Below are 115,343 nucleotides of genomic sequence, written 5' to 3'. Positions count from 1 at the left end.
CGGCTGCGGCTCGGCGAGATGGTCGTCGCCGCGGTGCAGGCCCGCGAGGCCGACGACGCGGCGGCGCTGCAGCGGGCGCTGGAGCCGGTCGCCGCGGCCGTCAGCGCGGGCCCCGACTCCACCGGTTGGCTGGCCAATCTGTCGTTCCTCGTGGACCGGCAGTCGGCCGCGGTGTTCATCGACGCCGTGGAGGAGGTCCGCAAGAGCCATCCGCACATCGAGGTGCGCGTGAACGGGCCGCTGCCGCCGTACAGCTTCGTCGAACCGGGGCCGGCACAGCCCGCCGAGACGACGCATTGACAGCGCGTTCCGTGCGTTCCGTGCGTTCCGCGCATGTCCACGCCGGGACGCCGACGGGTGGCGCGCACGGCGTTCCACGGCTGAGGAGGCGAGTACATGGGACTGATCACCGAGGTGCTGCTGCTGCCGTTCGCACCGGTGCGCGGCAGCCTCTGGGCGGTGAGACAAGTGGTCACCGAGGCCGAGCGCCAGTACTACGACCCGGCGGCCGTCCGTGCCGATCTCGCCCGCCTCGAGCAGCGGCTCGAAGCGGGCGAGATCGATGAGGAGGAGTTCGACCGATTGGAGGACGAACTCCTGGACCGGCTGGAGATCAGCTCGCAGAGGAGCACAGGAACCGGGAACGGGAAGACACAATGAATCGAATCGGACTGGGCCTCGCCGTAGGGGCCGGATACGTCCTCGGACGTACGAAGAAGATGAAACTCGCGTTCGCGGTCGGCACCATGGTGGCCGGCAAGCGGATGCAGCTGAGTCCGCGGGTGCTCGCGGACCTGGTCTCCCAGCAACTGCGGAACAACCCGCAGTTCAAGGAGATCGGGGACCAACTCCGCGGGGACCTGCGCGGTGTCGGCAAAGCGGCCACCGGGGCGCTGGTCGAGCGGCAGATAGAAGGGCTCGCCGACCGGCTGCACGGACGCACCTCGCAGGTGCGCGACCAGCTCGCGGACGTGGCCCCCGACCTGCCGGGGCGCGGCGGGAAGGACCGCGACGACGCGTACGCGGACGAGGCGGACGACGACGAGTACGCCGACACGCGTGACGAGCACGACGAGCACGACGAGCACGACGAGGAACCTGAGGAGAAGCCCGCGCGCAGGCGCCCGGCGAAGAAGACGGCACCCAGGTCGGAGGGGAGGCCGGCAGCGAAGAAGGCTCCCGCCAAGAAGGCCGCCGCCCCGGCACGGAAGACCGCGGCGAAGAGGGCGACCGCCAAGAAGACCGCCCCCGGCAAGGCTCCCGCCAAGAAGGACGCGCGCAAGGCCACCGGGTCGCGGGCCACGAGGGGAGGCGGCGACGATGACTGAGACCCTCGGCGCGGCGAACGGACGCGCGACGGATCGGGCGGAGAACGCGACGAGGAGCAACCCGCTCACCGAGGTGGTCCACGGCGAGGCCGTCGACCACCTCAAGGCCGAGGCCCGGGAGTATCTGGCCGTCCAGGCGCAGCGGCTCCTGGTCGGCGCCGGCCGCAAGCTCGGTGAGACGACCGGCAAGCTCAACGACATCGCCGACGGCAACAGCCCCGGCTTCGCCAAGCTCGCCCTCGACGGCGGGCGCAAGCTCGCCGAGGGCAAGGGGCCGCTGCGCACCGCCCTGGAGGTGGGCGCCGGCCGCGCCAAGGACAACGTGCTCGGCGCGCTCAAGAACCTCGGCGGCGGCAAGGGTAAACGCAAGGGCGGCTCGGGCAACAAGCCCACGGTGATCATCGAGTCCATCGACGTCGGGGTGCCGGTGCGCACGGCGTACGACCAGTGGACCCAGTTCCAGAGCTTCAGCACCTTCGCCAAGGGCGTGAAGAGCGCGAACCGGGCCGACGACACCCACTCCGACTGGCAGCTGAAGATCTTCTGGTCCAGCCGGAGCTGGAAGGCCCACACCACCGAACAGGTGCCCGACGAGCGGATCACCTGGACGTCGGAGGGTGCCAAGGGCACCACGAAGGGCGCCGTCACCTTCCACTCCCTGGGGGACAACCTCACCCGGGTCCTGCTGGTCCTGGAGTACTACCCGAAGGGTCTCTTCGAGAAGACCGGCAACATCTGGCGGGCCCAGGGCCGCCGGGCCCGGCTCGACCTCAAGAACTTCGCCCGCTTCATCACCCTCAGGGGCGAGGCCGAGGACGGCTGGCGCGGTGAGATCCGCGACGGCGATGTCGCCGTCAGCCACGAGGACGCCCTCGCGGAGGAGGAGCAGGAGGAGCAGGAGGCCGGGGCGCCGGAGGACGACGACGCCGAGGCCGAGTACGACGAGGAGCCGGAGCCGGACGAGGAGCCCCGCGACTCCGACGAGGCCGATGAGACCGACGAGTACGCCGACGAGGACGTGGCGGAGGACGCGGAGGACTCGGAAGAGGTCCCCGAGGACGAGTACGAGGACGTTCCCGAGGCCGAGGGCGACGCCGGGGAGGACACCGAGGAGGAACCGTACGAGGATGAGGACGAGGAACCGGCCGCGGCGGGCAGGAGCCGTCGATGACCTTCCCGAGCCGGGTCCCCGAGCCGTACGGCCAGAGCGGTGGGAGTGCCAATCTGGCCGACATCCTGGAGCGTGTACTCGACAAAGGTCTGGTGATCGCGGGTGACATCCGCATCAACCTGCTCGACATCGAACTGCTCACGATCAAGCTGCGCCTGATCGTCGCCTCCGTCGACAAGGCCAAGGAGATGGGGATCGACTGGTGGGAGACCGACCCGGCGCTGTCCTCCAACGCCCGCCGCGACGAACTCTCCCGTGAGAACGCCGAGTTGCGTGCCCGGCTCGCGGAGCTGGACGAGGACGGGTACCGGCGGGAGCCGGAGCCGGCCATCGAGCGCGGCCGCGCCAGAGAGGAGCCCTCATGACCGGACTGCGTTACGTGTACGCCGTCTGCCGCCCCTTCGACGCGGCGCTCCAGTCCCAGCTCACCGGGGTCGCGGGCGCGCCGCCCCGGCAACTGCGTCACCACGACCTGATCGCCGTGGTCAGCGAGGTGCCGGAGCGCGACTTCGCGGAGCAGCCGCTGCGCGCCCATCTGGAGGACCTGGACTGGCTGACCGAGACAGCCCGTGCCCACCAGAGCGTGATCGACGCCCTCACCGTCGTCACCACGCCCCTGCCGCTCCGGCTCGGCACCGTGTTCCGCGACGACAGCGGCGTACGGGTCATGCTGGAGGCCCGCGAGGAGGGCTTTCGGCGGACCCTGGACCGGCTGGCGGGCCGGGTGGAGTGGGGCGTCAAGGTGTACGCGGAGTCCGAGGAGGGGGAGGCGGCCCAAGAGCCCGCCAAGGTCTCCTCCGGGCGCGACTATCTGCGGCAGCGACGGCGGAGCCACCGGGCCCACGAGGAGATGTGGGAGAACGCCGACCGGTTCGCGCGCGCTCTGCACGGCACCCTCTCGGAGTTCGCCGAGGACACCCGGCTGCACGCCCCGCAGAATTCCGCGCTGTCCGGCGTGGCGGGACGCAATGTGCTGAACGCGGCCTATCTGGTGCCGCGTACCCATTCCGAGGAGTTCGTGGAACTGGTGGACCGCACGAAGGGCGAGGAACCGGGATTGCGGGTGGAACTCACCGGGCCGTGGGCGGTCTATTCCTTCAGCGGAGAGGGTGGAGAGGGCGGAGAGAGCCGAGAGGGTCGAGAGGGTCGAGACGGTGTGGAGAGCGTGGAGGACGGCCCGTGACCGTGATCGAACGCCGTGAAGTGGCCCTGGTGGATCTCCTCGACCGGCTCCTCGCCGGCGGGGTCGTCATCACGGGTGACCTCACCCTGCGCATCGCGGACGTCGATCTCGTCCGCATCGACCTGAACGCGCTGATCAGCTCCGTGAACGAACAGGTTCCGTCCCCCTGGGGAGGCATCGAGTGACCGGCCGCAACCGCGTCGAACTGGAGCCCGACACGGTGGAGAGGGACCTCGTCAAGCTGGTCCTGACCGTCGTCGAACTGCTGCGCCAGCTCATGGAGCGGCAGGCGCTGCGCCGCTTCGACACCGGGGAGCTCTCGGAGGACCAGGAGGAGCGCATCGGGCTCACGCTGATGCTGCTCGACGACCGGATGACCGAGCTGCGCGAGCGCTACGGACTGCGGCCCGAGGACCTCAATCTGGACCTCGGGCCGCTCGGACCGTTGCTACCGCGGGAGTGAACGCGGAAGTGGATTCACCTGCGAACGTGGGTGAATCCACCACTCGTTGCGAACCTCCTGATGGTCCGGGTTTCCGGAATGTGCCCTTTCAGGCCGCCTTACGGCAGAGAATCTCTCCGTGCAGCACGGCGAACCAGCCGTCCTCCTGCCGCCCCCACTCCCGCCAGGCCGCCCCGATCGCGTGGAGCTGCTCGGCCGTCGCGTGACCGCTCTCCGTGGCCCGCTCGGCGTACGCGGAGGCCACCGTCCGGTCCGCCCACAGTCCGCTCCACCAGGCCCGCTCGTCCGCCGTGGCGTAGGTCCAGGTGGCGGAGGTGGCCGTGATGTCGGTGAGTCCGGCGCGCAGGGCCCAGGACTTCAGCCGGCGTCCCGCGTCGGGCTCACCGCCGTTGGCGCGGGCCACCCGGCGGTACAGGTCCAGCCAGTGGTCCATGCCCGGGGACCCGGGGTACCAGGTCATCGCCGCGTAGTCGGAGTCACGGACGGCGATCAGACCGCCCGGCCTGGTCACCCGGCACATCTCGCGCAGCGCCCGCACCGGGTCGCCGACGTGCTGGAGCACCTGGTGGGCGTGGACCACGCAGAAGGTGTCGTCCGGGTAGTCCAGGGAGTGGACGTCCGCGACGGCGAAGTCCACGTTGCCCAGACCGCGTTCGGCCGCTGTGGCGCGGGCCTGGTCCAGGATGCCGGGGGCGTGGTCGACGCCGGTGACCTGCCCGTCCGGCACGAGGGCGGCCAGGTCCGCGGTGATGGTGCCCGGACCGCAGCCGATGTCCAGGATCTTCATGTGGGGCTTCAGCGAACCGAGGAGGTAGGCCGCCGAGTTGGCGGCCGTCCGCCAGGTGTGCGAGCGCAGCACCGACTCATGGTGTCCGTGCGTGTAGACGGCGGTCTCCCGTGCCTTCGACATGGCCGTTCCCCTTCCACGAGGTCCGTGAGGTCCACGAGTTCGTTCCCGAACCGTACGCGAGCGCCCCAAATAATGAGACCGCCGTCTTGAATTGTGGACTGGCGTGGTGGGTCAGTGCAGCGGTACCGGCCGGTAGACCGTCAGCGCCTCCGGGAGCTTGCGGAGCGTCAGATCGCCCCGCACCTCGGTGACTTCGCCGTCGTACGCGAGGAGGGTGCCCGGCGCGATGCCGTCCACCCGCAGCCGCCGTACGCGGACCGCCGCGTGGGCCGGGGTGCGGGTCAGCGGGCCGGCGACGGCCGCGGCCAGCAGCCGCAGGGCCGGGCGGCGGCCGCCGTGCACCACGCGGACGTCGAGCAGCCCGTCGGCCAGGTCGAAACGCCGGGCCGGGGCCAGGCCCAGCTGGTGATAGGTGCCGTTGCCCGCGAAGAGCAGCCAGATCGGGCGCGGCCGGCCCTCGAAGGTGGCCAGCAGCGGACGGCGGTCGGAGCGCAGGACGCGCAGCGCCGCGATCACGCCCGCCGGCCAGCCGCCCGTCACCTTCTCCCAGCGCTCGCGCTCGCGGACCAGCTCGGGATAGACGCCCAGGCTGAACGTGTTGAGGAAGTGGCCCTCCGTATCACCGGTGGTGAAGTGCCCCAGGTCCACCCGGACGGCCTCGCCCCGGCGCACGGCGCGGCCCAGGCCGCGCACATCCTCCACACCGAGGTCGTACGCGAAGTGGTTGAGCGTGCCGCCGGGGAGAACGGCGAGGGGGAGTCCGTGGCGCAGGGCCACCTCGGCGGCGGCGTTCACCGTGCCGTCGCCGCCGCACACGCCGAGCACACGCGCATGGGCGGCGGCCTTCTCCAGCTCGGCCCTCACATCCTCCGGTTCGCACTCCACGGTCTCGGCGCCGGGCAGTACGTCCCGCAGGGCACGCACCCGGTCCGACGTCCCCGAGGCCCGGTTCGCGACCACGACCAGCCCGTCCCCGTCCGGCAGCGCGGGCGCGTCCACGTACGGGCGGCCGGGCGGCGGGAGCAGGTCGCGGGTCGGCACGATGCCCCGTACGGCGTAGGCGGCGCCCACACCCAGGGCGGCGCCCACCAGGACGTCGCTGGGGAAGTGCACGCCCGTGTACACGCGGGACAGCGCCACGGCGGCCGCCATCGGTGCCACGGCCGCGCCCCAGCCGCGCGACTCCAGGGCGACACCGGCCGCGAAGGCGGCGGCGGAGGCGGAGTGGCCCGACGGGAAGGACGTGGTGATCGGCTGCCGCTTCAGCTGCCGGGTCAGCGGGACGTTGTCCAGGACCGGGCGGGGGCGGCGGACGGTCCGCTTGCCGAGCGTGTTGATCGTCGCCGAGGCGAGTGCGAGCGAGGCGACGCCCCGGACGGCTGCCCTGCGGGCCCTCGGACTGCGGGTCGCCGCGATCGCCGCCGCCGTGGCGAACCACAGCACCCCGTGGTTCGCGGCGCGGCTCAGCTTGGGCAGGAGGGGGTGCGCGCCCGGCCAGTCGCGGGTCGCCACCGCGTTGAACAGGCGGCTGTCCGCGGCCAGGAAACGGTCGCGGAGGATGTGGTGGCCCGGGGGGCGGACGGTGAGGTCGACGTCTGGGGTCATGTGTCCACGGGTACCCCATGAGGGCGCGAGCGTGTCGGGCGGGGTGGGGTTGCGGCAGGAACCTGATCCTGCCGGGGGCGGGCAGGTCGGGCAGGTCGGGAAATGGATTTGCTCGGTTGTTCCCCTGCCTCGCACAATGCGCCCCATGGGACATCTCGAAGCCGCTCATCTGGAGTACTACCTGCCGGACGGGAGGGCGCTGCTCGGGGACGTGTCCTTTCGGGTGGGGGAAGGGTCGGTCGTCGCGCTGGTCGGGCCCAACGGGGCCGGGAAGACGACGTTGCTGCGGCTGATCTCCGGGGAGCTGAAGCCGCACGGCGGATCGGTGACCGTCAGCGGAGGGCTCGGGGTGATGCGACAGTTCGTGGGGTCCGTGCGGGACGAGTCGACCGTGCGGGACCTCCTGGTGTCGGTGGCGCAGCCGAGGATCAGGGAGGCCGCGAAGGCGGTCGACACCGCCGAGCACGGGATCATGACCGTGGACGACGAGGCGGCCCAGCTGAAGTACGCGCAGGCCCTCTCCGACTGGGCAGAGGTGCGCGGCTACGAGGCCGAGACGCTGTGGGACATCTGCACGACGGCCGCGCTCGGCGTGCCGTACGACAAGGCGCAGTGGCGGCAGGTGGGGACGCTCTCCGGCGGTGAGCAGAAGCGGCTCGTGCTGGAGGCGCTGCTGCGCGGCACCGATCAGGTGCTCCTCCTCGACGAGCCCGACAACTACCTCGACGTACCCGGCAAGCGGTGGCTGGAGGAACGGCTGGCGGAGACCCGCAAGACCGTGTTCTTCGTGTCGCACGACCGGGAACTGCTGTCCCGCTCCGCCGAGAAGATCGTGAGCGTGGAGCCGGGGCCGGCCGGCGCGGACGCCTGGGTGCACGGCGGCGGGTTCGCCACCTACCACGATGCGCGGGCGAAGCGCTTCGAGCGCTTCGAGGAGCTGCGCAGGCGCTGGGACGAGAAGCACGCCCAGCTGAAGAAGCTGGTGATGACGCTCCGGCAGATCGCTGAGAACAGCCCCGACATGGCCTCCCGCTACCGTGCCGCCCAGACCCGGCTGCGCAAGTTCGAGGAGGCCGGGCCGCCCCCGGAGCCGCCCCGCGAGCAGGACATCACGATGCGGCTCAAGGGCGGGCGTACCGGGGTAAGGGCCGTCACCTGCAAGGGACTTGAGCTGACCGGGCTGATGAAACCCTTCGATCTGGAGGTCTTCTACGGCGAACGGGTCGCCGTCCTCGGCTCCAACGGTTCGGGCAAGTCCCACTTCCTGCGGCTGCTCGCCGGCGGCGACGTGGCCCACACGGGGGAGTGGAAGCTCGGCGCCCGGGTCGTGCCGGGGCATTTCGCGCAGACACACGCCCACCCGGAGCTGGTGGGGCGGACGCTGCTCGACATCCTGTGGAAGGAGCACGCCCAGGACCGCGGCGCGGCCATGTCCCGGCTGCGCCGCTACGAGCTGACCCACCAGGCCGAGCAGTCCTTCGACCGCCTCTCCGGCGGCCAGCAGGCCCGCTTCCAGATTCTGCTCCTGGAGCTCCAGGGCGTCACGGCCCTGCTGCTCGACGAGCCCACCGACAACCTCGACCTGGAGTCGGCGGAGGCCCTGCAGGAGGGCCTGGAGGCCTTCGAGGGCACCGTCCTCGCCGTCACCCACGATCGCTGGTTCGCTCGCTCGTTCGACCGCTTTCTCGTCTTCGGCTCCGACGGCCGTGTACGGGAGACTCCGGAGCCGGTGTGGGACGAGCGGCGGGTGGAGCGCGCCCGCTGACACCGGCCCCACCGACCCCACCGGGCGGGACGGGTCCGGCTCCGTACGGCGTACGCGGAAGCCCGGGGCCCCGGATCTTCGTACAGTGGAGGGAGAGCCGCGACGAAGATCGGGGTACCACCATGACCGGAGTGCACCCGGACCAGCTGGACGACCAGCAGTTGATGAAGGAGCTGGAGTCGATCCACCGCACGCGTCACGACACGCTGCTGCACGGTTCGACCGATGCGCTGCGTACCCACAACGTACGGATGGCGCAACTGGAGGGCGAGTACCTGCGCCGCCACCCGCGCCGGCCGGTCCTCTCGGGCCGCACCCGCGACGGCGCGCGGGATCGGGGAACGGCGACGACATGACGCCGGACGCGCGTAGGCGTGCGCTGCTCGACCGGCACGCGGAGGCTCAGAGCCTCTTCGGTGCCCGGGTGCATGCCGTCCGTGACGATCAGTGGGGGGCTGACACGCCCTGCGCCGAATGGTCCGTCCGTGACCTCGTCAACCACCTCGTGTCCGAGCAGCTGTGGGTGCCGTCGCTGGTGCGGAACGGCTGCATGATCGAGGAGGTCGGCGACACGTTCGAGGGGGACCTGCTGGGGCCGGACCCCGCGGCGTCCTGGGACACGGCCGCGCATTCCGCGCGGGATGCTTTCGCGGCGCCCGGTGCGCTCGAACGTACGGTCCATCTGTCGTCCGGGGAGACTCCGGCGACCGCGTACTGTGCGCAGATGGTCGCCGATCTCGTCGTGCACGCGTGGGATATGGCGCGGGCGATCGGCTTCGACGAGCGGCTGCCTGGGGAGCTGGTGTCGTTCGCCGTGGACGAGGTCACGCCGTATGCGGGGGAGCTGGAGAAGAGCGGGCTGTTCGGGGCGCGGGTGGCTCCGCCGGTGGGTGCGGACGCGCAGACCAGGTTGTTGTGTCTGCTCGGGCGGAGGCCGTAGTTCGAAAAGGCGGGGACGACTCGGGGCTTGTACGGACTTGAAGGACCGCCTCCTTCGAAGGTCCGCCTGCCCCTGAAGGGCCGGCCTGTCCTTTCGGGGGCGGCGCGGCCCTTCGGCGGTCGTCGTCAGCAGCCGGGCGGTGGGCGGTTCCCATGGCGGTGGGATGCGATCGCTGCCACGAACTCCCTGGTGAAGTCCTCGCTCGCCCTGCCCTGGGCCGTGTCCGTCACGACGCCCCGGTCCGTCACCACATGGTGGAACTCGGAGGAGAGGCGTACGCCCTCGGGTCGCAGGGCGGCGACGATGCCCACGCCGGAGCCGAGGGCGCCGATCGGTTTGCCGTGGCGATAGGCGTCACGGACGAAGCGCATGGCGTCGGGGTCGGTCGACAGGGCCGGGGTGGCGACAGGGCCGCCGGGGAGAAGGACCGCGTCATAGAGGACGGACGCCACCGTCGGCAGGGCACGGTCCACGGTGTACTCCGCGCCGTCAGCGCCACGCACGGTGCCGTCCCGGGCCGCCAGCGCCTCGACGATCGCCCCCTCGGCCGCCAGCGCCTCCCGCACGCCGGTCACCTGCCCCGCGTCCACGCCGTCGGCGACGAGGACGGCGATCCGCCGGGTCCGGATGGAACCGGGACCGCGCTGGGACTCCAGGCTGAGGGCGGGGGAGGTGAGCTTGTACGGCACCGGCTCGGCGTCCGTCGGGACCTGTACGCCGACGCCCTTCGCCACCTCGGACGCCAACTCCGGGTCCACCTTCGCCAGTTGCTCCACCGTGCGGGCGCGGACGGCGAGGGCGCCGACCTTGCCGAGTTCGAAACGGAAGGCCGCCACGATGTGCTGCTTCTCCCAGGGCGCCATGCTGTTCCAGAACATGGCGGGCTGGCTGTGGTGGTCCTTGAAGCTCTCGCTGCGGCGGCGGATCGTGGCGCCGTCGACGCGTTCGGCGTAGTGCGTGTAGGCGTGCGGGTCGACGCCCGCGTGGGCCGGGCAGCCGCCGCCGAGGGAGTTCGGGAAGTAGTTCGTGCCGCCGTGGACCGCCGACTGGTGGTAGCCGTCGCGGTGGTTGGTGCGTACGGGGGCGACCGGGCGGTTCACCGGCAGTTGACTGAAGTTGGGGCCGCCGAGGCGGATCAACTGGGTGTCCAGGTAGGAGAAGTTGCGGGCCTGGAGCAGCGGGTCGTTGGTGAAGTCGATGCCCGGCACGACATTGGCGGTGTGGAAGGCGACCTGTTCCGTCTCCGCGAAGAAGTTCTCGGGGTTGCGGTCCAGCACCATGCGGCCGATCGGCCGTACCGGCACCTGCTCCTCAGGAATGAGCTTCGTGGCGTCGAGCAGATCGAAGTCGAAGGCGAACTCGTCCTCCTCCGGCACGAGTTGGACGCCCAGCTCCCACTCCGGGTACTCGCCGGCCTCGATCGTGTCCCACAGGTCCCGGCGGTTGAAGTCCGGGTCCCGGCCCTGGCACTCCTGCGCCTCGTCCCACACCAGCGAGTGCGTGCCCAGCTTCGGCTTCCAGTGGAACTTGACGAACGTGCCCCGCCCGTCGGCGGTCACGAAGCGGAAGGTGTGCACGCCGAAGCCCTGCATCATGCGGTAGCTGCGCGGGATCGCCCGGTCCGACATCAGCCACATGATCGCGTGCAGTGTCTCCGGCTGCAGCGACACGAAGTCCCACAGTGTGTCGTGCGCGGACGCGCCCGTCGGGATGTCGTTGTGCGGCTCCGGCTTCACCGCGTGCACGAAGTCCGGGAACTTGATGCCGTCCTGGATGAAGAAGACCGGGAAGTTGTTCCCCACCAGGTCGTAATTGCCCTCCGACGTATAGAACTTGGTGGCGAAGCCGCGCACGTCCCGCACGGTGTCCGCCGAGCCGCGCGGCCCCTGCACGGTCGAGAACCGTACGAAGACCGGGGTGCGGACCGACGGGTCCTGGAGGAAGGCCGCGCGGGTGAACTCCGCGCAGGACTCGTACGGTTCGAAGTAGCCGTAGGCGCCCGCGCCCCGTGCGTGGACGACCCGCTCCGGGATCCGCTCGTGGTCGAAGTGGGTGAGCTTCTCCCGGAAGTGGAAGTCCTCCATCAGGGTCGGCCCGCGCTCGCCGACGGTCAGGGAGTCGTCGGTGTGGTCGACGGCCACGCCCTGGTCGGTGGTGAGGGGACCCGACGCCGGGTCGTCCGGGTGGGCGGCCTCACGCTGTTCTCGCTTGCGGTCCATGGGTGAGCTCATCAGGCCGCCTCCTGGGAGAACACGTCGAGGAACGCCTCGCAGAACGCCTTGAGGTCGTCCGGCCTGCGGCTGGTGACCAGCTTGTTGGGGCCGTGGTCGCAGATCCTGACCTGCTCGTCGACCCAGGTGCCGCCCGCGTTGCGGATGTCCGTGCGCAGGCTCGGCCACGAGGTCAGGACCCGGCCGCGGACCACGTCCGCCTCGATCAGCGTCCACGGCGCGTGACAGATCGCGGCGACCGGGCGGCCCCGCTCGAAGAACTCCCGGACGAACGGCACGGTCCGCTCGTCCATGCGCAGGAAGTCCGGATTGGCCACCCCGCCGGGCAGGACCAGCGCGTCGAACGACTCGGCCGGAGCCTCGCCCACCACGGCGTCCACGGAGAACGTGTCCGCCTTGTCGAGATGGTCGAAGGCCTGGACGCGGCCGGGCTTCGTCGACACCAGCACGGGCTCGTGGCCGGCGTTCTTCGCCGCCTGCCAGGGGTCGGTCAGCTCGATCTGTTCGACGCCCTCGGGTGCGGTCAGGAATGCGATACGCATGGCTGCTCAGTCTCCTTTCCTTGCTTTGTTCCGTGTCCTGTTCCGTGCCTTGTTCCGTCGCTCATCGGGCCACCACCCGCAGGATGTGCAGCTCCGGGTCCGACGGGTCCGGCACGTACATGCCGTGCTCGACAGCGGAGCTGAGGTACTCCGGGCCGTCCCGTCAGGTGGGGGCGGTACCCGGCCGGTCTCGCGGGTCGGGGCCTGCTCGGGCCGGTCCGTCGGGTCGTGGCCGGACTCGGGGGCCGCCCTCTCAGGCCGGGGCCCCGCCCGGTCAGGTGTCCGGCTCGGCCCGGCTGATGTGGGCGAGCGCCGACCCCGGGTCCTGCGAGACGGCCAGGTCGCCGAGGCTGACCATGCCCACCGGCTCCCCGTCCTTCACGACGGGGAGCCGGCGTATCGCGTGGTCGCGCATCAGCGCGACGGCGGTGGACACCGCGTCGTCCGGGCCGATCACGACCGGGTTCGGGGTGCAGACGGCCTGGGCGCTCACCGTCAGCGGGTCCGCGCCCTCGGCGACGGCGCGCAGCGTGATGTCGCGATCGGTCAGGACCCCGATGACCTGCTCGTCCGTCGAGACGAGCACGTCCCCGATGTCCTGGGCCCGCATCAGCTGCGCCGCCTCGACGAGCGAGGCGTCCGGGCGGACCGCCACCGCACCTGGCGTCATGACTTCCCTCACGAACTCGGCCATGGCTTTTCCGGTCCTTCTGTCGCTCCGCCCCGACGGCGGTGGCACGCCGACATCGGCGTGACGCTGCCCGCGGTACCCGCGAGCAGGGGCCTATGTGTCTGCGTCGTGTGCGGGTTCCCTGCCGCCCGCCGGGGGCCGCGACGCACCGCCGTCGGTCTCATCCTGGGCGTGGACCACTGCCTCCGCGAGCCGGTGCACCGAGTCGTAGCGCTCCTTGCGCGGCAGCCGCTCCAGGGGCTCCACGAGCCCGTCCGGGGCGTGCCGGTCCCGCAGCACACGCATCAGCTCGGCGGGGCCCGCCGGGAAGGACGTACGGCCCAGGACCCGGCCCAGCTCCAGCCGCAGCGCCTCCACCCGGGCGGGCGCACGGCTCGGCGTCACCGGCCCGTACGTGACCTCCGGGTCGTCCTCGGCGTACGGCTCCGGGTCGTGCCATTCCTCCGTCCGGGTGGGGTGCCCCGAACGGAGCAACCCCTGCAGTTCGTGCTTCATCTCGTCGTCGCGGTGGGCGCTCATCCGGTTGCTGCCTCGCTGCATGACTCCCCTCCAGATGGGTTGGTGGCCCCCCGCGTACCCGAAGACCCTGGGCCGACACGGACGCGGCCCACCCGATTCCGTTCGGCGCCCGGGTTTGCCCGTCCGCGCGGGGGAGACCCGGCGAGACACCCCTCACCGCACATTCCCTGGGGAAGGACCGGGCTCATGGCGGTAGTCGCTGTGATCATTCCGCTGCTGATGCTCGGCGTCGTACTGGCGCTGGGCCGCTACGAGGAGATGGTGCTGCCACCCATGGAGCGGGCCGACCGGCCGGAACAGGCCGTGCCGATCCGCTGAACGGGTGACGGCGGAGCTCGCGTCCGGTGTCCAGGGCCACCGGACGCGAGCTCCGGCCGTCTACGACCGCCTGCCGCCCTTGTCCTTCTCCCGGTTGCCCGGCAGGAACTCCTGCACCTTCGCCTTGAAGCCCTGCCTGACCATGGACCCCCGGTCGGCGTCGCCCTTGAGGATCGAGGCGGCCGTGGACTCCATCTGCTCCCAGGTGGCGTGCGGCGGGATCGGCGGCACGGCAGGGTCGGTGAGGAACTCGACGACCGCCGGACCGTCGGCCGCCAGCGCCGCCCGCCAGCCCGCCTCGACGTCCTCGGGCTCCTCCACCCGGATGCCGGTCAGCCCCAGGGAGCGCGCGAAGGCGGCGTACTGGACGTCCGGCAGCTCCTGCGAGGGCAGGAAGGACGGTTCCCCGCCCATCGCCCGCAGCTCCCACGTCACCTGGTTCAGGTCGTGGTTGTTCCAGACGGCCACCACCAGCCGCGGATCCTCCCAGCGGTCCTTGTACTTGGCCGCCGTGATCAGCTCCGCCATGCCGTTCATCTGCATCGCTCCGTCCCCGACCAGGGCGATCGCGGGACGGTCCGGGTGCGCGAACTTCGCGCCGATCGCGTACGGCACTCCGCAGCCCATCGTCGCCAGCGTCCCCGACAGCGACCCGCGCATGCCGTCCCGCATGGTGATGTGCCGGGCGTACCAGTTCGCCGCCGAACCGGAGTCCGAGCAGATGATCGCGTCGTCCGGCAGCAGCGCGTCGAGGGTGTGGGCCACCAGCTCCGGATTGATGGGGTCGGCCGACAGCTCCGCCCGCCGTGCCGTCACCTCGCGCCAGCGCGCCACGCCCGCGCACACCTCGTCGTACCACTCCCGGCCCCGCTCGGGATCGATCAGCGGGATCAGCCGCTCCAGCGTCGCCTTCGCGTCCCCGATCAGGTTCACCTCGTACGGGTAGCGCATCCCGACCATGTGCGGGTCGATGTCGATCTGTACGGCCCGTGCCTTGCCGAAGTCCGGCAGGAACTGCGAGTACGGGAACGACGAGCCGATGGTCAGCAGTGTGTCGCAGTCGCGCATCAGCTCGTAGGAGGGGCGGGTGCCCAGCAGACCGATCGAGCCGGTGACGTACGGCAGTTCGTCGCTCAGCGCGTCCTTGCCCAGGAGCGCCTTGGCGACGCCCGCGCCGAGCAGCTCGGCGATCCGCGCGACCTCGGCGCGGGCCACGGCGGCGCCCTGCCCGATGAGGATCGCGACCTTGTCCCCGGCGTTCAGGATCTCGGCGGCCCGTTCGACCGACTCCGTCGAAGGCACCGCCGTCCAGGAACCGCGGTCCAGGCTGGACGGGACCATCTTGAACTCGTGGGTCGGCGCCGAGTACTCCAGCTCCTGCACGTCCCCGGGGATGATGACAGCCGTCGGCGCCCGGCGGGCGTACGCGGTGCGGATCGCCCGGTCGAGGACGTTCGGCAGCTGCTCGGGCACGGTCACCGTCTCGACGAAGTCCGAGGCCACGTCCTTGAACAGGGTGTGCAGGTCGACCTCCTGCTGGTACGAGCCGCCCATCGCGCTGCGGTGTGTCTGGCCGACGATCGCCAGCACCGGCACATGGTCCAGCTTGGCGTCGTACAGACCGTTGAGCAGATGGATCGCGCCGGGACCCGAGGTCGCCGCGCACACTCCGAGCCGCCCGGAGAACTTCGCGTAGCCGACCGCCTGGAACGCGGACATCTCCTCGTGCCGTGACTGGATGAACCGGGGCCGGTCCTCGGCCCGTCCCCAGGCCGCGAGCAGCCCGTTGATGCCGTCGCCCGGGTAGCCGAATACTTGTTCGACTTCCCATTCGCGCAGCCTTCGCAAGATGTGATCGGCGACCGTGGTGTTCATACTGGACCTCCCGGGGTGTGATCTCCCGAGCGAGTCACCCGCGGGGGAGAGGAAAAACCTGCGGGTGTTTGCCGCGCATGATCCGGGGCAAGCGCACTGCAGTGCTTCGGACAGGAGGCACGTCCGTGGACGAGGCGATGTTTCCATCACGGGTGTGCTGTCCCCTGTGCACATCCCCGCCCCCACGGTGACCGTCCATCCCAGAGCACCATCCAGGGAGTTGCGACGCACCATGCGTACTCAGGCAAACGCGAAGCACCATCCGCACGACGACGCCCCCGACACCACGGAGGCGTTCCGGAAGCTGGCCTCGCTTCCCCCCGGTCAGCAGCGGGACACTCTGCGTGAACAGATCATCGAAGCGTGGCTTCCCATGGCCGAACGGCTCGCGGGACGGTTCCGCAGCCGCGGTGAGAGCTACGAGGACCTCCGCCAGGTGGCGTCGCTGGGCCTGGTCAAGGCCGTCGACCGCTACGACCCCGAGCTCGGTAACGCCTTCGAGAGCTATGCGGTACCCACCGTCACCGGTGAGATCAAGCGGCACTTCCGGGACCACATGTGGACCCTGCACGTGCCGCGCCGGGTCCAGGACCTGCGTAATCGCGTGCGGTTCGCCAATCAGGAACTGTCCCAGACGATCTCCGGGCGGCGGCCCACCATCGCGGAGATCGCCAAGCACGCGAACATGAGCGAGGAGGACGTCCAGGTCGGGCTCGAAGCCCTGGAGAGCTTCACGGCGCTGTCGCTGGACGCGGAGCTGCCGGGCAGCGAGGACGGGTACTCGCTCAGCGACGCGCTGGGGTCCGCGGATCCTGCCTTGGACACGGTGGTCGACAGGGAGGCCGTGAAGCCCCGGCTGGCCGCGCTGCCGGAGCGGGAGCGGGCCATTCTGTACATGCGGTTCTTCGGCGACATGACGCAGAGCCGGATCGCCGAACAGCTGGGGATCTCCCAGATGCATGTGTCGCGGTTGATCAGCCGGTGCTGCGACCGGCTGCGCGACCAGGTGATGAGGGACGTCGCGTAGAGCTCCTGGGCAGAGCTCCTGGGCAGGGCGCCGAATGACCGGCGCGATATGGCGGGACATCGAGTCCATCGCCTGGGGCCTCGGCCATCGAGAAGGCCACGTCGGCGCGTGCGGGCTCCTGAGCGGAACAGGGTCAGCACGGCCTTGCCCCTGCCGTCCGGGGCCGGCAGGGGCACCGTCGGCAGGGAGGTCACACGTCACGTTCGGGCGTGGGGCTGTGTCTGCGGCTCCGCCTCGGGGGCGCGAGAAGGGCGACGGAGCAACCCGGACAAGGGCAAGGTCACCCGGTCGGCGGCCCGGTGTCCCGCTAATGGTGCCCGGCGGCGCGCGCCCCGCCGGGCCCGGCGCTCTGATGGACCCGGGGCACGGCGGTCGTGCCCCGTCCGCCTGAGTCGGCCGAAGGAGCCCCGCCCATGCGCCGCAGAGCCCGTGTCCTGTCCGCCACCGCCCTGATCGGTGCCGTTCTGGGCGCCCCCGCCCCGCCCGCCCACGCTGACCCGGCGGCCGAGGCGAACCCGCACTCCGTCGAACCGGGCGGCACACTCACGTTCTCCGTCTCCTGCGACCCGACCGGCGGCACCGCCCCCGAGACCATCGACGCCAGCTCACAGGCCTTCGAACAGGGCACCGTCAAGCTGCAGCGCCTCCCCGGCAACGACGACTCCGCGGGCGGCCCCTCCTACGAGGGCACCGCCAAGATCGCGCCCGCCGCGGACTTCGAGACCGGCGCCGACGCGGTCGACGCCGCCACCGAGTGGGGCGTCGACGGCCTGTGCCCGGCGGCCGCGGGTGGCGAGGGCAAACAGTGGAGCGCCGCCTTCGACGTCGCCCTCGGCGACAACGCCCTGCAGCTCCCCACACGGCAGCCGACGTACCAGCCGACGAAGGACCCGACGCGTCAGCCGTCCCACCAGCCCACCCACCCCACCGCGCCGGTTCAGCGCGGAGTCCACGCGGGCGGTGGCGGTGCCTTCACCGACTCCGTCCCGGCCATGGTCGCGGGCGGCCTCCTCATCGCGGGAGCATTCGGCGCGGCCGTCCACCGACTGCGCCGCCGGGACCGGTGGACGCCGTGACGGGCCGGACCCCTGGTCGGCCGAACCAGCGGTCGCGGCGGGTCGAACCGCGGACGGCTGGAGTCGCGGTGGGCCGCGGTCGCGAACGCCCGGACACGTGGCCGCTGTGACCGGCTCAACCCGTACGGGTGCCCTTGGGGCGCGTGAGCCTGGGTACTGACCGGCCGAGGGTGCGTACGACGCCGTCCGCGGCACGGCGGCGCACACTCACGGGACGACGGCGCACACACTCACGGCACGACGGAACGCCCCGGCATCCCGGAGCGCTCCCGGAGGGTGAGGCGCCGGACAACGCACCACGACTGCGCGGAGGCACACATGCGGCGGACGGATCCGGAAGGGCACGGGCCGGTCCGCTACGGCCCACCCCCTCCCGCTCAGGGCCTGCCCGTGCTGCCCGAACTGGCCGCCGCGCTCTCCGCCGCCGCGGGCCGTCCCCACGCCGTCCCGCCCGGTGGTGACACCGCCCTCCTGGACGCAGCCTGCGGCTACTGGGACCGGCGCGGACTGCCCACCGCACCGGACAGGGCCGTCGCCGCCCCCGGTGCCCCCGCCCTCCTCCTCGCGCTGACCGCCGCGATCGGCGGCGACGTCCTGCTCCCCCGGCCGTGCGCCGCCTGGTGGGAGCCCCAGGCGCGGGCGTTGGGCAGATCCGTGTTCCATGTGGCCACGCCCGCCGAGTGCGGGGGTGTGCCGGACCCGTACGCGCTGCTGGAGACCGTGCGCAGGATCCGGGCCGAGGGCGGTGACCCCCGGCTGCTCGTGCTGTGCGTCGCCGACGACCCGACCGCCACCGTGGCCCCGCCCGAACTGGTGCACGAGGCCATGGAGGCGGCCGCGGGGGAGGGGCTGCACCTGGTCAGCGACGAGACCTGGCGCGACACCGTGCACGACCCGCACGACACCGTGCTCTTCAGTCCCGCCGAGATGCTGCCGGACCGGGTCACCGTCGTCACCGACCTCGCCGGACCCTTCCTGCCGCCGGGCTGGCCGGCCGCCGTCGCCCGGTTTCCGGCGACCGGGGACGGTACGGCGCTGCGCGACCGGGTCCTCGACGTGCTCACCGCCCTGGGCGCCCAGGTCGCCACCCCGGTCGCCGCGGCCGCCGCGTACGCCCTGGGCGAGCCCGCCCCCGTGACCGAACGGCTCGCCGCCGCCGTACGCCTGCACGCGCGCCTCGCCGCCGCCGCGCACCGGGCCGTGGTGGCCGCCGGGGCGCTCTCGCTGCCACCGCGCGCCGGACGCCACCTGTACGCCGACCTGGCCCCGCTGCGCCCGTCGCTCGCCGCGCACGGCGTCGGTGACGCCCAGGAGGCGGAGGACTTCCTCACCGCCCGGCTCGGGATGCCCGCGCCCGGCGGCCACCGGTTCGGGGACGACCTCGGGGCGCTGCGCGTCCGGCTGTCCACCGCCCCGTTCCTCGGCACCACCGACGCGGAGCGCGCACAGGCCCTCGACGCGCCGGACCCCCTGGAACTCCCGCATGTGGAACGCGCGTTGACGCTCTTCGGAGCGGCTTTCGAGGGTCTTCGATGAGGGGGCGCTCGTGACCGACGAACTTCGGCCCGCCTTCAAAGACCCTCCCGACACCCCCTGACGACGCTGTTCTCCAGCAACTCCGAGCAACTCCGAGCAACTCCCAGCACTCCCAGCGACTCTCGGCAACTACCAGTGACTCCAAGCGACTCCAAGTGACCTTCACCGACTCTCAGCGGCCTTCAGCGACGACGATTCTTCGTGACGACGCTCAGCGACGGGAGCCTCCTCGATGACGCAGCAGTCCGAGTCGACCACCTCCACGACCACCTCCACGACGACCACTGAGGGCACCGGCGATCCGGCGCCCATGCCACCGTCCATGGTTCGGTCACCGTTCGCGGCACCCTTCGCCCGCCCCCTCGTACCCCGTCCCCTCTCGCCGCCGCCGCTCGCCGAGCCCCGACCGCTCGGCGAGCGGCGACGCTGGCCCCGGTCCTTCGCCGACCGGCTGACCACACCGCTCCCCGGCCTGAAGGCCTTCGCCCGGTTCGCCCGCGAGGGCTCGGTCCGGCCGGGGGCCGACGGGCTCGCCGACATCCCGCGACTGCCGTACGAACCCGGCCCGTTGCCCCGGGTGGGCACGCGTACCGTCGCCGTCTCCTGGGCGGGGCACGCGAGTTGGGTGGTGCGGATCGGCGGGCTCACCGTCCTCACCGACCCCGTCTGGTCCTGCCGGATCCTCGGCACCCCGGCCCGGGTCACCCCCGTCGGCCTCGGCTGGGACGCGTTGCCCCGCGTGGACGCGGTCGTCATCAGCCACAACCACTACGACCACCTCGACGCCCCCACCCTGGCGAGACTCCCGCGCGACACCCCGGTCTTCGTGCCCGCCGGACTCGGCCGCTGGTTCCGGCGGCGCCGGTTCGGCCGGGTCACCGAGCTGGACTGGTGGGAGGCCGCCGAACTCGACGGCGTCCGCTTCGACTTCGTACCGGCCCACCACTGGTCCAAGCGCACCCTCACCGACACCTGCCGCTCACTGTGGGGCGGCTGGGTCCTCACGGCACCTGACGGCAAGCGTCTCTACTTCGCCGGCGACACCGGCTACGGCCACTGGTTCTCCCTCATCGGCCGCCGCTACCCCGGCATCGATCTCGCCCTCCTGCCGATCGGCGCCTACGACCCCCGCTGGTGGCTCAGCGACGTCCACTGCGACCCGGAGGAAGCGGTCCGCGCCTTCCAGGACCTGGGCGCCCACCGCATGGCCCCCATGCACTGGGCCACGTTCGTCCTGTCGGCGGAACCGGTCCTGGAACCGCTGACCCGGGTGCGGGAGGCATGGAAGGCGGCGGGCCTGCCACGGGAGAGCCTGTGGGACCTGCCGATCGGCGCCTCCCGCCTACTCGACTGAACCGGCCGAGACGCCCGACGCAGCCGCGGCCCGCGAAGCGCACCAAGCCCCGAGCTGTCACCGGACGGCGCGTCCTCACCGGACATCGTGTCCTCACCGGACGACGCGCCGCCACACACTCGGCACGACACTGATCAGCAACGTCAACACGACCGCCGCCAACACCCCTTCCCACGGCTCCTTGAACAACGACCCACCCAGGATGCCGATCAACTGATACGTCACGGCCCACGCGAGGCACGCCGGCAGATTCCCCCGCGCGAACCGCCGCAGCGGCATCTCCGCCATCAGACAGGCCAGCATCACCGGGATACGCCCGGCAGGCATCAGCCGGGACAGCACCAGGACGGCCACCCCGTGGTCGTCGAGCTTCGCCTGTGCCTGCGTCAGCCGGTCCTCCGGAGCCCGGCGGCGGATCGCCTCCAGCCACCGCGAACCGTTCCTGGAGCCCATCCCGCGCCGCCCCAGCCAGTACAGCGCGATGTCCCCGAGGAACGCGGCGACCGACGCCACCACGAACACCAGCAGCAGCGCGAACGGCGCCGCCTGGTGGAACGCCACCACGGCCGCCGAACTGACCAGCGCCCCGGTCGGCACCACCGGCACCAGGGCTCCGACCAACACCAGCAGGAACAGCGTCGGATAGCCGATCGCCTGCTGTGTGGACGCGTACGGCAGGGGAGTGCTCACGGCGGCCAGAACGCTCACCGGGCTTCCTCCACGACCCGTGCCGGCCGGTGTCTCATCGCGCCACCTCCGGTCGCACGCTCTCCCCGTGTCCCAGCCGGTGCACGGTCACTTCGGGAGCGCGTGCGGCGGCAAGGCGTACGAACTCCTCGCCGGGGGCGTGGAATTCATGGGGGCGCACAGCGTCCATGCCGAACGGCCAGTACGTGCCGTAGTGCACCGGCACCGCGCTCCGGGGCGCGAGCAGCGCAAGCGCCTCCGCCGCGCGCCCCGCGTCCAGATGTCCCTCGCCGAGGTACGGCCCCCAGCCGCCGACCGGCAGCAGCGCCACGTCGACCGGCCCGACCTCCTCGGCCATCGCCTGGTACAGCCCGGTGTCCCCGGCGAAGTACGTCCGCGCGGCGCCCTCGATGACGAAGCCGAGCGCGGGCGAACGATGCGGCCCGACGGGCAGCCGCCGCCCGTCGTGCCGGGCGGGCACGGCACGTACGACCAGGTCACCGACGCCGAGTTCGTCCCCGGCCGCCATCTCGGAGAGCTGTAGATGCGCCAGTCTGCGCAGCCCCGGCACCTGGCGCGACGCGCCCTGCGGCACGACCAGCCGCGTGCCGGGGGCGAGCCGGGCCAGCGAGGGAACGTGCAGATGGTCGGCGTGCAGATGCGACACCAGCGCGACGTCCGCGACCGCCGCCTTCGCCGGGGGCGGCGCACCCCGGCGCCTTCTCAGATGTGCGAGCCGGCGTGCGAACAGGGGGTCGGTCAGCACCCTCGTACCCGAGTCCTCCACGGTGCAGGTCGCATGACCCCACCAGGTGATCTCCACCGGCACTCCGTTCGCCTCCTTCGCGCTACTCCCCCGAGCCTACGGGCTGGAGTAGGGTCTGCGGCCTGGGCCTGTCCGGCGGATCATGCCGTGGGCAGGCGTACCGGGCCCCACGTCCGCGGCTTGAACCGCCGGAGGGGCCCCGGGACCCGGAGGTGAGGGGGACACCATGGGCGACGAGGGAGACCGGAGCGGCGGCTTCGGAGTGGCGTACCAGGACGCGGCTCGGGGGCGCGGCGGGGCCGCGGGGTGTGACGCCGTGGTGCGGGTCGCGGCCATAGCGAGCCTGACGCCGCTCGAGGAACTGGAGGCGGATCCGTTCCTGGTCGACTCCCGCAGCCAGCACGCCATGTGCGCCCGTTGGGCCACCGAGCGCGGATACGTGGTGACGCGCGAGCTGCTCGTACGCGGTCTGCGCCCCGACCACTGCGCCCTGTGGGCCGATGTCGACGCCGGCCTCGTCGACCTCTTCGTCGCCCCCAGCCGCCGCGTCCTCGAACGCGCCCTCGCCTCCGTCGACGACTTCACCGCCGAGTGCGCCCGCCGCGGCATCCGCGTCGAGACCGTCGGCCGCGCCGAACCCGCCTACGACGCCCAGATGAAGGCCCAGGTGCACCGCCGCCTGTCCATGCCGACGGCGGGGTACGACGGCCGCTGAGCCGGGACGAAGGGGCCTCTTCGAGCGCCGGGCGCGTGCGCGCCGCTCAAGGGGCGCGGGGAACCGCGCGATCACCCCCCACTCACCCGCGGCCCGCGACGCACAAGCCCGGAGCTGTTCCCGAACCGTCCCCCCGCTCCTGCCTCCCTGCCACCCCGAAATGCCACCCCGGCGCCCCCAGCCCGTGTGACAGGCTGAGGCCAGCAACAGGACGTGAGGCCAGCAACAGGACGTGAGGTGGCCGGAACGTGGACGGTGGTCGTTGGCGAAGAGTGCTGAGCGGCGTCTGGCGGATGCTCGCCGTCTGGGCGGTCTCCACGCTGACGATGCTCGTGCTCGCGGGCGCGCTGCCCGACTTCCGGCTGCAGTCCGAGACCGGCGAGAGCGTCACGCGGATCGCCGTCACCGCGGCCTTCGGCGCCGGCGCGTTCGGTCTGCTCTCCGCGCTCGTGTGGCCCTTGCTCGTGCGGGCGCTGCTGCTGGTACCGGCGCTCGTACTCGGCCTGCTCGTCTTCTTCCTCAACGGCTCGCTGCTCCTGCTCGCGCTGCGGATCAACCCCTCCGGCCAGGGTGCGGCCGCGCCCGAGACCGCTGTGGTGGTCGCCGCGGTGATGTCCGCCGTCGCCTCCGCCACGGGTGGCGCCCTCGCCGTCCGGGACGACGACGCCTACCGGCGCCGCCTGTACCGGCTGGCCGACCGCCGCCGCAGGCAGGCCGACGGCGGCCCGGGGCACGCCGGACCCGGCACCGTCTTCCTGCAGCTCGACGGCGTCGGCCACGACGTGCTGGAGGCGGCGACGGAGAAGGGCCTCATGCCGACCGTGGCCACCTGGCTCGGCCGGCCGGCGAACGAGACCGCGCACCCCCGGCCCACCCACCGGCTCACCCCCTGGCGCACCGACTGGTCCAGCCAGACCGGCGCCAGCCAGCTCGGCATCCTGCACGGCACCAACCACGACGTGCCGGCCTTCCGCTGGTACGAGAAGGACACCCGGGAGGTGATGGTCTGCAACCGGCCCGCCGGGGCCGCCGAACTCCAGCGTCGGGCCATCGACCGCACCGGCGACGGCGGACTGCTGACCGTCGACGGCGCCAGCCGCGGCAACCTCTTCAGCGGGGGCGCCGAGCAGCTCGCGCTCGTCCTGTCGATCGCGGCCCGCCGGGGCCGCCGCAACCGTTCCCGCGCCGGGTACTTCGCCTACTTCTCCGACCCGGCCAACGCCGTCCGCACCGCCATGTCCTTCGTCGCCGACGTCCTGCGGGAGATCGGCCAGTCCACCCGCGCCCGGTGTGCCCAGCAGCGGCCCCGCGTCAAGCGCGGCGGCCTCTACCCGCTCATCCGCGCCTTCGCGACCGTCGTCGAGCGCGACGTCGTCGTCTCCGCGGTGATCGGGGACATGTTCGCGGGCCGCGCGGCGATCTACGCGGACCTCGTGGCGTACGACGAGGTCGCCCACCACTCCGGCCCGCACAGCCGGGACGCCGCGAAGGTCCTCGAACGCCTCGACCGTTCCCTCGCGTTGATCGCCCAGGTCGCCGAACACGCCCCGCGCGCCTACCGGATCGTCCTCCTCTCCGACCACGGCCAGAGCCCCGGCGAGACCTTCCTGGGCCGCTACGGCCTCACCCTCGGCGACCTGGTCCGCGCCGGCTCCGGCCTGCCCGTGCCGCGCCGGGCCCGGCGCACCCACAGCGGCGCCGAGGCACGCACGGCGGTACGGGCCGCGCTGCGCATCCCCGTCGAGGAGCACGTCGAGGAGTACCGGCCGACGCGCCGCTCCGAGCCGATCGTCCTCGCCTCCGGCAACCTCGGCCTCGTCTCCTTCCCGGACGTCCCCCACCGGATGAGCCGCGAGGAGATCGACGCCCGCCATCCGGCCCTGCTCCCCACCCTCGCCAACCATCCGGGCATAGGCTTCGTCCTCGTCCGCAGCGAGGAGCACGGCGGCGTCGTGCTCGGCGCGCACGGCGCGGAGGTCCCGATCGGCGAGCTGAGCGACGAACACCCCGGCCCCCTCGCCGACTTCGGCCCCGGCGCCGCCGACGCCGTACGCCGCACGCACGGCTTCCCGCGCACCGCCGACATCATGGTCAACTCCTGGTACGACCCCGCCGACGGCGAAGTCCTCGCCTTCGAGGAACAGATCGGCTCCCACGGCGGCCTGGGCGGCTGCCAGTCCCGCCCCTTCCTGATGTCCCCCCTGGCGCTCTCCGCGCCGGTGGAGGAGGACGAGAACCTGGTCGGCGCCGAACAGATCCACCGGGTACTGAGGCGATGGCTACGGGAATCGAACGGTCCTCAAGTCCCCCTGACCCACGAGAGCGAGCCCCAGAGGGGCGCGGGGAACTTCGCGACCGGCCACGATGAACCCACACCCGCGAAACAACAGAACCCGGCAGACGCCTAGCCACCCGGCCCACAGAAAATGGGCTGCGCTCCTGAGAACCGGTCGCCCAGACCGTTCGCCCCGGGCGGTGCGTCTGAAGCACGTCCTCTCGAACACCCCTGGAGCCCACACCTTGCGGGCGGCCGTGTTCACCGCGCGGGGGCCGGTGTTCAGGGTGAGATGAGGCTCGGACCGCCCGGAGTGTGATCGGATGGGGCCAGGCAACCCGGAACCGGGAAACGGCAACCGGGAACCACATGCGAAAGGAATGACCGTGGCTACCACGCGCTCCGCACACACCGTCTGGGAAGGCAACCTGCTCGAGGGCAACGGTGTCGTCAGCTTCGACTCCTCCGGTGCCATCGCCGAGCAGCCCGTGACGTGGGCGTCCCGCGCCCAGGACGCGAACGGCAAGACCAGCCCCGAGGAGCTGATCGCGGCCGCCCACTCCAGCTGCTTCTCCATGGCCTTCTCCCACGCCCTCGCCGGCGCCGGGACCCCGCCCACCAGGCTCACCACCTCCGCCGACGTGACCTTCCAGCCGGGCGAGGGCATCACCGGCATCCACATCACCGTGGAGGGCACCGTGCCCGGCCTCGACGAGGAGGGCTTCGTGGCCGCCGCCGAGGACGCCAAGGTGAACTGCCCCGTCAGCCAGGCCCTCAAGGCCGTACCGATCACCCTCACCGCCAAGCTGGCCTGACCGGCTGCTCCGCACGCCCCGTTGACAAGAACCCACTCAAGTTTTGTGCTGGTGGTGGGGACACTTGGCGGAACCTTGCTGAAAGGGGACGGCGACGGGGCGTGCGGTAGGGGCCGATCTCGGTACGACGAACTCGGTGGTGGCCGTGCTGGAGGGCGGCGAGGCGACCCTCGTCGCCAACGCGGAGGGACAGCGGACCACACCGTCGGTGGTGGCGTTCGCCAAGAACGGCGAGGTCCTGGTCGGCGAAGTCGCCAAACGGCAGGCCGTGACGAACGTGGAGCGCACCGCACGCTCCGTCAAACGTCATATGGGCGAAACGAGTTGGCGTTTCCCCGAGCAGGGCTCCGTGGACGGCACCCGCTACCGGGCCCAGGAACTGTCCGCGCGCGTCCTGCAGAAGCTGAAGCGGGACGCCGAGTCGTATCTCGGTGAGGACGTCACCGACGCCGTCATCACCGGGCCCGCGTACTTCGACGACGCCCAGCGGCAGGCGACCAAGGAGGCGGGGGAGATCGCGGGCCTGAAGGTCCTGCGGATCATCAACGAGCCCACGGCCGCGGCCCTCGCCTACGGCCTGGACCGGGGCGAGGAGCAGACCGTCCTCGTCTTCGACCTCGGCGGCGGCACGTTCGACGTCTCCCTCCTGGAGATCGGCGACGGGGTCATCGAGGTGAAGGCCAGCAACGGTGACACGCGGCTCGGGGGCGACGACTGGGACCAGCGGGTCGTCGAGTACCTCGTTGCCCGGCCGACGCAGCGCCGCCCGGACCCACCGAGGAGGACGGCGTCGTCGACGCGGAGATCGTGGACGACGAGAGGGGGCCGAAGGGAGGAGCGGCGTAGGCCGGGGCGAACAGTGAGCGATGTGTCGCTGAGGGCTCAGTACTGCTCGCGGTAGCGCTTCAGGAGGGTTCTCGTCCGTTCGGCGGACGCCGCGTGGGCGGCCATGTGGTCGAGGACTTCGAGATGGAGGGCGACCTCGGTGCGGGAGTCGAGGTAGAGGGCGCCGGTGAGGTACTCGGTGTAGACCATGTCGGGGAGTTCCGGTTCGGCGAAGCGGAAGAGGGAGAAGGGGGCGTAGGTGCCCGGGTGGGGTCCGCTGGCGAACTCGCAGACCTGGAGGATGACGTGGTCCTTCTCGGTGATCTCCAGCAGCCGATCGATCTGGTCCCGCATCACCTGGGAGTGGATGCTCACCGGACGCATGAGGGCCGTCTCGTCCATGATCACCCACAGATGCGGCGGTCTTTCCTGGGTGAGGAGCTTCTGTCTGGCCATCCGCAGCGACACATGGCGTTCGATCGTCTCGGGACCGGTCTGGCCGAGGGTCCCGGCCTCCATCACGGCCCGCGCGTACTCCTCGGTCTGCAGCATCCCCGGCACGAAGTGCGGCTCGTACTGCCGGATCAGGTGGGCCGCGCCCTCAAGGCTGACGTACACGCTGAACCAGTCGGGCAGCACGTCGTGGTACCGCTGCCACCACCCCGGCTTGTTCGCCTCCTCGGCCAGCGTCACGAACGCGTCGGCATCGTCCTCGGCGACGCCGTACGTCGTCAGCAGGACCTGGACGTACGGGATCTTGAGCGCGACATCGGCGGTCTCCATGCGCCGCACGGTCGCCGGCGCGACATGGAGGACGCGTGCCGCCTCCTCGCGCTTGAGCCCGGCGGCTTCCCGCAGCTCCTGGAGCCGTCTTCCGAGCACTACCTGACCCACGGTGGGGGCGGGCCGCCGCTCACTCACGCCACGCCTCCCCACGGGCCGAGATACAACAACAGTCTGTCATGTTCCGGTGGACATCTCACAGGGTCGGCCGGAACGAGACGCCCCGGATTCCGGATGCCCGGAAGGACAGCCGCCGATTCCGGCGGGCGCCCGCCACGACGACGCCACAGGCTACGGGGTGCCATGACCCCGGAGGTAATCGACGGCCGTACGTCCGGCACTGCAAGGTGAGGTCACCGGGTTCGGGCCGGGCACACCGGTCCGGAAGCCGGTCCCGGCGGCCCGCGCCCGCTCGTCGAGCGCGACGCCCGCCACCCGTCCGTCCGGCCGTCACCCCGGCCCCTTCCGGTTCTTCCGATTTCCACCTCGACGGAGAGTGATCTGCCATGTCCGCGCCCATGCCCATGCCCGTGCCCACGACCCGCCTCGCCGTACTCGCCCGGACCGCCGACCCCCGGACCATGCTGCGCCGCTTCCTGGCCGTGGACGCCGTGGTGACCGGGGCGAACGGACTCGCCTACCTCGCCGCGGCCGGACCCCTCGGCCGTTTCCTCGGCGTCGATTCCGGACTGCTCGTCGCGCTCGGCGTCTTTCTCGCGGTGTACGCGGCGGCCGTAGCCCTGCTGGCCTCGCGCGAGCGTCCGCCGGTGCTCCCCGTGCAGGCCGTGATCGAGGCCAACCTCGCCTGGTCGGTCCTCAGTCTCGTCGCGCTGGTGCTGTGGCTGACGCCGAGCACGGCGGGCGCGGTGTGGACCCTGCTGCAGGCGCTGACCGTGGCCGGGTTCGCGGCGGTGCAGTACGTCGCCCTGCGCGCGGCCGGCCGCTGAGCGTCCCTCCTCCTGCCGGCCGACCGCTGAGTGGTCGACCGCTGAGTGGCCGGCGCCGAGTGGCCGGCCACCGGGTGGGCGTCAGGACAGCAGCGAGTGGAGGTACTTGCCCGTCGCCGGGTCGGCCGGGAGGAACGTCTCGATGGCCAGCTCGGCCACGGTCACGTCCATGGGGGTGTTGAACGTGGAGACGGAGGAGATGAAGGACAACAGTCGGCCCTCGTGCTCGATCCGCATCGGCAGCGCGAAGTAGGCGGTCGCCTCCGCACCGGGTTCCCCACCCGGCTCCCCGTCGGGCGTGCCCGGCGGCAGCGGGTACGCCGCCACCTCCTCGTACAGCGCGCGCAACGGCTCCGAGCGGCGCAGCGCGACCTGGCGTCCCATCTGCTCCAGCAGGTGCCCGCGCCAGGCGCGCAGGTTCCGGATGCGTGGCGCCAGGCCCTCCGGGTGGAGGGTCAGCCGCATGGCGTTGAGCGGCGGCACGAGCAGCGACTCGGGGACGCCGTCCAGCAGCACGGCGATGCCCCGGTTGGCGGCCATGACCTCGTACGTCGCGTTCATCACCAGCGCCGGATACGGCTCGTAGCCCTGGATCAGCTGTTCCATGCCCTCGCGCAGGGCGGCCATCGACGGGTCGTCCAGCGGCGTCTCCGGGTAGTGCGGGGCGTAACCGGCCGCGAGGAGCAGCGCGTTGCGCTCCCGCACCGGTACGTCCAGGTGCTCGGCGAGCCGCAGAACCATCTCCTCGCTCGGGCGGGAACGGCCCGTCTCGACGAAGCTGATGTGCCGCGCCGAGGAACCGGCCTGCAGCGCCAACTCCAGCTGACTGACCCGCCGTTGCTCCCGCCAGGCCCGCAGCAGCGGGCCCACGCCGAGGTCGGAAGGGGCTGCGGGACGGCTCGGGGAACCGGTCGGGGCAGAGGTCATGCGAAGAACGTAGCCGAGGCGATCGAGAAGCGACTCGTGCACCACCCCTGAAACCCGTCCTGGGCGGCGACGGCCGCCCACCGGGGCACGTCTACGAGGGTGCGCTCCACCGCCGAGAAGATCGAGTCCCTCGGCGCCGACGGACGGCTTCGCGCCGGAGCGCGTACGGATCCGAGCCTCGCAGAGGTGTCTGACCAGGGACGCGGCGGCCGGGCTGTGGCAGGCTGAAAGGGAGCGCACGTCACGGAGGGGACGTCTCGGAAGGAGTGGGCCATGCCCGTCGAACCCTTGTCGCAGAAGGAGATCGAGGACCGCCTGGCGGAGCTGCCCGGCTGGTCGCTGGACGGGGACCGGATCGCCCGTTCCTACCGGCTGGGCTCGCACTTCGCGGCGACCGCGCTGGTCGTGCACATCGCCCAGACACAGGAGGAGCTGGGCCACCACTCCGACCTCACCCTCGGTTACGACACCGTCTCGCTGACCATCAGCACGCACAGCGTGGGCGGCGCCGTCACCGAGAAGGACTTCGAGCTGGCCCGCAGGGTGGAGGCGCTCGCGCCCGGCCACGGGGCGAGCTGAGGCGGGTGCTGGACTACGACAAGGAGGCCGGCGACTACGACGCCCTGCGCGGCGGCGAGCCCCGTGCCGAGGCCGCCGCCCGCGCCGTACTGGGCCTCGTCCCCGAGGGCACCCGCCGACTGCTCGACGTCGCCTGCGGCACCGGGATCGTGACCCGGCGGTTCTCGGCCGCGCGGGACGGGCTGCGGGTCACGGGCGTCGACCTCACGCACGCGATGGCGAGCCGGGCCGCCGCCCGGGTGCCCGGCTCCGTCGTGATCGGCGACGGCCGCCGACTCCCCTTCCGCGACGGGGAGTTCGACGCCGTCACCAGCGTGTGGCTGCTGCATCTGCTGGACGGTTCCGAGGACGTACGGGCCGTGGTCGGCGAGTGCGCCCGTGTGCTCCGCCCCGGCGGTGTCTATGTCACCACCGTCGACAAGGGCGCCTCCCACAACGTGGGCAGCGACATCGACGCCGTGCTGGCCCCGCGCCCCCGGGCCCCGGCCATGGACCCCGCGGCGGCCGTCGAGGGGTACGCCGACGAACACGGGCTGCGCGTCGCCGGACACGCCCGCTTCCCGGGCCGCGGCCAGGGCCGCAGCCCTCGCCGCACCCTCGCCGATCTGCGCCGAGGCTGGTTCGTCACCCTCCCGCCCGGCGATCCGCTGGCCGACGACTACGCGGTACGGCTCGCGGCCCTCCCCGACCAGGACCGGCCGCGCCCGGACCCGGAGTTCAGCCTGCGGGCGTTCCGCAAGGTGTGAGAGCGGCCGGCGGTCAGGACACCGTCCTCCGCCCCGGCGACGCGGTGGTTCCGGCGGGCAGGGAGTCGGCCAAGTAGGCGTCGAGGCAAGGGACTTCGGGGGTGAGGACGTGCCGTACCCAGGCGTCGCGTTCGTGCTGGATCGGCGGGAGTTCCCAGACGCAGCCGATCCACGGCCGGCTGGTGACGACGAAGTGCGTGGGGTCGGTGTCCGGGCAGCCGAGCACCGGCTGGCCCGCCGCCGCGCCGGCGAAGTGGAGGACGTTGTCCCACACCCAGCTGTACGCGTTGAGGTAGGCCCCGCTGTCACCGCCCCGGTGCAGCACGACGAAGGTCGCGGGCGGCGTCGTCCCGTCCGGCTCGGGCAGCAGCTGCGGGAGGATCGCGTACGCCGCCTCCGCGACCTCGGGTGCGATGCCGGCCGGGTCGGCGGTGACGTGGTAGCGCTTGATCCGCCGACCGGCCACCTCGACGGGCGGCGGCACGGTCAGCGGTTTCTCGGTGAAGGGCATGGCGGGACGTTACGACCGCTTCACTGACACCATGTGTCAGTGAAGGCCACCCGACTCGTCTCGATCCTCCTGCTGCTCCAGACCCGGGGCCGGATGACGGCCGCCCGGCTCGCCGAGGAGCTGGAGGTCTCCGTCCGCACGGTCTACCGGGACATGGAGGCGCTGGGCGCGGCCGGGGTGCCCCTGTACGGCGACGCGGGCCACGCCGGGGGCTACCGCCTCCTCGACGGCTACCGCACCCGCCTCACCGGTCTGACGAGGGACGAGGCCGAGGCCCTGTTCCTCGCGGGCGCGCCCGGCCCCGCCGCCGAGCTGGGCCTCGGCGCGGTCCTGGCCGCCGCCCGGCTGAAGGTGCGGGCCGCCCTCCCCGTCGAGCTGCGGGCCCACGCCGACCGGGTCGCCGGCCGCTTCCATCTGGACGCACCCGGCTGGTACGCGGAGGCCGAGGACACCCCGTTCCTGCCCGCCGTCGCCGACGCGGTCTGGAGCGGGCGGGTCCTGCACGTGCTCTACCGCCGCTGGGCCGAGCCGACGGACGTGCGGCGCCGCCTCGAACCGTACGGCCTCGTCCTCAAGGCGGGCCGCTGGTACGTCGTCGCCGGACCCGGACCGCGCACGTACCGCGTCGACCAGATCCTGCGGATCCTCGAACCCGACGCCTCCGAGGAGGAGTTCACCCGCCCCGACGGCTTCGATCTGGCCGCGTACTGGACGGCGTACCAGCGTGACTTCCACGCCCGGCTGCACCGGGGCGAGGCACTGGTCCGGCTGGCGCCGGGCGTGACCCTGCCCCGGGCGGTGCCGGTCGAGGAGAGCACGGGGGACGGCGGCTGGACCACGGTCAGCGTGCCCATCGAGTCGGTCGAGCGCGCGCACGGGGAGTTCCTGCGGCTGGGCGCCGACATCGAGGTGCTGGAACCGGCCGAGCTGCGCGGAAGGATCGCCCGGACCGTCGCCGAACTGGCCGAAAGGTACGGCAACGTGGCCGGGACCGGCGGCGACCTATAGGGCGGAACCCGTCCGTCCTTTCTGGAGGTTCGTCACGTGCAGCACCCGCACCCGCATCCGCGCCGGCACCACAGACGTCGAGCCCTGCGCTCGCTGGTGACAGCGGCCCTCCTCGCCGCCGGACTCACCACATTCACCGGAACGCCCGCCGAGGCCGCCACCGCCCGCCAGGTCGAGGCCCTCGACCGGGGCGTGGTCAGCGTCCACGTCGACAGCGGCAACCTGGTCAGCTGGCGCTGGCTGGGCACCGACCCCAACGACGTGTCCTTCAACGTCTACCGGGCCGGCACCAAGGTCAACTCGACGCCGATCACCGGCTCGACGAACTACTTCCACTCCGGCGCCCCCGCCCAGGCCGACTACACGGTCCGCGCGATCGTGAACGGAGTGGAGCAGGGCGACTCGGTGCACGCCGTCCAACTCCGCACCGGCTACAAGGACGTGCCGATCAGCGCGCCCGCCGGCGGGACCACCCCGGACGGCGTCGCGTACACCTACGAGGCCAACGACGCCTCCGTGGGCGACCTCGACGGCGACGGCGCCCTGGAGTTCGTCCTGAAGTGGCAGCCGACGAACGCCAAGGACAACTCCCAGTCCGGCTACACCGGCAACACGATCATCGACGGCGTCAAGCTCGACGGCACCCGGCTGTGGCGCATCGACCTGGGCCGCAACATCCGCTCGGGCGCGCACTACACGCAGTTCCAGGTGTACGACTACGACGGCGACGGCAGGGCCGAGATCGCCGCCAAGACGGCGGACGGCACGGTCGACGGGGCGGGGACGGTGATCGGCAGTTCCTCCGCCGACCACCGGAACTCCAGCGGTTACATCCTGTCCGGGCCCGAGTACCTCACCATGTTCAACGGCCAGACCGGCAGGTCGATGCAGACCGTCGACTACGTCCCGGCCCGCGGCACGGTCTCGTCGTGGGGCGACTCGTACGGCAACCGCGTGGACCGCTTCCTCGCCGGGACGGCGTACCTGGACGGTGCCAGGCCCTCGCTCGTCATGGCACGCGGCTACTACACCCGTACGGTGATCGCGGCCTGGGACTGGCGGGGCGGCTCCTTCACCCGCCGCTGGACCTTCGACACCAGTTCCTCCACCAACTCCGGCCGGGGCTACGACGGGCAGGGCTCGCACAGTCTCTCCGTCGGTGACGTCGACAACGACGGCAAGGACGAGATCGTGTACGGCGCGATGGCCGTGGACGACAACGGCAACGGCCTGTGGACCACGAGGACGGGCCACGGCGACGCCCAGCACCTGGGCGACCTGGACGCGTCCACCTCCGGCCTGGAGTACTTCAAGGTCTCCGAGTCCACCTCCCAGCCCGCCGAGCTGTACATCAACCCCGCGAGCGGCGCGGTCCGCTGGCAGCTCGCCGCCTGCTGCGACAACGGCCGGGGAGTCGCCGGGGACATCTACGCCGGCAACGACGGGCCCGAGATGTGGTCCGCCTCCGACTCCTCCATCCGCGACGAGGCCGGCGCGACGAAGGGCCGCGAGCCCTCGTCCGTCAACTTCCTCTCCTGGTGGGACGGCGACCCGGTCCGTGAACTCCTCGACGGCACCCGCATCGACAAGTACGGCACCTCCTCGGACACCCGCCTGCTGACCGGCTCCGGGGTCTCCTCCAACAACGGCACCAAGGCCACCCCCGCGCTCTCCGGCGACATTCTCGGCGACTGGCGCGAGGAGGTCGTCTGGCGCACCAGCGGCAACACGGCCCTGCGGATCTACTCGACGCCGATCGAGACGAGCACGAAGATCACGACCCTGCTGCACGACCCGATGTACCGCACGGGTCTGGCCTGGCAGAACACCGCCTACAACCAGCCGCCGCACACCAGTTTCTTCATCGGCGACGGCATGCCGACGGCACCACGGCCGACGGTGTACACGCCGTAGGGACCGGTCCGTGGGCGGGCCCGGCCGGGGCGCGTGTCGGCCGCCCGGCCCGCCCACGGACTCCGGTGAGACGGTGAGAACCCTCAGCCCAGCGTCAGCGACGCCTGTACGGGCAGATGGTCGCTGGGGAACTGGCCGTTCGACGCGAAGGTGTTGATGGCCGCCCGGTGCGCCGTGACGCCCGGCGTGGTCAGGATCCAGTCGATGCGGTCGCCGCCGGGGGTCAGCGGGCGGTAGCCGTGGAACGTCGCGTAGAGGTCGCCGCGCTCCGCCGCCGTGTCCCAGGTGTCGACGAGTCCGGCGCCCAGCATCGTGTCGTAGACCGTGTTCCGGTGGGCCGCGACGTTGAAGTCACCGGTGACGAGTAGGGGCAGCGACGGGTCGAACCCGGCGACGCGCCGGGCGATCAGGGCCGCGGCACGGTCGCGGGCGTACTGGCTGGCGTTGTCCAGATGGGTGTTGAGGACGTAGAACTGTCTTCCGCCGTCCAGCAGATCGCGGAATCTGACCCAGGTGACCATACGGATGGAGCCGCCGCCCCAGGTGTTGGACCCGGGCACGTCCGGGGTGTCGGAGAGCCAGAAGTGCTGGTACTCGACGGGCGCGAGCCGGCGGGTGTCGTAGAAGACCGCCATGAACTCGTCCCGGTTGCCGCCCGCGCGACCGGTGCCGATCCAGCGGTAGTCCGGTCCGAGGTCGGTCTCGATGTCGAGCAGTTGTCGGTGGAGACCTTCCTGGGTGCCGATGACATGAGGTGCCTCCTGCCGCAGCAGCTCCCGCATCACCGGTCTGCGTTCGGCCCAGCTGTTGGGCCGGGTGGTGTTCGCGTAGCGCAGATTGAACGACATGGTGTCGAGTCGGGGGCTGACGACGAGTTCCTCCTTCTCTTCCTCCGCCGCCGCGGAAGCGGGTCCGGCGGACAACCCGGCGTGGGACAGGGGCAGCAGAACCGCCGCGGCGAGCGCGGTCTGCAGGCTGAGACGACGCGTGACTCGGCTGTGGTTCGGCACAGGGGCTCCTTCTGCGGCGGCGTCCGGGCGAGTCGTGCGCACAACAGTGTGGAACGGCTTTCCATGTTAGGCATGAACATGTCGATCTATCGAGATGTACGCGGCTCAAAGAGATCGAAGAGATCGAAGGGCTCGAAGGGCTCGGGGAACTCGAAGAGGGCGCGCGCCTTGGTCGGGCGCGCGCCCTCTCCTCGTCCTGCTCGGGGTGTCAGGTCACCGTGCAGGACTGGTCACCGAGTTTGAACGCGGTCGGTTTGCCGTTCGTCCCCGACCAGCTTCCGGTGAAGCCGAAGCCCACCGACGAACCGGCCGCCACATTGCCGTTCCAACCGATGTTCTTGGCCGTGACCGCCGAACCCGACTGCGTGTAGGCGGCGTTCCAGACCTGGGAGACACTCTGGCCGTTCGGGAAGGTCCAGCCGAGCGACCAGGTGGTCCACGCGCTCGTGCCCGTATTGGACAGTTGCACGTCCGCCTGGAAGCCGCCCGACCACTCGTTGGTGACCTTGTACGTCACCGCGCAGGCCCCCGTCGGCTCGGGCTCGGGATCCGGGTCCGTACCGCCGCCCCCGCCGCCGGTGTCGGAGGAGTCGCCGTAGATGACCCCGCGCCCGTTCGTCGCCACGTAGACCCGCCCGTACACCCTCGGGTCACCCGTGATGGCCCCACCCGTCCAACCCCACTGGTGGGCGTCGTCGTTGATCCGGGTCCAGGTCGCCCCCTTGTCGGTCGAGCGGAAGATGCCGCGTACGCCGCCGATCTTGGCGCTGGTGTAGAGGGTCTGGTACGAGGCTCCCGTCGCCGCCTTGCCGAAGCCGATCGTGTCGGCCTGCTCGACACCGGACAGTCTGGTCCAGGTGGCGCCGCTGTCCGTCGAGTGCCACAGGCCGTAGGCGCCGTCCGTCGCGCCGCCCGCCAGCCACACGTCACCCTTCACACCGGGCAGCGCCTTGAAGCGCACGCTGTCGCCGCTCGGGAGGCCGGTCGCGTTCGACGCGGTGAAGGTGGCGCCGCCGTCCGTACTGACATAGAACTTCCCGGACTTGAAGCCGTAGAAGGTCTTCGGGTCGACCCGGTCGGACTCCACGATCGCGTCGGCCGGGATGCCGCTCGACGCCGACCAGGAGTTGCCGAATCCGGTCGCGTACCGCACGCCCGTGCCGGCCGGGCTCCACACGAACCGGCTGCCGTCCGAGGCCGCCGCGACCGTGCCGCCGCCGCTCACCCCCGACGGGTCGGTGCCCGCGAACCAGTTGGCGCCGTTGTCCGTGGAGAACGCGATGTGCGGACCGGAGTCCAGATTGCCCACACGCACCACCGTGTTGGGGCTGGACTCGGCGAAGTCCAGGCTGGTCGTCGTCGTGAAGTTCGGCTGCGTGAACATCATCGACGGGACCTTCGTCAGATCCGTGTGCCGGAAGCCGCCGACGTCACCGAGCGCGCTGAGCAGCGGGGCGCCGGACGGAGGCGAGGCCAGGTCGTTGACGGCCGTCTCCTCCAGGCCCTGCACCATCGGTTTGATCGCGAACTGGCCGCCGCTGTCCCAGTTCCCCAGGTTCTCCGTGCCGTAGATGGTCGCGCCCGTCCCGTACATCATCCGGCTGGAGTTGAACGGGTCGATCTCCAACGCCTCGGTCATCCAGCCGAGTTTGGGGGTCTGCTCCGGCGGCGACGGGTTGGCGCCCCAGGTCAGCCAGGGGGAGGACGAGACATCCATGGTGAAGCGGTTCGAACGGTTCGGGTACGACGTGTAGTCCCAGGCCCTGGTCCAGGTCGCGCCGCTGTCCGTCGAACGGAAGATCTGGGTGTCGGGCCACCAGGCGCTGTACGCCGTCGCCATGACCGTGCCCGGATCCTGGCGGTCGACGGTCAGCCCGCTGAAGCCGTAGTACGTGTCGGCCTCCGCCACCGGGCTGATGTTCGTCCAGGTGCCCGTCGCGGTCGCGTACCGCCACAGCTGGCCCTTGCCGCCGTCGTACGGCCCGCCCTTGTCGCTGTACGACAAGTACAAGTAGCCGTTCGTCGCGTCGAGGACGCCCTTGTGGGCCAGATAGCCGGTCGGCTGCCCGGCCACCCGTGACCAGGTCGCGCCCGCGTCGGTGGAGCGGTAGACGGCGTTGTCCTTGTCGGCGACCCCGACGTAGAGGGTCTTCGTCGCGTTCCCGGACGTGCCGGTGGTCTCGTCGAAGGTGACCCAGACGATGCCCTGGTTGTCGCTGGAGTACCCGCTGGTGTCGGAGGGGTCGGCCACGTAGTTGCCGACGTTCGGGAAGTTCGTCACCTGCGACCAGGTGACCCCCGAGTCCGTGGACCGCCACAGCCCCTTACCGCTCGGCGCGCCCAGATACAGCACGCTGTTCCGGTTCGGGTCCACGGCCAGGCGCTCGCCCATGCCCCGGCCCGGCATGTTCCCGCCCAGCTTGAACGGCAGGTTGGCCTTCTGCCAGCTGGCACCCCGGTCGGACGACCGCAGGACCGCCCCGTTCCCCGGGTCCCAGCTGTTCGTGTACGTACCGGCCGCCACGTACACCTTGTTCGGGTCGACCGTGTCGGAGGCCAGGCTCACGACACCCGTGTGCCCCCAGTTGTCCCAGCCGACCGAGTCGAGCAACGGCGTCCACGTCTTCGACGCCTCCACCCAGCGATAGGCCCCGCCGATGTCCGTACGGGCGTACGCGAGGTTCCGCTCCTTACGATTGAAGACGATGCCGGGCACGAAACCGCCGCCGTCGATCCGGGCGTTCTTCCAGGTGTAGGTGTCGGCGGCGATGGACACCGACTTCTGGGCCTTGTCCGCCTTCGCGGCGGCGATCACGGGTGGGGATCCCGCGAGCAGACCGGCCGCGAGGGCCAGGACGGTGGTGAGGATGCGGGTTCTTCGCAACGGGGGGTCCTCTCCTGACGAGTGGGGGGAAGTTCTCAGAAAAGGGCACAGCAACCCCGCGCCCCTTGAGGGGGCGCGGGGCTGTGCTCGATGTGCGGCTTCCGCCGCGTGGGCGCGACCGGCCACGGACCACCCGCGGCCGGTCTACGGGCCGGAGCTACTCCAACAACTCCGCGTACGAACCCATGGCCAAGGCGATGTCCGCCTGAGCCCAGAACCGGTGATACGTGAACGAAGGCGCGGCGCCACCGGCCAAGTACGCCTCGATCTTCGACCAGGCCGGATCGTCCTCGTAGAACGACCGGATCGAATCGAAGGTGGACGTCGAGTTGATCGCGTCCCCGTTCGGCATCGTCCCGGTCCACCCACTCGGCACGTACACCCGGTCGTCGAACCGGTTGTAGTCGGCCCGGGTCTCGGCAACGGCGATCCCGAGCCCGTCCTGATGGTGGTCCCACATGCCGTCCAGCAGCGCCTTCGCGACCCGGGCCGCGTCGGCGTCACCGGAGCGGTCGGCGTAGTACGTCAGCGTCTTGGCGTACGCGGCCGCCACACCCACGTCGTCGGTGTAGTCGGCGACGGTGACATGAAGTCCCGCGTTCGCGCCCGGACTTGACGCGCTCCATGTGTCGGGCGCACCCGACCACTGGAGTGTCGACGGAATCCGGTAGGTCCCGTCCGGGTTGATCGTCGTCTTCGACAACGCCCAGTCGACCCACTTGTCCAGCACGGTCTTCGCGGCCGCGTTGCCCGTCTGCTGGTAGTACTCGGCGACCCGCTCCATGGACCACGCCTGGAAGCCGAACCACTGGTTGGACGGCGGGTCGTGGTACACCGGCTTCTCGTCGTAGAACATGCCGTAGAAGGTCGGCGTCCCGGCCGGGGGAGTGGCGTACCGCCCCGCCCAGCTGTTGGTGGCGCCGCCCGCGATGCCGCCCTCGTCGGCCTGCAGCCAGCGGTAGAACTCGATCTGCCGGTCGAGGGACTTGGCCCAGTCCGCCTGCCCGGTCGTCGACTTGGGCTTCAGCGGGGCGTAGTTGGCGAGGGCGTGGGCGGCCAGCGGGTTCTGGTAGCCGCCGTGCGTGTGGCTGGAGCCGATGCGCCAGGACCAGCCGGCCGCCGTGTCGGTGGCGCCGCCCCACGCGTAGTACCAGGACATCAGGTAGTGGGAGGCGTCCTTGCCGGTGCCGGCCGGGCAGGACGTGGCGCCCACACAGTTCCCGATCTTCTTGAAGTACTTGTCGTACATCGAGTAGCGCAGATAGTCGCCCATCTTCGCGGCCTTGCCGATGGTCGCGGAGACGTCGGCACCCTTGCCCTGCTCCTTGGCCCAGATGTCCGCCCAGTACGCGGCCTGCACGGCACGCGCGTCGGCGTCCGGGGCGTTGGTGAACTTCCACTGCTTCGAGTACGACGCGTCACCGGTGAACAGGTCCAGGTACCCGTTCCTGCCGCCGTACTTGAACTGGTCGCAGGTGGGCTGCGGGACGGTCTCCCACACCGACTCCTGCGGCCCGCGCTGGAAGGTGTTGATGTACGACGGGCCGGTGTCCGTCGGCCCCGCCTCGCACTTGCCGGGCGAGTTGCCGTAGCCGTAGACGTTGTCGACGTCCTGCAGCCAGTGCATGCCGTAGACGTCGTCCGTGCCGTACGCGCTCTTCAGCTCGGCGGCGATGGGGTCCGGGCCGACCGAGACACCGGTGTTGAGCTGCGCCGGATACTCGTTGGGGGTGTCGTGCTCGGGAGCGTACGTCGCCGGCTTGGAGGCGTTGTAGAAGGAGTTGGTCGGCTGGTCGGCGTGGGTCGGGATCATGAACTTCTCCATGATGTCCCAGGCCCCGTTGAACTTCGACCAGTCGCCCGTCACCTTGCCGTACATGGCCTGCAGCCACAGGAGGTAGCTGTACGCCTCCGACGTGGTCTCATGACCGTGGTCCGGCGCCTCGACGATCAGCGTCTCCACCGAGTGGTACGGGATGCCCTCGGGGGAGAAGTAGCCGTTCGCCGGGTTGGTGATCTTGCCGTAGAGCTCCAGGAAGCGCTCGTCGTACGTGCTCGACGCGGCCAGCTGGGTCACGGTCACCGAGGCCTTGGCGTGGCCGGTGGCCGTCGAGTCGAAGACCGCCGAGCCGGTGCCGGACGCGTTGGCGCCGATGGTCACCTTCTGCGCGGTGTTCCAGTTCGACGAGGTGAAGGTCAGCGAGGCGCCGCCCGTCACCGAGAGCCCGGTGTTGCCGGACGCCCGCGCGGTCGTCACCGTCACGTTCCCCGACGGCTGTGTCGAAAGTTTCACGTCGTAGGTGCCCGACTGGCCCTGACGCACGCCCAGTTGGGTCGGCGAGACCACCACGGCGGGACCCGAGGCGACCGTGATGCCGACCGGCGTGGAGTTCGCCGACGCGCCCAGGCTGTCGTACGCCTTGGCCACCAGCGAATGACTGCCCACGGTCAATCCCGTGGCCGAGTACGTGTACGGCGAGGTCGTGTCCGTGCCCAGCAGCGTGGTGTCGTCGTAGAACTCGACCTTCGTGACCGTCGCGTTGTCCGCCGCGGCGGCGGTGGCCGCCATCGGCACCGCGGTGCCCTGCGAGTACACCGCGCCCGGCGCCGGGCTGGTCAGCACCGTGATCGGCGGCTGGTGCGCGCCCACACAACTGGTGCCGTTGATGGCGAAGTCGGTCGGCGCGGCGTTCGTGCCGCTGTAGGTGAACTGGGCGCCGGTGGTCACCGCGGCCCCGACGGCGATCGCGCCGTTCCAGGACGCGTTCTTCGCCGTCACGGCCTTGCCGGACTGCGACCAGGTGCCGCTCCAGCCGTTGGAGAGCGTCTGGTTGCCCGCGTAGGCGTACGTCAGGGTCCAGCCGCTGATGGCCTCCGTGCCACGGTTGGTGATCGTCAGCTCGGCGGTGAAACCCGAGCCCCAGTCGTTGGTCTTGTAGTCGACGTTGCAGGCGACCGCCGCCGCACTCGCGGGTGTCGACCCGGTGGAGAGCATCGTCAGGGGGAGGACGAGGGCCGCGACCACGGCCGTCCACATGCGCCGCGAGGCACGGCGTCTCCGTCTGGGGTGCATGCTCTGGTTCCTTCCGTGCGGCTCTAGCGAAGGTGGGGGGCGGAGCGGCAACAACAAGCCTTGAACCAGTGGGAGCGCTCCCATATTGAGGAGGAGGGCCCTGAGGGTCAAGGTGTTTGAAGAGTCGAAAAGATTCGATCAGGAAGAAAAGATTCAGCGAGCGCAATAACGCAACACCTCTGTCTTTTACCGTCACTTGGCGCTACCTTCACCAGCACCAGTGGGAGCGGTTCCACCAGTCGACGCGCTCTTCCCAGACGTGTCCGAGCTGCGAGGGACGCTCCGAGAAACACCCTCAGCGTTCAGGTCTTTTACTCGCCTCGGCGACAGCGCGACGACTCCTCCTCGTACACCCCACTACGGAAGAGGAACCCGCACTCATGAGCCGTACCAGAACAGCACTTCTGGCTGCGTTGGCGCTGGTCGCCGGCGCGGCCGGGACCGCAGCGGCCGCCGTACCCGACGACGTCGGCGTCCAGGCGATCCCCTGCACGGTCGACTACAAGGTGCAGAACCAGTGGTCGACCGGCTTCACCACCGCCGTCACGATCACCAACAACAGTGCCGCGAAGTCGTCATGGGCCGTGAAGTGGTCGTACGCGGGCAACCAGCAGGTCACCAACGGCTGGAACTCCCGGGTCACCCAGAGCGGTACGACGGTGACCGCCGCCAACGAGTCGTACAACGGCACGCTGGCGACCGGCGGTTCGGTCAGCTTCGGCTTCCAGGCCTCCTACAGCGGCACCAACGCCCTGCCGACGACGTTCACGCTCGACGGCGTGACCTGCAACGTCGACGACGGTGGCGGCGGCCCCACCGACCCGGGCCCCGGCACACCGGGCACGAAGGTGGACAACCCGTACTCCGGCGCCAAGGTGTACGTGAACCCGGAGTGGTCCGCGAAGGCCGCCGCCGAGCCGGGCGGCAGCCGGATCTCCAGCCAGCCCACGGGCGTCTGGCTGGACCGGATCGCCGCCATCGAGGGCGCGGGCGGCAAGATGGGTCTGCGCGCCCACCTCGACGAGGCGCTGCGGCAGAAGGGCTCGGGCGAGCTCGTCGTCCAGCTGGTGATCTACAACCTGCCCGGCCGTGACTGCGCGGCTCTCGCCTCCAACGGCGAGCTGGGCCCGACGGAGATCGGTCGCTACAAGACCGAGTACATCGACCCGATCGCGGCCATCCTCGCCGACTCGAAGTACGCCGGTCTGCGGATCGTCACGACCGTCGAGATCGACTCGCTGCCCAACCTCGTCACCAACACCGGAAGCCGCCCGACGGCCACCCCCGAGTGCGACGTGATGAAGGCCAACGGCAACTACGTCAAGGGCGTCGGCTACGCGCTCAACAAGCTCGGTGACGTGGGGAACGTCTACAACTACGTCGACGCCGGCCACCACGGCTGGATCGGCTGGGACGACAACTTCGGCGCCTCCGCCACCGTCTTCAAGGAGGCGGCGACCGCCGAGGGCGCCACGGTCAACGACGTCCACGGCTTCATCACCAACACGGCGAACTACAGCGCCCTGAAGGAGAACAACTTCACCATCAACGACTCCGCGGGCGGCAAGTCGGTCCGTGAGTCGAAGTGGGTGGACTGGAACCGCTACGTCGACGAGCTGTCCTTCGCCCAGGCCTTCCGCACCCAGCTGGTCTCGGTCGGCTTCAACTCGAACATCGGCATGCTGATCGACACCTCCCGCAACGGCTGGGGCGGCGCCGCACGGCCCACCGGACCGGGGGCGACGACCACCGTCGACACGTACGTGGACGGCGGGCGCTACGACCGCCGCCTCAACACCGGCAACTGGTGCAACCAGTCCGGAGCCGGTCTCGGCGAACGTCCGAAGGCCGCCCCGGCGACCGGGATCGACGCCTATGTGTGGATGAAGCCGCCGGGTGAGTCCGACGGGTCCAGCTCCGCCATCCCGAACGACGAGGGCAAGGGCTTCGACCGCATGTGCGACCCGACGTACACGGGCAACCCGCGCAACAACAACAACATGTCCGGTGCCCTGGCGAACGCGCCGGTCTCCGGGCACTGGTTCTCCGCCCAGTTCCAGCAGCTGATGCAGAACGCGTACCCCGCGCTCTGAGTCCGCTCGGTCGAACCGGTCCGCCAGGGGTCAGTCCCACTTCCCCCACCCCCTGGCGGACCGGTGGCATGTCCGCGTGAGCACGTCATGCCGACGGAGGCGGTCGGGTGCGACGCGTTCCGGGTGACGCGGCGGTCCGGCGGAGCGGGAACCTGGACCGGCACGGCGGAGAAGGATCGGATCGGCACGGCGGATTTGCCGATACGGCAAGAGAAGTGGCCGCTCTCCGGTGCGTCGGGGCAAGCTGACGGCACCCGGAGGAGAGGCTCACCGTCATGGGACAGCAGCACCACGGCCAGGGTCGGCACGAGCAGGGCCACGCCGACGGCCACGGCCACCAGCACGGCGGTCACGACCACACCGACATCGACTGGGCCGAGCTGGCCGAGCACCTGGAGGGACAGGCGGAACTGTTCGCGCCGCTGAACCGGCGGGCCGCCGCCTGGGTGGCCGCACGGCAGCCCGAACCGGGTCTGGTCGTCGACCTCGGCAGCGGCCCGGGGGTCGTGAGCTGTCTGCTGGCCGACGAGTTCCCCGCCGCCCGGGTCGTCGCCCTGGACGGCTCCGGACCCCTGCTGGCACGGGCCCGCGCCCGTGCCGAACGGCTGGGTCTCGCGGACCGGTTCGACACCCTGGAGGCCGAACTGCCGGACGGACTCGCCGACCTGGACTACCCCGCCGACCTGCTGTGGGCCAGCCGCAGCCTGCACCACCTCGGCGACCAGCGCGCCGCCCTCGCCGCCTTCGTCGAACGCCTCGCCCCCGGCGGCACGCTGGCCCTCGTCGAAGGCGGACTGCCCAGCCGGTTCCTGCCGCGCGACCTCGGCATCGGCCGCCCGGGACTGCAGTCCCGGCTCGACGCGGCGGAGGACCGGTGGTTCTCCGAGATGCGGGCCGCGGTGCCCGGCAGTGTCCCGGAGACCGAGGACTGGCCGGGGCTCCTCACCGCCGCCGGCCTGCGTGACGCCACGTCCCGCACCTTCCTGCTGGACGTTCCGGCACCCGTCCCGGAAGCCGCCCGCGCGTACGCCGTGGCCCAGTTCCAGCGCGGCCGGGGCATGCTCGCGGACTTCCTCGACGCCTCCGACCTCGCGACCGTCGACCGGCTCCTCGACCCCGACGACAAGGCGAGCCTGTATCACCGCACAGACCTCTTCGTCCTCGCGGCCCACACGGTTCACGCGGCCCAGCGATGACTTCGGGCCGTGCCCCGGCGGTCGGCGGCACTTGACTTCGAGAGCGCTTCAAGTGGTGGACTCCATCCGTCGGCCGGATTCCAGCCGGTTCGACGGGAGTCAGATGGGGGTAGCCATGTCCGAAGCTCCAGTCGCACTCATCACCGGCGGCGGCACCGGTATCGGAGCCGCGGTCGCCCGGCAGTTGCTCGGCCACGGCCACCGGGTGGCCGTCACCGGGCGCAGGGCCGAGCGGTTGCGTGCGTTCGCCGCCGAACTCGGCGATCCGGAAGGGCTGTTGACCATCGCGGGCAACGCGGCCGAGTACGCGGACGTACAGGCGGCGGTGGACGCCACACTCAAGGAGTTCGGGCGGATCGACACCGTTCTCGCCAACGCCGGGTTCGCCACCCACGACACCGTCGCCGAGGGGGACCCGGCGGGGTGGACGGAGATGGTGCTGACCAACGTGCTGGGCCCGGCCCTGCTCATCCGGGCCTCCATCGACGCACTCAAGGAGACCCGGGGGCGGATCATGCTGGTCGGCAGCGTCGCCGGGTTCATCCATGGCCCCGGCAACATCTACGGGGCGACGAAGTGGGCGGTCACCGGGCTGGCCGAGAACACCCGGCGGCAGGTCACCGAGTGGGGTGTCGGGGTGACCCTGATCGCGCCCGGCCGCGTGGAGACCCCGTTCTGGGACGCCTACGGCAGCCTGCCGCCCGGCCACCTCCTCACCGCCGACCAGATCGCCGACTCCGTGGTCTGGGCGATCCGACAGCCGGCCGGGGTCGACGTCAACACCGTGGTCGTACGACCGATCGGCCAGCCGGTCTGACACGACGGCGCGAGACCACGGTCGGTCCGGTCCGATACGAGGTCACGGCCGGGCCGGGCCGGGCCGGGCCGATTCGAGGTCGCGGCCGGGCCCGGACGCACGAGACCGCCCGTCGGAACTCATCCGGCGGGCGGTCTCCGCTGTCTCCGCGCTCTCGGCGCGCAGGCGTCAGCCGTGGACCCGTTCTCAGGCCTGGTTGAACGTCGCCGGGTCCGGGCCGATGCGCCGGTCCTCGTTCAGCGCGCTGATCGCGGCGATGTCCTCGATGTCCAGGGAGAAGTCGAAGACCTCGATGTTCTCCTTGATGCGGGACGGGGTCACGGACTTGGGGATGACCACGTTGCCCAGCTGGAGGTGCCAGCGCAGGACCACCTGGGCGGGGGTGCGGCCGTGCTTCTGTGCGATCGCGATGACCGCCGGGACCTCCAGGAGCCCCTTGCCCTGACCGAGCGGCGACCAGGCCTCGGTGGCGATGCCCTGCTCCGCGTGGTACTCGCGGGCCGCGAGCTGCTGCAGGTGCGGGTGCAGCTCGATCTGGTTGACCGCCGGGATGACGTTCGTGGCCTCGATCAGCGTCTGCAGGTGCTCCGGAAGGAAGTTGGAGACACCGATGGCCTTCGCGCGGCCGTCCGCGTAGAGCTTCTCGAACGCCGTGAACGTGTCGACGAACGTGCCCCGGGCCGGCAGCGGCCAGTGGATCAGATACAGGTCCACGTACTCCAGGCCGAGCTTGTCCAGGGACTCGTCGAAGGCGCGGAGCGTGGAGTCGTAGCCCTGGTCGCTGTTCCAGAGCTTGGTGGTGACGAAGAGGTCCTCGCGGGCCACACCGGCCCTGGCGATGGCCTTGCCGGTGCCCACTTCGTTGCCGTAGATCGCGGCAGTGTCGATGCTGCGGTAGCCGGCCTCCAGCGCGGTGGTGACCGCCTGCTCGGCCTCGTCGTCCGGCACCTGCCACACGCCGAAGCCGAGCTGGGGCATCTCGACGCCGTTGTTCAGGATGATCGGGGGGACCTTGCTGCTCACGAGCTCTCGATCCTTAAGTCGTCGGGTGGTGCTTCCCATCGTCAACGATCACGGCGCGCGATGCATTCCTGAGCGGACCGCTCGCGACCCGAATCACAGCCCGAAGCGCAGATTGGCCGAAATGGAATCGGCGCTTCGAGAGTATCGGTCTGGACCATTGACCGAACACGGTCACGCGTGGATTCTAGCCCTGCCGTAACGCACGTCGGTGAATGATGGTCACATACGTGAATGGATGGCTCATGACCCCCACACGAAGGAACCTCTTCGGCGCCGCGCTCGGCGGCGCCGCCGCGGCCGCGGTCGGGCTGCCTGTCCCCGCCGCGCACGCCGCCTCCTGGCAGTTGAAGTGGTCCCCCTCGGCGGGCGCCGACGGGCTGCGCGCCTTCGAGACCCTGGAGGACGACCGCGCCGACTCGCACACCTCCGCCTCGCCGCACATCCACGCCACCGGCGACACCTGGCGGTTCGACATGCACACCGTCGACCGGGACACCTCCACCGACCGCCAGCGCCACGAGGTCACCGGCCTGCGCACGGGCAGTGGCTTCCTCCGGTGGACCGAGGGCCAGACCTGGCGCGTCACCTACGGGATGTACATCCCGGCTTCGCTGAAGGCGACCACGAGCTTCACGCACATCATGCAGATGAAGCAGCCCGGCGCCGGCACCTCACCCCTCGTCGTGCAGTCCCTGCGCCGGGTGAACAGTGCGCAGACCATCGAGCTGAAGCTGCCGATCGACGACATCCTCGTCGGCCGCACCGATCTGGCGCCCCTGCACAACTCCTGGGTGGACGTCGACTTCCAGGTCAAGGTCGGCAACGGCTCGGCCGGTTCGGTGCGCTGGATCCTCAAGAAGGGCCCGACCACCCTCATCGACGTCTCCCGCACCGGCGTCGACACCTTCCTCGCCGACCGGCTGCGCCCCAAGTGGGGCATCTACCGCTCCCTCGGCGACACCTCGGGCTCCCTGCAGAACTGTCACATGCTGCTGCGGAACATGCGGGGCTACCAGCTGGTCTGACCCCGAGGGCGAGCCCGGCCGGCGAGCCCGGCCGGCGAGCCCGGTCGGCGGGGCCGAGCGGGCTCATGCCTGGTGCGGTCCCGCTCCCGCTCCCTGTCCCGCCCGGTGCGGTCTCAGGCCCGGTACAGCGCCTCCACCTCGGTCGCGTACGCCTTCTCGATCGCCTTCCGCTTCAGCTTCAGCGACGGCGTCAACAGCCCGTGCTCCTCGGTGAACTGGTGCGCGAGGATCCGGAACGTACGGATCGACTCGGCCTGCGAGACCAGGGTGTTGGCGGCGACCACCGCCCGCCGCACCTCGGTCTCCAGCTCCGGGTCACGTACCAGCTCGGCCGCCGACAGCTGCGCCTTGCCGTGCATCTGCAGCCAGTGTTCGACGGCCTCCCCGTCCAGGGTGACCAGGGCGGCGATGTACGGACGGTCGTTGCCGACGACGATGCACTGCGCGACCAGCGGATGGTCGCGCACCCGCTCCTCCAGGATGGCGGGCGAGACGCTCTTGCCGCCCGAGGTCACCAGGATCTCCTTCTTGCGCCCGGTGATGGTGAGATAGCCGTCCTCGTCGAGGGAGCCCAGATCACCGGTGGCGAGCCAGCCGTCGTGCAGGGTCTGGTCGGTGGCCTTCGGGTTGTTCAGGTAGCCCTGGAAGACGTTGGGGCCGCGCAGCCAGATCTCGCCGTCGTCCGCGATGTGCACGGTCATGCCCGGGATGGGCTGGCCGACCGTGCCGTACCGGGTGCGCTCCGGAGGGTTGGCCGTCGCGGCCGCCGTACACTCCGTCAGGCCGTACCCCTCGAAGATGTGGACGCCCGCGCCCGCGAAGAACAGCCCGAGCCGCCGGTCCATCGCCGAGCCGCCGGACATCGCGTACTTGATCCGGCCGCCCATCGCCTCCCGGATCTTGCCGTAGACGACCTTGTCGAAGAACTGGTGCTGCATCCGCAGCCCCGCCGACGGGCCGGGCCCGATGCCCCAGGCCCTCGCCTCCATCGCGTCCGCGTACTTCACGGCGACCTCGACGGCCTTCTCGAACGCCCCGGCCTTCCCCTCGCGCTCGGCCTTGCGCCGGCTCGCGTTGAAGACCTTCTCGAAGATGTACGGCACCGCGAGGAAGAAGGTCGGCTGGAAGGCGGCGAGGTCGGGCAGCAGGACCGCCGCGTTGAGCTGCGGCTGATGACCGAACTTGACCTTCCCGCGGATGCCCGCGACCTGCACCATCCGCCCGAAGACGTGGGCGAGCGGCAGGAACAGCAGCGTCGCCGCCTCGTCGCCCTTGCGGGACTTGAACAGCGGCGCCCAGCGCTCGATGACCGTGTCCGCCTCGACCGTGAAGTTGGCGTGCGAGATGACACAGCCCTTGGGGCGGCCCGTCGTGCCGGAGGTGTAGATGATCGTCGCGATCGACTCGGGTGTCACCGCGAGGCGGTGGCGGTGCACCACCTCGTCGTCGAGGTGCGCCCCCGACTCGTACAGCTCCCGCACCGCGCCCACGTCCAGCTGCCAGAGCCGGCGCAGCTGGGGCAGCCGGTCGATGACCGTGGCGACGGTCATCGCGTGGTCCTCGTGTTCGACCATGGCCGCCGTGCACTCGGAGTCGTACAGCATCCAGAAGACCTGCTCGGCTGAGGAGGTCGGATAGATGGGGACGACCTGGGCGCCGACGGTCCACAGCGCGTAGTCGAAGAGGGTCCACTCATAGCGCGTACGGCACATGATGGCGACCCGGTCGCCGAACCGGATGCCCTGTGCCAGCAGCCCTTTCGCCAGCGCGAGGACCTCGTCGCGGAACTCCGCGGAGGTCATGTCGCGCCACTCGCCCTGCTCGTCCTTACGGCCGAGCGCGATGTATGTCGGGTCCTCCTGGGCGTACTCGAAGACGACGTCGGCCAGGCCGCCCACCGGCGGCGCCGACGCCAACGGGGGGGTGGTGAACTCGCGCAAACCCGCTCCTCGTGGCGCTCCGCACAGCGCGTGAAAGCTACCTCACCACGGGAACGGACGGGAGGGTTGTGGAGGGGGCGCATTGGAATGGGTGACACGAGTCGGTGCCGAAAAACACCCGCAGATGGGGAGGTCTCCGGCACGATGCCTGACGCCGCAGTAAGTTCCGTGAGGGCAATCTCCACCGAACCCGCACGCCCCGGTCACGGTGCGCGTCCCCGCGAACACGGTCTGGCCTGGGGAAACGCGAACACCGCTCACGTTTGACGCGCCGGTGGAGCCGGGACGCCGACGCGAGGGAGACCGTCCCCTGTCACGCCCCTCGCGCCCGGCCGTGGAGCCGGTCGCCGCCGGAGAGGATGGCCGCCGCGAGGGCGTCCGCCGCGCCCGCCGCCGCGCCCGGGCGCCGGCCGTGGACGACGACGAAGTCGACCTCGCCGAGTTCCGGCAGCCCGGCCCGCTCCGGGACACGGACCAGACCGGGAGGCACCAGGCGACGGGAATGCGCCATCACGCCGAGGCCCGCGCGGGCGGCGGCGATGAGTCCGTTGAGGCTTCCGCTCGTGCAGGCGATGCGCCAGGAGCGGCCCTCGCGCTCCAGCGCCTCCAGGGCCAGGGCGCGCGTGATGCCCGGCGGCGGATAGGCGATCAGCGGGACCGGGCGGTCGGGGTCGACGCGGAGCCGCTCCGCGCCGATCCAGACGAGCCTGTCCGTCCAGACGGGTTCGCCGCGTGGGTCCTGCGGGCGCCGCTTCGCCAGCACCAGGTCGAGCTTGCCCGCCGTGAGCTGCTCGTGCAGCGTGCCCGACAGCTCGACGGTCAGCTCCAGATCCACCTCGGGATGGTCGTGCCGGAAGGCCTCCAGGATCTCCGGGAGCCGGGTGAGCACGAAGTCCTCGGACGCGCCGAAGCGCAGCCGCCCGCGCAGCCGGGTCCCGGTGAAGAACGCCGTCGCCTGCTCGTGCACCTCCAGGAGCCGCCGGGCGAACCCGAGCATGGCCTCGCCGTCCTCCGTCAGCTCCACGGAGTGCGTGTCCCGCGAGAACAACTGCCGCCCGGCCGCGTCCTCCAGACGGCGCACATGCTGGCTGACCGTGGACTGACGCAGCCCCAGCCGCCGGGCGGCCTGAGTGAAGCTCAGCGTCTGGGCCACGGCGAGGAAGGTGCGCAGATGAGAGGGCTCGTACACGATCGCCACCCTACCGGCTTATCGGAGAACGTGATGACAGTCAGTGCGGTATGACGGATTCCCGATCAAGGGTCCGGGGAGGACGATGGAGGGGGGCCTTCCGGGCCCCGAACGCACTCTCATCGACAGCACGTGGAGCACCGTGAAACGCCTGAAGTGGCCGAGCTGGATGCCGATCGACCCCTACATCCTGCTGTTGCTCGGGACCGTGGGCATCGCGGCGCTCCTCCCGGCGCGGGGTACGGCCGCCGAGGTCGCGTCGGGCGCGTCCACGGCCGCGATCGCCTTCCTCTTCTTCCTCTACGGCGCCCGCCTCTCCACCCGCGAGGCACTCGACGGCCTCAAGCACTGGCGGCTCCACCTCACGGTCCTGGCGTGCACGTTCGTGGTCTTCCCGCTGCTGGGCCTGGCGGCCCGCGGCCTCGAACCGGTCTTCCTCAGCCACTCCCTCTACACGGGGCTGCTCTTCCTCACCCTCGTCCCGTCGACCATCCAGTCGTCGATCGCCTTCACCTCGATGGCCCGGGGCAACGTGCCCGCCGCGATCTGCGCGGGCTCCTTCTCCTCCCTCGCGGGCATCGTCATCACCCCGCTGCTCGCGGCGACCCTGCTCGGCGGCAGCGCCGGCGGCTTCTCCACCGACGCGCTGGTGAAGATCGTGCTCCAGCTGCTGGTTCCGTTCGCCGCCGGGCAACTGGCCCGCCGCTGGATCGGCGGCTTCATCGCCCGGCACAAGCAGATCCTCGGCCTCGTCGACCGGGGCTCGATCCTGCTCGTCGTCTACGTCGCGTTCGGCGAGGGCATGGTGCGCGGGATCTGGAGCCAGGTCAGCCCGCTGCGGCTCGGCGGACTCCTCGTCGTCGAGGCCGTGCTGCTCGCGGTGATGCTGCTGCTCACCTGGTACGGCGCCAAGGCCCTGCGCTTCGACCGGGCGGACCGGATCGCCATCCAGTTCGCCGGCTCCAAGAAGTCCCTCGCCTCCGGACTGCCCATGGCGAGCGTCCTGTTCGGCCCCGAGGCCTCCCTCGCCGTGCTGCCGCTGATGCTGTTCCACCAGATGCAGCTGATGGTCTGCGCGGTCATCGCCAAACGCCGCGCCCACGACCCGCTGGAGCCGGCGGTCACGGAGCCGCGAGACGAAGCGATACGAACCGCGGTCGGTACAGGGACACGTTCCGCGTGATGTTCACCTGTGCCGCCGCGGCGTCGGCGTCCAGCCAGTTGACGTCGTAGCTGAGCACCAACCGCCCGTCGTCGACCGCCTCGTGCGCCTGCGGGTTGTACGCCGCGACCCCGCCGCCCGGCAGCGGCGGGCTGAAGCCCCTGGTGGGCCCGTGCCAGGGCCCGGCCGGGGAGCAGGCCCAGTACGCGGTCACGGTCGTCAGCCCCTCGGTCCCGGCGGCCATGGTGAACAGCACGTACGTACGCCCGTCCCGTACGACGGTGAAGGCGCTGCCCACCCCCTTGTCCTCCCCGTTCCCCAGCACCGCCGCAGGCCGCCCCCGCACCGCCCACCGCGAGCCGTCCCAGTACTCCCACGCCCCCGGCTCCCCGAGCCGACCCCGCGGCACCCGGGCGACATACGCGTGCGAGGTCGGGCGGGACGCGGCCTGGGCGTCGGTGCCGCCGAAGACGTACGTCCAGTCGCCCGCGTCCACGGCCGTCGTCCCGAACAGCACCCGCCGGGCCGGATCGGCGACCGACGCCTGGTCCAGCACCGTCGTGATCCCCTCCAGCCGCAGACCGGGCAGCGACAGCGTGGCGACCTCCGTCGCGGTGGGCACCCCGTAGATCCACGGGGAGCGCCCCGCCGTACGCGTCCACAGCAGCACCCGTACGACCTTCTCGTCCGAGCCGGGGGAGCGGGGCTCGACCCGGGCGGCCACCGGCCAGCGCCAGTGCTGCGGGGCCGGGTCCGGGAAGACGGGTGCGGGGAGGGTGGATTCGAGGCGGCCCGAAGGGGACATCACCACGGCCGAGTTGCGCACCAGGGGCGTCGCGAGGTCCCGCCAGGCCACGGACTCGCCCGCCGGGTTGGGCGGTGGGTGCACCTGGCCCAGATAGGTGTCGGAGAACAGCCACAGGACCCGCCCGTCCGGGAGCCGCACCGAGTGGGTGCCGTCGCCGCCGGTCCAGTCGTCGGTGCGGGTGGCGTCGTCGCCGTACCGGGTGAACTCGCCGGTCAGGGCCGCGTCCGGGTCCCAGCCCCGGACCGTACGGGCCGTGCAGGCGGTGCCGCCCTCCCGGTCGTCGTCCGGGAGGGCGGTGAGCAGCACGGCCGCGAGGGCCAGGACCAGCGCCAGGACGAGGACCGGTCCGGCCCCCGTCCGCTGTCGTGCTCCTGCGTCGTCGGGCACGGAAGGGACGTTAGTTGCCTGCGTCGATCCGGTCCATGGGCAGTCGTGGGATCGCGCCGCCGAACCTCGCAGAAGAGCTCGGGGGTTCGGTTCGGCGGCGCCTGCGGGTACGTCGTGGTTGCTCGCGCAGTTCCCCGCGCCCCTCAAGGACAAGGGCACGGCCCCGCGGACCCGAAAATCCGGGGCGTGGCCCCGCTTCTCAGGGGCGCGGGGAACTGCGCGAGAAGCCCCACCCACCCACACCCGGCAACGCACCAGTGAACCAATGACGCGTGCCCGGCGGTCGAACCGGCGGAGCCCCCGGCGCAGGGGGCGCTCCCCGCCAGGGGCCCCACCGTCGTGGACGCGGGGAGCCGCTCAGCCCTGGTCGGCCGCGGCCCGCAGAGCGATCCGGTGCTCGCCCGCGTACACGTTCATGGAGGCGCCCCGCAGGAAGCCCACCAGGGTCAGCCCGGTCTCCGCCGCCAGGTCGACCGCGAGCGAGGACGGCGCCGACACCGCCGCCAGCACCGGAATCCCCGCCATCACCGCCTTCTGCGCCAGCTCGAACGAGGCCCGCCCCGACACCAGCAGCACCGCACGGGACAACGGCAGCGACCCGCTCTGCAGGGCCCGCCCCACCAGCTTGTCCACCGCGTTGTGCCGCCCCACGTCCTCCCGTACGTCGAGCAGCTCGCCGTCCTCGCCGAACAGGGCCGCCGCGTGCAGACCCCCGGTCCGGTCGAAGACCCGCTGCGCCGCGCGGAGCCGGTCGGGGAGGCTCGCGAGGAACTCGGGATCGAGGCGGACCGGGGGAGCGTCACCGCCGTGCGTGTCGTCGATGGCCCAGCGGGCGGTCGTCCGGACCGAGTCCAGCGACGCCTTGCCGCACAGCCCGCAGGACGAGGTCGTGTACACGTTCCGTTCGAGCGTGATGTCGGGGATGACGACCCCCGGTGCCGTCCGCACGTCCACCACGTTGTACGTGTTCGAGCCGTCCACGGTCGCGCCCGCGCAGTAGACGATGTTCTGCAGGTCCGACTGTTCGGCGAGGACGCCCTCGCTGACCAGGAACCCCGCCGCCAGCGCGAAGTCGTCGCCCGGGGTGCGCATGGTGATCGCGAGCGGCTTGCCGTTCAGCCGGATCTCCATCGGTTCCTCGGCCACGAGGGTGTCCGGGCGCGTGGTGACCGCGCCGTCCCGGATGCGGATCACCTTGCGTCGTTCCGTGACTCGTCCCATGTCGTGTCTCAGTCCCGGTTCTGTACGTGCTGGTAGCCGAAGCGGCCCTTGATGCAGAGGTTGCCGTGGGTCACCGGGTTGTCGTGCGGCGAGGTGACCTTCACGATCTCATTGTCCTGCACATGGAGTGTGAGGTTGCAGCCCACACCGCAGTACGCGCAGACCGTGGTCGTCTCCGTCTGCGCCGACTCGTCCCAGGTGCCCGCCGCCCGCATGTCGAACTCCGACTTGAAGGACAGGGCGCCCGTCGGACAGACCTCGACGCAGTTCCCGCAGTAGACGCACGCCGAATCGGTCAGGGGAGCGTCGTGCTCCACGGCGATCCGCGCGTCGAAACCGCGCCCGACGACCGAGATCGCGAACGTGTTCTGCCACTGGTCCCCGCAGGCGTCCACGCACTTGTAACACAGGATGCACTTGTCGTAGTCCCGCACGTACAGCTCGTTGTCGACCCTGGGCTCCTCGTTCAGCCGGGCCGCGCCGGGGCCGAAGCGGTCCGGTTTCGCCTCGTACTCCTTGATCCACCCGGCGACCCGCGGGGTCGTCGAGAGGTCGACCGAGGAGGCGAGCAGTTCGAGGACGATCTTGCGGCTGTGCCGGGCGCGCTCGGTGTCGGTCTTCACCTCCATGCCGGGTTCGGCCTTGCGGGAGCAGGCCGGGACGAGGGTCCTGGCCCCCTCGACCTCGACGACACAGACCCGGCAGGCGTTCTTCGGGGCGAGCGTGTCGCCCTCGCAGAGGGTGGGGACGTCCTTGCCGGCGGCCCGGCAGGCGTCGAGGATCGTCGAGCCCTCGGGAGCGCGCACCGGCTCCCCGTCGAGGGTGAACTCCAGGAGGCGACGCGGCACTCCCAGCGGGATCACGGTCATACGGCGGCTCCGGTACGGCGAGTCCGGCGATGCGTGGTCATTCGTACGCCCCCAAGCGGTCGATCGCGGATTCCACTGCGTTCCACGCGGTCTGCCCGAGACCGCAGATCGAGGCGTCCCGCATCGCGCGGCCGACCTCCCTGAGCAGGGCGATGTCACCGGCCGCGGCCGCACCGGTCCGCTCGACGATCCGGTGCAGCGCCTCCTCCTGCCGTACGGTCCCGACCCGGCACGGCACGCACTGACCGCAGGACTCGTCCCGGAAGAACTCCGCGATCCGCAGCAGCAGCCGGGGCAGCGGGACCGTGTCGTCGAAGGCCATCACGACCCCCGAGCCGAGCGTCGTGCCCGCCTCCCGCGTCCCTTCGAAGGTGAGTGGGATGTCCAGCTCGTCGGGGCGTACGAAGCCGCCGGCCGCGCCGCCGAGGAGGACGGCCCGCAGCCGGTCCCGTACCCCGGCGAGCGCGAGCAGATCGCCCAGCGTCGCCCCGAAGGGCAGCTCGTAGACGCCGGGGCGGTCCACGCTCCCCGACACGCAGAACAGCTTGGGCCCGGTGGACCGCCCGGTGCCGATCGCCGCGTACGCCGGGGCGCCCGTCGTCAGGATCGGCAGGACGTTCACCAGCGTCTCGACGTTGTTCTCCACGGTCGGCTTGCCGAACAGGCCCTTCTCCACGGGGAACGGCGGCTTCGATCGGGGCTCGCCCCGGTAGCCCTCGATGGAGTTGAACAGAGCCGTCTCCTCGCCGCAGATGTAGGCGCCCGCGCCCCGGCGGATCTCGATGTCGAAGGCGTAGCCCTGGCCGAGGACGTCGTCGCCGAGCAGGCCGCGGGCGCGTGCCTGGGCGATGGCGTGCTCCAGCCGGCGCAGGGCCCGTGGATACTCGCCCCGCAGGTACAGGTAACCCTGGTGCGCGCCGGTCGCGTACGCGGCGATGGTCATCGACTCGACCAGGGCGAACGGGTCGCCCTCCATGATCACGCGGTCCTTGAAGGTCCCCGGCTCGGATTCGTCCGCGTTGCACACGAGGTAGTGCGGACGGTCGGGCTGCTCCGCCGTGGCCCGCCATTTCCGTCCGGTGGGGAAGGCGGCGCCGCCCCGTCCGACCAGGCCCGAGTCGGTGACCTCCCGGATGACGCCGGCGGGGCCGATCTCGAAGGCCCGCCGCAGGGCCGAGTAGCCGCCGTGCGCGCGGTAGTCGTCGAGGGAGGTGGCGTCCACGACGCCGATACGGGACAGGAGGGTGAGCCCCGGTCCACCCGCCTGCGGGACCGCCATGACGGCAGGGGGCTCCTCCTCCGCCGAGTCGGGCGCGCTCGCCGCGAGCACGGCCGCCTCGACGGTCGCCGGCGCCGACACCGCCGTACGCACCGGATCCCCGGCCTTGATGGCGAGGGCGGCCGGGGCCCGCTCGCACAGCCCAAGACACGGACTCCGCTCCACGCTCACGCCGCTGCCGAGGCCGAGGCGGGACTCGATCCCGGCGCACAGGTCGGCCGCCCCGGCCGCCGCGCACGCCAGGTCCGTGCACACGTGCAGGACGGTCGCCGGGCGCGGCTGAACCGAGAACATCGCGTAGAAGGTAGCCACGCCGTACGCCTCCGCCGGCGGCACGGTCAGCCGCCGGCAGAGATAGTCCAGCGCGCCGTCACTGATCCAGCCGATCCGGTCGTTGATCGCGTGCAGCCCCGGCAACAGCAGGTCACGGCGCTCCCGGGCCGCCCGGCCGCCCCGCGCCCACCGCAGATCGGCGGCCGTCATCTCATCGCGGGCCGCGCCCTCCCAGGAGGATTCCGGCGGCCCGAGCAACGCGTCGACCGCCGCCTTCTCCTCGTCGGTGGGTTTGCTGTCACCGAAGTGCAGGTCCACTTACGTCACCTCACGATGGTCGCGACGGGCAGCTTCTCGATCCGGATCGCCGACGCCTTGAACTCCGCCGTGCCCGCGATCGGGCAGTTCGCCTCGATCGTCAGCTGGTTGGTGTCCACCTCGTCGGGAAAGTGCATGGTCATGAAGGCGAGGCCGGGCCGCAGGGCGAGGTCGATCCACACCGGCGCCACCACCGACCCGCGCCGCGAGGACACCTGGACCTCCTCGCCCACCACGACCCCGTACCGCTCCGCGTCCTCCGGGCACAGCTCGATGTACTCCCCGCGCCTGAGCGGCGAGGCGTAACCGCCGCTCTGCACACCGGTGTTGTACGAGTCCAGCCGCCGCCCGGTGGTGAGCCGGATCGGGAACCGCTCGTCCGTCAGGTCGACCGGAGGATCGTGCTGGACGATCCCGAAGGGGGCGAGCCGGCCCCGGTTCGCCGGGTCGGGATCCCACAACCGGGCGTGCAGGTACGGAGGTTCGAGCCTGTCGGTGTCCGGGCAGGGCCACTGGATGCCCTGCTCCCGCGCGAGGCGCTCGTACGTCATCCCGTAGTGGTCCGGCGACACCGACCGCAGCTCGTTCCAGACGGCCTCGGCGTCGGCGTACTTCCACTCGTGCCCGAGCCGCGAGGCCAGGTCGCAGATGATGTCGATGTCCTCGCGGGCCTCCCCGGGCGGGGTGACGGCACGGCGTACCCGCTGCACCCGGCGTTCGCTGTTGGTGGTCGTGCCGTCCGTCTCCGCCCACCCGGCGGTCGCGGGCAGCACGACGTCCGCCAGCTGGGCCGTCTTCGTCAGGAAGATGTCCTGGACGACGAGGAAGTCCAGCTCCCGCATCCGCCGTACGGCCTGTTCGCTGTCGGCCTCGGACTGCGCGGGGTTCTCCCCGATGCAGTACACGGCCTTCAGCGAGCCCTCCTCCATGGCCTCGAACATCTCCGTCAGGTTCAGCCCGTAGTGCGGCTGGATGACGGTGTCCCACGCCGACTCGAACTTCAGTCGGTGGCCCGGGTCGAGGATGTCCTGGAAGCCGGGCAGCCGGTTGGGGATGGCGCCCATGTCGCCGCCGCCCTGTACGTTGTTCTGGCCGCGCAGGGGCTGCAACCCCGAGGCGTAGCGGCCCACATGGCCGGTCAGCAGCGACAGGTTGATCAGCGCGCGGACGTTGTCGGTGCCGTTGTGGTGCTCGGTGATGCCGAGCGTCCAGCACAGCTGGGCGCGCTCGGCTCGGCCGTACGCGTGCGCCAACTGCCGTATGGCGGCGGCCGGTACGCCCGTCACCTTCTCGGCCAGCGACAGCGTCCACGGTTCGACGAGCGCCCTGTACTCGTCGAAGCCGGTGGTCGCCCGCTCGATGAACGCCTTGTTGGCGAGACCCGCGTGGATGATCTCCCGGCCGATCGCGTGGGCCATCGGGATGTCGGTGCCGACGTTCAGCCCCATCCAGCTCTCCGCCCACTCGGCGGTGGACGTCCGCCTCGGGTCGACCGCGTACATCCGGGCGCCGCTGTGGATGCCCTTCAGCACGTGCTGGAAGAAGATCGGGTGTGCGAAGCGGGCGTTGGAGCCCCACATCACGATGACGTCGGTGTGCTCGATCTCCTCGTACGAGGAGGTGCCGCCGCCCGAGCCGAAGGCGGCCGAGAGACCGGCGACGCTCGGCGCGTGACAGGTGCGGTTGCAGGAGTCGACGTTGTTGGTGCCCATGACCACGCGGGCGAACTTCTGCGCCACGTAGTTCATCTCGTTGGTGGCGCGGGCGCAGGAGAACAGGCCGAACGCGCCGCGGTTGCGTTCGATGCCGCGGGCGGCCCGGTCCAGCGCCTCCTCCCAACTCGCCTGCCGGAAGGGCTCGTCGCGGGAGTCGCGGACGAGGGGATGGGTGAGCCTGGTGTAGGTCTTGGGGGTCCGGTCGCGTTTCCTCATACGACGCTCCTCATGCCGCGCTCCGCAGCGCGAGCAGGTCCGAGATGGCGTGGACGGTGCGGAGTGTGGGCACCTCGACACCCGTGATGTCCGCCAGTTCGACGACGGCGGCCAGGAGGACGTCGAGTTCCAGCGGTTTGCCGCGCTCCAGGTCCTGGAGCGTGGAGGTGCGGTGGTCGCCGACGCGTTCGGCGCCGGCCATCCGCCGTTCGATGGAGACCCCGACCTCGCAGCCCAGGGCCTCGGCGACGGCCAGCGTCTCGGCCATCATCGTCTCGATGACCTTGCGGGTGCCGCCGTGCAGACACATCTGCCGCATGGTCGCGCGGGCCAGGGCACTGATCGGGTTGAACGAGATGTTGCCGAGCAGCTTGATCCAGATGTCGGCCCGCAGATCGGGCTCCACCGGACACTTCAGGCCACCGGCCACCATGGCCTCGCTGAACGCTCGGCAGCGCGCCGAGACCGTACGGTCCGGCTCGCCGATGGAGAACCGCGTGCCTTCCAGGTGCCGTACGACACCGGGCCGTTCGAGCTCCGTCGCCGCGTAGACGACACAGCCGACGGCCCGTTCGGGCGCGAGCACCGCACTGACCGCGCCGGCCGGGTCCACGCTCTCCACACGGTGGCCGTCGTGCGGGCCGCCGTGCCGGTGGAAGTACCACCAGGGGATGCCGTTCTGGGCGGCGATCACCGCCGTGGTGCTGTGCAGCAAGGGCTCGATCAGCGGCCCGCACGCCGCGTACGAGTTGGCCTTGAGGCCCAGGAAGACGAAGTCGACCGGGCCGACGTCGGCCGGGTCGTCGGTGGCGTGGGCGCGGGCGGTGAAGTCCCCGCGCGAGCTGAGCACCCGCACCCCGTCCCGCCTCATGGCCGCGAGATGCGGTCCACGGGCGACGAGATGCGTGTCCGCGCCGGCGCGGTGGAGCGCGGCGCCGACATAGGCGCCGATCGCACCGGCGCCGAGAACTGCGACTTTCATGGTGAGGGAGCTCCGTTCGGTCGAGGGATACCGCGGAGATGGCGCACTGCCGAATTCTGTCGACGAAATATTGTCTACAGTATGGAAGTTGGGGCGACAAGAGTTCGCGCAACGGCCGGGCAAGGCATTACTCGGACATGAGGTGGCCGGGGAACGACCGTTCGGCGCGCGGTGGATACCGCTCACCGCATACGGTCGACGCGCCGCTTTTCCAACTCCCCTGTCACTCCCTACCGTCCGGGATCATGAGTCCCCCCGTCGCGCCTCCGGGCTGGAGCCGCTGGCTCGTCCCCCCGGCCGCGCTCTCCGTCCATCTCTCCATCGGACAGGCCTACGCCTGGAGCGTCTTCAAGCCGCCGCTCGAATCCGCGCTCGGCCTCAGCGGCACACAGAGCGCACTGCCCTTCCAGCTCGGCATCGTCATGCTGGGCCTGTCCGCCGCGTTCGGCGGCACCCTCGTCGAGCGCAACGGGCCGCGCTGGGCCATGACCGTGGCGCTGATCTGCTTCTCCTCCGGCTTCCTGATCGCCTCGCTCGGCGCGGCCACCGAGCAGTACTGGCTGATCGTCTTCGGCTACGGATTCGTCGGCGGCATCGGCCTCGGCATCGGCTACATATCGCCCGTCTCGACCCTGATCAAGTGGTTCCCGGACCGGCCCGGCATGGCCACCGGCATCGCGATCATGGGCTTCGGCGGCGGCGCACTCATCGCCTCGCCGTGGTCCGCGCAGATGCTGGAGTCCTTCGGCTCCGACTCCTCCGGCATCGCCCTCGCCTTCCTGGTGCACGGACTGTCGTACGCCGTGTTCATGCTGCTCGGCGTGGTGCTGGTCCGGGTGCCGCGCGGCGAGGACCGCGCGAGCACCGACACGGGACCGAGCGTCCTTCAGGGCCCGCAGGTCTCGGCCCGCGACGCCATCCGCACCCCGCAGTTCTGGTGCCTGTGGGTCATCCTCTGCATGAACGTCTCCGCGGGCATCGGCATCCTGGAGAAGGCCGCCCCGATGATCACGGACTTCTTCGCCGACTCCTCCACCCCGGTCTCCGTCACCGCGGCCGCCGGGTTCGTCGCGCTGCTCTCCGCGGCCAACATGAGCGGCCGAATCGTCTGGTCGTCGACGTCCGACCTGATCGGACGCAAGAACATCTACCGCGTCTACCTGGGCGTGGGCGCGCTGATGTACCTGCTGATCGCCTTGTTCGGCGACTCCTCCAAGCCGCTGTTCATCGTCTGCGCCCTGGTCATCCTGTCCTTCTACGGCGGTGGTTTCGCCACCATCCCCGCCTATCTCAAGGACCTCTTCGGCACCTACCAGGTCGGCGCCATCCACGGCCGGCTGCTGACCGCCTGGTCCACGGCCGGCGTCCTCGGACCACTGATCGTCAACTGGATCGCGGACCGGCAGGAGGAGGCGGGCAAGTCCGGACCCGACCTCTACGGCACGTCCTTCTTCATCATGATCGGGCTGCTCGTGATCGGCTTCGTCGCCAACGAACTGGTCCGGCCCGTCCACCCCCGCTTCCACATCCCCGCCCCGAGGGAGGCAGCCGATGTCGTCCAGCGACACCAGTCCGAATCCGCCTGACCGACGACCCTTGATCATCTTGGCCTGGGTGTGGGTGGGGGTGCCGCTCGGTTACGGACTGTACGAACTCGTACGCAAGGCGACGCAATTGTTCACCGGGTGAGAGTGCGGACGCCCTGGGGCCTGCCCGGGGTCTGACAGAAGCCCACAACTCGGGCCCCGCTTTACTGTCGCCTCACCCGCCCTCGTACCCGTGAGTCACTGATCAGACTGGTGGATCCCGCTGACCACAGGCAACGAGGGGAACCACCCATGAACGGCTCGCGAATCGCCGCCGTCGGCCACTACCAGCCCGCCAAGGTACTCACCAACGAGGACCTGGCGGGCCTGGTCGACACGAGTGACGAGTGGATCACGAGCCGTGTGGGCATTCGCACCCGGCACATCGCAGGACCCGACGAACCGGTCGACGAGCTGGCCGGCCACGCCGCCGCCAAGGCGCTCGCCTCGGCCGGCCTCGGCCCGGAGGCCATCGACCTGGTCGTGGTCGCCACCTCCACCGCGATCGACCGCTCCCCGAACATGGCGGCCCGGGTCGCGAACCGGCTCTCCATCCCGAACCCGGCCGCCATGGACATCAACGTCGTCTGCGCCGGGTTCACCCACGCCCTGGCCACCGCCGACCACGCCGTGCGCGCCGGCGCCGCCACCCGGGCGCTCGTCATCGGCGCCGACAAGATGTCCGAGGTCACGGACTGGACCGACCGCACGACCTGTGTCCTCGTCGGGGACGGAGCGGGCGCCGCCGTCGTCGAGGCCGCCGAGGAACCCGGCATCGGACCGGTGCTGTGGGGATCGGTGCCCGAGATGGGCAACGCCGTACGCATCGAGGGCACCCCTCCGCGCTTCGCGCAGGAAGGCCAGAGCGTCTACCGCTGGGCCACCACCAAACTGCCGCCCATCGCCCGCGCGGCCTGCGAGAAGGCGGGACTCACCCCCGCCGACCTCGCCGCGGTCGTCCTCCACCAGGCCAACCTGCGCATCATCGAGCCCCTCGCCGCGAAGATCGGCGCGGTCAACGCCGTGGTCGCGCGGGACGTCGTCGAGTCCGGCAACACCTCGGCCGCGAGCATCCCCCTCGCCTTCTCCAAGCTCGTCGAACGCGGAGAGATCTCCAGCGGCGACCCCGTGCTGCTGTTCGGCTTCGGGGGCAACCTGTCGTACGCGGGACAGGTGGTCCGCTGCCCGTGAGCAGGGCATTCGCGGTGATGTGCACGGCGATGTGACGAGGCATACTCGTCGGTTCCCTGGCCAACGCTGGTCGTAGACTGTAGACGAAAGACAATCCATACTGGCTGTTGACTCGGACTTTCCAGTTCTTTCCAGTACGGGCCGTTGACTTTCCGTGTGCAGTACACCCAGTGGTGCTCTGGAGGGGACCCGATGTTGTCGACCGGACTTCCGCAAGGGGCGGTGCCCAAGCTCGAACGCCCCGGTCCACTGCGCGACCGTGTCTACGAGGCCCTGCTCGAACTCATCACCACGCGCGCGCTGCGCCCCGGGCAGCACCTCGTCGAGAGTGAACTCGCCGGCCACCTCGGGGTGTCCCGGCAGCCCGTCCGCGAGGCCCTGCAACGCCTCAACACCGAAGGCTGGGTCGACCTCCGGCCCGCCCAGGGCGCCTTCGTCCACGAGCCGACGGAGGCGGAGGCGGACCAGCTCCTCACCGTCCGCACCCTGCTGGAGGCCGAGGCCGCCCGCCTCGCCGCGGCGAACGCCGGCACGGCCGGCATCACCACCCTGGAGCAGCTCTGCACGGAGGGCGAGCGGGCCGTCGCCGCCGACGACGTCGATGCAGCCGTCGCCATGAACGCGCGCTTCCACGCCAAGGTCATGGAGCTGGCCGGCAACACGGTCCTCGCCGAACTCGCCGCCCAGGTCGACCGCCGCGTCCGCTGGTACTACACGCCCGTCGCCCGCCAGCGCGGCCACCAGTCCTGGATCGAACACCGGGACCTCATTACGGCGATCTCCGCCCGTGACGAGCAGCGCGCGACGGAGATCATGCGGGCGCATACGGAACACACGCGGAAGACGTATCACGAGCGCGAGAAGTAGGAGAGGCGAGAAGTAGGCGGGGCGTAGGAGGGGCGAGACGTAGGGCCGGGTGAGCGTCCGTGCGCGGCGGTGCGTAGCTGCGGGCAGTCGTGCCGCTGGGGCCTGTCGCCGATTTCCCGGTGTCGTGAGGCAGGCGGGAAATCGGCGACAGAGCCCTGGGGCGGCGCGGCGCGAGCGGGCGCGGCGGCACCCCGCGAGTGCGGGCCCGGTGAAGTCGCCCGCGAGTTCAGCCCCTGTGCCGGGTATGTGCTCCCGGCTGTACCCTCACCCCCGCTTTGTCCTCTGAGTGGAGAAAGTCTGCGGCAATTGCTGCGCGACTTCTTCCCGGCTCGGGCATCCGCTGCTACGTTCCCCTCGAAAGCCATGCACGGCAGTGCCGATGAGGCGGGGAGGGGCTTGTGAGACGTATGACGGCTCGACCCGCGAACGCGCATCAGGCCAGGCTGTTGCGGCTGTTGCGGGACGGAGGGCCCAACTCCCGGGCGCAGCTCGGGGATCGGGTCGATCTCTCGCGGTCGAAGCTGGCCGTGGAGGTGGACCGGCTCCTGGAGACGGGACTGGTCGTGGCCGACGGGCTCGCCGCCTCGCGGGGTGGCCGCCGGTCGCACAACATCCGGCTCGCACCGCAACTCCGCTTCCTCGGCGTCGACATCGGCGCCACCTCGATCGATGTGGCCGTCACCAACGCGGAGTTGGAGATCCTCGGCCACATCAACCAGCCCATGGACGTACGGGACGGCCCCGTCGCCGTCTTCGAGCAGGTGTTGGCCATGGCCGCCAAGCTGAAGGCCTCCGGGCTCGCGGAAGGGTTCGACGGCGCCGGCATCGGCGTCCCCGGCCCGGTCCGCTTCCCCGAGGGCGTCCCCGTCGCCCCGCCGATCATGCCGGGCTGGGACGGGTTCCCGGTGCGCGAGGCGCTCAGCCAGGAACTCGGCTGCCCCGTCATGGTCGACAACGACGTGAACCTGATGGCCATGGGGGAGCAGCACGCGGGCGTCGCCCGCTCCGTGGGCGACTTCCTCTGCGTCAAGATCGGCACCGGCATCGGCTGCGGCATCATCGTCGGCGGCGAGGTCCACCGCGGTGTGACGGGCAGCGCCGGCGACATCGGCCACATCCTCGCCGTACCGGACGGCCGCCCCTGCGCCTGCGGCAACCGGGGCTGCCTGGAAGCCCACTTCAGCGGCGCCGCGCTCGCCCGCGACGCCAAGGACGCCGCCCAGCAGGGACTTTCGGTGGAACTCGCCTCCCGGCTGGAGACCAACGGCACCCTGACCGCCGTCGACGTGGCCGCCGCGGCAGCCGCCGGCGACGCCACCGCACTCGACCTGATACGCGAGGGCGGCAACCGCACCGGCCAGGTCATCGCCGGACTCGTCAGCTTCTTCAACCCCGGCCTGGTGGTGATCGGCGGCGGGGTGACCGGCCTCGGCCACACCCTGCTCGCCGCCATCCGCACCCAGGTCTACCGCCAGTCACTGCCCCTCGCGACCGGCAATCTGCCCATCGTGCTGGGGGAGTTGGGGCCCACCGCCGGAGTCATCGGCGCGGCCCGCCTCATCAGCGACCACCTGTTCTCACCCGCGTAGAGCCGCGCGAACGCGCACGGCCTTCCCCACCGACAGCGACCACCGGCACGGCGTCCTGCTTCGGCGCGCCCTGCTTCGCCCTGCCCGAACCCGCCCGCCCAGCAAGCGGCTTCGCCCTGAAACCGGCCCGCACGCCCGCCAAGGGGAACTCATGGCACCAGAATTACCGCTGCTCACCATGTCCGGCATCACCAAGTCGTTCCCCGGAGTCCGGGCCCTGGACGGCGTCGACCTCGACGTCCAGGCCGGAGAGGTCCACTGTCTGCTCGGCCAGAACGGTGCCGGGAAGTCCACCCTGATCAAGATCCTGGCCGGCGCGCACCAGCCCGACGACGGCACGATCACCTGGCGGGGCGAACCCGTCACCCTGAAGTCCCCGATCGCCGCCATGCGCCTCGGTATCGCCACCATCTACCAGGAACTCGACCTGGTCGAGGGGCTGTCGGTGGCCGAGAACGTCCACCTGGGCCATGAACCCGTCGCCGCGGGATTCGTCGTTCGCGGAAAGGCGGCACGTACGTCAACTGCCGCACTGCTGAAGCGGCTTGGTCATCCGGAGGTCGATCCGACGCGGCTCGTCGGCGAGTTGTCGGCCGCCCAGCAGCAGATCGTGTCCATGGCGCGGGCGCTCTCCCACGACGTACGGCTGATCGTGATGGACGAGCCGTCGGCCGCGCTGGATCCGGACGAGGTCGACAACCTGTTCAGGATCGTGGGGGACCTGACCGCGGCGGGGGTGGCCGTCGTCTACATCTCGCACCGGCTGGAGGAGATCCGGCGGATCGGTGACCGGGTGACCGTGCTGAAGGACGGCCGGGCCGTGGCCGGCGGGCTGCCCGCGAAGTCCACGCCGACACGCGAGGTCGTGGCGCTGATGACCGGGCGGAACGTCGAGTACGTCTTCCCCGACCGGCCACCCGTGCCGCCGACCGGGAGTACACCCGTGCTGGAGGTGCGGGGGCTGGCGCGCGCAGGCGAATTCGAGGCGTTCGACCTGGAGGTGCGGCCCGGCGAGATCGTGGGCCTCGCCGGACTCGTCGGCTCGGGACGGTCGGAGATCCTGGAGACGATCTACGGCGCCCGCAGGCCGACGGCCGGTCAGGTCAGCGTCGACGGGCGGCGGTTGAGGCTCGGCAGCGTACGGGCCGCCGTACGGGCCGGACTCGGGCTCGCCCCGGAGGAGCGCAAGGCGCAGGCGCTGCTGATGCTGGAGTCCGTCACCAGAAACGTTTCCGTGTCGTCGATGTCCCGCTTCGCACGCGTCGGCTGGATCGACCGGGGCGCCGAACACCGCGCCGCGCGGGCCGCGACCCGCGAGCTGTCCCTGCGCCCCGACAACCCGGACGTACCGGTCCGCACCCTCTCCGGAGGCAACCAGCAGAAGGCGGTGCTCGCCCGCTGGCTGCTGCGCGGCTGCCGGGTCCTCCTGCTCGACGAGCCGACGCGGGGCGTCGACGTGGGCGCCCGCGCCGAGCTGTACGCCGTGGTCCGCCGGCTCGCCGACGAAGGGCTCGCCGTGCTGCTCGTCTCCAGCGAGGTACCCGAAGTGCTCGGCCTCGCCGACCGGGTGCTCGTCCTGCGCGAGGGCCGGGTCGTGCACTCCGCGCCCGCCCGTGAACTCGACGAACACCGCGTCCTCGACCTCGTGATGGAAGGAAGCCCGGTGGACAGTGTTGCAAGCCCGGTGGCCGGTGCGGGGAGTCCCCTGACCGGTGAAGGGAGCCCGGCGTCATGACCCAGCCCGTGTCCCCGCCCCGGAGCGCAGACAAAGTGACACCTGTCGGCGAGCCGCCCGCCTGGCGTGCACTCGTGTTCCGCGCCGACCTCCGCACCCTGTCGCTCCTCGGCGTACTCGCCGTGCTGATCGTCATCGGCGGCGTCACCAGACCCGACGAGTTCCTCGACACCCGCAACCTCCAACTCGTCCTCACCCAGGGCTCGGTGATCGGTGTCGTCACCGTCGGCATGACCTTCGTCATCACCTCCGGCGGAATCGACCTGTCCGTGGGCGCCATCGTCGCCCTGGCCTCCGTCTGGGCGACGACCGTGGCCACCCAGGAGTACGGCTTCGCCGGCATCCTCTTCACGGCGGTGATCGTCGGCGTCGGCTGCGGCCTCGTGAACGGGCTCCTCATCGCGTACGGCGGGGTGGTCCCCTTCATCGCCACCCTCGCGATGCTCGCCTCGGCGCGCGGCCTCGCCCTCCAGATCACCGACGGCAGCACCCAGATCGTCGGCGTGGACGCCATCCTGGACCTGGGCGAGCGTGAGGCGTACGTCCTCGGTATCCCGCCGCTTGTCATGGTCTTCGCGATCGTGACGATCATCGGCTGGCTGCTGCTGAACCGCACGACGTTCGGCCGACGCACGGTCGCCGTCGGCGGCAACGCGGAGGCGGCCCGGCTCGCCGGCATCGACGTCCGCCGCCAGCGGCTCTACCTGTATCTGCTCTCCGGGCTGTGCTGCGGCATCGCCGCGTTCCTGCTGATCGTGCTGTCCGGCTCGGGCCAGAACACCAACGGCAACCTCTACGAACTCGACGCCATCGCCGCCGTGATCATCGGCGGCACCCTGCTCAGCGGCGGCCGGGGCACCATCACCGGCTCCGTCATCGGCGTCCTGATCTTCACCACGATCACCAACCTCTTCGCCCTCAACAACCTGCAGACCGATGTCCAGCAGATCGCCAAGGGCGCGATCATCGTCGCCGCGGTCCTGGTCCAGCGACGTACGGCCAGCACGACCTGAACCACCGAAGAGCCGACACGGGAAAGGTTCACCACCATGTCACAGTTCACCAGCCGCAGAGGACTGCTCTTCGGGACCGCCGCCGTCTCGGCCGGCGCCCTCCTCGCCGGTTGCACCAGCAACGAATCCAAGGACGACCCGGCCGCCGACGAGCAGACGGTCGCCGACGACAAGCCCGGCAAGGCGGTCACCATCGGCTTCGCCGGACCGCAGGCCGACCACGGCTGGCTCAACGCGATCAACCAGAACGCCAAGAGCCGCGCGGAGCGGTACGAGGACGTCACGCTGGAGATCACCGAGGGCTCCAACGACACCGCCCAGCAGATCGGCCAGATCGAGACCCTCATCAACAAGAAGGTCGACGTCCTGGTCGTGCTGCCCGCCGACGGCAAGGCGCTCACCCAGGTCGGCCTCAAGGCGATGCGGGCCGGCATCCCCGTCGTCAACCTCGACCGGATCTTCAACTCCCCGCAGGCGTACCGCTGCTGGATCGGCGGCGACAACTACGGCATGGGGCTCAACGCCGGGCACTACATCGGCGAGCAGCTCAAGGACAAGGGCGACGCCCGGGTCATCGAGCTGGCCGGGCTGGACAACCTGGAGCTGACCAAGCAGCGCACCAAGGGCTTCGACGACGCGCTGAAGAACTACCCGAACATCAAGAAGGTGGCCCGGCAGGCCGCCGAGTTCACGGTCGAGTCGGGCCAGGCCAAGATGGCCCAACTCCTCCAGGCGCAGTCGAACTTCGACGCGCTGTGGAACCACGACGACGACCAGGGTGTAGGTGCCCTGCGCGCCATCGAGCAGGCCGGGCGCGACGACTTCCTGATGGTCGGCGGCGCGGGCGCGCTGTCCGCGTTCCAGGCCATCAAGAAGGACGACGGGGTACTGAAGGCCACCGTCCTCTACCCGCCGACCATGGCCGCCTCCGCGATCGACCTCGCCCGTGCGCTCGGTCAGGGCAAGGGGGTGGGCGGCCTCGCCGAGTTCGAGATCCCGAGCTCGCTGACGCTCTACTCGGCCGTCGTCGACAAGGACAACGTCGACCAGTACATGCCCACCGGCTTCAAGTGACGAGCCCCAGCGGACGGGCCTGACCGCGAACGAGCGCTGGGGCGTTGAGGACCGAGGACCGGGGGTCGGGGGTCGGGGGTCGGGGGTCGGGGACCGAGGGGACCGGGAACCCGGACGGGCACCGATAACCGAGGCCCGGCATCAAAGGCCGACAACCGAGGGCCCGGCACCGAGGGCCGGAAACCGAGGACCCGGCACGCAGGCCCAACACCCAGAGCCCGACAACCGAGGACCCGGCACCGAGGCCCGACAACCGGAATGCGAAGCCGACGGAGTCGGAGTCAGGTCCCACCCCCCCACCGCGCCGCGACCACGAGGAGGACACACGCATGGGACAGCCGCAGCAGCCCGACCAGGCCGAGGCGGAGAAGTCAGGAGCGCCGGAGCCAGACGCGGGGGTCGGAGCCGGGGCTGGAGCCGGGGCCGGCATGGCCGGGGTCGCGTCGGGACCGGCCGTGCCTGGGGCCGGCCCCCGTGCCGGGACCCGGTCCGCCGGGCTCGCCGGTCGGCCCGGCAAGCCACCGCTGCGCGTCGGCATGGTCGGCTACGCCTTCATGGGGGCCGCTCACTCCCAGGGGTGGCGTACGGCGGGGCGGGCCTTCGAGCTGCCGCTCGACCCCGTGCTCGCCGCCGTGTGCGGGCGGGACGGCGACGCGGTGCGGGCCATGGCGGACCGGCACGGGTGGGCGACGACGGAGACCGACTGGCGGGACCTGATCGCCCGGGACGACATCGACCTGGTCGACATCTGCACCCCCGGCGACAGCCACGCCGAGATCGCCCTCGCCGCCCTGGCCGCCGGCAAGCACGTGCTCTGCGAGAAGCCCCTCGCCAACACGGTCGCGGAGGCGGAGGCCATGACGACGGCCGCCGAAGAGGCGTACGCACGCGGCAGGTTGGCGATGGTCGGCTTCAACTACCGTCGCGTGCCCGCCACCGCGCTCGCCCGCCGCATGGTCGCCGAGGGCCGACTGGGCGCACTGCGACACCTGCGGGTGACGTACCTTCAGGACTGGCTCGTGGACCCGGAGTTCCCCCTCACCTGGCGGCTGCGCAAGGAGTCGGCCGGCTCAGGCGCGCTCGGCGACCTGGGCGCCCACATCGTCGACCTCGCGCAGTACGTGGCAGGCGAGCCGGTGATCGGTGTGTCCGCGCTGATGGAGACCTTCGTACGCGAACGGCCCCTGCCCGCAGGCGTGTCCGCCGGTCTGGCGTCCTCCGGCGGCACGGCCGGGCGAGGCGCGGTCACCGTCGACGACACGGCCCTGTTCACCGGCCGCCTCGCCTCCGGCGCCGTCGCCTCCTTCGAGGCGACCCGCTTCGCCACCGGCCGCAAGAACGCCCTGCGCATCGAACTCAACGGCGAGCGCGGCTCGTTGGCCTTCGACCTGGAACGGCTCAACGAACTCGCCTTCCACGACCACACCGAACCCGGCACCCACGCCGGCTTCCGCCGCATCCTCGTCACCGAGCCCGACCACCCCTACCTGGACGCCTGGTGGCCGCCGGGCCACGGCCTCGGCTACGAGCACACCTTCGTCCACCAGGCCCGCGACCTGGTCCACGCCATCGCGGCGGGCCGACAGCCCGAGCCGTCCTTCGCGGACGGACTCCAGGTGCAGCGGGTGCTCGCGGCGGTCGAGGAGAGCGCCGAGAAGAACTCCGTCTACACCCCGACCCACACCCCCACAGCGGTCTGAGGAGGCCCGGACATGCCGCGCGACTTCACGCTTTTCACCGGCCAGTGGGCCGACCTGCCCCTCGAAGAGGTCTGCCGCCTCGCCCGCGACTTCGGCTACGACGGTCTCGAACTCGCCTGCTGGGGCGACCATTTCGAGGTCGACAAGGCGCTCGCCGACCCGTCGTATCTCGCATCCCGTCACCAACTCCTGGAGAAGTACGGCCTGAAGTGCTGGGCCGTCTCCAACCACCTCGTGGGCCAGGCCGTCTGCGACGCCATCATCGACGAGCGCCACCGCGCCATCCTGCCCGCCCGCATCTGGGGCGACGGCGAGCCCGAGGGCGTACGGCAGCGGGCCGCCGCCGAGATGGCCGACACGGCACGGGCCGCGTCCGCCTTCGGCGTCGACACCGTCATCGGCTTCACCGGCTCCGCCATCTGGCACCTGGTCGCCATGTTCCCGCCCGCCCCCGAGTCGATGATCGAACGCGGCTACGACGACTTCGCGATGCGCTGGAACCCCATCCTCGACGTCTTCGACGCGCAGGGCGTGCGGTTCGCGCACGAGGTCCACCCGAGCGAGATCGCGTACGACTACTGGACGACCCAGCGCGCTCTGGAAGCGGTCGACCGGCGTCCGGCGTTCGGCCTGAACTTCGACCCCTCGCACTTCGTGTGGCAGGACCTCGACCCGGTCGGCTTCCTGTGGGACTTCCGCGACCGGATCTACCACGTCGACTGCAAGGAGGCCCGCAAGCGCCTCGACGGCCGCAACGGCCGCCTCGGCTCGCACCTGCCCTGGGGCGACCCCCGGCGCGGCTGGGACTTCGTGTCGGCCGGCCACGGCGACGTCCCCTGGGAGGACGTCTTCCGGATGCTCCGCTCGATCGACTACCGGGGCCCGGTCTCCGTCGAGTGGGAGGACGCCGGCATGGACCGGCTCCAGGGCGCCCCCGAGGCCCTGACCCATCTCAAGGCGTTCGACTTCGAACCGCCGTCCGCCGCATTCGACGCGGCGTTCGGCGGCAACGACTAGGCCCGGCGCGACCCCGGGCCACCTGTCGACCGGGCCCCCACGGCCCGGTCATGTCTCCGGGGTGACGGCGCACCCCGGCGTACCGCACACACCCGTACACCTCCGTACGACCAGCCCCTCTCTGGAGGCATTTCGTGCACCCGTACGACGACAACAGACACCCCACCAGCCCCTTCAGCCGCCGAAGAGTGCGCGGGCCGATCGCACTGCTGAGCGGTCTGCTGCTCGCGGGCGCCTCGCTCTCGCTCACCGCGCCCGCCGCGGGCGCGGCCGACGCCGCCCCGAAGACCGCTGCCGCCGCTGCCGAGGACTTCCAGCAGGTCACCCTCGCGAAGGGTGAACCGGAGGTCGGCGAGCCCATGTCGCTCGCCGTCCTCCCGGACCGCTCGGTCCTGCACACCTCGCGCGACGGCGAACTGCGGCTGACCGACGCGGCCGGCAACACCAGTCTCGCCGGCAAACTCGACGTGTACGCCCACGACGAGGAGGGCCTGCAGGGCATCGGCGTCGACCCGGCCTTCGCCGACAACCGGTTCATCTACCTGTACTACGCGCCCCCGCTGAACACCCCGGCCGGAGACGCCCCGGAGACCGGAACGGCGGCCGACTTCGCGCCCTTCGACGGCGTCAACCGGCTCTCCCGCTTCGTCCTGAAGACCGACGGCACCCTCGACAAGGCCAGCGAGACGAAGGTCCTCGACGTCCCCGCCTCCCGGGGCATCTGCTGCCACGTCGGCGGTGACATCGACTTCGACGCGGCGGGCAACCTGTACCTGTCGACGGGCGACGACAGCAACCCGTTCCAGTCGGACGGCTTCACCCCCATCGACGAGCGCGCCAACCGCAACCCGGCCTTCGACGCCCAGCGCACCTCCGGCAACACCAACGACCTGCGCGGCAAGATCCTGCGCATCAAGGTCAACGCCGACGGCTCGTACGCCGTCCCCGACGGCAACCTCTTCGCGCCCGGCACGGACAGGACCCGCCCCGAGATCTACGCCATGGGCTTCCGCAACCCGTTCCGCTTCAGCGTCGACAAGAAGACCGGCATCCTCTACGTCGGCGAGTACGGCCCCGACGCGGGCGCCGCCAACGCCTCGCGCGGCCCCGCCGGACAGGTCGAGTTCGCCCGCGTGACCAAGCCGGGCAACTTCGGCTGGCCGTACTGCACCGGCAAGAACGACGCCTACGTCGACTACGACTTCGCCACCGGCACCTCGGGCGCGGCCTTCGACTGCGCGGCCCCGAAGAACACCTCGCCGAACAACACCGGCCTCACCGATCTGCCGCCCGCCGAACCCGCCTGGATTCCCTACAACGGGGCCTCCGTCCCGGAGTTCGGCGACGGCTCCGAGTCCCCGATGGGCGGCCCGGTCTACGACTACGACGCCTCGCTCGACTCCCCGGTGAAGTTCCCCGAGGCCTACGACGGCGACTTCTTCGCCGGTGAGTTCGGCCGCCGCTGGATCAAGCGGATCACGAGCGACGCCGACGGCACCGTGCAGTCCATCAACAGCGTGCCGTGGACCGGCACCCAGATCATGGACATGGCCTTCGGTCCGGACGGTGCGCTGTACGTCCTCGACTACGGCATCTCCTGGTTCGGCGGCGACGAGCACTCCGCCCTCTACCGCATCGAGAACGCCACCGACGGCCACTCCCCGGTCGCCGCCGCCGCGGCCGACCGCACCTCGGGCCGGCCGAAGCTGAAGGTCCGCTTCTCCTCCGAGGGCACCAGTGATCAGGACGGCGACGCCCTCACGTACAGCTGGGACTTCGGCGACGGTGGCACCTCCACGGCCGCGAACCCGAGGCACACCTACAAGAAGAACGGCACCTACACGGCGACGGTGACCGCCAAGGACACCTCGGGCCGCACCGGCAGCGCGAGCGTGCAGATCGTGGTCGGCAACACCGCGCCCGCGGTGGAGCTGCAACTCCCGGCGGACGGGCAGCTGTTCGCCTTCGGTGACGCCGTACCGTTCAAGGTGAGGGTGAGCGACCCGGAGGACGGCCGCCCGATCGACTGCTCCAAGGTCAAGGTCACCTTCGTCCTCGGCCACGACAGCCACGGCCATCCGGTGACCTCCGCCAACGGCTGCACCGGCACCATCCAGACCAGCGCCGACGGCGGCCACGACGAGAACGCCAACATCTTCGGGGTGTTCGACGCCGAGTACACCGACGGCGGAGGCGGCGGCCAGGCCCCGTTGACCACCCACGACCAGAACGTCGTCCAGCCCACCCACCGCCAGGCCGAGCACTACGGCGACTCGTCCGGCATCGCGGTGCAGTCCAAGGACACGGCACACGGCGGCAAGACGGTCGGCGACATCTCCAACGGCGACTGGATCTCCTTCGAGCCGTACGTCCTGTCCAACGCCACGAAGATCACCGCGCGCGTCTCCTCCGGGGGCGCCGGCGGCAGGCTGGAGGTCCGCGCGGGCTCTCCGACCGGCCGCGTCCTCGGCAGCGCGACCGTGCCGGTGACCGGCGGCTGGGACACCTTCCAGGACGTCACCGCCGACCTGTCCAAGGCCCCGCGCGGCAGCACCACGCTCTACCTGGTGTTCAAGGGCAGCGGCTCCGGCGGCCTGTTCGACGTGGACGACTTCACCTTCACGAAGCGGTGAGGGGGCGCCATGCCGACGAACGGACGCTTGTGGGCCGCGCTGGGCGGCGCCGCCCTGCTGATCGGATGCGTGTCGGGACCGGCCGTGTCCGATGAGGCGGGCCGCTCCGGGGGCCACGGGGACGAACGCCGGGTGCTGGTGTTCTCCAAGACCGCCGGTTTCCGGCACGACTCGATTCCCGAGGGCATCACGGCCGTACGGGAACTGGGCGCGGCCCACGGCTTCGCGGTCGACGCCACGGAGGACGCCGACGCCTTCACCGCCCGCAACCTCGGGCGCTACGACGCCGTGGTGTTCCTCTCGACGACGGGTGACGTCCTGAACCCGGCCCAACAGGGCGCGTTCGAGCGGTACATCAAACGCGGGGGCGCCTATGTGGGTGTCCACGCGGCCGCCGACACCGAGTACGACTGGGCCTTCTACGGCGGACTCGCGGGCGCGTACTTCCAGGGACACCCCGCGATCCAGCCCGCGACGGTCGACGTCGAGGACCACGCCCACCCGGCCACCGCCGGGCTGGGCGCGACCTGGAACCGCACGGACGAGTGGTACAACTACCGCTCCAACCCCCGTGACCGGGCCCATGTCCTCGCCTCGCTCGACGAGTCGTCGTACAGCGGCGGCACCATGAACGGCGACCATCCGATCGCCTGGTGCCAGGACTACCGGGGCGGCCGCGCCTTCTACACCGGCGGTGGCCACACCAAGGAGTCCTTCGCCGAACCCGCCTTCCGGCAGCACCTGTGGGGCGGCATCCGGTGGGCGATCGGCGCGGCCCAGGCCGACTGCCGGCCGGAGAACGGCTACCGATCGCTGTTCGACGGCACCTCTCTCGACGGCTGGCGGCAGGCGGGGCCCGGTTCGTTCACGCTCGCCGACGACGGGACGATCACGTCCGCCGGCGGCATGGGGATGCTCTGGTACGCGGGTCGGAGCTTCGGGTCGTACTCCCTGAAACTCGACTGGCGGTCGGCCGGCGACGACAACTCCGGGGTGTTCGTGGGCTTCCCGCCGTCGGACGACCCCTGGTCGGCCGTGAACAACGGCTACGAGGTCCAGATCGACGCCACGGACGTACCCGAGAGGACCACCGGGTCCGTCTACGGCTTCCGGTCCGCCGACCTCAGGAAGCGCGACCGCGCCCTGAACCCGCCGGGGGAGTGGAACACGTACGAGATCCGCGTGGAGGGCGAGCGCCTCCGCGTCCGGCTCAACGGCGTGAAGATCAACGATTACACCAACACCGATCCGGTACGGAGCCTGCGCGACGGGCACTTCGGCATCCAGAACCACGGGACCGACGACCAGGTGTCCTTCCGTGACATCCGGATCAAAGAACTGCCCGTACGGGCCGCCGCCGCATCGGCCGCGGCGGCCCTGACTCCGGGCGACTGAACGGCGGCGGGCGGGGGACGCCGGACCCCCGCCCGCCGTCTCCCCTTCCCGCGCCCCGTCTCCGCCGCTGCTTCGGCCGAGACACCGGGTTCGCGTACGTACGACGAGGAGGTCACCCATGTCCGTGTCCGAGTCCCGATCCACGGGGTCCGAGGGAAACGAGCCCCGGGTGGGCGTATGGCTGATCGGGGCGCGCGGCTCCGTCGCCACCACTGTCGTCGCGGGCTGCGCGGCCGTCACGGCCGGCCTGCACACCCCGACGGGCATGGTCACCGAGACCCCTCTCTTCGCCGACTCCGGGCTGCCCCCGCTCTCCTCCCTCGTCTTCGGCGGCCACGACACGGACGACTGCCCCCTGCCCAAACGCGCCGAGGCCCTGGCCGCCGCCGACGTCCTCCCGCACGGCCTCCCCGCTGCCGTCGCCGCCGAACTGACCGCCGCGGACCGGGAGATCAGGCCCGGCGGCCCCCTCCCGGGAGACACCAGAACCCCCGACGAACTGATCGCCTCCTTCGCCGCCGACATCCAAGACTTCGTACGACGCGAGAACCTGACCCGCGCCGTGGTGGTGAACGTCGCCTCCACCGAACCCGCACCGGCGGGAGCCGGGCCGGGCGAGGCTGTGTTGCCGGGAGCCAAGCCGGGTAGGGCTGTGCCGGCGGGAGCCGGGTCGGGAAGGGCCGCACCGGCGGGAATCGAGCCGGGCAGAGCCGTGCCGGCGGGGGCCGCGTTGCCCGGAGACGGGTCGAGGGGAGCGGCGCTGACGGGAGCCGGGCTGCCACCCAGCTCCCTCTACGCGGCGGCCGCCCTCCGCGCAGGCTGCCCCTACGTCAACTTCACCCCCTCGACCGGCCTGCACCACCCGGCACTCACCCCGCTCACCGTCTCGTCCGGCCTCCCGTACGCGGGCCGCGACGGCAAGACCGGCCAGACCCTGCTCCGGTCCGTCCTCGGCCCGATGTTCGCCCAGCGGGCCCTGGCCGTCCGGGCCTGGTCAGGCACGAACCTCCTCGGTGGTGGCGACGGCGCCGCCCTCGCCGACCCGGCCGCCGCCGCTGCCAAGAACGCCGGCAAGGAACGTGTCCTGACCGACAGCCTGGGCGCCACCCCCGAGGGCCGGACCCATATCGACGAGGTCCCCTCCCTCGGCGACTGGAAGACCGCCTGGGACCACATCGCCTTCGACGGCTTTCTCGGCACCCGGATGGTCCTCCAGACCACATGGCAGGGCTGCGACTCCGCCCTCGCCGCCCCACTGGTCCTGGACCTCGCCCGCCTCCTGGCCCGAGCCCATGAAGCGGGCCTCACGGGACCCCTGACCGAGCTGGGCTTCTACTTCAAGGACCCGGTGGGGGAGGGTCCGGCGGCACTGGGGGAGCAGTACGCGGCGTTGGCGGGGTTCGCGGAGCGGTTGCGGCGCCGTGCCGTGGGCGCGGGCGAGCCAGAGACGGGACCTTCGCGAGCGGGGTCCTCGGAAACGGAGCCTTCGGAAACGGGGCGGGCAGAAACGAGGCCGTCTGCAATGTGGCCGGCAGAAACGAGGCCATCTGCAACCGGACCGGCAGAAGTGAGACCGGCAGAGACGGGGCCTTGGGGGGCGAGCCCGGCATGAATTCACAGCCGCACCCTCCGACGCTCTCCTTCGGCTACGGCACCAACGGCCTCACCGATCTCCGCCTCGACGACGCCCTCGCCCTCCTCGCCGACCTCGGTTACGACGGCGTCGGTCTGACGCTCGACCACATGCACCTCGACCCGCTCGCCCCGGACCTCGCCGCCCGCACCCGGCGCCTCGCCCGACGGCTGGACGACCTCGGCCTGACCGTCACCGTGGAGACCGGCGCCCGCTATGTCCTCGACCCACGCCGCAAACACGGCCCCACGCTGCTGGACCCCGACCCGGACGACCGTGCCCGCCGGGCCGACCTGCTGATCCGGGCGGTGCGGGTCGCCGCCGACCTCGGTGCCCACGCCGTGCACTGCTTCAGCGGAGTCACCCCGCCCGGCACGGACGAGGACACCGCCTGGAAGCGCCTCCCCGACGCCCTGGCCCCCGCCCTCGACGCCGCCACCGCCGCCGGCATCCCCCTCGCGATCGAACCCGAACCCGGTCACTTCCTCGCCACCCTCGCCGACTTCCACCGCCTCCGCGAGGCGCTCGACAGCCCCGCCGCCCTCGGCCTCACCCTCGACATCGGCCACTGCCAGTGTCTTGAGCCCCTCCCTCCCGCCGACTGCGTCCGCGCCGCCGGCCCCTGGCTCCGCCACGTCCAGATCGAGGACATGCGCCGCGGCGTCCACGAGCACCTTCCCCTCGGCGACGGTGAGATCGATTTCCCACCCGTCCTCGAAGCCCTGGCCGCCGTCGACTACCGCGCCCTGACCGTCGTCGAACTGCCCCGCCACTCCCACGCCGGCCCCCACTTCGCCGAACGGTCCCTCTCCTTCCTGCATCGATCCCTCCCGCACCGCACGACCGGCCGCACGGCCCCTCCCGGGAGCACCTCGTGATCCACAACCGCACCCCGGCCGACCCGACGGCCCGCCCCGTCCACCCGGCCCTCGCTGCCCTCGCCGACCTGCGCGGTCACCTGAACACCCACCTCACGGGCGCCGCCCGCGCCTGGCTGGGGCGGGCGCTGGACGAGGCCACCGGCCATCCGGGCACCCACGGGCCCATCTCCGTCTGGGAGCTGCGCCTCGCCGAGGCGGGCCGACGCTGCGGTGCCGAGCACGCCGACGCCGTCCGCGTCCTGATCCTGAACGCGGCCCGCGCCGATCCCGACGCGCTCACCCGGGTGTACCGCCAGGGCACCGCCGACGAACGCCGGGCGGTCCTGTACGCGCTGCCCCACCTCGTGCCCGGCGCCGACGCGCTGCACCTCGTCGAAGACGCCCTGCGCACCAACGACACCCGCCTGGTCGCCGCTGCCCTCGGCCCGTACGCCGCCCGCCATCTGGCCCCGCACCAGTGGCGGCACGCCGTGCTCAAGTGCCTGTTCACCGGAGTGCGCGTCGACAAGATCACCGACCTGGCCCGCCGCGCCCACGACGACTCCGAACTCGCCCGCATGCTCCGCGACTTCGCCGAGGAACGCACCGCCGCGGGCCGTCCCGTACCCGAGGACCTGTACCGCGTCCTGGCCCTGACCGCGTCCCCACCGGCCGACGAGATCGGCATCGACGGCAAGGAGTCCTGATGCGCATCTTCGACCCCCACATCCACATGACGTCACGCACCACCGACGACTACGAGGCGATGCACGAGGCGGGCGTCCGCGCGGTCGTCGAGCCTGCCTTCTGGCTGGGCCAGCCCCGTACTTCCCCCGCCTCCTTCGTCGACTACTTCGACTCCCTGCTGGGCTGGGAGCCCTTCCGCGCCGCCCAGTACGGCATCTCCCACCACTGCGCCCTCGCCCTCAACCCCAAGGAGGCGAACGACCCGCGGTGCACGCCCGTCCTGGACCACCTGCCCCGCTACCTGCTCAAGGACCGGGTCGTGGCCGTCGGAGAGATCGGCTACGACTCCATGACGCCGGCCGAGGACCACGCGCTCGAACACCAGCTGCACCTGGCCGCCGACCACGGCCTGCCCGCCCTCGTGCACACCCCGCACCGCGACAAGCTCACGGGCCTGCGCCGCACCCTCGACGCCGTACGGGCTTCCGCCCTGCCCGTCGAGCGGGTGCTGCTCGACCACCTCAACGAGACCACCGTCAAGGCGGCCAGGGACAGCGGCGCCTGGCTCGGCTTCTCCGTCTACCCGGACACCAAGATGGACGAGGAGCGCATGGTCGCCGTCCTCAAGGAGTTCGGCCCGGAGAAGGTGCTGGTCAACTCCGCCGCCGACTGGGGCAGAAGCGACCCTCTCAAGACCCGCAGGGTCGGCGACGCCCTGCTCGCCGCCGGGTTCGACGAGGACGACGTCGACCTGGTGCTGTGGCGCAACCCCCTCGCCTTCTACGGCCTCAGCGGTCGCCTCGTCCTCGACGTCACCGCGACGGACGCCACGCACGAGGGCAACAGCATCCTGCGCGGCGGTGAGTGACCCATGCGTTTCCGCCACCCCGACGGCTCCACCGTCCACCTCGCCTACTGCACCAACGTGCACCCGGCCGAGACACTCGACGGGGTCCTCGCCCAACTGCGGGACCACTGCGAGCCCGTACGCCGCCGCCTCGGCCGCGACCGCCTCGGCATCGGCCTGTGGCTGGCCAAGGACGCCGCCGCGGCCCTGGTGACCGACCCGTCCGCCCTGCGCGGCCTGCGCACCGAACTCGACCGGCGCGGCCTCGAGGTCGTCACCCTGAACGGCTTCCCTTACCAGGGCTTCGGCGCCGAAGAGGTCAAGTACCGCGTCTACCGACCGGACTGGGCCGACCCCGAACGCCTCGACCACACCACCTCCCTCGCCCGCGTCCTCGCCCGGCTGCTCCCCGACGATGTCCCCGAGGGCACCATCTCCACCCTGCCCCTGGCCTGGCGCACCGCCTACGACGACACCCGCGCCGACAAGGCACGCGCGGCCCTGCGCACCCTCGCCGAACGCCTCGACGCCCTGGCCGAGCTGACCGGCCGCTCCATTCGCGTGGGCCTGGAACCCGAACCCGGCTGCACCGTCGAGACCACCGCCGACGCCATCGGCCCCCTGACCGACATCGGCCACGACCGCATCGGCATCTGTGTCGACACCTGCCACCTCGCCACCTCCTTCGAAGACCCGCACACCGCCCTGGACGCGCTCACCCGAGCCCACGTCCCCCTCGTCAAATCCCAGCTCTCGGCCGCCCTGCACGCCGAACACCCGCACCTCCCCGAGGTCCGCGAAGCCCTGGCCGCCTTCGACGAGCCCCGCTTCCTGCACCAGACCCGCACCTCCACCGCCGCCGGCCTGCGCGGCACCGACGACCTCGGCGAGGCACTCAAGGGCGACACCCTGCCCGACGCCTCGCCCTGGCGCGCCCACTTCCACGTCCCGCTCCACGCGGCCCCCACCGCACCCCTCACCTCCACGCTCCCGGTACTCAAGGCCGCCCTCACCCACCTGGTCGGCGGCCCTCACCCCCTCACCCGCCATCTGGAGGTCGAGACCTACACCTGGCAGGCCCTCCCGCCCGAGCTGCGCCCCAGCACACGCGCTCAGCTCGCCGACGGCATCGCCGCCGAACTCGCCCTCGCCCGCGACCTGTTGACGGACCTCGGCCTCAAGGAGCTGCCATGAACCCCAAGGGAGTTGCCGTGACGCCGCAACCCGAAGCCGGGCCCACCCCCCTCCTCGTCCTGGACGTCGTCGGCCTCACCCCCCGTCTCCTCGACCACATGCCCCACCTCAAGAGCCTCGGCCGGTCCGGCTCCCGGGCCCCGCTCGGCACCGTTCTGCCCGCCGTCACCTGCGCCGCCCAGTCCACCTTCCTGACCGGCGCGCTCCCCGCCGAGCACGGCATCGTCGGCAACGGCTGGTACTTCCGTGAACTCGGAGACGTCCTGCTGTGGCGCCAGCACAACGGTCTCGTCGCTGGGGACAAACTGTGGGACGCCGCCCGCCGCGTCCACCCCGGCTACACGGTCGCCAACATCTGCTGGTGGTACGCCATGGGCGCCGACACCGACATCACCGTCACCCCCCGTCCGATCTACTACTCCGACGGCCGCAAGGAACCCGACTGCTACACCCGGCCCCCGGCCCTGCACGACGAACTCACCGCGAAACTCGGCACGTTCCCCCTGTTCCACTTCTGGGGACCGGGCGCAGACCTGGTCTCCAGCCGCTGGATCATCGACGCGACCCGCCACATCATCCGCACCCGCCACCCCGACCTGGCCCTCTGCTACCTCCCCCACCTCGACTACGACCTGCAGCGATACGGCCCCGACGACCCACGCTCCCTGAAGGCGGCCGCCGACCTCGACAGGGCCGTGGCGCCCCTGCTCGACGACGCCCGCGCGGAAGGCCGTACCGTCGTCGCGCTCTCCGAGTACGGCATCACCCGCGCCGACCGTCCCGTCGACATCAACCGCGCCCTGCGCCGCGCCGGTCTCCTCGACGTGCACACACAGGACGGCATGGAGTACCTCGACCCGATGGCCTCACGGGCCTTCGCGGTCGCCGACCACCAGATCGCCCATGTCTATGTGCGCCGCCCCGAGGACCTGGAAGCCACCAGGAAAGCCCTCGCGGACCTGCCCGGCATCGACCGACTGCTGGACGACGAGGGCAAGAAGGCCCATCACCTCGACCATCCGCGCTCCGGCGAGTTCGTCGCCGTCGCGGAGCCGGACGCCTGGTTCACGTACTACTACTGGCTCGACGACGACCGCGCGCCCGACTTCGCGCGACTGGTCGAGATCCACCGCAAACCCGGCTACGACCCGGTCGAGCTGTTCATGGACCCGCTCGACCCGTATGTGAAGCTCAAGGCGGCCACGGCACTGGCCCGCAAGAAACTCGGCCTGCGCTACCGCATGGCGGTCGTGCCGCTGGATCCCTCGCCTATTCGCGGCAGCCACGGCCGCCTTCCCACGAGCGACGACGACGGTCCGCTCATCATCTGCTCCACCCCCCGAGCCGTCGGCGACCGCGTGGCGGCCACCGATGTGAAAGCACTCCTGCTGCGCCTGGCCGGTCTCTCCCGACCGGCGACAAGTACCCACAAGTCCTGACTGGTCACAAGTGAAGCACTCACCACTGACAACGCCCGCCCACCCAGAGGAGTTCCAGAAATGAGCCGCACCGACAAGACGGATCCCGAACTCGCCCACCGCCTCAGCAGACGAGGCATGCTCGGCGTGGCCGCGGGCGCCACCGTCGCCGCCCTGCTGGGCGCGGCGGCCCCCGCCCAGGCCGCCGCAGGCACCGAGGCCGCCGCCGCGGGCCAGGGCCGGGGCCGTCCCGTTCTCCCGCCCGGCCGCCTCGGCATCCAGCTCTACAGCCTCCGCGACAAGGTCTCCACCCTCGGCTTCGCCCCGGTCTTCGCCGAGTTGGAGAAGTACGGCTACGACGAGGTCGAGTTCGCCGGCTACACCCAGGGCTCGGCGGGCCCCATCACGCTCGCCCAGCTGAAGCGACTGGCCCGCGACCACGGCCTCACCCCGATCGGCAGCCACGTCGGCTACTACGCGAGCGACCCGAACGCGTACACCTTCGCCCAGAACCTCACCAAGGTCCTCGACGACGCCCAGGCCCTCGGCCTGAAGCACATCGGCACCGCCGCCGGCCCCTTCCGCTACGGCATGACCGTGGACGCGATGAAGCGCGCCGCCCACGAGTTCAACACCTACGGCGCCGCGGCCAGGGCGCGCGGCATGAAGTTCTACCAGCACAACCACTCCGAGGAGTTCTCCTTCGCCACCGACAACCCCAAGGTCCGCCTCTACGACGTGCTGCTCCGCGAGACCGACCCCGACCTCGTCTTCCTGGAGATGGACATCTTCTGGGCGTACGTGGCCCAGTTCCGCTTCTCCAAGCGGCCCGACGGCACATCCGCGCCGTTCGAGCCCCTGGACTACGTCCTGAGGCGCCCCAGCCGCTACCCGCTCTTCCACGTCAAGGACGGCGAGAGCGACCCGTCGAACCCGTTCGGCTACCGCATGGTCGACGTCGGCGACGGTGACATCGACTACCAGAAGTTCATCTCGGCCGTCACCCGCCTGAAGGGCCACCGCCTCGCCCACCACTGGCAGGCCGAACACGACAACCCCGCCGAGTCCCTCACCTTCGCCCGCCGCTCCAGCGAACACCTGCACTCGCTGCGGGAGAAGTGCTGACGGAGGCCGGCGAACCGACGGCAGCAGGCGGCCGTTCCGTGGTGCGAGACCACGGGGCGGCCGCCTGCTGCCGTACGCGGAGGCGTCAGGCCACTTCGTCACCGAGCGGACGGGGGTTGGGCGCGATGTGCCGGTTGCGGGGCCGCCCCGGCGGATGCAGGAAGATCGCCACGAACCCGGCGAACAGCGAGATGGTGCCGGCGAGCACGAACGCGCCCGCGTAGTCCCAGGCGCCCACGACCACGGCGCCCATGCCGGAGCCGAGCAGACCGGACACCAGCTTGGAGCTGTAGACGAGACCGTAGTTGGAGGCGTTGTTGTTCTCGCCGAAGTAGTCCGCGGTCATCGCCGCGAACATCGGGAAGATGGCACCGCCACCGAAGCCGGAGATGCTGGAGAACACCAGGAAGAGCGGCAGGTTGCCGATGTTGCCGGACCAGAGGATGCCGTACTGGGACAGGCCCAGCACGATGCAGACGAAGATCAGGCACTGCTTGCGGCCGTAGCGGTCGGAGAGCCAGCCGATGACACCGCGTCCGGTGCCGTTGACGATCGCCTTCAGGGACATGGCCGTGGCCACGATCCCGCCCGCGAAACCGGCCTCGTTCCCGAACGGCACCTGGAACGCGATGCCGAAGATGTTCACACCCGACGTACACAGCAGGCAGAACCACATCAGCGCGACGCGGCCCGTCCGCCAGGCCTCACTCGGCGTGTACTGCTTCACGGCCGGCGGGTTCTTCTCCAGCGCGCGCCGCGCGCGCGGGTCGTCCGGCTTCCGCAGCGGGTCGACCTCGGCAGGCCACCAGTTCTTCGGCGGGTCCTGGAAGAAGTGACCGGCCACGGCGACGACCGACGCGAGAAACACGCCGACGCAGACGAGTACCCAGCGGAAGTTCGTCAGGTCCATGAACCCGGTGAAGATGAACACGAACGGCACCGAACCGTAGGCGAAACCGCCGTTGACGAAGCCGGTCTTGCCGCCCTTGCGCTCCGGATACCACTTGCCGACCATGTTCACGCAGGTCGCGTAGACCATGCCGGCGCCCATACCGCTGAACATGCCGAATCCGACGTACGCGACGATGACGTGCGGTGCGAACGCGAGGGACAGATAGCCGAGCAGGGTGCCGACCGCGCCCAGCATCATCGCCCAGCGGGCGGGCAGTTTGCCGCTCTCACGGAGCTTCCCTGCGGGGAAGGCCACCGCGGCCTGGAAGAACACCCATACGCCCAGCATCCAGAAGATGTGCTGGTTGCTCCAGCTGTGCGCCGTGTGCAGCGTCTCCTCGGCGGACGCGAACGCGTACTCCGCCGAGCTGATGCCCATCATGCCCACCCACGGCAGGATGACCATCCACTTGCGTTTGCGCCCCATGATGTCCAGGTCGGACTCGCCGACCCGGTACATCCGGCCGTTGGCGTCCGTCACCTCCCTGTAGGGGACGGATGTGGAGATGTCAGTTGTTGCCATGTCGATCGAACCCTTCGCGTGGAAGAAGTCTGGCCAGCGCCCCCTGTCCGTGCTTCTTTGCGCCGGGGCCCGCGGTGAGCGGTCGCCGCAGGCCCCGTGGTTCGAGCCGTCGCTCAGCTCATCGATCTCCCCCCAACAGCCGCGCCGCGGCGACGCTCGTCACAGCAGCCCCGCCGCCCGCGCCCAGCGAGCTGTGTCACGCCCGGGGACAACCCCCGGACCCCCGGCCATACCACAGCGAGCGCGCCCATCAGAGCAACCCCGCGGCCCGCGCCCAGCGATACTTCGCGCCGAGTACGGCCACCGGCTTCTCGGTCGTGTACGGGTACGCCACGACCCCACGCTCGAAGAGGTACTGGCAGGCCTCCTCCACCTCGACGTCGCCCGCGAGCGACGCGACGACCGGTTTCTCGATGCCCCGCTCGCGGAACTCGGCCACCACGCGCGCGGTGAGCTCGGCGAACACCATGGGCGGGGTGACGATGGTGTGCCAGTAGCCGAGGACGAGCGCGTGGATGCGCGGGTCCTCCAGGCCCAGCCGGATCGTCGCCTCGTACGTCGACGGAGGCTCGCCCCCGGTGATGTCGACCGGGTTGCCGGCCGCGCCGAAGGGCGGGATGAACTTCCGGAAGGACGCGTCCAGGTCCGGCGGGATCTCCATCAGCGTCAGACCGTTGTCGGTGACGGCGTCCGACAGCAGGACGCCGCTGCCGCCCGCACCCGTGATGATCACGATGTTGTCGCCCCGGGGAGCCGGGAGCACCGGCAACGCGCGCGCGTACTCCAGCATCTCGTTCAGGCCCGGCGCCCTGATCACCCCGGCCTGCTTCAGGATGTCCTCGTACACGGCGTCGTCGCCCGCCAGCGCGCCCGTGTGCGAGCCCGCCGCCTTCGCCCCGGCCGCCGTACGGCCCGCCTTGAGGACCACGACCGGCTTCTTCGGGACGGTCGCCCGCGCGGCCTCCACGAAGGCCCGCCCGTCCTTGAGGTCCTCCAGATGCATGGCTATGCACTCGGTGTGCGGGTCCTCGCCGAACCAGGTCAGCAGGTCGTCCTCGTCCAGGTCCGACTTGTTGCCGAGCCCGACGATCGCCGACACACCCGTCTTCGTGGTCCGCGCGAAGCCCAGGATGGCCATCCCGATGCCACCGGACTGCGAGGTCAGCGCCACCCCGCCCTTGACGTCGTACGGCGTGCAGAACGTGGCGCACAGGTCGTGCCACGTCGAGTAGTAGCCGTAGATGTTCGGCCCGAGCAGTCGGACGCCGTACCGCTCGGCGATCGCCACGATCTCGTCCTGGAGTCCGTGCTCGCCGGTCTCCGCGAAACCCGACGGGATCAGTACGGCGTTGGGGATGCCCTTGCGACCCACCTCCTCCAGCGCCGAGGCCACGAACTTGGCGGGGATCGCGAAGACCGCCACATCCACCTCACCGGGAACGTCCGTGACACTCTTGTACGCCTTGCGGCCCAGAATGTCATCGGACTTGGGGTTCACCGGATAGATCTCGCCGGAGAATCCGCCGTCGACGAGGTTGCGCATCACCGAGTTGCCGATCTTGCCCTGCTCGTTGGAGGCCCCGATCACGGCGACCGCCGAGGGCCGCATCAGCCGGCGCATCGACGCGAGGATCTCCTCGCGGGAGTACCTGCGCCGGGGCTTCGGCACCGACTCCGCGAGAATCACCCGGATGTCCGCCGCCACCGCGCTCTCCGGGGTGGCGATCACCGGGTTGAGGTCCACCTCGGCGATCTCCGGGAAGTCCGCGACGAGTTCGGAGACCCGGCGGATCTGCTCGGCGATCGCCCACCGGTCCACCGCAGGGGCGCCGCGCACCCCGCGCAGGATCTCCGCCGCGCGGATCGAGTCCAGCATGGAGAGCGCCTCGTCCGCGTCGACCGGCGCGAGCCGGAAGGTCACGTCCTTGAGGACCTCGACCAGCACGCCGCCGAGCCCGAACGCGACGACCTTCCCGAACGTCGGGTCCGTCACCGCGCCGACGATGACCTCCTGCCCCTTCGGCAGCAACTCCTGCACCTGGACGCCCTCGATACGGGCGTCGGGTGCGTACGCGCGGGCGTTGTCGACGATGCGGTGGAACGCGGCCCGTACGTCACCGGCCCCCTCCACTCCGACGATCACACCGCCCGCGTCGGTCTTGTGGAGGATGTCCGGCGAGACGATCTTCATGACGACCGGCCCGCCGAAGCGCGCCGCGTACGACACCGCCTCGTCGACGTCCCGCGCCAACTCCTCACCGGGTACGGCGATCCCGTACGCGTCGGCGATCACCTTGCCCTCGGGAGCGGTCAGCGCGCTCCGGCCCTCGGCCCGTACGGCGTCGAGGAGTGTGCGCACCCTCAGCACCCGGTCTTCGGCCATCAATCAGATCACTCCGTTCGACTTGAGCAGGCGCAGCTCCTCGTCGCCGAGCCCCAGCTCGCCGACGTAGACCTCTTCGTTGTGCTCGCCGAGCAGGGGGGAACTGGTCACGTCCACGGGGGAGTCGGACAGCTTCAACGGGCTGCCGACGGTCACGAAGTCGCCGCGCTCGGGATGCGGCACGGTGACGACCATCTCGTTGGAGACCAGGGACTCGTCCTCGATGATCTCCTTGGTGGAGAGGATCGGCCCGCACGGGATGTTGTGGGCGTTGAGCCGCTCCAGGACCTCCCACTTGGGGAGCGTGGACGACCACTCCTCGATGAGCTGGAACATCTTGTTGAGCTTGGGCAGCCGGGCCTCCGGTGTCGCCCACTCGGGGTCGTCCGCCAGCTCGGGCCGGCCGATCAGCTCGCTCATCGGCTGCCAGCCGACGGGCTGCACGATGACGTACACGTAGTCGTTCGGGCCGCCCGGCGCGCACTTCACGGCCCAGCCGGGCTGGCCGCCGCCGGACGCGTTCCCGGACCTGGGAACCTCGTCGCCGAAGTCCTCGTTGGGATATTCACGGAGCGGGCCATGTGCCAGCCGCTGCTGATCCCTCAGCTTCACCCGGCAGAGGTTGAGGACGGCGTGCTGCATGGCCACATTGACCCGCTGGCCGCGCCCGGTGTTCTCCCGCTGGTACAGCGCCGCGAGAATCCCCGCCACGGCGTGGATGCCCGTGCCCGAGTCCCCGATCTGGGCGCCCGTCGCCAGCGGTGGCCCGTCCTCGAAGCCGGTGGTCGCCATCGACCCGCCCATGGCCTGCGCGACGACCTCGTACGCCTTGAAATTGGTGTACGGCCCGTCCCCGAACCCCTTGATGGAGGCATAGACGATCCGCGGATTGATCTCCTGGATGCGGTCCCAGGTGAAGCCCATGCGGTCGACCGCGCCGGGTCCGAAGTTCTCGACCATGACGTCGGAACGCCGGATCAGCTCGGTGAGGATCTCCTTGCCGCGCTCGGTCTTGGTGTTGAGGGTGATGCTCCGCTTGTTGCAGTTGAGCATCGTGAAGTAGAGGGAGTCGACGTCCGGGAGGTCGCGCAGCTGCTTGCGCGTGATGTCACCGGTCGGCGCCTCCAGCTTCACCACGTCCGCGCCGAGCCAGGCGAGCAACTGGGTGGCGGAGGGCCCGGACTGGACGTGCGTCATGTCGAGGACGCGGATGCCTTCGAGAGCCTTGGTCGACGTTCCTGCGGTAGGGGTCATCGGGGGCACCTCACTTGTACATCGTCTGGTTCATGGTTCCGGGGGCGTACGCGTCCGGGTCGACCCAGACGTTGATGAGCGACGGCTTGCCCGACTCACGGGCCCGCTGGAGCGCGGGGCCGATGTCGGCGGGGTCGCGGACCTCCTCGCCGTAACCGCCCAGCATCTGGGCGAACTTGTCGTAGTGGACGTCGCCGAGGGTGTTGCCGACGCGCTCGCGTTCCTCGCCGTACTTGGCCTTCTGGCCGTAACGGATCTGGTTCATGGAGGAGTTGTTGCCGATGATCCCGACGAAGGGGAGGTCGTAGCGGACGAGGGTCTCGAAGTCCCAGCCGGTGAGGGAGAAGGCGCCGTCGCCGAAGAGGGCCACCACCTCCTTGTCGGGCCGCGCCTTCTTGGCGGCGAGCACGAAGGGGACGCCGACGCCGAGTGTGCCGAGGGGACCGGGGTCCATCCAGTGCCCGGGTGACTTGGGCTGCACGACCTGACCGGAGAAGGTGACGATGTCGCCGCCGTCGCCGATGTAGATGGAGTCCTCGGTGAGGAACTCGTTGATCTCGCTGACCAGCCGGTAGGGGTGGATGGGCGAGGCGTCGGACTTGAGGCTGGGCAGTCGCTTCTCGATGGCGGTCTGCTCGGCGGCGCGCAGCTCGTCCAGCCACTCCTTGCGCCTCGACGCACCCCCGTTGACGCGCCCGGAGGCCGCCTCGGTCACCGACTTCAGGACCAGTCCGGCGTCGCCCACGATCCCGAGGTCGATGTCGCGGTTCTTGCCGACGGTCCGGTAGTCGAGGTCGATCTGCACGACGGTCGCGTCCGGCGACAGCCGCTTGCCGTAGCCCATGCGGAAGTCGAAGGGCGTGCCGACGATGACGATGACGTCGGCGTTGGAGAAGGCGTACCGGCGGGAGAGCTGGAAGTGGTGCGGGTCGCCGGGCGGGAGCGTGCCGCGGCCGGCGCCGTTCATGTACGCCGGGATGTTCAGCGTGCGCACCAGCTCGATGGCGGACTCGGTGCCCCGGGTCGTCCACACCTGGCTGCCCAGCAGGATCGCGGGCTTCTCGGCGTGCACCAGCAGGTCGGCGAGCTTCTCGATGGCCTCGGGGTCGCCGGCCGAGCGGGTCGAGGCCCGGTAGGCGCCGGCTTTGGGCACCCGCGCCTTCTCCACCGGCACCTTGGCGTCGAGGACATCGCGCGGGATCTCCAGGAAGGAGGGGCCGGGGGCGCCGTGGTAGCACTCGCGGAAGGCCATGGACACCATGTCGGCGGCGCGGGCCGTGTCCGGCACGGTCGCCGCGAACTTGGTGATCGGGGTCATCATGTCGACGTGCGGCAGGTCCTGCAGGGACCCCATCTTGTGCTGGGTGTGCGCGCCCTGGCCGCCGATCAGCAGCATCGGGGACTCCGCGCGGAAGGCGTTGGCGACGCCGGTCACGGCGTCGGTCGTACCGGGGCCGGCGGTGACGACCGCGCATCCGGGCTTGCCGGTGATACGGGCGTAGCCGTCGGCGGCGTGGGCGGCGACCTGTTCGTGGCGTACGTCGACGACCTCGATGCCCTCGTCGACGCAGCCGTCGTAGATGTCGATGATGTGGCCGCCGCACAGGGTGTAGATGACCTCCACACCCTCCGCTTTGAGCGCCTTGGCGACGAGGTGACCACCGGAGATGAGGTCCTGGCTGTTGCCGTCGGGCATGGCGAAGTCCTGTCCCTTCGTAGGGGTTTCGTGGGGTCGTCCTGGGGTGTTCGTAGGGGTTGGAGCGGTCTCGCGGTTGATTGCATACAGTCGACGAATACTGTATGAAGCTTGTTATCCCGCATCCGATGGGTGGTGTCCAGGGGGCGTGCGGCACTTTTGAGTCAGGAGCCGGAATGGACCTTTTCGAGCACCAGGCAAGGGAACTCTTCGAAGAACACGGCATCCCGGTGCCGAGGGCCGAGGTCACGGACTCGCCCAAGGAGGCCCGCGACACAGCCCGCCGGCTGGGCGGACGCGTCGTCGTCAAGGCCCAGGTGAAGACCGGCGGACGCGGCAAGGCGGGCGGGGTGAAGCTCGCCGCCGACCCCGCCGCCACCGAACTGACGGCACGGCAGATCCTCGGTATGGACATCAAGGGCCACACCGTCCGCAAGGTGATGGTGGCCGAACCCGTCGCGATCGAGAGCGAGTTCTACGTCTCGTACGTCCTCGACCGCGCCGTCGGCCGTTTCCTCGCGATCGCCTCGGCCGAGGGCGGCATGGACATCGAGGAGGTCGCGGCGACCCGCCCCGAAGCCGTCGCCCGTATCCCCATCGACCCCGTCGAGGGCGTCACCTCGGCGAAGGCGACCGAGATCGCGCAGGCCGCCGGCCTGCCCCCGCAGACCGTCGACGTCCTCGTACGGCTCTGGGAGGTGCTGACCCGCGAGGACGCTCTGCTCGTCGAAGTGAACCCCCTGGTCCGGACCGCACAGGGCCGCATCCTCGCCCTCGACGGCAAGGTCACCCTGGACGACAACGCGAGCTTCCGGCAGACGCGTTGGGGCGACGAGGGCTTCGCGCACGACGACCCGCTGGAGGCGGCGGCCGCCGCCAAGGGCCTCAACTACGTGAAGCTGGACGGCGAGGTCGGTGTCATCGGCAACGGCGCCGGACTCGTCATGTCGACCCTCGACGTGGTGGCGGGCTGCGGCGCCCGCCCCGCCAACTTCCTCGACATCGGCGGCGGCGCCTCCGCCCAGATCATGGCCGACGGCCTCTCCGTCATCCTCTCCGACCCCGAGGTGAAGTCGGTCCTCGTCAACGTCTTCGGCGGGATCACCGCCTGCGACGCGGTCGCGGACGGCATCGTGCAGGCCCTGGACAGCGTGCGGTTGACCAAACCGCTGGTCGTCCGCCTCGACGGCAACAACGCCGCACGCGGCCGGGCCATCCTCGACGACCGCGACCACCCCCTCGTCCACCAGGCCACCACCATGGACGGCGCCGCGCGCCGTGCCGCCGACCTCGCCCACGCGATCTGAGGAGCCCGGACATGGCCATCTACCTCACCAAGGAGAGCAAGGTCCTCGTCCAGGGCATGACCGGCGGCGAGGGCATGAAGCACACCCGCCGCATGCTCGCGGCCGGCACGAACGTCGTCGGCGGCGTCAACCCCCGCAAGGCGGGCCGGACCGTCGACTTCGACGACCGTGCCGTCCCCGTCTTCGGTTCCGTCCACGAGGGCATCGAGGTCACCGGCGCCGACGTCACCGTCGTCTTCGTCCCGCCCGCCTTCGCCAAGGCGGCCGTCGTCGAGGCCGCCGACGCCGGCATCGGCCTCGCCGTCGTCATCACCGAGGGCATCCCCGTCCACGACTCCGTCGCCTTCACGGCGTACGCCCGGTCCAGGGGCACCCGGATCATCGGCCCCAACTGCCCCGGCCTGATCACCCCCGGCCAGTCCAACGCCGGCATCATCCCCGCCGACATCACCAAGCCGGGACGCGTCGGCCTGGTCTCCAAGTCCGGCACCCTCACCTACCAACTCATGTACGAACTCCGCGACATCGGCTTCTCCACCTGCGTCGGCATCGGCGGCGACCCCGTCGTCGGCACCACCCACATCGACTGCCTGGCCGCCTTCCAGAACGACCCCGACACCGAACTCATCGTCCTCATCGGCGAGATCGGCGGCGACGCCGAGGAACGGGCCGCCGCGTACGTCCGCGACCACGTCACCAAGCCCGTCATCGGCTACATCGCCGGGTTCACCGCCCCCGAGGGCAAGACGATGGGCCACGCGGGCGCCATCGTCTCCGGCTCCTCCGGCACCGCCCAGGCCAAGAAGGAGGCGCTGGAAGCGGTCGGAGTGAGGGTCGGCGGCACCCCCACCGAGACGGCCCGGCTCGTGCTCGCCGCCCTGGAGGACGAGGCCTGACCTCACTCCCATCTCTTGTGTCCCCCCGCCCCCGACTGCGCACCGAGAGCGGAGAAACCCATGGCACCACCCACCCTCACCACCCCTGCCCCTCTGACCCTCAAATCCGGCACCGCCTGGACCGACGCCTGGCAGCGGTGTCTCGCCGTCGCCCCCGAGGCCTTCCGGGACGACCGGGTCCTCAACCACTGGGGCGCCGCCTGGCGAGCCGACGGCCGGGCACTCCCGGCCACCAGCCCCGTCGACGGCAGCCCCGTCGCGGGCCCACCCCGCCTGGACGGCGCCACCGCGCACCAGGCGGTACGCGCCTCCCTCGACCAGCACCGCGCCTGGCGCCACGTCCCCCTCGGCGAACGCCGCGCCCGGGTCGCCGCCACCCTCGACGCCCTCACCCAGCACCGCGAACTGCTCGCCCTCCTCCTCGTCTGGGAGATCGGCAAACCCTGGCGGCTCGCGCAGGCAGACGTGGACCGGGCCATCGACGGCGTCCGCTGGTACGTCGACGGCATCGAGCCCATGGTCGAAGGACGCGTCCCCCTCGACGGTCCCGTCTCCAACATCGCGAGCTGGAACTACCCGATGAGCGTGCTCGTCCACGCGATGCTGGTCCAGGCGCTGGCGGGGAACGCGGTCATCGCCAAGGCCCCGACCGACGGCGGCGTCGCCTGCCTCACCCTGGCCGGCGCGCTCGCCGCCCGCGAAGGCATACCCGTCACCCTCGTCAGCGGCAGCGGCAGCGAACTGTCGGAGGCGCTCGTCCGCGCCCCCGAGATCGGCTGCGTCTCCTTCGTCGGCGGCCGCGACACCGGCGCCGCCGTGGCCACCGCCGTCGCCGACCTCGGCAAACGCCATGTGCTGGAACAGGAGGGACTGAACACCTGGGGCATCTGGAACCACACCGACTGGGACACTCTGACCGCCGTCATCCCCAAGCTCTTCGACTACGGCAAACAGCGCTGCACGGCGTACCCGCGCTTCGTCGTCCAGCGGGAACTGTTCGACGAGTTCCTGGCCGCCTACCTCCCGGCGGTCCGCACCCTCAGGGTCGGCCACCCGCTGGCCGTCGAGCACCCCGACGACCCGTACCCCAAGCTGGACTTCGGGCCCGTCATCAACGCGGCCAAGGCCAAGGAACTGACCGACCAGGTAGCCGAGGCCGTCGACCGGGGCGCCGTCCCGCTCCACCGGGGCCGGTTCGCCGACGCGCGCTTCCTGCCCGGCCAGGACACCGGCGCGTACGTCCAGCCCGTCACCCTCCTCAACCCGCCCTCGTCCTCCCCGCTGCACCACGCGGAACCCTTCGGCCCGGTCGACACGATCGTCCTGGTCGACACCGAGGCCGAACTGCTCGCCGCCATGAACGCCTCGAACGGCGCGCTCGTCGCCACCCTCTCCACCGACGACCACGCGACGTACGAGCGGCTGGCACCCCAGATCCGGGCGTTCAAGGTCGGCCACGGCACTCCCCGCTCACGCGGCGACCGCGAGGAGCTTTTCGGCGGCTTCGGCGCGTCCTGGCGGGGCGCCTTCGTCGGCGGTGAACTGCTCGTGCGGGCCGTCACACGCGGCCCGGCGGGGGAACGGCTGCCGGGGAACTTCCCCGAGTACCACCTCATGCCGTCCGCGGCCTGATTTGGCCGGATAGTGTCCGTCCGATCACCGCCGGTGAGACCGTGCGGGCCTGGTCGCCAAGGCCCGCACGGCCCCGTCCGGGGCCCGAACAAGCAGGTGGATATGCAGGTGAAGGGCGCTCCGAAATCTTGGTATTGTTGTCCATGTCGCCGCAGGGAACACCCCTGACCAGGCGGCAGACACCTGGTCCGGGTGGCGGAATGGCAGACGCGCTAGCTTGAGGTGCTAGTGCCCTTTATCGGGCGTGGGGGTTCAAGTCCCCCCTCGGACACATCGAACATCAACCCCATCGACCGGTTTCGGTCGGTGGGGTTTTTCGTCGCAGGGGACTGTCGTACGAGACCGTCGTACGGGAACGCCGTGCCGAAAATGCCGTGCGCCTGCGCCTCCGCTCTCCCTAGACTCACGCCACCAAGTGACGAGAGAGGGGAGCCCGGCCGTGTGTGAGCGCACCGCTGTCGTCGTTCCCCGTTCCCTGTACGAGGTGATCCTCGTGTCCTCGTCCGTCCGGTGCCCGCTGCGCGGCTGGTACCGGATGTCCGTGACGAACGCCTGACGGCGAACCCCTGTGCCGATGACGGAGCGACAGCTCCGTCCGTGTGCGCCCCCTGCCGTCCGCCCTCCTCGCACGGGAATCGCGCTGCCCCGAAACAGCTCAGCTGAAAGGCCACGGGCCATGCGCAGCAACGTCACCAACCCTCTGACCGCCGTCCGCAACCTGGGCATCCTCGCCCACGTCGACGCCGGCAAGACCACCGTCACCGAGCGGTTCCTGTACGCCACCGGGACCACGCACAAGCGGGGAGAGGTCCACGACGGCACGACCGTCACCGACTTCGATCCGCAGGAGCGCGATCGCGGCATCACGATCTTCGCGGCGGCCGTGAGCTGTGCCTGGGACGGTCATCGGATCAACCTGATCGACACCCCGGGCCATGTCGACTTCGCCGACGAGGTGGAGCGCTCGCTCAGGGTGCTCGACGGTGCGATCGCGGTGTTCGACGCGGTCGCCGGGGTCGAGCCGCAGAGCGAGTCGGTGTGGCGGCAGGCCGACCGGCACGGCGTACCGCGCATCGCCTTCGTCAACAAGCTGGACCGCGCGGGCGCCGACCTCGACACGGCCGTCGAGTCGATCCGGCAGCGACTCCATCCGACGCCACTGGTGGTGCAGTTGCCGATCGGCACGGAGGACGGATTCGTCGGAGTGGTGGATCTGCTGCGTATGCGGGCCCTGATCTGGGCGGACGGCGGCGACACGGCCGAGGAGGGGCCGGTGCCGGACGCCCTGCGGGACGAGGCGGAGCGACGCCGGCGGCGGCTGGAGGAGGCGGTGGCGGAACTGCACCCCGTGGCGCTGGAGGAGTTCTGCGCCAGGTCCACGCTCTCCGCGCACACGCTGGCCTCGGCGCTGCGCGACCTGACCCGCACGGGTGAGGGCGTGGTCGTGCTGTGCGGCTCGGCCTACCGCAACCGTGGCATCGAACCACTGCTCGACGCGGTCGTGGCGTATCTGCCCTCGCCGCTGGACGTACCGCCCGTACGCGGTACGCACGACGGTACGGAGCAGGAGCGGGCCGCCGACGAACAGGCGCCGGTCGCGGCGCTGGCGTTCAAGGTGAGCGCCACGGCCACGGGACGGCTGACCTATCTGCGGCTGTACTCGGGAACGATCCGGAAGGGAGACACCGTGCTGGACACGGGCACGCGGCGCACCGAGCGGATCGGCCGGATCCTGCGGGTCCGCGCCGACCGGCACGCCGAACTGGACCGGGCGGTGGCCGGCGACATCGTCGCGGTGGTCGGGCTGAAGTCGGCCCGCGCGGGCACCACCCTGTGCGCGCCGACGGCGCCGCTGCTCCTCGAACCCCCGCCCGTCGCCGACCCGGTGGTGTCGGTGGCCGTCGAGGCACGCCGGAGCACCGACACCGACCGGCTCGCGACGGCTCTCGCGCGGCTGGCCGAGGAGGACCCCTCGCTGGTCGTACGGACCGACCCCGAGACCGGGCAGACCCTGCTGTCCGGCATGGGCGAACTGCATCTGGAGGTGGCGGTGGAGAAGATCCGGCAGAGCCACGGGCTCGAAGTCGCCGTCGGGCGGCCTCGCGTGGCCTATCGCGAGACGGTCGTCCGGGGGGTGTCCGGTCTGGTCTTCCGGCACGTCAAACAGGACGGCGGGGCCGGCCAGTTCGCCCATGTCGTCCTCGACGTGGCGCCTCTGGAGCTGGAGCTGGAGGTGGACGGCGACGGCGGTGGTGCCCCCACGGGGTTCGTCTTCCGCTCGACCGTCGTGGGCGGCCGGGTGCCGCAGGAGTACGTCCGCGCGGTCGAGGCCGGCTGCCGTGACGCCCTCGCGGAGGGGCCGCTCGGCGGTCACCCGGTGACCGGCCTGAGCGTCACCCTGACCGACGGGGCGACCCACTCCAAGGACTCCTCGGAGCTGGCGTTCCGTACGGCCGGGCGGTTCGCGCTCCGGGAGGCCATGCGGGTCGGCGTGATGGGTCTCCTCGAACCCGTCGTGGATGTCACCGTCACCGTGCCCGCGGACGCCGTGGGCGGGGTGCTCGGCGACCTCGCGGCGCGCCGCGGCCGGGTCTCGGACTCCGTGCCCCGGGCGGGCTCGGTGGTGATCACCGCGACCGTGCCGCTGGCGGAGCTGTTCGGCTACGCGACCCGCCTGCGCAGCCGCACCCAGGGCCGGGGAACGTTCACCACCCGGCCCGCCGGGTACGCCCCGGCACCGGTGGCGGTGGCCGGCGACCGGTAGGAGAACGCGACGGTGCCGCCCGTGCTCCGCACGGGCGGCACCGTCCTCATCCATGGGCCGGAGGAGGTGTTCCGGTCAGGCCCAGGGGCTCACCGCCGTGAAGGAACTGTCGGCGCGGAAGGTGTCCGTGGCCTGGTACACGTCCAGTCGCAGCTCGTAGTTGTAGTGCCGGATGTAGCGGCCCGGGTAGTTGTACGACTCCAGCCGGACCGAGCCGGAGGCCGTGCCCGGGCGGGCGCAGTACGTGGCGTCCTTGTCGAACACGGTCGTTCCGTCGTCCGTGTCGAAGCGGAGCCGGTAGTCCCAGTGCCGCAGATAGCGGCCGGCGGAGTCACGGAAGGAGTAGCAGTTGCTGTCCGCGAGGCCGGGCACGATCGTGAAGGTCGCGCTCTGCTTGACGGCGGTGGTGCTGGAGGAGGTCACCGGGTCGACGTATCCGAGGCTGTCGGAGCGGACCACGGCGTAGCGGCCCGTGTAGTTGGCGGACCGCAGGGACCGGGTGGTGTTGGTCGGCAGGGTGACACCGCCGGAGACGGTCTCCTTGAGGACGGTCAGGTGGCGTACGAAACCGGTGAGACCCGGCAGCTCGGTCGGGGTCGACCAGGTGGCGAAGTTGTCGTAGCTGTCGCTGTACCAGTACTTCTGGTCGCCGTAGGCGTCGTAGTAGATCCGCCAGCCGCCGTTGTCGAGCTGGACGAGCGCCGGGCCCTCCTTCCCGGAGCCGAAGCCGGCCCAGTTGCCGGTCTTCTGGAAGGTGTACGGGCCGGTGAGGCTGGAGGCGGTGGCGTACTCGATGTACTTCGTCGTCTCGTTCTTGGTGAAGGCGTGGTAGGTGGAGCCGACCTTGACGACGAAGGTGTCGATGTAGTTCGGGCTGATGCCGGACAGCACGGTCGGGGCGGACCAGGCGGTGAGGGCGGAGTTGGTGGCCGTCAGCTTGTACGGCTTGAAGATCCACTCTCCGTCGGCCGCGACGGACGCGGACAGGATGATGTTGACGCTGCCGTTGGTGTCGACGAACCACTCGGGCGCCCAGGCGCGCTGCAGACCGCTGATCGGGACCGTGTAGTCGTACAGGAAGGTCCAGTTGAGGCGGTCGGTGGAGCGGGCGAAGCCGATGGTGGTGGAGAGCGCCGACCAGGTGCGGGTGGTGTAGGTCAGGTAGTAGTAGCCGTCCGTGTGCTTGAAGATGCTGGGGTCGCGGATCAGGCCGGAGGCCGGGGTGTACGCCGGGCCCTTCTGGAGGGTGAAGCCGGTCGCGTCCGGCGAGTCGTAGACGTACATGTTCGACTCGCTGCTGTTGGTGAACGCGGTCATGGTGTACCGCGTCGCCTGCCCGGCCGCCGGGTGAGCGGCTCCGGCCGGGGCGGCGAAGACGGTGGTGAGGCCCAATAGGGCGGCCACCGAGGTGATGAGGGCGAGGACCGCCCTGAGGGTTCTGCTCAACGCTCGTCCCGTCTCTGCGCGAACTGCCCTGAGGCGTGGGGTGTTGTTCGAAATGTCGGCTCTTGTGCGGAACTTCGGTCAGAAGATAAGAGGGAGGTATGTGCGCGTCAATGGATCGCGCAGGGATTGTGCGAGACCGGGTTCCGCTTACCCGTCGCCCACGTCGTCGCCGTTGCCTCCGACCTGGGGTTTCCCCAGGTCACGGCCGGTTTCCCAGGTGACTCACAGGAGGGCAACAGGAAACCCGTCGACCCCGGAGAGTAGGGGGGCAAGTCTGGATTCGACAGCAGGCAGCAAGACCCACGATCCAGGGGGAACGATGCGCAAGCTCAAGGCGATGCGGACCGCGGCGGCACTGGCACTGGCCGTCGCCACGATGACGGCGGTCGGCGCGAGCCAGGCACAGGCGGCCGACACCCGCGGTTGTCCGTCCGGGTACTTCTGCATGTATCCGGGCTCGGACTGGAACAACAACACGCCCACCTATAAGTACTACAACTACGGGACCTACAACCTCAGCAACGTGACCGGGAACTACATCATCTTCAACAACCAGACGGACGGCGCGAAGGTGCGGACGTGCACCGGCTACAACGGCACGGGCTGCGAGGGCTTCATGAACCCGGGCGGCTGGCTCGTCAAGAACATGACGCCGATCAACTCGATCGTCCTTCTGCCCTAGTTCCCCGCTTCGGGGGAGCAGCGGGGGAACGAATGTCCGGAACCGCCGGCCCGCGGTTCCGGACACTCGTGTTTCCGCCACTCCGGGTGAAGGCTTGGCCGTTGCGAGCGCCCCGACAGTAACCTGGGCATCCGTCGGCACACGGCCGTCACTGCCTTGGGGGACACCTTGGGGGACCCGCAGCTCGGAGATGTACCCGACTGCCGAAACGACCGGGACCGGACCGCGCCGACCACGCACTCCTTCCCTGTACAACTGCGACGACTGCGGCGGGAACGCGGACTGTCGCTCACCGACCTGGCACGCCGGACCCACTACAGCAAGGGCTACCTCAGCAAGATCGAGACCGGTACGAAACGCGCCACTGTCGACGTCGCCCGCCTCTGCGACCAAGTCCTGGACGCGGACGGGGCGTTGCTGCGGCTGGTGCAGCAGGCCCCACCCCAGGACGGCGACGGCGGACCCGAGGCCCACGCCGGGCCGCGGCAGTCGGGCGGGACGTGTCCCTACCGCGGCCTGTCGGCGTTCACCCCGCAGGACGCGGAATGGTTCTTCGGCCGGGAACGCGCGACGGCCGCACTGGTGGAACGGATCTTCGAACAGGTCGGCAGCGGACCGCTGATGCTGGTCGCCCCCTCGGGCGCCGGCAAGTCGTCCCTGCTCAACGCAGGTCTCGTCCCCGCCCTTCGGCGCGGCGACCTCCCGATGCCGGGCGCCGACCGCTGGCCGGTGGTGCTGCTCACCCCCACCTCGCACCCGCTGGACGAACTGCTGGAACGCACCGCCAAAGTGCTCGGCGGCGACCTCGGCCCCACCGCCGACGAGGTGCGGGAGAACCCCACCGTCCTGCTCGACTCCGTACGCGCGATGTCCGACGAACCGCCGACGGCCCCGGGGGACCGGAGGCCCCCGCCCCCGCGACTCGTCCTGATCGTGGACCAGTTCGAGGAACTGTTCACCCTCTGCTCCGACGACGAGGAACGGCGGGCCTTCGTCCGGGTGCTCCGCGCCCTGGCGACCACCGGGCCGGAACAGGACACGCACGCCCCGGCCGTCGTGGTGCTCGGCGTACGTGCCGACTTCACCGGAAGCTGTCTGGGACTGCCCGAACTGACCCCGGTCCTCACCGACGGGCTGTTCGTCCTGGAGCCGATGTCCGTGACGGAGCTGCGGGAGTCGATCACACGCCCCGCCGCACTCGCCGGTGTCACCCTCGAACCCGGCCTCGTCCCTCTTCTCCTGCGCGACGCCGGACTGCGCGACGAACCGGAGACGGCGCTCCAGGACACCGCGCGGGTCACCGGGATCGGCGCCCGTGAGACGCCGTCCGGCGCCCTCCCCCTGGTCTCCCACGCGCTGCTCGCCACCTGGCAGCGCCGCACGGGCTCCGCGCTGACCGTCGACGGATACGAACGGGCCGGCGGTATCCAGGGAGCCATCGCCCGCACCGCCGAGAACGTGTTCGCCCGGCTCTACCCGGCCGAACAGAAGACGATCCGCCGCATCCTGTCCCGGCTGGTGCTCGTCGCGGACGGCGCCGGGGCGACCCGCCGCCGAATGAGCCGGGCCGCCCTGATGGAACAGCTCGGCGAAGCGGACGGCACGGCCGCCGCCCTCGACGCCTTCGTACGGGCCCGGCTCATCACCCTGGACAGCGACACCGTCGAGATCACCCACGAGGCCCTGCTGCACGCCTGGCCCCGGCTGCGGGACTGGATCCACGCCGACCGGGCCGGACTCCTCCTCCACCAGCAACTGGCACATGCGGCCGCCGAATGGGGGCGCGAGGGCCGCGACCCGTCCGCCCTCTACCGGGGTACCCGGCTGGACACCGTACGGTCCTGGGCCGACGAGTCGGACGGCTGGAACCGGCTCGGACCCGGCGAGGAGGCCTTCCTGCGGGCAAGTCAGGCCGAGGAGGACGGTCGCCGCAGACAGGCCGGACGGCAGGTCCGGCTGCGGCAGTCCATGCTCGCCACGCTCGTCGTCCTGCTGGGGCTCGCCGTGACCGCCGGCGGGCTCGCCTACCAGCAGCGGGAGGGCGCTCTCGACCAGGAGAGGGCCGCCCGCTCCCAGGCCCTCGCCGTGCGCTCGGCGTCTCTGGCCGAGGGCCAGCCGGAGGCGTCGATGCTGCTCGCGGGGGAGGCCTACCGGGCCGACACCACCGCCGAGGCACGCGGCGCCCTGCTCAGCACCCAGTCCCAGCCCTTCTCCGCCCGGCTCGACGGCTATCGAGGGCCGGTCAACGCGGTGGCCTTCGCGCCGGACGACCGGACACTGGCGACGGCCAGCTCCGACGGCACCGTCACCCTGCGCAGCGCGGGCGGCGACCACCGCAAGCTCGCCACCTTCACCGTCCCCGGCCGCGTCCGCTCGGTCGCCTTCAGCCCCGACGGCCGTACTCTCGCGGCTACTTCGACGGACGGGCCCGTGACCCTCTGGGACGTCCCCGACCGCCGCCGCACGGCCCGCCTCTCCGCGAGCACGAAGGGCGCCCGCTCGGTCGCCTTCGACCCGCGCGGCGGAGCGCTCGCCGTCGCGACCACCGACGGAACGGTCGAACTCTGGGACACCGGGCGCACACCCCGGCGCACCGCCTCGCTCACCGGCCACGAAGGCACGCTCCACGCGCTGGCGTACGCCCCTGACGGCAAGACGCTCGTCTCCGCCGGCTCCGACGGGACCGTACGCCTGTGGGACACCGACCGCGCCCGGCGACTCGACGTGCTGAAGGGGCACACCGACGAGGTGCTGGGCGCGGCGTTCTCGCCGGACGGGCGCCAGGTGGTCTCCGGTGGCATCGACCGGACCGTACGGCTGTGGGACGTACGGGACCTGCGGAACGGCCGGGCGACCGCGACGTTCACGGGGAGCAGCGACGACATCAACGCCGTCGCCTACACACCCGACGGCGCGGCGGTGGTCGGCGCGGTCGGCGACGGCACGACCCGGCTGTGGGACGTGCGCAGCGGCCGGCAGACCGCGGTGCTCGCCGGACACACCGACTACGTCATGGGGGTCGCCGTGACCTCCGACGGCGCACTGCTGGCCACGGCCGGCTTCGACCAGTCCGTCGTCCTCTGGGAGCTGGGCGGACCGGTGCTGACGGCGCGTCCGTTCACGGAGGTCTGGCAGGCCGTGTACAGCCCCGACGGGTCACTGCTTGCCACCGCCGACACCGACCACACCGTACGGCTCTGGGACGCCCGCAGCCACCGGCTCCTCAAGCGGCTCAGGGGGCACACCGAGACGGTCTTCTCGGTGGCCTTCGCACCCGACGGCAGGACCCTGGCCTCGGCCGGTTCCGACGGCACGATCCGCCTGTGGGACGTGGCCGCGCGCAAGTACCTCGCGACGCTCACGGGCCACACCGGGGAGGTCTTCTCGGTGGCCTTCGCACCCGACGGCAAGACCCTCGCCTCGGCCGGCGCCGACCGCACGGTCCGCGTCTGGGACGTGGCCTCGCGGCGCCGGCTCGCCACTTTCGAGGGACATGAGGACTACGCCAACGACGTCGCGTTCAGCCCCGACGGCCGCACTCTGGCGAGCGCCGGCGACGACCTGACCGTACGGCTCTGGGACGTCCGGTCGCACCGCGCCCTGGCCGCACTCACCGGCCACACGGGCGCGGTACGGAGCGTCGCCTTCAGCCCCGACGGCCGCACGCTCGCCAGCAGCGGCAACGACGGCAACGTACGCCTGTGGAACGTCCGCGAGCGCCGCTTCGAGGCCGCCCTGACGGGACATACCGGCTCCGCCCGTGGCCTTGCCTTCTCGCCGGACGGCCGGATGCTCGCCAGCAGCGGCAACGACCGAACGGTGCGGCTGTGGGACGTCGCCGCGCGGCGGCCGTGGGCGACACTGACCGGCCACACCAACGCCGTGTGGGGCGTGGACTTCGCCCCCGACGGCAGGACGGTGGCCAGCAGCAGCACCGACGGCACGGTGCGGCTGTGGGACCTCGACCCCGGGGCCAGGCTGGCGGAGATCTGTCGGCTCAGCGCCGGAATAGACCCCGACGAACGCGTCAGCCTGTTGCCGGGGGTCCCGGTTTCGGCGGAACCGGCCTGCGGTCGCACCTGAGGGCGCTGATCAGCCGATGGCCGACCGCCCTGCTCGGAGGGGGTTTCCCAGGTGTTTCCCCGTTGCCCGATCGGGTGGGGCGACACCCGGACCTCGACGAGCGGGCCGGACCGCCAGCAGGCTGCTCCTCGACCGCACCGCCGCACGACCACACGACCGCCCCACGGCGCGAACGCACCATGGCGCGACCACGTCACCGCACGAGACACCCACGCTTGATCCACGACCACGCTCGATCCACACCCGAACAGGAAACGGGGGTCCCGGCATGGTGAGCCGGACCGCTTTCATCCGCACACTGATCACGCTCCTGGCCGTCCTCTTCTGGGCGCCGGTGTCCATGACCGCCACCGCGCAGGCGGCACCGGCCGCTGCCGCCGCCGACGACTGCCGCGCCCTCGCGCCCGGCGCCTCCGCGGCCGCCGAGCGGGCCATCGCCGCCGCCTGCGCCCAGGTCGCGGCCGGCACCTGGTACACCTGGGGCGGCGGCCACGGCGCTCAGCCCGGCGCCACGTACGGCCAGGTGGACCCCACCGACCCGGCCAGTGAACACGACCCCGAACGGCGCGGCTTCGACTGCTCCGGCCTGGTCCGGTACGCGTACGCCCAGGCCGCCGGCTCGGACATCCTCAACGGCGTGGCCAGTCAGCAGTACTACACGCACCGCGCCGCCGCCCGCTTCACCGCCGCCCAGGGCCTCGCGCCGCTCCTCCCGGGCGATCTCCTGGCCTACGGCACCAAGCAGGACCTCCAGCACATCGCCATCTACCTCGGCGCGGGCAAGATGGTCGAGGCCCGGCAGTCCGGCACCAAGCTCATGGTGAGCGACGTCCGCCTCGGCAACACCTACTTCGGCGCGGTCCGCGTCAACACCGGCCAGGTCACCGGCAACATCCACCGGACCTGGGGCACCGACGTCTGGACCAAGGCCGAGCCCCGCATCGCGGCCGACCGCGTCTACGCCTTCCCGTACTCCACCACCATCCGCGTCCACTGCCAGAAGCACGCGGAGTTGGTCTCCGCGGAGGGCTACGACAACGACGTCTGGTCCTACCTGCCCGACTACAAGGCGTGGGTCACCAACATCTACATCCAGGGCCCGGCCTGGCTGGAGGGCGTACCCGACTGCAAGGACAACCCTCCTGCACCGTGACACTTCCCGCACCATGACAGCACGCGCACCATGACGCCGCTCGCGCCGGTGGCCGCCAGGGGGACGGTCACCGGCGCGAGTTCTGGGTTTTGCTCGGTTCGACAGCGTGGTGGTCAGGTGGTGCCCCCCCATAACCGATCCAGATCTTGCCCGTGGCGCGTCGCCGGTGTCGTCGTGGAAGTGCTGGCGAGAGGCGAGACCGTTCCCTTGTGGTCCAGTTCGATGTGTGCCCCCATGAAGACGAAGTGCTCGGGGCTCACGGACTTGGGCACCGGCAACGCCCGCTCGGACGCGTGCGGCCGTGCTGTTCGGGGAGTTAGGAGACATTCACAGTCAGTATTAATGTCGGGGGGATGGATTTGTTGACGTCGTCAACGAATCTGGTCGTTGATGGCTCCCGAGATCCCTGTGTACGGTGGCGGGTATGGCAGACACCTCCCCGGCCTTGACGAATGCGTTGGTCACCGGCGCCGAGATCGCCCGGCTTGCAGGCGTCACGCGTGCCGCTGTCTCTAATTGGAGGCGGCGGTACAGCGACTTTCCCGCGCCCGCCGGTGGTGGTGTGAACAGCCCGCTCTTCGACCTGACCGAGGTGCAGGCGTGGCTGGACAAGCAGCGCAAGGTGCAGGACGTCTCGATCGAGGTCCAGCTGTGGCAGGCGCTGCGCGGGGCGTACGGCGAGGAGATGATCGGCGGGCTTGTCGATGTCGCCCGGCTGATCGCCGGGGAAGAGCGCCCGAAGGATCTGCCGGAGGGTGCTGTCCGGCTTGCGCGAGACCTGATCGGCAGCGGTTCCGCCGGCGAGGTGGTGGGCGCTCTCGCGGAGCGCTTCACCGACTCCGTGCGCCGGGCCGGTTCGGACCAGGTCACCTCACCCCGCGTGGTCCGTGCCGTGCGTCGCTTCGCCGGTGAGGTGGCCGACGACGCGACCCTTTTCGACCCGGCCTGCGGCATCGGCACGCTGCTTCTGGCCGTGGGGCCGGAGCGAGGACCCCGGCGGTACGGGCAGGAGTCCGACGCCCGCAGCGCGCGCTTCGCGCAGCTCCGCGCGGATCTCACCGGTCGCGAGGGTGTCGACATCAGCACAGGTGATTCCCTGCGTGACGACCTCTGGGCCGACGTCAAGGCCGACCTCGTCGTCTGCGATCCACCGGTCGGTGACACCGACTGGGGGCGCGAAGAGCTGCTTCTCGACTCGCGGTGGGAGTTCGGCACTCCGTCGCGGGCCGAAGGCGAACTCGCCTGGCTCCAGCACGCGTACGCCCACACCGTTCCCGGCGGCCGTGTCCTCATGGTCATGCCCGCCTCGGTCGCCTACCGCAAGGCGGGCCGCCGTATCCGGGCCGAACTCGTACGGCGCGGCATCCTCACCCAGGTCATCGCGCTCCCGCCCGGCACCGCGTCCTCGCATGCTCTCCCCGTGCACCTGTGGCATCTGCGCCGACCGCGCACGCTCGGTGATGCCGTGACCAGTGTCCGGATGGTCGACCTGACCGCTACCGTCGCCGAAGACTTCCCAGAGCCGACCCCCGGCCAAGTGGCGGACGTCCCCTTGATCGACCTGCTCGACGACACGGTGGACCTCACGCCCGGCCGTCATGTGGTGGAGTCTCATCGCGACTACGCGGCGGAATACCTGTCCCTGCGGCAGGAGTTGGCGGAGCAAGTGAGGCTGCTGGCCGAGCTGCTGCCGGTACTCACCGCGGGTGTCGGACCCGCTGCCGTCGACGGGCCCTCCGTCAGTGTCGCCGACCTCGCCCGAGCCGGGCTCATCGAGTACGGAGATCCCGAGCCGGTCTCAGTCAGCGACCAGCTCGACACGGACTACCTCCAGGGCTTCCTGCGCAGCGCCGCGAACACCCGGCGCTTCACGAGCGCCAGCGGCACCTTTCGCCTCGACGGAAAGGGGGCACGCATTCCGCAGATGGACATCGCCGAGCAACGTCGGTTCGGGGCGGCCTTCCGGCTGCTCCAGGAATTCGAGGAACGGGCCCGCAGGGTAGCTGAACTGAGCGGGGAGGCGGCATCGCTGGCGCGTGACGGGCTGGGTAACGGGGCACTGAAACCGGAGAATTGACGATCCACCACTGCCCTGCACACATGCGTCACGTCAGTTCGGCTGCGGCACGAACGGGCTGGCGATCCCGCTCCATGACACAGCCAGCGCTTCCCGCGCCCGCGTGCACGCCACGAACAGCAGGCACCGCTCCCGCAGCAGATCGGAGTCATGCTGCAATGCGTCAATGGAGACGGGCGTTACCTCGCGCGCGAACGGCACCGCGCTCGCCGACGCTCCGAGTACCACGACACAGCGGAACTCCAGGCCCTTCATGGCATGCATGGTGGCGAGCCGTACCCCGTCCACGCCCGGCCCAGGGTTGTCCCTGACCCGGACCACCGGCACCCCGGCCGCGTCCAGCTTGTCGTGGACCTTGTCGAGCAGCACGTTGAAGCGTGCGCACACACCGATCTCCGATAGCCGGATGCCCTGGGCGATCCACTCCTCGATCCTCCCGACGAGCGCGGCGACCTCTGCCTGTTCGGAGCCGTAGCCGTCCACGTGCGGCCTTCGGCCGTGCAGCAGCGAGCGGTAACCGGCGAGGCTGTCGCTGCCCTCGCCGCCCAGGTCGTCGACGTTCACCGGGCTGAGGATGCCGGTCGACCAGGCGAGGATCTCCTCCGTGCTGCGGTAGTTGATGCGCAGGCGGTGGGTGCGTCCCGTCACCGAGATGCCCAGCGAGCCGAGCGAGACCTTCGAGTCGTAGATCCGTTGGTGTGGGTCGCCCGTGATGAACAGGTCGTCGCTGCCGGACGCTACCGCACCACGCAGGACGCGCCACTGGGCGGGGTGTAGGTCCTGGGCCTCGTCGACCACGACGTGGTCGTGCGTGGGTGCCGAGCCGACCAGCAGATCGGCCGCACGGGCACACACCTTCAGATACGTGGTGGCCTTCTGGACACGCAGCATCTCCTCGAACAACTCGACTGCGGGCCACAGCTGTTCGCGTCGCGTCGACGACAGCGCGCTGCCGCGACCGCGCCGCGAGGCGGCCTTGTACGCGTCCAGGGTGCGCAGATCCTGCGCGAGTACGACGTGCCGGTACTCCTGAGCCAGGAACTGCTCCGTCCACGGCAGACCGAGCTTCTTGACGACGCGCTCCCACAACTGCCGTTCCTCCCGGTCACCGATGGGGGAGGGGGATCTGCCGTCGAGGCGGGTCACGACACCGTGCGCGTAGGCGTTGACCGTGGTCACGTCCACTCGGCCGAGCAGCGACTCGTCGCCGTCAAGGAGCAGGGACAGGTTCTCGCGCAGGGAGGAGGCCAGCGCGTTGGTGTAGGTGGTAAGCAGGACGCGGGCGTCGGGGGAACGCGCGAGAAGGTGCTTGACCCGGTGCAGGGCCGCGACCGTCTTGCCGGTGCCCGGACCACCCGTGACCTGGACCGGGCCGCCGTAAGACACCCGATAGGCGACCCGGCGCTGCGACGGGTGCAGAAAGACCCGCCATGCCGCGAACGGCTTCTCCAGGATGTCGGCGAGTTCCTCGGGGCCGGTGATCAGGGTGATGCGGCTCGTGGTGTTGGCGATGGCGATGGCGAGACTTTCGTCCGGGTCGGGGCCCGCGTCGACCGGCCGACGCACCGCGACCACGTCCCGGTACACGTCCTCGGCGCCGAAGCCCTCCGCGAGGTACTGCAGCACCTCGAACTGGTCCTCGGGCAGCAGCGTGCCGAACGCCTCCAGCTGCGGCTTGTCGACGATGGTCCGCACGGCCCTCAGGACCTGGTCGTCGATACCCAGTTCACGCAGCACGGTGTCGGAGTACTTCGCGAACAGCAGCGAGGGCGCGGCGGCCGCTGCCTTCTCCAGGGCCGGGGTCAGCTGCTCGATGGCGACCACGTTGCGGACTTCCAGCGCCCGCGTCGCGGAGTTCGTGGTGTACAGCCGCTTGGCCGCCCACGTGTACGCGTCGTCGTGGCGGACGACGTTGACGAGCAGGAACACATCGCTGCCGTCGTTCGGTGCGAGGACCACGCCCCGTCAGAAGTCGTTGATGCGGATCGTCCGCATCCGCGGGTCGCGGGCGTTCTCCACTGACTCCAGGTGCAGCCCCTTGTCCGCATGTAGTTCGGGCACGGTGAGCTGCTGGAACTTCTGCATCGCCTTGCGTACGCCGGCCCTGACGGGCTTCTCCAGGACGTCGTAGCTCTCCCAGAAACTGTTGGCGAACGCGAGCTGCGGCACGAGGTGAACTCCCCACCCTGGACGGACACTCCGCAGTCGATCATACGCGCGGTGTGTTCACCAGCCGGAGGGCGATCGCTTCGATGTCCGTGAGCAGCCCAGCCGGTTCCTGGTCCAGGTCGAGGGCGTGCTGGTGGATGAGGATGCCCGCATGGCGTACTTCATGGGCGGCGTGCGGGGCGTTGCCCTTTGCGTAGACCAGGTGTCCTTCGCGCAGGTCGAGGGCCGTGCAGTACGCCAGCATCTGGTACAGGTCGGCGTCCGGGTAGCCGCCCCGTTTCTCCGCCTTGTACTTGGCGTCGACGACCGCGCACGGGGTGCTGCCGGGCCCGTACAGCACGAAGTCGGGTTTCATGCGGATCGTGGCGGCCTCGTCGAGGTGGTGCGGGTCCTGTCGCCGGACGGTGTGACCCTGCCCCATGGTCTGGAAGGCCTCCCGCAGGGCGACCGTCACGAAGTCCTCGAAGAGCTTGTTCATGTCGAACAGGAACCCGTCGATGCGCAACCCGCCGGGCGAGTGCTCGGCGGAGGTGCCGTCCAGGACCGCGCGGGCGAGATGCAGGGCGTGGTGGTACCGGGCGTTGAGGCGGGTGGGGAGCCAGTCGGGGATCGGCTGCCCGCGCACGATCGCGGTCACCTCGGCCAGCCGGGCGCGCTGATGCAACAGCCTGCGGCGGACGTCGCGCGGCACACCGGGCAGCCGGAGGAGGCGTTCGACTGCCGTGCGCAGGATGCGGTTCTCCGTGATGTCGGTGGTGAACTTGTCGTACGCCACCTCCACCGGCAGTGTCGCCCCGAAGCGTCGCCGTATCTGTTCGGCCTCCCGGAGCCGTCCGCGTACTACGAGGGAGCTCTCCTCCGTAGCCTTGTACCCCTGCAGCAGTCCTTGCCGCAGCGCACGGTCCACCTGCCGCTCCACCGCATGGGCGAGCGCGGGCACCAGATCGTGGTGCTCTGCGACCTCGACCTCCCCGTCTCGCCAACTCCCTTTGCGCACAAGGCTGTAGCCGAGCAAGAAGAAGAGTCGGACGATGGGCACCTTGGGAGTGACGCGCACGGTGACCGGCTCGCCGCCCGGTACGGTCACAGCCACCGCCCCGACCTTGCTGCCCGCCCGCAGCGACCAGTGTCCCGGTGCATAAGGGTCGGGGGTCGCGTCCACGATGTCGGCAGCGACGAGCGCGCGACCGACGGGATCGGGGAGTGCGCGGCGGACGGCCGGCGCGTGCTCCACCAGCTCCACGGGCTCGCCAGGATGCAGGGTTCTCGCCGCGGAGGTCACCCCAGCGACTCCCGCAGCGCGGCCAGCCCGTACCGCTTCTCGATGTCCACGCCCTCCCCGTAGTGGTGCTCCTCCAGCAGCGGAAGGATCTTCGTCCGCCAGGTCCGCTCCAGACCGCCCTCCCGGTAGACGCCCTTCTTCATCAGATACGAGGGCCCAATACGGAAGTCTGCTTCGTCGATACGAGAGTTGAGCGCGTCGAGGAGATCGGCGGGCTCGGTGTCCTTGCCCTCTCTTTCCAGCCAGCGGCGCAGCAGACCACTCGTCGGCTGTGTACGCGGCGACAGCTCCACAAACGCGAACCGGCGGCGCATCGCCGTGTCCACGAGGGCGATGGACCGGTCGGCCGTGTTCATCGTGCCGATGACGAACAGGTTCGGCGGCAGCGCGAAGTCGTCGCCGGAGTAGGTCAGCCGAACCGACTTGTTGCGGTACTCCAGCAGGAAGTACAGCTCGCCGAAGACCTTCGCCAGGTTGGCCCGGTTGATCTCGTCGATGATCAAGAAGTGCGGGATGTGCCGGTTGCCCTCGCGGGAGGCCAGGTCGGCGAGTTCGCGCAGCGGGCCCGCGGTGAGCCGGAAGGCGACCTCCCTGGTCTGTGGGTCCTCCTGGGGCCGGATGCCCTCGAAGAAGTCCTCGTAGGCGTACGACGGATGGAACTGCACGAGCTTCACCTGCTCGGGCCCGCCGCCGAGGAACTCGGCGAGCTTCAGCGCCAGGTACGTCTTGCCGGTGCCCGGCGGCCCGTAGAGCACCAGTTGGCGGTCGTCCGCGAGTAGATCCCGCACTTCGCGCAGCCACGCGATGTCGTGCACCAAGAGTTCGGAGGTCAGCGCGTTCGTGGGCTCCGGCAGCTCGAGATCGCGGCGGACGGCGATCGCCGGGATTTCCGTGCTCGGGTCGCGCTCTATGGCCTCTGCTTCCTCGACCAGCTCCTGGTTGGTGAGACCGAGCCCTTCGATGTGGGCCTGGACCGAGGTGAGATCGAAGACGTCGTGCTGGATCGACAGCTTCTGCTGCAGCTCTTCAGGCAGGCTCTCGTATGGATACCCGGTCGGCTGCCACTCAACGGGCCGCCGGAGGTTGGACCGCCGGTTCTCGGACTCGACCTGCTCCACCCCTCCGGTGATCTCACCGACGTACAGATGTCCGCCTGAGATGGTGCACACGGTGTCGCCAGGCTTCATCCGGGACAGAAAGGCATGCAGTTCCTCGACCAGTTGCTGCTTCTGGCTGTAAGTGGCTGTGGACTCGTAGTCCTCCTGCACGAAGGCACGTAGGTCTTCCTTGCTGGTGCCCTGCATCACGCCCGGCCTGAGGTGGGAGGCGGCGAGGGTGATGCGGCCCTCCGGTAGCCAAAGTCGTTGGACCAGGTCGAGGCCGGTGACGTTCGAGCCGCGCACCAGCCAGGGGCGGCTGGGGCCTGCCCAGACGCCGGACATGAAGTCGGCCAGTGGCTTGCCGTTGCCGGCCCGCCACTCGAGCCACCCGTTACGCGGTGCTCCCACCAAGAGCTCCGCGGCGAAGGAGGGGGAGCCGCAGATCACGTCCTCAGTTAGTTCCAGCCAGCCTGGCCGGTGCGTGGACGGAATCAGCACGCCCGTCTTCTTCAACTCCTCGCGCCGACGGAACGGGCCGCTGCCGTACCGCGCGACCGATGCGAGCTCACGTGCGGGCGATCCTGCCTGTACCAGAAACTTCCTGCTGCCGTTCGTTCCGGTCTCGTTCAGCAGTACTCCCCGTGCCCGGTCGATCCCCTCACCCTTGGGCAACCGCAGCCAGAACACCGGGTACTGCGTGCCATTGTCGGCCATCGCCAGCACTTCCCCCCCCAAACCAGAAGATCCACCGAGAACAGTAGGGGCTCCCTCTGGCAGTCGTCTCCTGTGCTTTACGTGATCTTTCCGGTCCGGTAGGGCCCGTCGCCCCGGCGGGACCGGTGGCCAGGAAGTACACACCTGTTATGGCTCCGGCCGCGCCGGACAACGTCACGACGGTCACGGCTGCTGCTACTCCGATCGTGATCCGTCTGCGCTTTGTGCTCTTGTCTCTGCCTGCATTGGATCTGCCGTCCGGTTACCCCGGTCCCGATAGGCCGCGAAGGTGCGGGCTTGTTCAGCCTTCCGTACCTGGCCGAGTTCGATGGGCCGCAGTCCGTGAGGGCGTCCGAGGTGTCTGAGGAGGTCGTCGAAGTACGGGACGGGGGTGTGCTCCGAGGAGATCACGAGCGCGGAGAGGAGGACGCCGTCGGGGCCGGAAGGACGGTCGATCGCCACAAGAATCATGGCTCGTGCCTTGTCCGAGAGATCGTTCGGTTTCAGACCGGCGGCTTTGGCGAGCGTGTGCCAACCGACGCAGACCTGGCGGTGTGCGGCCGAGATCAGTGCCTCGCGGACGGACCTCACCACGGCTGCCCTGGTGCCTCCCAGCTTGGCCCAACTGCCACCATGCACCGTCGACGCGGAGGACGTGGAGGAGGGCACGTGAGCGCCGGATTCGGCCTCACTGCGTCGTCTGACCTTCTGCCAGTACCTGCGCCGCTGCGTTCTGCTCAGCTGCCGGTACTCGTGCGGGGTCAGGAAACCGTACCCGCCACCCACCTTGGGGATGCCGACGGTGAACGCCTTGGCTTCCTGGGGCTTGCCCGTATCGGGGCGTGGTGCCGGGCGGAGGTCCGGCCAACGGGGATCTGCCGGGTTCGGAAGCGACGAGAATCCCTCGGCGTGTATGAGCCAAGTCGGTTCGGAAGGGGACGAGTCGGCCAGGGGGAGAAGAAGCGGTGTGCCCTCGATGACGTGGAGTCGGTAAGGGAGAGGTGGTTCGCACGACTGGGGGAGCGAGATCCGTGCACTGACGACGACCGATCCGATGGGCTGGATGTCGGCCTCGTACCGACGGCGGGTGAGATCGTTCTGCCGGGTGACTTCGGTCGCCGCGGTGAAGGCGATAGTGCCGGGAGCGAGAGGGAAGGCCACCGAGGACACCGCGTCGCGCCGGACGGCATCGTCGGTGAGATGGGGCGTGATGATCCCCTCGTCCGTCAGCCGACACTCGTTGAGAGTCGTCCACTGGATGGTGTGGTCCTTGTCCTGTGTCCCGACGCGGACCACGCGACTCCCGTCTTCGGTGTGGCAGGTGAAGCGGATCGCGTGTCCTGCGGCCTGTACCTCGTGGTGTCCGAGTCCGCTGTGGGGTCCGTAGGCCCAGTGGACATGCGTGTGTGCCTCGGCGAACTGTGCGCGAGTCGCCTGCCACTCCCGATCGTTCAGCCGGTTCAACTGGACGCGGATGAGGCGGGGATCCGGTCCGAAACGCACCTCGACGGCCCCTCCGTGGGCCGAGCCCGGCTCCAGGTAGGCGACCTTGACGTTGTCGTGTCTTTGCCGCCGGAGCCAGCGCTGGAGTGCCTGGCCGATGTAGAGGTGGTCGGCGCTGTCCTCGCCGGTCTCGGTACGGCGGCAGTGCACGGGTGGGCGGTGGGCGAAGTGGCATTTCTTGTCGGTGTACCGCTTCGCGGAGAGTTTCTTGCCGCAGCCGCCGAGCAGTGTGCCGCAGTAGAAGTCCTCGCGGGTGCGGCCCAGCATGAACCGGTCGAACTCGTCGTGGTCGTACGGCAGGAACACCGGCCAGTCCGACTCGGCCCTGCCTATGACCGCCGTCTGGACCTTGCGGGTGTCTTCCTCTACGTACGGCATTTGGCCCCCCGGGTGATTGTGGAGTCGTGTGGGGTCAGGACGAGCGCCAGCGGTTGCGGCCGTCGGAGCCGGGGCCGCAGACCATGGGCGTTCCCGCCTTGGTGACGCCGGTGGCTCCCTGCGGAGAACAGAACGAGCCGGGGTGGACGGTGCCGACGCTGCCGCCGCCGGTGGAGCCGCCGGACGAGGCCGAGGAGCCGCCGCCTGCCGAACCGTCGTCTTCGCTGGTGCTGTTGTCGCTCTCGTAGTCGGGATCGTTGGCCGGGATCTTGTAGGTCGTGTCCTTCGCCTTCGGGCAGTCCTGGACGAGGTCAGCGTCGGTCCACCGGCCCAGGTCGAGGCTGACCGTGGTGGTGGAGGTGACCTTAATTCCCTTGTCCGGGGACTGGAAGCACACCCGCCACTCGTCGCCGTCCTCGGCGGCCTCCTCAGCGGTGGGTGTGTCGATGTCGAGGTAGACGTCGTCGAGCGTGATGCTGTCGAGGTCGATGCCGGCCTGCTTCAGGTCCTTGGTCGCTGTGTTGTAGGTGGCGCCGACGACGTCCGGCATCTTCGACCACGGGAGTGGGCCGCCGTCCTTCTTGGGGCACGGTTCATCGCTCTTGACGGCCGCGAAGTCGATGCTCTTCGCGGCCGTGTCGGCCTCCTGGAAGCACACCGTCCATCCGGACCGCATGATGATCGAGCGGTCGTCCTCGGCCGCGTCGTGGTGACCATTGGTGAAGCCTGCGGAGCGAGCCAGCTTCTCCGCCTCGTCAAGTGGCTTGCCGATGTAGTCGGCGGCCTTGACGACCTTCGCGGGAGTCGGGGACGACGTGGCCTCGGCGCTTACTTTGCTGTCTTCGCGTGTCTTTGCGTCGGGTTGTTGCGTGCCGCTCTCGTCGAGCTGCCCGCCCAGGCCCGCGCCGACCGTCAGTAGAAGGAAGGCTCCGAACGTCGCGCCGATCTTGGCGAACCGGCGCCAAGGCGGCAGCACCCACACCGCCACCATAGCGGCGATCATCACGACGAGGCCGAGCCCGAAGCTGAACGCGCCGAGCAGGGCGACAAGAGCGAGGAGCCCGAGTACAGCGGGGGTGGTCTTCCACCAAGGGCGCGGCAAGAAAGGGGTGTTGTAAGGGTTCACGTGGCGCTGTGCTCCTCGGGTACGGACTGGGCTGGGCCCGGTCCGGGCTCGGATTCCTTGGGCTCTGGATGGTTGCGGCGGGCGCGCCCAAGGCGAAGCGAGGGGACGATGGGCCGTTGCCAATCCGAGCATGGCGGAGCTTGTTAGCAACGTCAACAGGCATCTATGAAGTCGCTGCCATCATATGCGTGTACACCCGTTCGGGTGTCCAGCGCGGAACGGAGATGTGCCAGGCTGCCCGATCCACCGAGCCGACTGTCGTAGGAACCTCGCCGACCGGGCGGCGTGTGATGGTCAGTGCAGTACTGAGCCGATCCACGCCATCGCCTGCTCGGGCGTGCTGAGGGTGTCGACGCCGAGGACGTGGATGATGCCCAACAGGCCCTTGGGGCCGCGCACCTGGAGGGTTCGGTGGGCGTGACTGCCCAGCTGGGGATGGACGATGACGGCCATCGGAGCGTCGGTGGAAGCGTAGCCGCTGCCGTAGGTGAGGAGTTGGTGGACATCGGCCGCGCTCACGCCGTGGCGGTCGTAGCGCTTGTACTTGGCGTCCACGGGAATCAGCATGCGATGTGCCGTGTCGTGTCCTGGAAGTCCTGGAAGGCTGAGCAGGAGATCGGGCCGGAAGGTCGAGGCGTTGCCCAGGTCTCCGCGGACCGTGATGCCGACGCCGCTTCCGCCGGATACGGCGTGGCCGCCGTGCGGGCCGACGGCCTCGGTGCCGAGACGGCGGACGACGGCTTCCCAGAGCGCGGGCATGGCGAGCAGGAGACCGTCCGCCGTGGTGCCGTGGTCGGTGAGCAGGTCGGTCACGCCGCCACCGCGCAGCAGCAGGCGGGCCCAGGTGTGGGCGGGCCGGTAGCGGGCGTTCAGGCGGGTGTATTGGGTGCGGTCCAGAGCGCGGAGCGCCACGGCCGGGGTCGGGGTCTGCGGGAAGGCGCCGGCGGCGCCGTGCAGGGCGCGCGCAAGGTAGGGAGTGGCGGTCAGGCTGAGCGCCGCCCTCAGGGCGCTCCCCAGGACGCGGTTGTCCCAGATGTCCGCCTCCCGGTCGAAGGTACGGACGTGCAGCTGGTCCAGTTGCCCGTAGCGGCGGGTGGCCTGGGCGGCGACGTCCAGGCGTCCCCGCAGCACCGGTTCGACGCTCCGGC

At 70.7% G+C, this 115,343-nt stretch carries 88 protein-coding genes, 1 tRNA gene and 3 pseudogenes (2 of these 92 running past the window's edge); 57 read left to right on the top strand and 35 right to left on the bottom strand.

Annotated elements, in window-relative coordinates:
• The 8 genes from OG622_RS10690 to OG622_RS10655 all read left to right on the top strand — a co-directional run.
• Positions 1-300, top strand: partial view of a GvpL/GvpF family gas vesicle protein gene (locus tag OG622_RS10690; RefSeq protein WP_371575184.1) — the 3' portion only. It extends 450 nt beyond the left edge of the window; the window shows 300 of its 750 coding nt (coding positions 451-750); the start codon falls outside the window, past its left edge; its stop codon occupies positions 298-300.
• Between the two features lie 96 nt (positions 301-396).
• The gene (locus OG622_RS10685; RefSeq protein ID WP_371575182.1) at positions 397-660 is read left to right on the top strand and encodes a gas vesicle protein GvpG; all 264 of its coding nucleotides are present in this window, start codon (positions 397-399) and stop codon (positions 658-660) included.
• A complete protein-coding gene (locus OG622_RS10680) occupies positions 657-1,328 on the top strand; it encodes a DNA primase (RefSeq protein ID WP_371575180.1) in 672 nt (223 codons plus the stop codon). The genes OG622_RS10685 and OG622_RS10680 overlap by 4 nt, the downstream gene beginning before the upstream one ends.
• On the top strand, positions 1,321-2,499 hold the full coding sequence (locus tag OG622_RS10675; RefSeq protein WP_371575178.1) for an SRPBCC family protein: 1,179 nt from the start codon (positions 1,321-1,323) through the stop codon (positions 2,497-2,499). Before OG622_RS10680 ends, OG622_RS10675 begins: the two co-directional genes overlap by 8 nt.
• On the top strand, positions 2,496-2,864 hold the full coding sequence (locus OG622_RS10670; RefSeq protein WP_371575176.1) for a gas vesicle protein: 369 nt from the start codon (positions 2,496-2,498) through the stop codon (positions 2,862-2,864). Before OG622_RS10675 ends, OG622_RS10670 begins: the two co-directional genes overlap by 4 nt.
• A complete protein-coding gene (locus OG622_RS10665; RefSeq protein ID WP_371575175.1) occupies positions 2,861-3,682 on the top strand; it encodes a GvpL/GvpF family gas vesicle protein in 822 nt (273 codons plus the stop codon). The genes OG622_RS10670 and OG622_RS10665 overlap by 4 nt, the downstream gene beginning before the upstream one ends.
• Positions 3,679-3,867: a gas vesicle protein gene (locus tag OG622_RS10660; RefSeq protein ID WP_005482370.1), complete on the top strand. Its 189-nt coding sequence runs from the start codon at positions 3,679-3,681 to the stop codon at positions 3,865-3,867. The genes OG622_RS10665 and OG622_RS10660 overlap by 4 nt, the downstream gene beginning before the upstream one ends.
• Entirely contained in the window at positions 3,864-4,145 is a 282-nt protein-coding gene (locus OG622_RS10655; RefSeq protein ID WP_005482371.1) for a gas vesicle protein K, read from the top strand. Before OG622_RS10660 ends, OG622_RS10655 begins: the two co-directional genes overlap by 4 nt.
• Positions 4,146-4,233: 88 nt before the next feature.
• Here the strand turns inward: OG622_RS10655 and OG622_RS10650 are convergent, their stop codons facing one another.
• Positions 4,234-5,055 carry a methyltransferase domain-containing protein gene (locus OG622_RS10650; RefSeq protein WP_371575172.1) on the bottom strand — a complete coding sequence of 274 codons (822 nt, stop codon included), beginning with the start codon at positions 5,053-5,055 and terminating at the stop codon, positions 4,234-4,236.
• Between the two features lie 111 nt (positions 5,056-5,166).
• Positions 5,167-6,660 carry a bifunctional phosphatase PAP2/diacylglycerol kinase family protein gene (locus tag OG622_RS10645; RefSeq protein WP_371575170.1) on the bottom strand — a complete coding sequence of 498 codons (1,494 nt, stop codon included), beginning with the start codon at positions 6,658-6,660 and terminating at the stop codon, positions 5,167-5,169.
• A gap of 145 nt (positions 6,661-6,805) precedes the next feature.
• Here OG622_RS10645 and OG622_RS10640 point away from each other — a divergent pair, with 145 nt between their 5' ends.
• From OG622_RS10640 to OG622_RS10630, 3 genes are all read left to right on the top strand, one after another.
• Complete coding sequence (locus tag OG622_RS10640; protein WP_371575168.1) at positions 6,806-8,425, top strand: ABC-F family ATP-binding cassette domain-containing protein; 1,620 nt, start codon at positions 6,806-6,808, stop codon at positions 8,423-8,425.
• Between the two features lie 122 nt (positions 8,426-8,547).
• The gene (locus OG622_RS10635) at positions 8,548-8,781 is read left to right on the top strand and encodes a DUF6158 family protein (protein ID WP_371575165.1); all 234 of its coding nucleotides are present in this window, start codon (positions 8,548-8,550) and stop codon (positions 8,779-8,781) included.
• Entirely contained in the window at positions 8,778-9,365 is a 588-nt protein-coding gene (locus OG622_RS10630) for a TIGR03086 family metal-binding protein (RefSeq protein ID WP_371575163.1), read from the top strand. The genes OG622_RS10635 and OG622_RS10630 overlap by 4 nt, the downstream gene beginning before the upstream one ends.
• 125 nt (positions 9,366-9,490) lie before the next feature.
• On the opposite strand, the gene OG622_RS10625 is transcribed toward OG622_RS10630, so the two are convergent.
• The 4 genes from OG622_RS10625 to OG622_RS10610 form a co-directional block, all read right to left on the bottom strand.
• Positions 9,491-11,596, bottom strand: a complete 2,106-nt coding sequence (locus OG622_RS10625) for a catalase (protein ID WP_371575161.1) — start codon at positions 11,594-11,596, stop codon at positions 9,491-9,493.
• Positions 11,596-12,138, bottom strand: coding sequence for a type 1 glutamine amidotransferase domain-containing protein (locus OG622_RS10620; protein ID WP_371575160.1), 543 nt, complete (start codon positions 12,136-12,138; stop codon positions 11,596-11,598). The genes OG622_RS10625 and OG622_RS10620 overlap by 1 nt, the downstream gene beginning before the upstream one ends.
• A gap of 274 nt (positions 12,139-12,412) precedes the next feature.
• Positions 12,413-12,832, bottom strand: a complete 420-nt coding sequence (locus OG622_RS10615; RefSeq protein WP_371575158.1) for a CBS domain-containing protein — start codon at positions 12,830-12,832, stop codon at positions 12,413-12,415.
• Positions 12,833-12,922: 90 nt separating this feature from the next.
• Positions 12,923-13,369, bottom strand: a complete 447-nt coding sequence (locus tag OG622_RS10610) for a DUF2795 domain-containing protein (RefSeq protein ID WP_371575156.1) — start codon at positions 13,367-13,369, stop codon at positions 12,923-12,925.
• Positions 13,370-13,534: 165 nt separating this feature from the next.
• Here OG622_RS10610 and OG622_RS10605 point away from each other — a divergent pair, with 165 nt between their 5' ends.
• Positions 13,535-13,666 carry a hypothetical protein gene (locus tag OG622_RS10605; RefSeq protein WP_371575154.1) on the top strand — a complete coding sequence of 44 codons (132 nt, stop codon included), beginning with the start codon at positions 13,535-13,537 and terminating at the stop codon, positions 13,664-13,666.
• 60 nt (positions 13,667-13,726) lie between these two features.
• On the opposite strand, the gene OG622_RS10600 is transcribed toward OG622_RS10605, so the two are convergent.
• On the bottom strand, positions 13,727-15,541 hold the full coding sequence (locus OG622_RS10600; RefSeq protein WP_371575152.1) for a thiamine pyrophosphate-requiring protein: 1,815 nt from the start codon (positions 15,539-15,541) through the stop codon (positions 13,727-13,729).
• A 232-nt stretch (positions 15,542-15,773) separates the two neighbouring features.
• Here OG622_RS10600 and OG622_RS10595 point away from each other — a divergent pair, with 232 nt between their 5' ends.
• The 4 genes from OG622_RS10595 to OG622_RS10580 all read left to right on the top strand — a co-directional run bounded on the left by OG622_RS10595 (position 15,774) and on the right by OG622_RS10580 (position 20,534).
• Entirely contained in the window at positions 15,774-16,568 is a 795-nt protein-coding gene (locus tag OG622_RS10595; protein ID WP_371575150.1) for an RNA polymerase sigma factor SigF, read from the top strand.
• A 413-nt stretch (positions 16,569-16,981) separates the two neighbouring features.
• Positions 16,982-17,644, top strand: coding sequence for a hypothetical protein (locus tag OG622_RS10590; RefSeq protein WP_371575148.1), 663 nt, complete (start codon positions 16,982-16,984; stop codon positions 17,642-17,644).
• A 318-nt stretch (positions 17,645-17,962) separates the two neighbouring features.
• Complete coding sequence (locus OG622_RS10585) at positions 17,963-19,180, top strand: aminotransferase class I/II-fold pyridoxal phosphate-dependent enzyme (RefSeq protein WP_371575147.1); 1,218 nt, start codon at positions 17,963-17,965, stop codon at positions 19,178-19,180.
• 232 nt (positions 19,181-19,412) lie between these two features.
• Complete coding sequence (locus OG622_RS10580) at positions 19,413-20,534, top strand: MBL fold metallo-hydrolase (RefSeq protein ID WP_371575145.1); 1,122 nt, start codon at positions 19,413-19,415, stop codon at positions 20,532-20,534.
• Positions 20,535-20,627: 93 nt separating this feature from the next.
• On the opposite strand, the gene OG622_RS10575 is transcribed toward OG622_RS10580, so the two are convergent.
• Positions 20,628-21,242, bottom strand: a complete 615-nt coding sequence (locus OG622_RS10575; protein ID WP_371575143.1) for a DedA family protein — start codon at positions 21,240-21,242, stop codon at positions 20,628-20,630.
• Positions 21,243-21,276: 34 nt separating this feature from the next.
• Positions 21,277-22,050, bottom strand: coding sequence for an MBL fold metallo-hydrolase (locus tag OG622_RS10570; protein ID WP_371575141.1), 774 nt, complete (start codon positions 22,048-22,050; stop codon positions 21,277-21,279).
• 163 nt (positions 22,051-22,213) lie between these two features.
• Here OG622_RS10570 and OG622_RS10565 point away from each other — a divergent pair, with 163 nt between their 5' ends.
• From OG622_RS10565 to OG622_RS10550, 4 genes and pseudogenes are all read left to right on the top strand, one after another.
• A complete protein-coding gene (locus OG622_RS10565; protein ID WP_371575140.1) occupies positions 22,214-22,702 on the top strand; it encodes a hypothetical protein in 489 nt (162 codons plus the stop codon).
• Positions 22,703-22,995: 293 nt separating this feature from the next.
• A complete protein-coding gene (locus OG622_RS10560; protein WP_371584058.1) occupies positions 22,996-25,110 on the top strand; it encodes a phage holin family protein in 2,115 nt (704 codons plus the stop codon).
• Positions 25,111-25,363: 253 nt separating this feature from the next.
• On the top strand, positions 25,364-25,792 hold the full coding sequence (locus OG622_RS10555; RefSeq protein WP_371575138.1) for an OsmC family protein: 429 nt from the start codon (positions 25,364-25,366) through the stop codon (positions 25,790-25,792).
• Positions 25,793-25,928: 136 nt separating this feature from the next.
• Positions 25,929-26,537 (top strand): annotated as a pseudogene (locus OG622_RS10550) (Hsp70 family protein); the annotation flags it as partial.
• Between the two features lie 137 nt (positions 26,538-26,674).
• Here the strand turns inward: OG622_RS10550 and OG622_RS10545 are convergent.
• Positions 26,675-27,538 carry a helix-turn-helix domain-containing protein gene (locus OG622_RS10545; RefSeq protein WP_371575136.1) on the bottom strand — a complete coding sequence of 288 codons (864 nt, stop codon included), beginning with the start codon at positions 27,536-27,538 and terminating at the stop codon, positions 26,675-26,677.
• A 392-nt stretch (positions 27,539-27,930) separates the two neighbouring features.
• Here OG622_RS10545 and OG622_RS10540 point away from each other — a divergent pair, with 392 nt between their 5' ends.
• Positions 27,931-28,347 carry a hypothetical protein gene (locus tag OG622_RS10540; RefSeq protein ID WP_371584057.1) on the top strand — a complete coding sequence of 139 codons (417 nt, stop codon included), beginning with the start codon at positions 27,931-27,933 and terminating at the stop codon, positions 28,345-28,347.
• A gap of 81 nt (positions 28,348-28,428) precedes the next feature.
• On the opposite strand, the gene OG622_RS10535 is transcribed toward OG622_RS10540, so the two are convergent.
• Positions 28,429-29,274 carry a helix-turn-helix domain-containing protein gene (locus OG622_RS10535; protein ID WP_371575134.1) on the bottom strand — a complete coding sequence of 282 codons (846 nt, stop codon included), beginning with the start codon at positions 29,272-29,274 and terminating at the stop codon, positions 28,429-28,431.
• Positions 29,275-29,547: 273 nt separating this feature from the next.
• On the opposite strand from OG622_RS10535, the gene OG622_RS10530 reads away from it, so the two are divergent.
• Both OG622_RS10530 and OG622_RS10525 read left to right on the top strand, forming a co-directional pair.
• Positions 29,548-29,853, top strand: coding sequence for a 4a-hydroxytetrahydrobiopterin dehydratase (locus tag OG622_RS10530; RefSeq protein ID WP_371575133.1), 306 nt, complete (start codon positions 29,548-29,550; stop codon positions 29,851-29,853).
• Positions 29,854-29,858: 5 nt separating this feature from the next.
• Positions 29,859-30,599 (top strand): class I SAM-dependent methyltransferase, encoded by a 741-nt coding sequence (locus OG622_RS10525; RefSeq protein WP_371575131.1) that lies wholly within the window; start codon positions 29,859-29,861, stop codon positions 30,597-30,599.
• Positions 30,600-30,612: 13 nt separating this feature from the next.
• On the opposite strand, the gene OG622_RS10520 is transcribed toward OG622_RS10525, so the two are convergent.
• A complete protein-coding gene (locus OG622_RS10520; protein ID WP_371575129.1) occupies positions 30,613-31,110 on the bottom strand; it encodes a hypothetical protein in 498 nt (165 codons plus the stop codon).
• Between the two features lie 39 nt (positions 31,111-31,149).
• On the opposite strand from OG622_RS10520, the gene OG622_RS10515 reads away from it, so the two are divergent.
• Positions 31,150-32,118: a helix-turn-helix transcriptional regulator gene (locus tag OG622_RS10515; RefSeq protein WP_371575127.1), complete on the top strand. Its 969-nt coding sequence runs from the start codon at positions 31,150-31,152 to the stop codon at positions 32,116-32,118.
• A 96-nt stretch (positions 32,119-32,214) separates the two neighbouring features.
• Complete coding sequence (locus tag OG622_RS10510) at positions 32,215-34,032, top strand: rhamnogalacturonan lyase (RefSeq protein WP_371584056.1); 1,818 nt, start codon at positions 32,215-32,217, stop codon at positions 34,030-34,032.
• Positions 34,033-34,115: 83 nt separating this feature from the next.
• Here OG622_RS10510 and OG622_RS10505 read toward each other — a convergent pair whose 3' ends face one another.
• The 3 genes from OG622_RS10505 to OG622_RS10495 all read right to left on the bottom strand — a co-directional run bounded on the left by OG622_RS10505 (position 34,116) and on the right by OG622_RS10495 (position 40,999).
• Positions 34,116-35,042: an endonuclease/exonuclease/phosphatase family protein gene (locus OG622_RS10505; protein ID WP_371575125.1), complete on the bottom strand. Its 927-nt coding sequence runs from the start codon at positions 35,040-35,042 to the stop codon at positions 34,116-34,118.
• Between the two features lie 208 nt (positions 35,043-35,250).
• A complete protein-coding gene (locus OG622_RS10500) occupies positions 35,251-37,926 on the bottom strand; it encodes a cellulose binding domain-containing protein (RefSeq protein ID WP_371575123.1) in 2,676 nt (891 codons plus the stop codon).
• Between the two features lie 157 nt (positions 37,927-38,083).
• On the bottom strand, positions 38,084-40,999 hold the full coding sequence (locus OG622_RS10495) for a glycoside hydrolase family 48 protein (RefSeq protein WP_371575121.1): 2,916 nt from the start codon (positions 40,997-40,999) through the stop codon (positions 38,084-38,086).
• A gap of 380 nt (positions 41,000-41,379) precedes the next feature.
• Between OG622_RS10495 and OG622_RS10490 the strand changes: the two genes are divergently transcribed.
• From OG622_RS10490 to OG622_RS10480, 3 genes are all read left to right on the top strand, one after another.
• The gene (locus OG622_RS10490; RefSeq protein ID WP_371575119.1) at positions 41,380-43,092 is read left to right on the top strand and encodes a glycoside hydrolase family 6 protein; all 1,713 of its coding nucleotides are present in this window, start codon (positions 41,380-41,382) and stop codon (positions 43,090-43,092) included.
• 275 nt (positions 43,093-43,367) lie between these two features.
• The gene (locus OG622_RS10485; protein WP_371575117.1) at positions 43,368-44,288 is read left to right on the top strand and encodes a trans-aconitate 2-methyltransferase; all 921 of its coding nucleotides are present in this window, start codon (positions 43,368-43,370) and stop codon (positions 44,286-44,288) included.
• A gap of 115 nt (positions 44,289-44,403) precedes the next feature.
• Positions 44,404-45,105 (top strand): SDR family oxidoreductase, encoded by a 702-nt coding sequence (locus OG622_RS10480; RefSeq protein ID WP_371575115.1) that lies wholly within the window; start codon positions 44,404-44,406, stop codon positions 45,103-45,105.
• A 186-nt stretch (positions 45,106-45,291) separates the two neighbouring features.
• Here OG622_RS10480 and OG622_RS10475 read toward each other — a convergent pair whose 3' ends face one another.
• Positions 45,292-46,128 carry an aldo/keto reductase gene (locus OG622_RS10475; RefSeq protein WP_371575113.1) on the bottom strand — a complete coding sequence of 279 codons (837 nt, stop codon included), beginning with the start codon at positions 46,126-46,128 and terminating at the stop codon, positions 45,292-45,294.
• Positions 46,129-46,370: 242 nt separating this feature from the next.
• On the opposite strand from OG622_RS10475, the gene OG622_RS10470 reads away from it, so the two are divergent.
• Positions 46,371-47,153: a Tat pathway signal sequence domain protein gene (locus OG622_RS10470; protein WP_371575111.1), complete on the top strand. Its 783-nt coding sequence runs from the start codon at positions 46,371-46,373 to the stop codon at positions 47,151-47,153.
• 113 nt (positions 47,154-47,266) lie between these two features.
• Here the strand turns inward: OG622_RS10470 and OG622_RS10465 are convergent, their stop codons facing one another.
• Positions 47,267-49,093, bottom strand: coding sequence for a long-chain fatty acid--CoA ligase (locus OG622_RS10465; protein ID WP_371575109.1), 1,827 nt, complete (start codon positions 49,091-49,093; stop codon positions 47,267-47,269).
• A 313-nt stretch (positions 49,094-49,406) separates the two neighbouring features.
• Positions 49,407-50,282, bottom strand: a complete 876-nt coding sequence (locus OG622_RS10460) for a LysR substrate-binding domain-containing protein (RefSeq protein WP_371575107.1) — start codon at positions 50,280-50,282, stop codon at positions 49,407-49,409.
• A gap of 142 nt (positions 50,283-50,424) precedes the next feature.
• On the opposite strand from OG622_RS10460, the gene OG622_RS10455 reads away from it, so the two are divergent.
• The gene (locus OG622_RS10455) at positions 50,425-51,465 is read left to right on the top strand and encodes a bile acid:sodium symporter family protein (RefSeq protein WP_371575105.1); all 1,041 of its coding nucleotides are present in this window, start codon (positions 50,425-50,427) and stop codon (positions 51,463-51,465) included.
• On the opposite strand, the gene OG622_RS10450 is transcribed toward OG622_RS10455, so the two are convergent.
• The 6 genes from OG622_RS10450 to OG622_RS10425 form a co-directional block, all read right to left on the bottom strand.
• Positions 51,404-52,639, bottom strand: a complete 1,236-nt coding sequence (locus tag OG622_RS10450) for a hypothetical protein (protein WP_371575103.1) — start codon at positions 52,637-52,639, stop codon at positions 51,404-51,406. The genes OG622_RS10455 and OG622_RS10450 overlap by 62 nt on opposite strands.
• 357 nt (positions 52,640-52,996) lie before the next feature.
• The gene (gene fdhD / locus OG622_RS10445; RefSeq protein ID WP_371575101.1) at positions 52,997-53,860 is read right to left on the bottom strand and encodes a formate dehydrogenase accessory sulfurtransferase FdhD; all 864 of its coding nucleotides are present in this window, start codon (positions 53,858-53,860) and stop codon (positions 52,997-52,999) included.
• Between the two features lie 8 nt (positions 53,861-53,868).
• A complete protein-coding gene (locus OG622_RS10440) occupies positions 53,869-54,729 on the bottom strand; it encodes a 2Fe-2S iron-sulfur cluster-binding protein (RefSeq protein WP_371575099.1) in 861 nt (286 codons plus the stop codon).
• Between the two features lie 37 nt (positions 54,730-54,766).
• A complete protein-coding gene (locus OG622_RS10435; protein ID WP_371575097.1) occupies positions 54,767-56,599 on the bottom strand; it encodes an NAD(P)H-dependent oxidoreductase subunit E in 1,833 nt (610 codons plus the stop codon).
• A 5-nt stretch (positions 56,600-56,604) separates the two neighbouring features.
• On the bottom strand, positions 56,605-58,530 hold the full coding sequence (locus OG622_RS10430) for a molybdopterin oxidoreductase family protein (protein ID WP_371575095.1): 1,926 nt from the start codon (positions 58,528-58,530) through the stop codon (positions 56,605-56,607).
• Positions 58,531-58,540: 10 nt separating this feature from the next.
• Entirely contained in the window at positions 58,541-59,512 is a 972-nt protein-coding gene (locus OG622_RS10425) for a 2-dehydropantoate 2-reductase (RefSeq protein WP_371575094.1), read from the bottom strand.
• Positions 59,513-59,757: 245 nt separating this feature from the next.
• On the opposite strand from OG622_RS10425, the gene OG622_RS10420 reads away from it, so the two are divergent.
• The 18 genes and pseudogenes from OG622_RS10420 to OG622_RS10335 all read left to right on the top strand — a co-directional run bounded on the left by OG622_RS10420 (position 59,758) and on the right by OG622_RS10335 (position 83,076).
• The gene (locus OG622_RS10420) at positions 59,758-61,098 is read left to right on the top strand and encodes an OFA family MFS transporter (protein ID WP_371575092.1); all 1,341 of its coding nucleotides are present in this window, start codon (positions 59,758-59,760) and stop codon (positions 61,096-61,098) included.
• Positions 61,099-61,350: 252 nt separating this feature from the next.
• Positions 61,351-62,289 (top strand): beta-ketoacyl-ACP synthase III, encoded by a 939-nt coding sequence (locus tag OG622_RS10415; protein WP_371575089.1) that lies wholly within the window; start codon positions 61,351-61,353, stop codon positions 62,287-62,289.
• Between the two features lie 192 nt (positions 62,290-62,481).
• Complete coding sequence (locus OG622_RS10410; RefSeq protein WP_371575087.1) at positions 62,482-63,156, top strand: GntR family transcriptional regulator; 675 nt, start codon at positions 62,482-62,484, stop codon at positions 63,154-63,156.
• Between the two features lie 407 nt (positions 63,157-63,563).
• Positions 63,564-64,745, top strand: a complete 1,182-nt coding sequence (locus tag OG622_RS10405; protein ID WP_371575085.1) for an ROK family protein — start codon at positions 63,564-63,566, stop codon at positions 64,743-64,745.
• 151 nt (positions 64,746-64,896) lie between these two features.
• Positions 64,897-66,480 carry a sugar ABC transporter ATP-binding protein gene (locus OG622_RS10400; RefSeq protein WP_371575084.1) on the top strand — a complete coding sequence of 528 codons (1,584 nt, stop codon included), beginning with the start codon at positions 64,897-64,899 and terminating at the stop codon, positions 66,478-66,480.
• A complete protein-coding gene (locus OG622_RS10395; protein ID WP_371575083.1) occupies positions 66,477-67,493 on the top strand; it encodes an ABC transporter permease in 1,017 nt (338 codons plus the stop codon). Before OG622_RS10400 ends, OG622_RS10395 begins: the two co-directional genes overlap by 4 nt.
• Positions 67,494-67,529: 36 nt before the next feature.
• Positions 67,530-68,567, top strand: a complete 1,038-nt coding sequence (locus tag OG622_RS10390; protein WP_371575082.1) for a substrate-binding domain-containing protein — start codon at positions 67,530-67,532, stop codon at positions 68,565-68,567.
• Positions 68,568-68,896: 329 nt separating this feature from the next.
• Positions 68,897-70,267 carry a Gfo/Idh/MocA family protein gene (locus OG622_RS10385; protein ID WP_371575081.1) on the top strand — a complete coding sequence of 457 codons (1,371 nt, stop codon included), beginning with the start codon at positions 68,897-68,899 and terminating at the stop codon, positions 70,265-70,267.
• Positions 70,268-70,279: 12 nt separating this feature from the next.
• On the top strand, positions 70,280-71,284 hold the full coding sequence (locus OG622_RS10380; protein WP_371575079.1) for a sugar phosphate isomerase/epimerase family protein: 1,005 nt from the start codon (positions 70,280-70,282) through the stop codon (positions 71,282-71,284).
• Positions 71,285-71,418: 134 nt separating this feature from the next.
• Positions 71,419-73,917, top strand: coding sequence for a PQQ-dependent sugar dehydrogenase (locus OG622_RS10375; protein WP_371575077.1), 2,499 nt, complete (start codon positions 71,419-71,421; stop codon positions 73,915-73,917).
• A gap of 9 nt (positions 73,918-73,926) precedes the next feature.
• Positions 73,927-75,312 (top strand): ThuA domain-containing protein, encoded by a 1,386-nt coding sequence (locus tag OG622_RS10370; RefSeq protein ID WP_371575076.1) that lies wholly within the window; start codon positions 73,927-73,929, stop codon positions 75,310-75,312.
• A gap of 118 nt (positions 75,313-75,430) precedes the next feature.
• A pseudogene (locus tag OG622_RS10365) lies at positions 75,431-76,726 on the top strand (inositol-3-phosphate synthase); the annotation flags it as partial.
• 194 nt (positions 76,727-76,920) lie between these two features.
• Positions 76,921-77,823, top strand: a complete 903-nt coding sequence (locus tag OG622_RS10360; protein ID WP_371575074.1) for a sugar phosphate isomerase/epimerase family protein — start codon at positions 76,921-76,923, stop codon at positions 77,821-77,823.
• The gene (locus OG622_RS10355) at positions 77,820-78,512 is read left to right on the top strand and encodes an EboA domain-containing protein (RefSeq protein ID WP_371575072.1); all 693 of its coding nucleotides are present in this window, start codon (positions 77,820-77,822) and stop codon (positions 78,510-78,512) included. Before OG622_RS10360 ends, OG622_RS10355 begins: the two co-directional genes overlap by 4 nt.
• Positions 78,512-79,360, top strand: a complete 849-nt coding sequence (locus OG622_RS10350; RefSeq protein ID WP_371575070.1) for a TatD family hydrolase — start codon at positions 78,512-78,514, stop codon at positions 79,358-79,360. The genes OG622_RS10355 and OG622_RS10350 overlap by 1 nt, the downstream gene beginning before the upstream one ends.
• Before the next feature lie 3 nt (positions 79,361-79,363).
• The gene (gene eboE / locus OG622_RS10345; protein ID WP_371575068.1) at positions 79,364-80,533 is read left to right on the top strand and encodes a metabolite traffic protein EboE; all 1,170 of its coding nucleotides are present in this window, start codon (positions 79,364-79,366) and stop codon (positions 80,531-80,533) included.
• The gene (locus OG622_RS10340; RefSeq protein ID WP_371575066.1) at positions 80,530-81,972 is read left to right on the top strand and encodes an alkaline phosphatase family protein; all 1,443 of its coding nucleotides are present in this window, start codon (positions 80,530-80,532) and stop codon (positions 81,970-81,972) included. Before eboE ends, OG622_RS10340 begins: the two co-directional genes overlap by 4 nt.
• A 60-nt stretch (positions 81,973-82,032) precedes the next feature.
• Entirely contained in the window at positions 82,033-83,076 is a 1,044-nt protein-coding gene (locus OG622_RS10335; RefSeq protein WP_371575065.1) for a sugar phosphate isomerase/epimerase family protein, read from the top strand.
• A gap of 85 nt (positions 83,077-83,161) precedes the next feature.
• On the opposite strand, the gene OG622_RS10330 is transcribed toward OG622_RS10335, so the two are convergent.
• From OG622_RS10330 to OG622_RS10315, 4 genes are all read right to left on the bottom strand, one after another.
• Entirely contained in the window at positions 83,162-84,550 is a 1,389-nt protein-coding gene (locus tag OG622_RS10330) for an OFA family MFS transporter (protein WP_371575063.1), read from the bottom strand.
• Positions 84,551-84,800: 250 nt separating this feature from the next.
• Positions 84,801-86,933, bottom strand: a complete 2,133-nt coding sequence (locus tag OG622_RS10325; RefSeq protein WP_371575061.1) for an acetate--CoA ligase family protein — start codon at positions 86,931-86,933, stop codon at positions 84,801-84,803.
• Positions 86,934-86,936: 3 nt separating this feature from the next.
• Complete coding sequence (frc, locus tag OG622_RS10320; RefSeq protein WP_371575059.1) at positions 86,937-88,187, bottom strand: formyl-CoA transferase; 1,251 nt, start codon at positions 88,185-88,187, stop codon at positions 86,937-86,939.
• 10 nt (positions 88,188-88,197) lie between these two features.
• The gene (locus tag OG622_RS10315) at positions 88,198-89,883 is read right to left on the bottom strand and encodes a thiamine pyrophosphate-binding protein (RefSeq protein WP_371575057.1); all 1,686 of its coding nucleotides are present in this window, start codon (positions 89,881-89,883) and stop codon (positions 88,198-88,200) included.
• Between the two features lie 176 nt (positions 89,884-90,059).
• On the opposite strand from OG622_RS10315, the gene sucC reads away from it, so the two are divergent.
• The 5 genes from sucC to fusA all read left to right on the top strand — a co-directional run bounded on the left by sucC (position 90,060) and on the right by fusA (position 96,482).
• Complete coding sequence (sucC, locus tag OG622_RS10310) at positions 90,060-91,190, top strand: ADP-forming succinate--CoA ligase subunit beta (protein WP_371575055.1); 1,131 nt, start codon at positions 90,060-90,062, stop codon at positions 91,188-91,190.
• A gap of 11 nt (positions 91,191-91,201) precedes the next feature.
• On the top strand, positions 91,202-92,086 hold the full coding sequence (gene sucD / locus OG622_RS10305) for a succinate--CoA ligase subunit alpha (protein ID WP_371575053.1): 885 nt from the start codon (positions 91,202-91,204) through the stop codon (positions 92,084-92,086).
• A 60-nt stretch (positions 92,087-92,146) separates the two neighbouring features.
• Positions 92,147-93,718 (top strand): aldehyde dehydrogenase family protein, encoded by a 1,572-nt coding sequence (locus OG622_RS10300; protein WP_371575052.1) that lies wholly within the window; start codon positions 92,147-92,149, stop codon positions 93,716-93,718.
• A 186-nt stretch (positions 93,719-93,904) separates the two neighbouring features.
• Positions 93,905-93,989, top strand: a tRNA-Leu gene (locus tag OG622_RS10295).
• A 405-nt stretch (positions 93,990-94,394) separates the two neighbouring features.
• Positions 94,395-96,482 carry an elongation factor G gene (fusA, locus tag OG622_RS10290; RefSeq protein ID WP_371575051.1) on the top strand — a complete coding sequence of 696 codons (2,088 nt, stop codon included), beginning with the start codon at positions 94,395-94,397 and terminating at the stop codon, positions 96,480-96,482.
• Positions 96,483-96,557: 75 nt separating this feature from the next.
• Here fusA and OG622_RS10285 read toward each other — a convergent pair whose 3' ends face one another.
• Complete coding sequence (locus OG622_RS10285) at positions 96,558-97,928, bottom strand: glycoside hydrolase family 43 protein (protein WP_371575049.1); 1,371 nt, start codon at positions 97,926-97,928, stop codon at positions 96,558-96,560.
• A 319-nt stretch (positions 97,929-98,247) separates the two neighbouring features.
• Between OG622_RS10285 and OG622_RS10280 the strand changes: the two genes are divergently transcribed.
• The 4 genes from OG622_RS10280 to OG622_RS10265 all read left to right on the top strand — a co-directional run bounded on the left by OG622_RS10280 (position 98,248) and on the right by OG622_RS10265 (position 105,923).
• On the top strand, positions 98,248-98,610 hold the full coding sequence (locus OG622_RS10280) for a hypothetical protein (RefSeq protein WP_371575047.1): 363 nt from the start codon (positions 98,248-98,250) through the stop codon (positions 98,608-98,610).
• A 168-nt stretch (positions 98,611-98,778) separates the two neighbouring features.
• The gene (locus tag OG622_RS10275; protein ID WP_371584055.1) at positions 98,779-102,693 is read left to right on the top strand and encodes a helix-turn-helix domain-containing protein; all 3,915 of its coding nucleotides are present in this window, start codon (positions 98,779-98,781) and stop codon (positions 102,691-102,693) included.
• A 268-nt stretch (positions 102,694-102,961) separates the two neighbouring features.
• A complete protein-coding gene (locus OG622_RS10270; RefSeq protein ID WP_371575045.1) occupies positions 102,962-103,846 on the top strand; it encodes an NlpC/P60 family protein in 885 nt (294 codons plus the stop codon).
• A gap of 424 nt (positions 103,847-104,270) precedes the next feature.
• Positions 104,271-105,923, top strand: a complete 1,653-nt coding sequence (locus tag OG622_RS10265) for an N-6 DNA methylase (RefSeq protein ID WP_371575043.1) — start codon at positions 104,271-104,273, stop codon at positions 105,921-105,923.
• 33 nt (positions 105,924-105,956) lie between these two features.
• On the opposite strand, the pseudogene OG622_RS10260 reads toward OG622_RS10265, so the two are convergent.
• The 6 genes and pseudogenes from OG622_RS10260 to OG622_RS10235 form a co-directional block, all read right to left on the bottom strand.
• Positions 105,957-108,092, bottom strand: a pseudogene (locus OG622_RS10260) (UvrD-helicase domain-containing protein).
• A 40-nt stretch (positions 108,093-108,132) separates the two neighbouring features.
• A complete protein-coding gene (locus OG622_RS10255; RefSeq protein ID WP_371575041.1) occupies positions 108,133-109,374 on the bottom strand; it encodes an McrC family protein in 1,242 nt (413 codons plus the stop codon).
• On the bottom strand, positions 109,371-111,188 hold the full coding sequence (locus tag OG622_RS10250) for a DUF4357 domain-containing protein (protein ID WP_371575040.1): 1,818 nt from the start codon (positions 111,186-111,188) through the stop codon (positions 109,371-109,373). The genes OG622_RS10255 and OG622_RS10250 overlap by 4 nt, the downstream gene beginning before the upstream one ends.
• A 195-nt stretch (positions 111,189-111,383) precedes the next feature.
• On the bottom strand, positions 111,384-113,069 hold the full coding sequence (locus OG622_RS10245) for a competence protein CoiA family protein (RefSeq protein ID WP_371575039.1): 1,686 nt from the start codon (positions 113,067-113,069) through the stop codon (positions 111,384-111,386).
• Positions 113,070-113,103: 34 nt separating this feature from the next.
• Positions 113,104-114,195: a PASTA domain-containing protein gene (locus OG622_RS10240; RefSeq protein ID WP_371575037.1), complete on the bottom strand. Its 1,092-nt coding sequence runs from the start codon at positions 114,193-114,195 to the stop codon at positions 113,104-113,106.
• Positions 114,196-114,489: 294 nt separating this feature from the next.
• Positions 114,490-115,343 carry the 3' portion of an McrC family protein gene (locus tag OG622_RS10235; protein WP_371575035.1) on the bottom strand. The gene runs 394 nt beyond the window's last position, so only the last 854 of its 1,248 coding nucleotides appear in the window; its start codon lies beyond the right edge, outside the window — the gene reads right to left on this strand; the stop codon is at positions 114,490-114,492.

The sequence above is a fragment of the Streptomyces sp. NBC_01314 genome (assembly GCF_041435215.1).
GTDB lineage: Bacteria > Actinomycetota > Actinomycetes > Streptomycetales > Streptomycetaceae > Streptomyces.
Note: the sequence above shows the minus strand (reverse complement) of the source record. Positions and strands in the feature narration are given on the sequence as shown.

What these genes read in the sequence shown, in the direction of transcription:
- OG622_RS10415 (WP_371575089.1), top strand. Translation starts at nt 61,351, where the DNA reads ATGAACGGCTCGCGAATCGCCGCCGTCGGCCACTACCAGCCCGCCAAG.
- OG622_RS10530 (WP_371575133.1), top strand. Translation starts at nt 29,548, where the DNA reads ATGCCCGTCGAACCCTTGTCGCAGAAGGAGATCGAGGACCGCCTGGCG.
- OG622_RS10245 (WP_371575039.1), bottom strand. Translation starts at nt 113,069, where the DNA reads ATGCCGTACGTAGAGGAAGACACCCGCAAGGTCCAGACGGCGGTCATA.
- OG622_RS10485 (WP_371575117.1), top strand. Translation starts at nt 43,368, where the DNA reads ATGGGACAGCAGCACCACGGCCAGGGTCGGCACGAGCAGGGCCACGCC.
- OG622_RS10390 (WP_371575082.1), top strand. Translation starts at nt 67,530, where the DNA reads ATGTCACAGTTCACCAGCCGCAGAGGACTGCTCTTCGGGACCGCCGCC.
- OG622_RS10360 (WP_371575074.1), top strand. Translation starts at nt 76,921, where the DNA reads ATGAATTCACAGCCGCACCCTCCGACGCTCTCCTTCGGCTACGGCACC.
- OG622_RS10380 (WP_371575079.1), top strand. Translation starts at nt 70,280, where the DNA reads ATGCCGCGCGACTTCACGCTTTTCACCGGCCAGTGGGCCGACCTGCCC.
- OG622_RS10625 (WP_371575161.1), bottom strand. Translation starts at nt 11,596, where the DNA reads ATGAGCTCACCCATGGACCGCAAGCGAGAACAGCGTGAGGCCGCCCAC.
- OG622_RS10425 (WP_371575094.1), bottom strand. Translation starts at nt 59,512, where the DNA reads ATGAAAGTCGCAGTTCTCGGCGCCGGTGCGATCGGCGCCTATGTCGGC.
- OG622_RS10650 (WP_371575172.1), bottom strand. Translation starts at nt 5,055, where the DNA reads ATGTCGAAGGCACGGGAGACCGCCGTCTACACGCACGGACACCATGAG.
- OG622_RS10520 (WP_371575129.1), bottom strand. Translation starts at nt 31,110, where the DNA reads ATGCCCTTCACCGAGAAACCGCTGACCGTGCCGCCGCCCGTCGAGGTG.
- OG622_RS10640 (WP_371575168.1), top strand. Translation starts at nt 6,806, where the DNA reads ATGGGACATCTCGAAGCCGCTCATCTGGAGTACTACCTGCCGGACGGG.
- OG622_RS10605 (WP_371575154.1), top strand. Translation starts at nt 13,535, where the DNA reads ATGGCGGTAGTCGCTGTGATCATTCCGCTGCTGATGCTCGGCGTCGTA.
- OG622_RS10645 (WP_371575170.1), bottom strand. Translation starts at nt 6,660, where the DNA reads ATGACCCCAGACGTCGACCTCACCGTCCGCCCCCCGGGCCACCACATC.
- OG622_RS10585 (WP_371575147.1), top strand. Translation starts at nt 17,963, where the DNA reads ATGCGGCGGACGGATCCGGAAGGGCACGGGCCGGTCCGCTACGGCCCA.
- OG622_RS10590 (WP_371575148.1), top strand. Translation starts at nt 16,982, where the DNA reads ATGCGCCGCAGAGCCCGTGTCCTGTCCGCCACCGCCCTGATCGGTGCC.
- OG622_RS10400 (WP_371575084.1), top strand. Translation starts at nt 64,897, where the DNA reads ATGGCACCAGAATTACCGCTGCTCACCATGTCCGGCATCACCAAGTCG.
- OG622_RS10300 (WP_371575052.1), top strand. Translation starts at nt 92,147, where the DNA reads ATGGCACCACCCACCCTCACCACCCCTGCCCCTCTGACCCTCAAATCC.
- OG622_RS10315 (WP_371575057.1), bottom strand. Translation starts at nt 89,883, where the DNA reads ATGCCCGACGGCAACAGCCAGGACCTCATCTCCGGTGGTCACCTCGTC.
- fdhD (WP_371575101.1), bottom strand. Translation starts at nt 53,860, where the DNA reads ATGGGACGAGTCACGGAACGACGCAAGGTGATCCGCATCCGGGACGGC.
- OG622_RS10410 (WP_371575087.1), top strand. Translation starts at nt 62,482, where the DNA reads ATGTTGTCGACCGGACTTCCGCAAGGGGCGGTGCCCAAGCTCGAACGC.
- OG622_RS10265 (WP_371575043.1), top strand. Translation starts at nt 104,271, where the DNA reads ATGGCAGACACCTCCCCGGCCTTGACGAATGCGTTGGTCACCGGCGCC.
- OG622_RS10330 (WP_371575063.1), bottom strand. Translation starts at nt 84,550, where the DNA reads ATGGCAACAACTGACATCTCCACATCCGTCCCCTACAGGGAGGTGACG.
- OG622_RS10595 (WP_371575150.1), top strand. Translation starts at nt 15,774, where the DNA reads ATGCGTACTCAGGCAAACGCGAAGCACCATCCGCACGACGACGCCCCC.
- OG622_RS10420 (WP_371575092.1), top strand. Translation starts at nt 59,758, where the DNA reads ATGAGTCCCCCCGTCGCGCCTCCGGGCTGGAGCCGCTGGCTCGTCCCC.
- OG622_RS10600 (WP_371575152.1), bottom strand. Translation starts at nt 15,541, where the DNA reads ATGAACACCACGGTCGCCGATCACATCTTGCGAAGGCTGCGCGAATGG.
- OG622_RS10565 (WP_371575140.1), top strand. Translation starts at nt 22,214, where the DNA reads ATGGGCGACGAGGGAGACCGGAGCGGCGGCTTCGGAGTGGCGTACCAG.
- OG622_RS10680 (WP_371575180.1), top strand. Translation starts at nt 657, where the DNA reads ATGAATCGAATCGGACTGGGCCTCGCCGTAGGGGCCGGATACGTCCTC.
- eboE (WP_371575068.1), top strand. Translation starts at nt 79,364, where the DNA reads ATGCGTTTCCGCCACCCCGACGGCTCCACCGTCCACCTCGCCTACTGC.
- OG622_RS10470 (WP_371575111.1), top strand. Translation starts at nt 46,371, where the DNA reads ATGACCCCCACACGAAGGAACCTCTTCGGCGCCGCGCTCGGCGGCGCC.
- OG622_RS10615 (WP_371575158.1), bottom strand. Translation starts at nt 12,832, where the DNA reads ATGGCCGAGTTCGTGAGGGAAGTCATGACGCCAGGTGCGGTGGCGGTC.
- frc (WP_371575059.1), bottom strand. Translation starts at nt 88,187, where the DNA reads ATGACCCCTACCGCAGGAACGTCGACCAAGGCTCTCGAAGGCATCCGC.
- OG622_RS10280 (WP_371575047.1), top strand. Translation starts at nt 98,248, where the DNA reads ATGCGCAAGCTCAAGGCGATGCGGACCGCGGCGGCACTGGCACTGGCC.
- OG622_RS10610 (WP_371575156.1), bottom strand. Translation starts at nt 13,369, where the DNA reads ATGCAGCGAGGCAGCAACCGGATGAGCGCCCACCGCGACGACGAGATG.
- OG622_RS10630 (WP_371575163.1), top strand. Translation starts at nt 8,778, where the DNA reads ATGACGCCGGACGCGCGTAGGCGTGCGCTGCTCGACCGGCACGCGGAG.
- OG622_RS10350 (WP_371575070.1), top strand. Translation starts at nt 78,512, where the DNA reads ATGCGCATCTTCGACCCCCACATCCACATGACGTCACGCACCACCGAC.
- OG622_RS10620 (WP_371575160.1), bottom strand. Translation starts at nt 12,138, where the DNA reads ATGCGTATCGCATTCCTGACCGCACCCGAGGGCGTCGAACAGATCGAG.
- OG622_RS10560 (WP_371584058.1), top strand. Translation starts at nt 22,996, where the DNA reads ATGCTCGCCGTCTGGGCGGTCTCCACGCTGACGATGCTCGTGCTCGCG.
- sucC (WP_371575055.1), top strand. Translation starts at nt 90,060, where the DNA reads ATGGACCTTTTCGAGCACCAGGCAAGGGAACTCTTCGAAGAACACGGC.
- OG622_RS10490 (WP_371575119.1), top strand. Translation starts at nt 41,380, where the DNA reads ATGAGCCGTACCAGAACAGCACTTCTGGCTGCGTTGGCGCTGGTCGCC.
- OG622_RS10685 (WP_371575182.1), top strand. Translation starts at nt 397, where the DNA reads ATGGGACTGATCACCGAGGTGCTGCTGCTGCCGTTCGCACCGGTGCGC.
- OG622_RS10635 (WP_371575165.1), top strand. Translation starts at nt 8,548, where the DNA reads ATGACCGGAGTGCACCCGGACCAGCTGGACGACCAGCAGTTGATGAAG.
- OG622_RS10370 (WP_371575076.1), top strand. Translation starts at nt 73,927, where the DNA reads ATGCCGACGAACGGACGCTTGTGGGCCGCGCTGGGCGGCGCCGCCCTG.
- OG622_RS10495 (WP_371575121.1), bottom strand. Translation starts at nt 40,999, where the DNA reads ATGCACCCCAGACGGAGACGCCGTGCCTCGCGGCGCATGTGGACGGCC.
- OG622_RS10405 (WP_371575085.1), top strand. Translation starts at nt 63,564, where the DNA reads ATGACGGCTCGACCCGCGAACGCGCATCAGGCCAGGCTGTTGCGGCTG.
- OG622_RS10270 (WP_371575045.1), top strand. Translation starts at nt 102,962, where the DNA reads ATGGTGAGCCGGACCGCTTTCATCCGCACACTGATCACGCTCCTGGCC.
- OG622_RS10335 (WP_371575065.1), top strand. Translation starts at nt 82,033, where the DNA reads ATGAGCCGCACCGACAAGACGGATCCCGAACTCGCCCACCGCCTCAGC.
- OG622_RS10340 (WP_371575066.1), top strand. Translation starts at nt 80,530, where the DNA reads ATGAACCCCAAGGGAGTTGCCGTGACGCCGCAACCCGAAGCCGGGCCC.
- OG622_RS10665 (WP_371575175.1), top strand. Translation starts at nt 2,861, where the DNA reads ATGACCGGACTGCGTTACGTGTACGCCGTCTGCCGCCCCTTCGACGCG.
- OG622_RS10440 (WP_371575099.1), bottom strand. Translation starts at nt 54,729, where the DNA reads ATGACCGTGATCCCGCTGGGAGTGCCGCGTCGCCTCCTGGAGTTCACC.
- OG622_RS10480 (WP_371575115.1), top strand. Translation starts at nt 44,404, where the DNA reads ATGTCCGAAGCTCCAGTCGCACTCATCACCGGCGGCGGCACCGGTATC.
- sucD (WP_371575053.1), top strand. Translation starts at nt 91,202, where the DNA reads ATGGCCATCTACCTCACCAAGGAGAGCAAGGTCCTCGTCCAGGGCATG.
- OG622_RS10250 (WP_371575040.1), bottom strand. Translation starts at nt 111,188, where the DNA reads ATGGCCGACAATGGCACGCAGTACCCGGTGTTCTGGCTGCGGTTGCCC.
- OG622_RS10385 (WP_371575081.1), top strand. Translation starts at nt 68,897, where the DNA reads ATGGGACAGCCGCAGCAGCCCGACCAGGCCGAGGCGGAGAAGTCAGGA.
- fusA (WP_371575051.1), top strand. Translation starts at nt 94,395, where the DNA reads ATGCGCAGCAACGTCACCAACCCTCTGACCGCCGTCCGCAACCTGGGC.
- OG622_RS10580 (WP_371575145.1), top strand. Translation starts at nt 19,413, where the DNA reads ATGACGCAGCAGTCCGAGTCGACCACCTCCACGACCACCTCCACGACG.
- OG622_RS10670 (WP_371575176.1), top strand. Translation starts at nt 2,496, where the DNA reads ATGACCTTCCCGAGCCGGGTCCCCGAGCCGTACGGCCAGAGCGGTGGG.
- OG622_RS10325 (WP_371575061.1), bottom strand. Translation starts at nt 86,933, where the DNA reads ATGGCCGAAGACCGGGTGCTGAGGGTGCGCACACTCCTCGACGCCGTA.
- OG622_RS10430 (WP_371575095.1), bottom strand. Translation starts at nt 58,530, where the DNA reads ATGAGGAAACGCGACCGGACCCCCAAGACCTACACCAGGCTCACCCAT.
- OG622_RS10675 (WP_371575178.1), top strand. Translation starts at nt 1,321, where the DNA reads ATGACTGAGACCCTCGGCGCGGCGAACGGACGCGCGACGGATCGGGCG.
- OG622_RS10535 (WP_371575134.1), bottom strand. Translation starts at nt 29,274, where the DNA reads ATGACCTCTGCCCCGACCGGTTCCCCGAGCCGTCCCGCAGCCCCTTCC.
- OG622_RS10395 (WP_371575083.1), top strand. Translation starts at nt 66,477, where the DNA reads ATGACCCAGCCCGTGTCCCCGCCCCGGAGCGCAGACAAAGTGACACCT.